Raw genomic sequence first — 107,342 nt, 5'->3', positions numbered from 1 at the left:
TGTCCTCTGGCGGTCCTGGCGAGCGCGTCGCGGAGGCGGTACGCGTCGCGCATCGCCAGGTTGCCACCGAAACCGGGGGCCGCGTGGATGGCGTCACCGATGACCGTCACCGGACCCGCCGGCCACGCCGGTGTGGGAGGGATCATTCCGATCCGGAGCGCGACCGTCGCATGCGGCCAGGCGCCGTCGATGACGTCCAGCAGCGGCGCGGGAAGCCCCCTTGCCAGGCTCCGGGCTCGATGCCACACAGAGTGCGGCGAGTCGGCGGAGCCCAGCTGATCGGGTGTAACGGGCATCGCCCACATCACGTAGTCCTCGGCGCCGGTCACGGCGGCGGCGTGCAGGTCAGGCAGCCACCGGTCCCGCGCGGTCACTGGCGGCTCGGTGAACCGCAGAACACCCAGGACCACGATCCTGCCGCGCACCTGCGCACTGGTGGCGTTGTCACCAATCCGCGTGAGAAGTACGGTGTCGGCCACGGTCGCCAAGGGTGCCGCACCCATCAGCATGCGCTTACCCGTATCGATTACCCGCACCTGCGGGAGGAGCTGGCGGCGGACCGCCGATCCAACACCATCGGCACCGATCAGGGCGTCCGCGGTGTCCACGCTTCCATCGCCGAAGTACACCCGAACAGTGCCATTGGCACGAGTTTCGAATCGGGTGAACGGTGCGCCGAACCGTACGGCGTCCTCCAGCCCATGCAACAAGACCGCGCGTAGCAGCGGCCGGTCCACCTGCCGGCCGGCGCGCACCCCACCAGCTCCGCCGTTCAGTGGCTCGCTGCGTACGACGGTCAGTTCGCCGGCCACCTCGGACAACACCCTGGGTCCGGTCCCGCTGTCGGCCCATCGCGGCTTGCGCCATCTTCAGGTGCGCCGGAGGAAGACATGCACTCAGTGCTGTCATCCCGCGATCATCCAGATGCAGGCTGACACCCTGCCGGCGCCGCTGCGGCCCGTCGCGTTCGTACACCCGGACCTCGATTCCCTCCCGACGGAGTCCCTGGGCCAGCGTCAAGCCACCGACGCCCGCCCCTACCACGATCACTTTCATGTACGGCCTCGTTTCTTCACCAGTTGGTGAAGTTCACGCTAGCGCGGCCGCGGTCAAAACACCACCGAATGATGAAGAAAGGCGGGTAGACTCCGACCGATGACAGACGACCTACCCGCGACGCGACCTGGACGCTGGCGCTCCGGTGCGCAGAGCAGGCAGCGAGTTCTCGACGCCGCTCGCACCCTGTTCGCCGCGCGCGGATACAGCGGCACCACCGTGCGCGCGGTCGCCGCCAACGCTGGCGTGGACCCGGCGATGGTGTATTACTTCTTCGGCACCAAACAGGGCCTTTTCAGCGCCGCGCTTGAGATGTCTCCGCAGGTCGCGCCGGCGCTACACGCGGTCTTCGCCGGCAGCTTGGACAGCATGGGGGTACGGATCATTCGGACCCTCTTGGAAGCCATGGACGCGTCCGACCACGTGCCGTTGGCGATCCTGACGCGGACGGCTCCGCATCATGACGAGTCCGAGGTATTGCTGCGCGAATTCATCGACCGGGAACTTACCGACCGATTGATGGCGATGCTCGACGCTCCAGATGCGGCGATGCGGGTCGGGACTGTCAATGCCTTCATCCTGGGCGTCGCCGTGGCGCGCTACGTCGTACGCATGGAGCCCGTTGCCAGCGCGTCCGTCGACGAACTGGTCGCGAGGATCGGACCGACCTTGCAGCAATGCCTCACCGGGCCGACTGCCTAGTGCGGACCGGAGGCCTAAGCTCGCGCCTCGGCAGCCACTTCAGACTCATGAGTCGCGGGCTCGTATCGCAGCAATACTCGCTGTCGAGCAGCCGCCGCCGCACGGCCGGACCGGGGTCGGGCCAGGACGAGTTGGGCGGTCAACGACAACAGCGTCAGGCCGGCGATGAATCCAGCCATCGGGATCGCCGTAGAGCTGCCACCCAAGCCCATAAGAGCGGTCACAGCGCCACCGAGCACGAACTGGCTGGCGCCCATCAGAGCGGCGCCGGTGCCGGCGGATTTCGGGTAGTCGTTCAGGGCCATCGCCATCCCGTTGGGCATCACCAGGCCGATGCTCGCGACCATCACGAACAGCGGCACCGCGATCCACCACACGCTGCTGGGACGAGTGGTGGCGATGCCGAGCAGCACCGCGCCGGAGAGGGTGGCGATGACCACGCCGACGATCAGCAGCCGGCGGGGGGGCGAAGTAGCTGACCAGCCGGCCGTTGACCTGGGTCATCGCGACCATTCCGAGCGCGTTGATGCCAGCCGCGACGCCGTACGCCTGCGGGGTCAGGTGGTAAATGCCCTGGTAGACGAAGGACGCGGCGGCTATGTAGCCGAAGACAGCGCCGAACATCAGGCCGTTGGTCAGCGCGTAGCCGACGTAGATGCGGTCGGTGATCAGCACCCGGTAGCTGCGCAGGGCCGTACGAACGCCGCCGGTCGTCCGGCGGTCCGCGGGCAGGGTCTCCGGAATCGCGAAATACGCGGTGGCCAACAGCCCCAACGCGACCACGGCCAGGAACCAGAACACGCCGCGCCAGTCGACCAGCCTCAGCAACTGGCCGCCGATCATCGGCGCGAGGATCGGGCCGAGGCCGGTCACCAGCATCATGGTGGACAGCAGCCGGGCCGCGGCGGCCCCGGCGGCCAGGTCGCGGACCATGCCCATCGCGACCGCGACGCCGAACGCGCCGGCCACACCCTGCAGGAACCGGGCGCCGATCAGGATCTCGATGCTCGGCGAGACGGCCAACAGCACCGACATCGCCAGGTAGATGGTGAGCCCGATCAGCATCATGCCGGCGCCGTCCGATCGCGTCCGAGAGCGGGCCGGAAATCGGCTGACCGAGCGCCAGCCCGACCAGGAATCCGGTCAGCGTCAGCTGCACCGACGCCTCGCTCGCGCCCAGCTCGTGCTGAATGGTCGGGAACGCCGGCAGGTAGAGATCGATGGACAGCGGCCCCAAGATGGTGATCGCCCCCAGCAGCAGCACCAACCCCGACGCGTGGTCGGCCGGTCGCCGTGACTGTCGGCTGGGATGTCTTGACGCTGGTCACCGTGGCCGCCCTTTCCAGTGAAAATTTCTCGACAACACACCGTCGCACGGGGGTACGACAAGAAAGCCCTAGCTAGATCTTTTCTGGTTAATCGACGTGGCGCGACGGAATATTTCACTGGCGAAAAGTGAGCCAGCTAACACTTGTTCCGTCACATCAATACAGACTCCGGTACGCCGGAAAACTCATCGCCCGGCGGCGTACCCCTGCGCACCTCGCGGATTGGCGGCCGCACGCAGGAAACCTCTGCCAGGGAAGTCCGCGTCCCGCGCGACCGCGGACAGCCGGCCCAGCGTCCACGGCCCCTCGACGGTGACCGCGTGACCGCGGCGGCGCAGCTCGGCGATCACCGGCTCGCCGATCCGGTCCTCGACCACCATCTGGCCCGGCTGGGCCAGCCGCGGATAGAACGAGCTCGGGAAGTGCACGCTGTGGAACGCCGGCGCGTCGATGGCCTCCTGGAGGTTCATCCCGCCGTGTACGAGAGAGAGGAAGAGCTGCAGGCTCCATTGGTCCTGCTGGTCGCCGCCGGGCGTACCAAAGGCCAGCCACGGCCGCCCCTCCCGCAGCGCGAAGGACGGCGTCAGGGTCGTACGCGGCCGCGATCCCGGCCGCAGCGTCGATGGGAGGCCTTCCTGGAGCCGGAACATCTGGCCGCGGGTGCCCAGGCAGAAGCCGAGCGCCGGGATCACCGGCGAGCTCTGCAGCCAGCCGCCGCTGGGCGTGGCGGACACCATGTTGCCGAACCGGTCGGCCACATCCAGGTGGCAGGTGTCGCCGCGGACTCGGCCGTCGGATCCCAGGGTGGGCTCCCCCACCCCGTCCGGCATCGGCGCGTCGCTGACACCCTGGCTCGGGTCAGCGGTCAGGTCGGTACGCACCGAGGGCAGCACCGGCTGTCGCCCATCCGGCCGCCCGGGCCGCAGCTCGGTATTCGCCGTTTCACTCACCAAAGCGGCCCTGGTGCGCGAATACGCCTCGGACAGCAGCGCCTTCAGCGGTACGTCAACAAAGTTCGGGTCGCCGTAGAAGGCCTCCCGGTCGGCGAAGGCAAGTTTGGCGCACTCGATCACGGTGTGGACGTAGTCGGCGCTGCGCAGATCCATCGCGGCGAGATCGAAGCTGCGAAGCAATCCCAGCTGCTGCAGGAAAACCGGCCCCTGTCCCCAGGGTCCGGTCTTGCAAACCGTGTAACCGTGGTAATCCAGCGTGACCGGTTCCTCGACGGTCGCCTCCCAGCCGGCCAGATCGTCGCCGGTGAGCAGCCCACCATGCGACTCACCGGAGGTGTCCGGCCACTGAGTTTCCGCGCAGAATCGAGCAATCTCGTCCGCGACGAACCCGCCGTACCAAGCCTGCACAGCGGCGGCCAGCTGGCCGTCCCGGTCGGCGGTGACCGACTCGGCTTGCTCCAGAACTCGTTCGTACGTACGGGCAAGCGTCGGATTGCGCAGCCGGTCGCCTTCAGCTGGCACCGCACCGCCGGGCAGCCAGATCTGCGCGGACGTCGGCCAGTCCGTACGCAACAGCCGCTCGACCACCCCGATCGTGTTCACAATGCCGGCGACGGCGGGGAAACCCTTGTCAGCGTACGAAATCGCCGGCTCCAGCACGTCCCGAAGCGACCATGTGCCGTGCTCACGTAACATTCGCAGCCAGCCACCGAAGGCGCCCGGCACGGTCGCGGCCAGCAGGCCGGTGCCCGGCATGATGTCCAGCCCGAGCGCGGTCATCCGCTCGATCGTCGCGGCGGCCGGCGCCACCCCTTGTCCGCAGATCACCGAAACTCGCCGCGCGGCCTCGCTCCACAGCAGGATCGGCACCTCGCCGCCTGGCCCGTTCAGGTGTGGTTCGACCACCTGCAAGACAAAACCGGCCGCGGCCGCCGCGTCAAAAGCATTTCCGCCGCGTTCGAGCACACTCATGCCCACAGCGGAGGCAAGCCAGTGCGTACTGGCCACCATTCCATGGTCGCCAGTCAGCTCGGGTCGAGTGGTGAACACCGCAAACACTCCTCACGTAGTTTTTCTGTGTGCGAACCCGTCGGACTATGGAACAAGTCGGCCAATTCTGGTACGTGTAGGAAGTTGAAATCCGACCGACGGGAGCCCACATGGACCGCCGGACCTTCCTCGCTTCGTCCAGCGCCGCAGCCCTGAGTGTGCTGGTGCCGCCGGTGTCCACCGAGGCCGACATGTCGGTCGCGATCGACCCGAAGACGACATGGTGTGTCTGGGAAGGCTGGGGCACTTCGCTGTGCTGGTGGGGCAAGGCGTACGGCACCCGGGACGACCTCGCTGACCTGCTGTTCACCACCAACCAAGTGTCGTACGAGGGCAATCTGTTCCCCGGTTTGGGGCTGACTGTCGTGCGCTACAACGCTGGCGCTTGTACGGCGGCGAAAACCAGCGACGGGTCCACGATGGTGCCGTCGTCCAATATCCCAGCGAGCCGGCAAATGGAGGGTTACTGGCTGGACTGGACGAGTGCGGACCCGAGTTCGGCGAGCTGGAACTGGCTGGCCGATGCCGGCCAGCGGGCGATCATGGGCAAGGCCCGCGACCGTGGCGCGACCACCTTCGAGCTGTTTTCGAATTCGCCGATGTGGTGGATGTGCTACAACCACAATCCGTCCGGCTCCCCGATCGGGATCACCGACAACCTGCAGTCCTGGAACTACCAGCAGCACGCGGTCTATCTCGCCACCGTCGCGAAATACGCGCACGACCACTGGGGCATCGACTTCGCGTCGGTGGAGCCTTTCAACGAGCCGGCCGCGCCTTGGTGGACCGCCTTCGGCACCCAGGAGGGCTGCCATTTCGGCGCCTCCACTCAACAAACCGTGGTCGGAGGCCTCCGCCGAGAGCTGGACAGCCGCGGCCTGACCAGCACGATGGTGGCCGCCTCCGACGAAAACACGTACGACCAGGCCCGCGCCACCTGGGGAGGTTTCAGCAGCCAGGCCAAAGGCAGCGTCGGCCGGGTCAACGTGCACGGCTATCAGCAGGGCGGCGGCCGCCGTGACCTGCTCTACAACGACGTCGTCGTCGCGGCCGGCAAGAAACTCTGGAATTCCGAGTACGGCGAAAACGACGCGACCGGTCTGAGCATGGCCAGCAATATCAACCTGGACATGTATTGGCTGCATCCCAGCGCCTGGGTTTACTGGCAGGTGCTGGACGGCTCGGACTGGGGCCTGCTGGACGCCGACGAAACCGCCGGCACCGTCGGCACGGTGCGCCGCAAGTTCTATGTGCTGGCCCATTACAGCCGGCACATCCGGCCGGGCATGCAGGTGATCCGCAGCGCGGACCCGAACACCGTCGCTGCGTACGATCAGGCCACCCGGAAGCTGGTCCTGGTTACCGCGAACTTGGGCACCGCGCAGTGGGTTTCCTATGACCTGTCCGCTTTCGGGACGGTGGTGGGCGATCTCGGCCAGGTCCGCCGCTGGGTCACCCAGACCGACGGCGGCGACGCGTATCAGGCCTATTCCGACACATCGTTGTCCGGCAAGGGTTTCCGCTGCTGGTTTGGCACAAACACCGTTCAGACGTTCGAAATCGACAACGTTCTGCGCTGAATCGCCGGCGTCAGAGGACATCTGGCACGCTCGTCGCGGTCACCAGGTGGCAGGCGACCAACTGCCCGCTCGTACGAGCGTCCACCAGTTTTGGTTCGTCCTCCCGACAGCGATCCACCGCGACCGGGCAGCGGGTGTGGAATCGGCAGCCCGGGCGGCGGCGCGACCGGTGAGGGCACGTCCGAGCCGAGCACCACCCGGCGACGCTGGCGCTGCCGGACCGGGTCGGGCACCGGCGCGGCGGACAACAGCGCCTGCGTGTAAGGATGCTGCGGCTGACCGAAAATCTGCTCCCGCGGGCCGTGTTCCACAATCTGGCCCACATACATCACCGCGATCCGGTCGGCGAGGAACTCGACCACGGACAGGTCATGGGTGATGAAAAGGCAGGAAAATCCCATCTCCGCCTGCAAATCGGTGATCAGGTTCAGCACCGCCGCCCGCACCGACACGTCCAATGCGGACACCGGCTCGTCGGCCACCACCAGCGCCGGCTCCAAGACCAGCGCACGGGCCAGCCCGACCCGTTGCCGCTGACCGCCGGACAGCTCATGTGGATAGCGATGCGCGGTGGTCGCTGGCAAACCCACCCGGTCGAGCATCCGAGTCACCTTCGACGCCAGCTGGGCGCCGGCCGCCAGTCGATGCCGGCGTAGCGGTTCGGCGACGATCTGGCCAACGGTGAACCGCGGGTTCAGCGACGAGAAAGGATCCTGGAAAACGATGTGGATGTCCCGCCGGACCGGTCGCAGCTGGCGTCGGGACAGGTGGGTGATGTCCCGGCCATTCAACGAAATCGTGCCGGCGGTCGGGTCGATGAGCCGGACCAGGCAGCGGCCGACCGTCGACTTTCCGCTGCCTGACTCGCCTACCAGCCCCAGCACCTCGCCGGGCGCGATGTCGAAGGAAATGCCATCCACTGCCCGTACCGACCGACCGCCGCCGACCCGGTAGTGCTTCACCAGATCGCGGACTTCCAGCACCTGCCCGGTCATCGGACCGCCTCCGGATGGAAACACGCCAACTGATGGCTGTATTTGTCCACTGTGGACCGTCCAGTGCCGGCCAGCGCCGGGCGGGCCGCGGCGCAGTCCGGTTCGGCACGCCGACAGCGCGGCGCGAAAGCACAGTCATCCCCATCCCGGCGGGGGGGATCGGGCAGCATGCCGGGAATTTCCACCAATCGGCCACGAGTGCCGTCGCTGATGCGGCTGACCGCCGCTGGTAACGCGCCGAGCAACCCGACGGTGTACGGATGGCGGGGCGCCGCGAACAGTTCGGTGACACCGGCCCGCTCGACCAGTCGGCCGGCGTACATGATCGCCACCTGGTCGGCGACCGCGGCGACCACGCCGAGATCGTGAGTGATGAGCACGATCGCGGTGCCCAACCGGTCCGCCAAATCCCGAAAAATGTCCAGTACGCCGGCCTGGATCGTCACGTCCAGGGCGGTGGTCGGCTCGTCCGCGATCAACACCCGCGGCGAACAGGCCACCGCCATCGCGATCATCACCCGCTGCCGCATGCCGCCGGAAAGCTGATGCGGATATTCCCGGCACCGCCGGGCCGGGTCGGCGATCCCGACCAGTTCCAGCAATTCGACCGTCCGGACGCGAGCCGCCCGGCGGGATAGTTTTTCATGCTGACGGAGCACATCGTCGATTTGGAAGCCGACAGTGAACGAAGGGTTCAGCGAGGTCATCGGCTCCTGGAACACCATCGACACGTCCTTGCCGCGGACCTGCCGCAGCTCCCGCTCGGAAAGACCGGTCAGCTCCCGGCCATCCAGGCGTACGGACCCGGAAATTCGGGCGTTCGGTGGCAACAGCCGACTCACCGCCATCGCGGTGACCGACTTCCCGCAACCGGATTCCCCGCAGAGCGCCAGAATCTCCCCCGGTCGTACGCTCAAAGACACGTCCTTGACGGCCAGCACGTCGCCATCTTCGGTCGCGAATCGTACGGCCAGCTCGGAAATCTCCAACGCTGTCATCGCGCACCCCGCGGGTCGAGGACGTCTCTGAGCCCGTCGCCGAGCAGGTTGAATCCGAGAGTGGCGAGCGCGATCAGCACGCCCGGCCAGACCGCGAGCCACGGTGCCTGGCTGAGAAACTGCTGCGCGTCGGTAAGCATCACACACCCCATGACGGAGTGGGGCGCTGCACGCCAAGGCCGAGAAAGGACAACGTGGCCTCGCCGATAATCGCCACCGGAATGGCCACCGTGGCCTGCACGATCAGCGCGTTCGCCGCGTTCGGCAGGATATAGCGGAAAAGGATCACCCCGTCGCCGGCGCCGTCGGCGATCGCGCCGGCCACAAAGTCTTCCTGACGCAGCGCCAGGGTCTCGCCACGGGCGATGCGTACGACCCCTGGAATCTGCGAGATTCCCAGCGCCAGCACCACATTACGCAGCGACGGCCCGAGGATCGCGGCCAGTCCGACCGCGAAGATCAGGAACGGAAACGCCAACACCACGTCGACGCCCCGCATCAGGATCGGGTCGACCCAGCGCCGGTAATAGCCAGCCACCAGACCGATCGGAATCCCGACCAGCATCGCCAGCAAGGTGGACAGCACGCCCGCCGTCAACGAAATCCGGGCGCCGGTGGCAAGCCGGGCGAGCGCGTCTCGGCCCAGGTCGTCGGTGCCGAACCGAACCATGCGCCAGCGATGGTGGCGCCAGCACGTTGTCGAAGTTGGTGGCCGCCGGGTCCGTGGTCACCAGCGGACCGAAAATGGCCAACAGTAAGAAAAGACCAACCAACACCAGGCCGGTCATCGGCAGCGGCTGGCGGCGAAACCTTCGCCACATCCGGACGCCCTGCCGCTCTCGCGCGGCCGGCAGCGTCGCGATCACCTGCTCAGCCATCGGCGGCCGCCACCAACCGGGTTCTCGGATTCAGGGCCGCATAAGCCACATCGACCAGAAGGTTGATCACCACGTACCCGACGACGGTCACCAGGACGACTCCCTGGATCACCGGGTAGTTGCGGGTCAGCACCGCGTCGATCGTCAGCTTTCCGAAGCCTGGGATGACAAAGATCTGCTCGGTGACCACCGCGCCGCTGATCAGCGCGCCCAACTGCAGGCCCAACACGGTGACCACCGTCGTCAGGCTGTTGCGCAACGCGTGCAGGCCGACGACTCTTGCTTCCGACAGCCCTTTGGCCCTGGCCGTACGAATGTAGTCCGCCGACAGTGAGCTGAGCATCGCCGACCGCGTCTGTCTCATCAGCACAGCGGCGAAACCGGTCCCGAGTACCAGCGCCGGCAACACCATCCGGCGCAGGTTGTCCAGCGGATCCACGGTAAACGACACGAAACCGGACGCGGGCAGCACGCCCCAACCCACCGCGAACACCAGGATCGCCAGCAGCGCCAACCAGAAATGCGGGACGGACAGGCCCACCAGCCCGAACCCGGTCGCCGCGTAGTCGGCCAGTTTTCCCCGCCGTACGGCCGCGATCGTACCGGCGCCGACGCCGACCAGCACTGCGATCACGATCGCCAAGGCGGCCAACTCCACCGTGATCGGCAGCCGCTCGGCCAGGATCTGCGTCACCGGCAGCTTGTCCTGAGTGGACACTCCCATGTTTCCGTGTGCCAGTTGGGAAAGATAGTCCACATACTGAACGGGCAGCGGCTTGCGGCTTGTCCAGGCCGTATTCGGTGCGAATGGCGGCGATCACCGACGGGGAGGCGTCCTCACCGGCCAGCACCAGCGCCGGATCGCCAGGCAGCGCTCGTACGCCCAGAAAGACCAGCACGCTGGCCAGGAAGATGACCACCAGGGCCGCACCGGCCCGACGCAACAAATACCAGCCCATCAGGCACCCGCCTGTGCCGCATAGCCGGCGGTGGTCAGCCGCGGCAGCCCGTCGGCGTAGTAGCGGATGCCGGCGATCTTGTCTGATACGCCCAGAAAGTAGCGCTCGTGGTAAAGATAGATGTTGCCTTGCAAGGCATCCAGCCGATCGATGATCCTGCTGTAGAGCACTCGCCGGGCCGGCACGTCAGCGGTGGCCGCGGCGGCCTTCAGGTCGCTGTCGATGCCCAGGTCATGGATCAGTCCGTAGTTGCTCGACCCACCGGTGTTCACCAGGCCATTCAGGTTGCCGTCCGGGTCGACCCGGCCCGACCAGCCGACCTGAATGGCGTCGAACTTCCCTGATTTCGCCTGGGCAAGTGACGTGACGAACTCCTCCGGCACGATGCTGACCGCGAAACCGGCGTCCTTGGCCATCCCCTGGATGACCGCGCCGAGCCGCTCGCTCTGCGCCGCGGCGGTCACGATCAGCTGCACCGGAATCGGCGTCTTCACCCCGCTAGCGGTGATAAGCGCTCTCGCCTTGGCCACCTCGCGAGTCGAACATTTCAGCGCTGGATCGCGAAAAAACACTCAGCCGCGGCAACGGCGAGCAGTCCGGGTCGTACAGGCCGTTGAAGACCACCCGGTTGATGACATCGCGGTCCAGCGACAGCTCGAAGGCCTGCCGGAGCTGCTGACTCCTAGCCAGTGGCGTGTTGACCGTGCCGGGTTTTCCGGTCGAACCAGCCACATTCGCGAGGTTGATGGTGATGCCCTGATAGCCGATAGTGCCGCCGGACAGCACTCGCACTTTTCCGTCCGCGGCCAGCAACGGCACATCGCTGGAGGAGGCGACCCGCTCGGCCACCTGGATGTCACCGGACTTGAGGTTGGCGGACCGGACATTGCTGTCGGTGATGATCGTGTAGACGATTCGGGCCAGCTTGACCTTGGCCCGATCGTAGTAATATCCCGACTTTGTCAGCACGATCTGGCTGCCCGAGACCCGACTGGCGAAGGCGAACGGCCCGACGCACACCGGGTGCGCGCCGAAGTCGTCGCCGTAGCGGGCCAACGCGGCCGGTGACATGATCATCCCGGCCCGGTCGGCCAGCTGCGAGGTCAGCGGCGCGAACGGCCGCGACAGGTTCAGCCGTACGGTCAGCGAATCCACCACGTCGACCGAGGCGACCGCGCCGATTTCCTTGCTCCGGGCCGAATCTTTCTTCGTCCGGTCCCGGTCGAGTGACTCCTTCACGGCGCCGGCTGTCAAAGGCGTGCCATCGTTGAACACCAACCCCGGCCGTAACCGGATCGTCGCGGTCTTCTGGTCGGTCGAGATATCCGGCAACCCGGCCGCCAACTGTGGTACGACCGCGAGCGTACTGCTGATGTCGTAGAGCTTTTCGCACATATTGATGAAGATTTCCCGGCCAACGAAGGTCGTGCTGGTGGTCGGGTCAAGCGCGTCCGCGTCCGAGCTGAGCGCGACTGTCAGCGTCCCGCCGGCCGCGACCGCCCGCGCGTCGAACGGCGCCACCGCGGGAATGCCGACCGCGGCCCCCAGTGGTGCCAGCGCACGCTGACAGCGCTGCCAAAAGGCAGAGCGCGACCGCCAGCCGGCGGCCGGCACTGGAGGGGCGCAGCACCTGGAAACGCATCTTGTGGATACCGTATACGTCCTACGGGACCACTCCAAGGTTTGCGACCCACGCCCACTCGCATGACCGCGACTGGCCACCGCGCACGCCCGTACGACCCCGGTTTTGTCGCTTTGGGCGGGGTCGAATACCAGCTGTTACGGGGTGCCACCTGTCGGTGGCTTGCCCGGCTTGGGCTGCGTGGACGTCACCGGTTTCCCCCCTGGGATAACCCGGCGGGTAGGCCGTCAGCTCGAGCCCCAGCGCAGCCAACTGCGCGGCGGTCACATTCGGCTCCGAGCGAGTCACCGGGTCAGCGCCGGGCAGGCTGTTCGTCTCCATGGCCCCGACCGACGTCCCGTCTGGCCGCTCCACGGTGACGACGTACTGGATGTTGCCACCACTGGTTTTGAAGGTCGACTCGCTGACCACCGAACCGTCAGGCGCCACGTACTGACGGCACGGGCTCGGTTTCGCACCGGTGGGCGGGTTGCACGCATCAAACATCGAATCGGGAAGTCTTGGCTCCACGTCTATGAAAACGTACGACTCCCCGCGACTGTCCCGCACCAGCCCGGCGGCTTTGTAGTCGCCTTGGCTGGAGTAATAAGTGAAAGGCGCGTCATGTTTGCCTCCAGAGATCAGCGTCCACTCGAAAGTGCTGCCTGGCACGGACCGCTGCAGGCTCGCGACCGAAGCAGCCCGCAGCCGGGCGGTGGCTTTCGGCGCAGGCTCGGTCATTTCCCGCCCAGGCCGCAACGCGACGGTCGCCGACGCGGGGACGGTCGTCGGCGTACGACCGACAGACGGCTGCACCACACACCACCGCATTGTGGTCGGCCAGCGCGAAAACGCCGGTCGAGCCGGCGATCACGACGGCGGTGGACAACGCCGCCGTACCGGCGATCCGAACCCGGCGTTGCCGGTTCCCACGTGCGATCACCGCGTTCAGGTCAAAGACTGGCGGTGGTGGATCGCCGGACACCGCGTCCAGCAGTTGGCTCAGGTTTCCCATTCTTTCTCACTCCTAAGAAACGGCGGCGGACTCGCCCAGCCGCATGCGTAGCGTGCGCAGGGCACGGGCCGTCTGGCTTTTCACCGTGCCGGCGCTGATCTCCAGCGTGGCCGCGGTTTCCTCCACCGAAAGCTCGTCGAAATAACGCAACACCAACACTGCCCGTCGTCCTGGCGGCAGCCCGGCCAAAGCGGCCATCAACGCTTCCCGATCGGGCACCGAGTCAAACTCGTACGTGTCGTCGATCGAGACCTCGGGCATGTCCTTCGTGCTGAACTCCCGCCGCCACGGCCGGCGCAACTCGTCGAGCCCACGTACGAACCAGCATCCGTCGTACGTACGCGTCGACGTTCTCCAGCGCGCTCACTTTGCCCCACTGCCGATAAAGTTTGTAAAGCACGGTAGATACCAGGTCGTCTGCGGTGTGCCAACTCCCGCAGATCAGATAGCCGAACCGTCTCAACCGATGCATCCGCGCGGTGACGTACTCGTGGTACGCCTCCATATCCGCATCCCGCACGCTGCCTCCATTCTCCGTCGCCTAGGAAACGGAGTATCCGGCCGCGAGGTTGCCTGCGACAGCGAAGTTTTTATCCCGGCCAGGAAGCGTTGGGCACCCCTTGGGTCTGCACCCAGCGCCGCCCGTCGACGGAGACCATCCGCTGATAGAAGTTCGGATCGTCCTGATATTCCCCGCCACCAGCTGCCCCGGCGTTGCGTGCGCCAGGCTCCGCACGTTGCCCACCGCTGAGACCGGCGCGAAACTCCGGCCACCATCGGAGCTGATCACCAGCGATCCGACTGAGTCTGTGAACGACTCGAATTTGTAGGTCCCCCGGTCGACGGCAAGCAGCGATCCGTCCGGGCTGATCACCACGGTGCTCAGGTGCCTCGGCCGGTCCTGCGGAACGAAGGTCCATGACCTGCCACCGTCCCGGGTCACGTAGATCCTGGACGCGGTGGTCGTACGTCCGTTGGATTGCACGTCGACCGTCGCGTAGCCGATTTGCCCGTCGACACTGTCAAAACCGACGACACACGCCTGCGGCGCGCCCACGTGATCGCTGGCCGGAAGAGGTGATTTCTGTGGTGTACGAGTGTCCAGCGACGCGTCGGGTTTCGGTGTCGCTATCTTGGCACCCGACCAGCTGGCTCCCTGATCGCGGCTGATGATGGGAAAGACCAGCTGCCCCGCGCTCGTACACGCCGGATTCGCCCACAAAGATCCGTCCTTCGCGGTGACGACCGCTGGTGACGCGACTGAACTATTGTTCAGGTCGGGCTGCGATATCAGCCGGTGGCTGACTCCGGTGACCGGATCAAATGCTGTTAGCGCCTCGTCTTTGCCAATCGGCGCGGACGACGGCGTGCCATAGCGCACCAGATCCCAGCCCTGCGGGATCGTCTTGACCGGCGCGCCCTGCGCCGGCACCGGCGCCCAGGTTTGTCCGCCATCCCTGCTGAAATAGTCCACGAACGCCTGGTTCCCGCGGGTGGTGGCAAAGAGGGTCTGGCCCGAATGCACGGTGAGGTGGTCTGGTTCACCGATGGGCTTGGGCAGGAACCATGCCTGCCAGCCCCGACCGCCGTCGAGCGTACGCGCCACCGCCCACCGGTTGTTGTCGATCTTGAGCAGCGCGTACGACTGCCAGCTGTTCACCGTCACCACCTGCATCAGCGTGGTTTTCCGACCGAGATCCACCGCCGCGCCTTTCAGTGCGCTGTGAACCGGCGGCGGCAGCGTCGGCGGCGGTCCGCTCGGCACCGGTCCGCGTTGACCACCGATCAGCAGATTTACCCCCACCAGCGCCAAAACAACCAAGATGGCGACGGCCGCGGCGGCCACTCCACCGCGTCGCACGGTCCGCCGCCGATCGCCGAAGCGGTAGATGACGTCCAGGTCCGGCACCTCAACAGTGCCACTGATCTGCTCTCGTACGTCTCGAAAATCAGTCGGGTTCATGACACTGTGTCTTTCAGGTCAAGGGAAAGCGCGGCACGGGCTCGGGAAAGTCGAGCTTTCACCGTGCCGACCGGTACGCCGAGGGTGGCGGCAATCTCGTTCACCGGCAGGTCGGCGATGTAGAAGAGCGCCACGGTGTCCCGCTGCGCGGCCGGCAGTCGGCCGATCGCCGCCATCACCGCGACCCGGTCCGGCGACAGCTCCGGCTCGGCCACCGGCGCTCCGGCCGGACTGGCGCAGCAGGGCGACCAGCTGCCTGGACCTTCGCCATCGCCTGCGAACAACGTTCCGTAAAACGGTCCGCAGCCATGCCTCCGGGCTGTCGGCCGCGAGCAGCGTCGACCGATGCGCGACCCCGCGCATGAACGCCTCGCCTCCGCGACCACGTCCTGCGCCTCGGTGATGTTTCCGGTGAGCGCGTACCCGGTGATCACCAACCGGCCGTAGCACGCCCGGAAGATCTCATCGAGCCGCTCGCGCTCAGATGGTCCGTCCACCTGTTCCCCACTCCTGCGGTCCACCTACGGATGCTCTCACCGGCCATGAGTCACCACCTGTCGAGCCGGTTGCATCCGCCTGAGGCCGTTACGCAGTGATGTCGAGCACCACCTTGCCGTGGACCTGGCGGCCGAGCAGCGCCTCGACGGCGTCCGCCGCCCGCGTCCACGGCGCCCGCCAGCCGACCTGCGGGTCGAGCTCCTTCCGTGCCAGCAACGCGACCAGGTCCTGGAGGTCTTCGCCCAACGGTGTCTGGATGACGAACGGCTGGATCCGCCGGTCGCGGCCACGCAGCCGCTCGGCCTCGAAGGCGATCGTGGTCGGCTGCCCGGACGCCTGCCCGATCGACCGCGCCGATCCGCCGCTGACCACGAGCCCGAACGCCGCCGCCAGCAGTGGCCCACCAACATTGTCCAGTACGCCGAAAACCGGCTCGACGTTCTCAAGGGAGGTCACGATTTCGGCCGCTCCGAGGGCTGCCAGGCCCTCGCCGCGGGTGCGGCTACCCACGGCGGCGATGACGTACGCACCGGCTTTGGCCGCGAGTTGGACGGCGAACGGCCGACGACGACCGCCCGGCCGTCCAGGTGTTCGTGGAGTCCTGCACGCGGTGCTTCTGTTCGGCCTGACCGGGTCACCTCCTTGCTTTAAGTCTTAAATTTTGGTTCGCTGAAAGTGGAGTGAACCGGTTAGCAAAGGATGCCCGCATGTCCCCACACGTACGTGTCCGAACACTTCTGGCTGTCACCGCGGTGATCGCGGCCGTCGCGGCGGCCAGCACCAGCGCGGCCGCGACCACCGCCGCAGCCCCCCGTCGCGCCCGCGCAGCGGCCGTCCACCACGGTCGAGCAGTGGCTCACCCTGCCGGGCGTCGACACACCCACGGTGACCCAGCTGCCGATCCAGCAGCCGGCCAAGTTCGGCGCCGCCATTGTCGGGGTCGAGCCGCGGGTCAGATACCAGACGGTCGCGGGTTTCGGAGCGGCGATCACCGACTCCTCGGCGAACGTGCTCTACTGGCTGTCCGACGCCGACCGCGCCACGGTGATGAACAACCTCTTCGATCCCGCCACCGGCGCCGGCATCAGTTTCCTCCGGCAGCCGATCGGTGCCTCGGATTTCGTCGCGGACAAGGACTACAGCTTCGACGACGTGCCGGCCGGGCAGACCGACTATTCCCTCAGCCATTTCTCGATCGCTCATGACGAGGCGAAGATCCTGCCGTTTGCTGCGGCAGGCGAAGAAACTCAACCCGGCGATCCAGATCGTCGGCAGCCCGTGGAGCCCCGCCGGCGTGGATGAAAACCGGCGACTCGATGATCGACGGCAAGCTCATCGACTCGCCGGCGATTTACCGGGCGTACGCGCAGTATCTCGTCAAGTTCGTGCAGGCGTACCGCAAAGCCGGCGTGCGGGTCGACTACCTGACCGTACAGAACGAGCCGCAGGCCTTGCGGCGCAACAACTATCCGGGCACCGACCTGTCCTGGCAGCAGGAGGCCAAGGTCATCGAGCAACTCGGACCGGCGCTGCGAGCAGCCGGGCTGGACACCAAAGTCCTTGGCTTCGACCACAACTGGGGCCTGCACCCAGGTGATGTCAAGTCGTACCAGCTCGTCAACGAAGACCCGATGCTGAGCTATCCGTACGACCTGCTGGCCACCAACGCGGCCAAGTGGATCTATGGCACGGCTTATCACTGCTATTACGGCGACGCCAGCGCACAGAAGCGCTCAAGGCGTCCTTCCCGGACAAGCCCATCCTGATGACCGAATGCGAAGGTGGCGACAACTCCACCATCACCGCGGTGATGCAGAACTGGGGTTCGGCCTCGATCGACTGGAACATCGCGCTCGACCAGAACCACGGCCCGCATGTCGGTGGCTGCGGCACCTGCAACGGCACGATCACGGTGAACTCGGACACCAAACAGGTCACGTACAATGACCAATACCGCGACATCGCACACTTCTCGAAGTTCGTGCCCAAGGGTGCGGTCCGGATCGCCAGCACGGTAAGGGACACCACCGGCGCGACCCAGGTGGACACCGTCGCCTTCACCAACCCGGACCGGTCGACCGTGTTGGTCGCCTCAAATCCGGGCACCACGGCGAAAACCTTCACGGTGATGTGCGACGGCCGCTCTTTCGACGCCACCCTGGCGCCGGGCGCGGTGGCCACTTATCACTGGCACTAGAGGAAAATGCGAAGGCGGGGCGTCCCCCCGAGGGTCGCCCGCCTTCTCGTTATTCGGCTTCGCTCAACGTCAGGGACCGCAGCCGGCGGCCGGCGTACCAGGTGGCCGCCACCGCCGCGACAATCAACAGCGGGATGCCCACAGCCGGCCCCACGCCGGTCGGCTGCACCTTGTCAATCAAGTCTGTGACAGACTGTGCCCACCGCTGGACGCTCAGAACCTGGGCGCCCGGCACGAAGTTGCCGATCAGACTTTCCCAGATCAGCGCGTAAAACAGGCCGATCACCACAGCGTGCTTGGTGATCACCGCGAGCAGCACGAAAATGGCGCAGTACGCGATGCCGGCCAACACCGCGCCGACCGCGAAGCCCACCGCGAAACCACCCTGCAGGCCGGCCATGATCAGCCCGGCTATCAGGGTCGGAATGCCGGCGAAAACAATCACACAGCCGATCGCCAGCGCCAGTTTGCTGAGCACGATCGTCAACCGGGAAACCGGTTTGGAGAGTATGTAAACAATAGATCCGTCGTCGATTTCCGGGCCGATGACGCCGGTGCCGATGATCAACCCGAGCAGCGGCACCACCGTACCCACCGCGAAGACCGACAACACCTGGCTGGCGATCTCCACGCTCTGGCCCGCGTAGATCCGCAGCCCGATCGCCAACAGCACCAGAATGGCCGGCAGGATCAGCAGAAACACCCCGCGCGCGGCGACCGAGCAACACCCTTGAGGTGAGCGAGACAACCGTCATGTTCACTGTGGACACCTGTCGCTTTTCAGGATTCGATGAGATAGGCGAAGACGCTGCCGAGCGATTCGTCGGCGGGCGCGACCTCGAAGAGCCGGATGCCGGCGGAGGCAGCCAGCCGCGGCACCATCCGGCTGAACTGTCCGAAGTGGACGGTCTGGACCTGCAAGCCGTTCTTCGGATCGAGCTGAACGCCCGAGCACGAGCCGTCGGCGATCAACGCGGCCGCGAGCGCACGGTCGTCGCTGGACCGGATCGCATAGCGATGCGGCGGTCGGTCATCAGCCGGCGGATCTTGCGGAAGTCGCCGGAAGCCGCGTGCCGCCCGGAAACGACCACCTCGATATGCGAGGCGACCTGCTCGACCTCCTCCAGGATGTGCGAGCTGAACAGGACCGTACGCCCCTCGGCGCCGATTTTGCGGATCAGGTCCATCAACTGCAGCCGCTGCCGCGGATCCATCCCGTTGAAAGGCTCGTCCAGCAACAAAACCGACGGGTCATGCACCAGCGCCGACGCCATTTTGATGCGCTGCTTCATGCCCTTGGAGTACGTGCCCACCGGCCGGCTCGCCGCCTCGGTCATCTCGACCGTCTCCAGCGCCCGGCGGGCCGCCTCCCGCGGTTCCGGCAGGCCATGCAGAGCCGCGTTGGCCTCGATGAATTTCCAGCCGGACATGGCATCGTAAAGCGCCTCGCGCTCGGGCACCAAGCCGATCTTGCGGTAAACCTCGGGATTGTGCCAGATCTTCGCGCCATCGAGTGTCACGGATCCGGTCGAGGGAGCCAAGAAACCAGACATGAGGTGGATAAGCGTCGACTTGCCAGCGCCGTTCGGACCCAGCAGGCCGGTCACCCCGGGACCGATCGTCATCGTAATATTGTTGACCGCCACCACATTCCCGTACCAGCGGGAAACACCGTCGATCCGCAGCTCGCTCATGCCGCGACCACCTTCCGGTAACGGGCCAGCAGCAGGTAAAAGCTCGCGGTGATCACGACGAGCGGCGCGACCGTGAAGACGCCGCCGCTGACGAGGTCCAACGGCCCGGCGGGCCCGGCCGGCGTCGCTCCCAACAAGGCGACCTGCAGACCGTCCACCAAGCCGTACGGCGAGAAAAAAGGCCGGCGTACGTGGCGAGGAAACCAAGGCCCAGCTGATGAGCCAGCCCCTGCACCATCAGCGCACCGGTGGAACTCACCAGCAGCAAAGCGATAACCGTCGCGACACCAATCCCGCGGCGAATGGTCAACGAGGCCAGCAACAGGCCAACAACCAGCCAACAGCACCGACAGGACAGCCGCGCCGACGATCGCCGACAAGAATTGCGTGGTCTGCTCAAGGATCGGCAGCTTGGCAAGCAACATTCCGACATAAAGCACCACCAGCGGCGCCGCTGTCAGCACGAAAAGCGCGCTGGCCAGCGCGGCGAACTTGGCGGTGACATAGTCGAATCGACTGAGCGGCCGGGAAAAGTAAAGTGTGGTGAGGCGGAACCGGAGATCTCGGGAGACCAGCTGAGGCGCCTGCGAGGCCACGAAAATCGAGACGATCACCTGGAATGTGATCGCATAACTGGTGTAAGCGAGCGGGATCGCGGTCATGTGGGCGAAACTCACGATGGCTACCACGATAAACGCCGGCAGCACCATGACCGCGAAAATCCCGATCGGCAGGATCTTCGCCTTCGCCGACCGGCCGAGGCCGTACGCGGATCGCAGACTCTGGAGGAAAAGGGACCGGAAGATGTAGCCGCGACCGAGCCGGCTGCCCTCGTAATGCCGGTAGCCGATGTCGTGAATGACATCTCGGTCCGTTGCGACAATGTCAGACAACGCTGGCCTCCTCCGCCCGAAAGACTTCCTCGATGCGGTGGCGCCGCTGCTGCAGGCGTACCAACGCGAGATCCAGCTCGACCACCGTGTCCCGGACCGTGTCGTACGCGCTGTCGTCCTCGACATCGACGGCCACCAAGTGCCCGTCCAGCTGGGTTCGCAACCCGGCGGAATCCAGTGCGCGAGCCAACAGATCCGCACCCTCGACCAGCTCGACGACGACCGTACGGGTCGCCCGGGTGAGGTCTCCGACGGCTGAGGATCGCAGGAGTTTTCCGCCGTCCAAAACCACAACGTGGTCGCAGACCCGCTCCAACTCCCCCCCAGCAGATGCGAGGTGACCAGCACGGTGATGCCAAAATCGGTGCCAATCCTGCGGATCAGCTCCAGCATGTCGTCGCGACCGCGCGGATCGAGGCCGTTTGTCGGCTCGTCCAGGTCCAGGAAACCAGTTCTGGGTCATGGACGAGAGCCTGCGCGAGTTTCACCCGCTGCCGCATTCCGGTGGAATACCCACCAATCTGCCGATATCGCTCCTCCTGCAACCCGACATGACGCAGCGTGTCCGCCGCGCGCTCTCGGGCCGCCACCGGCGGCAGGCCCGACATTCGGGCCATATGCACGACAAACTCGGTCGCTGACACATCCGGCGGCAGGCAGTCATGCTCGGGCATATATCCCACTCGCGCCCGGATCGCCTCGCCGTCGTCGACCACGTCACGGCCCAGCACCTTGGCCGTGCCCACGGTGGCCGGCTGCAGCCCGAGCAGAATCTTGATGAGAGTGGACTTGCCGGCACCGTTGGCACCGACCAGGCCGGTCACCCCGCCGCCCACGTCCAGCGTCAGCTGGTCTAGGGCGGTGACCCGCGGGAACCTCTTGGTGAGGTTTCTGACTTCAATCATGCTCACCGAACGAACGTAGCGCCGATCACTGGCTCACCGCGTCGGCCGATGGAGCGAGAGCGGGTAGGCCTCCGTGCGTACGCCTGTGCGTCACTACCCGTAGGGGTGGGCTCAGGTATTTCCCGGAGCGGCCTTATCATACCGCCCGGAACATCTCCAGCTCGGCCATCGATTCCCTTTGCACAGCGGCAAAACGGTCGGTCAGTGCGGACTCGATCCGGGCCAGCTTGTCCGGCGGCAGCCGCAGCCCGTCCGCTATCGGCCCGGTCTTGCGCCCGCCATGCCATCCGATCGCGACCCGCCCACCGGGCCTCAGCACCCTCTGGATCTCGCCGACGCCAGCCGCGAGATCCGGCCAGATCGCGACATTGTTGATCGACACCACGCAGTCGACACATGCTTCGTCGAGCCCGGTTTTCTCCGCCGTACCGATGGCCAGCCGGACCCGCTCCGCCTTTCGATTCAGCCATACGGCCGCCTTGTGCATCGATTCGGACGGGTCAACGCCGTAAATGGTCCGCGCTTGGGTATGACCCGCCAGCAGCCGGATCAGGCCACCGGGCCCGTACCCGATCTCCAACACATCCTCACCGGGCCGGATGTCCAGCTTCTCCAGCACATCATCCTGTTTGTTGAACCACAGCATCGAGCGCCCAACGATCCACCCGCCCACCCCACGCGGCACCGCCGCCGTCGAATTCGGCGCTCGCCCGGTGGCCCACGAGTTCCCCACACCATCCATCACCCCAGCATCACACTTAACCCCGACCTGAAGTCAAGCCCACCTACCTGCGATAATTGGTGCCAATGAAAACCAACCGCCGGGAGCGGGCACTTGCCTGCCTACACGGTCTCACCGTTGGCGACGCTTTCGGATCACAGTTTTTCGTCCCCAGCAACCGCACCAACCTCGAACAGCGTCAGCTGCCGGCAGGTCCCTGGCAGTGGACCGACGACACCGAAATGGCCTGCTCGGTTTTCGCCGCTCTGCAACAGAATGGTCACATCAATCAGGACTCCCTCGCGGAGAGTTTTCGCCTCGCACCACGATTTCGACCGTGGATACGGCCCCGCGATGAACCGGATGCTCCGGTTGGTACGGGCCGGACAGGACTGGCGGACGCTCGCTGCCGAATTGTTCGAAGGCCAGGGATCCTGGGGAAACGGCGCCGCGATGCGGGTCGCGCCACTGGGCGCGTGGTTTGCCGACGACCTCTCGAAAGTCGCCGAGCAGGCCGCCCTGTCCGCGGCCGTCACCCACACTCACCCGGACGGCATAGCCGCCGCGATCGCGGTCGCGGTGGCCACCGCAGTCGCCCCCGAATCCCTGCCACCACGCGATTTTCTCGACACCGTGCTGCAATGGACGCCGCCTGGCCGGGTCCACCAGGGAATGCGGGCCGCGAGGGGCCTCGCGCACGTCTCGTCCGCCAAAATCGCCGTACACGAACTCGGCAATGGCCGTCTGACCGCCGGCTGGGACACCGTGCCCTTCGCATTGTGGGCGGCAGCCCGGAATCTCGATGACTTCGAAGAGGCCCTTGGGTCACCGCACAAACCGGCGGTGACGTCGACACCACCTGCGCCATCGTCGGAGGCGTCGTCGCCGTACGATCGGGCGTCCCCGCCGCCTGGGCCGCGCAATGCGAAGAACTCCCGAGCTGGGCGCGGGCGCAGAACTGAGGTCTGCGCCGCGGAGTGATCCCGCACTGTGAGCCGCGGCGCGCTATTTGTCGTCCCTGGAGTTAGAGACCGCGAGCGAGCAGGTCGAATGCGTCATCGATGAGTGTCTCGATGTCCTTTTCGCCGGTACGCGCGCGTTGTTCGGCCGTCTGCATGGCGGCGAAAGACGCGCCGACCAGGAGATGCGGATACTGGTCGGTGTCCGCATCCGCGCCCGTACGCGCCGCCAGCTCGGTGGCGAGCGCGAGCATGGTGGCGTCGATCTGGTCGCCGAGTCGCATCTTGGCGAAAAGCTGCGGATAGCGCTCGTAGAGCTCCTGGAGCAGCGCCATCTGGTCATGCATGGAGCCAAAAATGGCCGCCACCGCCATCGCCTTGATCACTGAGCGCATCGACTCCAGCGGCTTTTCGTGGGCCGGCCGGGAACGCAGCTCGGCGAGGATTTCGGCCTCCGTCCACTGCATTGGTTCGAGTGAGTAGACATCGTCTTTTGTGGCGAAGTAGTTGAAAAACGTCCTCGGCGCGATATCCGCGGCCTCGCTGATCTCCTCGATGGTAACCGCGTCGGGGCCGTTGGCCAGAGCCAGCCGCACGGCCGCCGCCCTGATCTCCGCCCGCCGGGCGACCTTTCGCCGTTCCCGCCGTTCGCTGGCCTTGTCCACAGGTTGCAGTCTACGCACGTTATGCAGCTTGCGCATTCAGGGAAGCGGGAGCAGCAAAACTTCGCCGCCATCGGGCGGCACGACCGCGACGGCGTCGGCGAGCGCCAAGCCTCGGAGCATCGCGCTTCCGCCGTGTTCCAGTCCTCGCGCGACGCCGTCCCCGTACGACGACGGGAACAAGTCGCGTACTGGTGCCCATGCGGCCCCAATCCGGGGGCGGAAACCGTTGACAGCGAAGGCAAAGGCAGTCCGCGCAGCGCCGCGCAAATCGGCACCGCGAGCGTCAGGAAGGCGACCACCGCTGCCAGCGGGTTGCCGGGAAGGCCCACCAGCAGCCGCCCATCACCGAGCCGCGCGAGGCTCTGCGGATGCCCCGGCCGGCAGTCGACGCGCTCAATGAGCATCGTGCCGCCCAGGCTGCGCAGCGATCGTCGCAGCTGGTCGGCGGGTCCGACTGACGACGAGCCGGACACCAACAACAGCTGCCCTGGCGACGATTCCACCGCTCGTACGAGATCTTTCTCGGTGTCGGCGGCATATTCGGTCGCCACCAGTTCGCCGCCGCACGAGGCCACGAATCCGGGCAGCAACGGACCAATCGCGTCACGCACGCAGCCGTCCTCCGGAATGCCGTGCGTACGCACCTCGTCGCCGCTGATGACCACACCGACCGTGGGCTTGGCGCGCACCCACAGCCGATCGTATCCGACCGCGGCCGCCAATCCCTGCACCTGCGCGGAAACGACAGTGCCGGCCGGCAGAAGGTGTTCGCCACGCTGGCATTCCTCGCCGGCCCGGCGGATGTTCTCGCCGGCCGCGACCGGACCGGTCAGCGATCGGCCGCAAAGCTGGGCATATTCGTACGGGAGCACCGCGGTCGTATCAGCCGGGATGACCGCTCCGGTGGCGATTTCGTACGCCTGTCCCGATTCCAGCGGCGGTGGTGCGGGTTGACCGGCCAACAGCTGCCCGCGTACGAACCAGGGCGCTGGGCCGCAAACCGCATAACCGTCCATGGCCGATCGGTCGAAAGAAGGCAAAGAGATCAGCGCCGTCAAGGGTTTCGCCAGCACGGTACCCAAAGAATCAGAAACTGGCAGCGGGCTCGGCAGGACTGCGCAAGCCGCCGAGTACGCGACCTGTCTCGCCTCGGCCCACCGCATGTCAGCGAACTGTCTGTTGTTGTAAGAGCTCCGCGGCCCGTACGGCTATCGGGTGCAGGCCCTCACCGCCGGCCACCGCGTGGGCCATCAGCTGACCGCGCATTCGTGGATCCCAGAACTTGCGGACATGCGCGGCCACCACCTCAGCCGACTCCTCAAACGGCCGATGGGTGAACTGTACGGCGATTTCGTTGACCAACCTTAAATACGGAGGATTTTCCACGGCGATCAGTCCTGCGCCAACGCGGGCAGCCGCTCTGAGGCCACGCTCGACTCGTGTCGCTCGGCCGCCTTCTTCAGCCGTACCTGCACGGCCGTCACCTTGTATTCCGGGCAGTTCGTGGCCCAGTCGGAATTGTCGGTGGTCACCACGTTCGCACCGGTGACTGGATGATGGAACGTCGTGTAGACGACCCCAACCGGCATCCGGTCATCGATCCTGGCGTGCAGATGGGTTTCCCCGACTCGACTGGCCAGCGCCACCTCGTCGCCGTCCTTGATGCCTCGCACCTCAGCGTCGTGCGGATGCAGTTCCAGCAGATCTTCCGGATGCCAGGCCACATTCGCCGTACGGCGAGTCTGCGCGCCGACGTTGTACTGCGAAAGAATACGGCCGGTGGTCAGGATCAACGGGAACCGTCGAGTGCTGCGCTCACTGGTCGGAATGTAGTCGGTCTCGACGAACCTTCCCTTGCCACGTACGAAACCGTCGACGTGCATGATCGGGGTACCCTGCGGCGCGTTGGCGTTACAAGGCCACTGCACACTGCCCTTTTCGTCGAGCATCTTGAACGACACTCCGGAAAAGGTGGGTGTGGTGATCGCGATCTCGTCCATGATCTCGCTGGAATGGTCGTACGTCATCGGATAGCCCATCGCCTGGGCGATCTCGCAGACGATTTCCCATTCGTGTTTTCCGGTCCGCGGCGCCATGATCGGCCGGACTCGGTTGATCCGCCGCTCGGCATTGATGAACGTGCCGTCCTTCTCCAGGAAGGACGTGCCAGGCAACAGAACGTGCGCCAGTTTCGCCGTCTCGTTGATGAAAAGGTCCTGCACGACCAGCAGGTCCAGCGACTTCAGCGCGGCGGTCACGTGCTTGGTGTTCGGGTCGGACTGCGCGATGTCCTCGCCCTGCACGAAAAGCGCCTTGAAGGAGCCGTCGACGGCGGCGTCGAACATGTTCGGAATGCGCAGCCCCCCCGGCTCAGCCTCCAGCGCACGACCCCACAGCGTCTCATACACTCCACGGACGGTGTCGTCAGACACGTGCCGATAGCCGGGAAACTCGTGCGGGAAGGAGCCCATGTCGCAGGAGCCCTGCACATTGTTCTGGCCCCGCAACGGGTTGATGCCAACACCGTCACGGCCGATGTTGCCAGTGGCCATCGCCAGGTTTGCCATGCCCATCACCATGGTTGAACCCTGACTGTGCTCGGTCACCCCGAGGCCGTAATAAATCGCGCCATTCCCGCCGGTGGCGTAGAGCCGGGCGGCCTCCCGCAGCTCGCTTGCTGGTACGCCGGTGATCTCCTCAACGGCCTCCGGACTGTGCTCGGGCCGCGCGATGAACTCCGCCCACTGCTCGTACCCTTCGCAGCGTTCAGCCACAAAATCGCTGTCCACCAAACCTTCAGTGACCACGACATGCGCGAAAGCGTTGACCACGGCCACATTCGTGCCGGGCGCGAGCTGAAGATGGTACGACGCCTCGACATGTGGCGAGCGGACCAGGTCGATCCGGCGCGGGTCGATGACGACCAGCTTCGCGCCCTCGCGCAGCCGGCGTTTCATTCGGGAGGCGAACACCGGGTGACCGTCGGTCGGATTGGCGCCGATGACCACGATCACGTCGGACTTCGCGACCGACTTGAAATCCTGGGTGCCGGCGGACGTACCAAAAGTCTGGCTCAGGCCGTAACCGGTCGGCGAGTGGCAGACCCTGGCGCAGGTGTCCACATTGTTGTTGCCAAACGCGGCCCGGACCATTTTTTCTGACGACATAGACCTCTTCGTCCGTACAACGGGACGAGGTTGATGCCGCCGATCGCGCCGACGCCGTACTGATCCTGGATTTCCCGCATCCGGCGACCGACGAACCCGATCGCTTCTTCCCACTCCACTTCGCGCCACTGGTCAGTGATCTTCTCCCGCATCAGTGGCTTCATCACCCGATCGGGATGGCTGGCATAGCCAAACGCGAAACGACCCTTCACGCAGGAATGGCCTTCGTTCGCCCCGCCGTCCTTGTACGGCACCATGCGCACCAACTCGTCGCCGCGCATTTCGGCCTTGAAGGAACAGCCGACGCCACAGTACGCGCAAGTGGTGATGACCGAACGAGTCGGCATACCGAGGTCGACGACCGATTTTTCCTGCAGCGTCGAGGTCGGGCAGGCCTGGACGCAGGCACCGCAGGAAACACACTCGGAATTGAGAAAAAAAGCTCGCCGGCGCTGGCCGAGACCTTGGAATCGAAACCGCGGCCGGCGATGGTCAGCGCAAAGGTGCCCTGGACCTCAGAACACGCCCGTACGCACCGCGAGCAGGCGATGCACTTGCTTTCGTCAAAGTCGAAATACGGATTGGAACTGTCGGTCGGCGCGTCCAGATGGTTCTCGCCATCAAAGCCGTACCGCACTTCCCGCAAACCCACCACACCGGCCATGTCCTGCAGTTCACAGTCGCCGTTGGCCGGGCAGGTGAGGCAGTCCAGCGGGTGATCGGAAATGTAGAGCTCCATGACCCCACGGCGGAGCTTCTCCAGCTTCGGGGTCTGCGTCTTCACCTTCATGCCGGCCGCGACCGGTGTCGTACATGAGGCCGGGGTGCCCCTGCCGCCCTCGATTTCCACCAGACAGAGCCGGCAAGACCCAAAAGCCTCGAGGCTGTCGGTGGCGCAGAGTTTCGGAATGCTGAAGCCGGCCAACGCGGCCGCCCGCATCACCGACGTACCCGCCGGCACCTTGACCGGCTGGCCGTCGATCTGCAACTCGACGATCTGCTCCGAGTCAGCTGCCGGCGTGCCGTAGTCCGGTTCCTTGATCAGCGTCATCGTCCTGCCTCCGTCGCCAAACTTTCGGTGGCATCCAGAATCGAGAAGTTCTCGGTCGGCAACTTCTGGAAATCCTCGGGGAAGTGTTTCATCGCACTGCGCACCGGCATGGGTGTCAGGCCACCCATCGCACACAGCGAACCGTCGGTCATCAAATCGCAGAGATCGTCCAGGACCACCAGATTCTGGGATCTGTTGTGGCCGGCGATGATTTTGTCGATCACCTCGACACCGCGGACCGAGCCGATCCGGCACGGCGTGCATTTGCCGCACGATTCCTCGGCGCAGAACTCCATCGCGAACCGGGCTGATGTGCCATGTCAACGGTGTCGTCGAAGACGACAATCCCGCCGTGGCCCACCATCGCGCCGGCGGCGGCGAAAGATTCGTAATCCATCGGCAGATCGAACTGCTCGGCCGGCAGGTACGCACCGAGAGGCCCACCGACCTGGACGGCCCGCACCGGCCGCCCGGAACGCGAGCCGCCGCCGTACCGCTGGACGAGATCGCCCAAGGTAATGCCAAAGGCGGTCTCGACGATGCCGCCACGGGCGATGTTCCCGGCCAGCTGGAAAACCTGAGTTCCGCGCGAGCGCCCGATGCCGTATTCGGCGAACGCTTTCGGTCCGTCAGCCAGAATCATCGGAACCGTGCCCAACGAGAGCACGTTGTTGACTACGGTCGGCTTGCCGAAAAGCCCGTGCAGCGCCGGAATGGGTGGCTTCGCGCGAATCATGCCGCGCTTGCCCTCCAAACTTTCCAGCATCGAGGTCTCTTCGCCGCAGATGTACGCTCCGGCGCCGACTCTGACGACCAGCTCAAAGGAAAAATCTGCCCCGAGCACGCGCGCGCCCAGCCAGCCGTGCGCGTACGCGATATCGATCGCCTGTCGCAGGGTCGCGACCGCGTCCGGATACTCGGACCGTACGTAGATGTAGCCCTCGGTCGCGCCGACCGCATATGCGGCGATGGTCATGCCCCTCGATGAGAGTGAAGGGATCGCCTTCCATCAGCATGCGGTCCGCGAAGGTGCCGCTGTCGCCCTCGTCCGCGTTGCAGCACACGAACTTGAGCTCGGACTTGGCACCCAGCACGGTCTTCCACTTGATGCCAGTGGGAAAGCCAGCGCCGCCGCGGCCGCGCAGGCCGGACTCGGTCACCTCGGTGACGACTTGTTCCTGGCTCAGCTCCAGCGCCCGGCGCAGGCCCACCATTCCGCCGTGCCACTCATAGTCCTCAGTGGACAGTGGGTCGACGACCCCGACGCGGGCGAAGGTCACCCGGGTCTGACTCGCCAGCCACTCCTGTTCGTCGACCGGTCCGACCCTGAGCGGATGCTCGGCACCGTCCAGGAAACCCGCCTCGAAAAGGCCTTCGACGTCGTCCAAAGCCACCGGGCCATAGCCGATCCGGCCAGCCGAAGTGACCACTTCGACCAGTGGCTCCAGCCAGAGCATGCCGCGAGATCCGTTGCGTACCAACCGAACCCGCGGGTCCTGTTCGATCGCAGCGGCGACCTCGTCGGCGCCGACCGACTTCGCGGCGGAGTCCCGGGGCACGTACACGGTCACCTGATCGCTCATCGGTCCACCTCCAACAGCGCGGCCAGCCGGCTCGGATCGACCCGGCCGTGCAGCCGGTCACCGACCTGCACCGCCGGCCCGAGAGCGCAGTTTCCGAAACAGAAAGTCTGCTCGAGGGTCACCCGGCCATCCACCGTGGTTTCGCCAAAACCGACGCCCAGCCGGGATTTCGCCGCCTCGGCAAGGCGTTCGGCGCCGACCGATTGGCACGCCTCGGCGCGGCAGATGCGTACGGTCGTGGCGCCCGCCGGTTCTTTCCTGAAATCCCGGTAAAAAGTCACCACTCCGTGCACGTCGGCGCGGGACAGATTCAGTTCTTTGGCGAGGATCGGGATGACGGCCGAATCCACGCATCCGAGTTCACGCTGAATCGTGTGCAAGATCGGCATCAGGGCACCCCGCTCGGCACGGTGGGCGTCAATCGCGCCACGCACCGTGTCCTGCCACGCCTGCTCATGCGACACGGCCAAGATGGTGCTCCCCACGGACGACTCGAGTGACTCGTCCATCGTCCTTCGAGACTGGCGCGCGGTCAAAACGTTGCTCTCTATCAGGTGATAGAGAGCGTCTATCACAGCAGCTCAGAGGGCATTATTTATGATTGGATTCTGTCTGCAATCCGTTGCCCTCGGCCCAGCCGGCGGCCATCGCGGTCACCGTGACGGCCGCCTCGGACAACGACATCCCCCGCCCGACCGCTACTCCGACCAGAAACGTGGTCAACGGCGCCGCCGGCCGCGCCACCCCATGAGCGACATCTTTGGCGATATCGAGCACAACCGTCTGGTCCAGGGCAGCTGAATCGAGACCGAATTCCGCTACCACCTGTTTTGTCCACTCTTCCAACGTATTCACGACGGATCCGCCTCTCATTCGCGCAAATCGCCCCTCCGTGCTTACTGTAGGTGGGATTCCATCGAAGGACAGGCAGGTGTGCGATGGGGCGCGTGACGACACGGCGGCGAGTGATCCGGGTGGTCGACGGCCGGCCAACCGCCCGGCCGGACACTCTGGTGGCCGAAGAGCCGCTGGAAATCCGGGTAGACGGCAAGTCGCTGTCGGTCACCATGCGAACGCCAGTCGACGATTTCGACCTGGCGGCCGGATTCCTGGTCAGCGAGGGCGTGATTAGCCGCGCAGACCAGCTATCGGCTATCCGCTACTGCGCCGGCGCGACCGCGGATGGCCAAAACACGTACAACGTCCTCGACGCGACGCTCGCCGACGGTGTGCCCGGCCCGGACCCTTCACTGGAGCGAAACTTCTACACCACGTCCTCATGTGGGCTGTGCGGAAAGGCCAGCCTGGACGCGGTTCGTACGAGCGCGGCCTGGACAGTCGAAGCCGATTCGTTACGCGTGTCGGCCGAAACCATTGTCGGATTACCGGACAGCCTGCGGGCCGCTCAGAAGGTTTTCGACCGGACCGGCGGCCTGCACGCGGCCGGCCTTTTCGACGCGGACGGCACTTTGCTGTGCCTGCGGGAAGATGTCGGCCGGCACAACGCCGTCGACAAGGTCGTCGGCTGGGCCGTACGGGACGGCCGACTTCCGTTGTCCGGCACCATTTTGATGGTCAGCGGCCGAGCTTCCTTCGAGCTGGTACAAAAAGCCACCATGGCCGGCATCCCGATGCTCGCCGCGGTGTCCGCCCCATCGTCGCTGGCCGTCGACCTGGCCGCCGAAATGGGCCTAACCCTGGTCGGATTCCTGCGGGGAAACTCGATGAATGTCTACGCCGGTGCGCATCGGGTCGCGCTGGCCGAATCACCCGTCGGTTAACGGCACTACCGCAGGCCGCTCGCAGGTGCTGGTCACGGTGGTCGCCTGTCCGGACTTTGCCGATGCGAGCAGGGATTCCATCACGTCGAGCACATGGTAGGCGAGCCGCCCGCTAGCTCGCGGTGGCGCACCGCCGGCCAACTCGGCCAACCCGTACCCGCGCCGCCCGGTGCGATAACCGGCCTTGGCCTCCACCACCTGCCATTGCGTTTCACCAAGGCCGCGCATCAAGACATCGCCGCCGAAGGTGTTTGGATCCGGTACGACCAAGGAGGCCTTGGTGCCGTGCACCTCGATGTTCGCCGATCTGGTCGCCACCGCGTCAAAAACTCATGACCAGCGTGGAAAGTACGCCGCAGGCATGCGTCAGCACGCCACTGACGTGAGTGTCGATCTCGACCGGGATGATCTCCCCGACGCGTGCGCCCGAGCCGATCGTCCGCTCCGACCGGCGGTGGCTGGCCGCGCCGATCACCGAAACAACGGGGCCCAGCAAGGTGATCAGCGAGCTGAGGTAATACGGCCCCATGTCCAGCAGCGGGCCTCCCCCGGCCACGTAATAGAAATCCGGGTTCGGGTGCCATCTTTCGTGGCCAGGAGTCACCATCGTGGCGGTCGCCGCGATCGGCGTCCCCGATCAGGCCGCCATCGATCACCCACCGGGCCGTCTGCGTCCCAGTGCCCAGAACGGTGTCTGGCGCACACCCGACCCGTACACCGGCCGCCTGCGCCGCGTCGAGCACCCCGGCTGCCTCGGCGGTGCTGGCCGCGAGCGGTTTTTCGCCGTAAACATCCTTTCCGGCCGCGATCGCCCGCAACGCCACCTCGGCGTGCGCGGCCGGAATGGTCAGGTTCAGCACGACCTCCACGTGAGCATCGGCGAGTAACTCGTCGACCGTGAGGGCTCGCACCTGCGGATAAGCATCGGCCACCGCTTTCGCTCGGGCCGGGTCCAGATCCGCGACCGCGATCAGCCGCAAGTTCGGCAGCCGGGCGATGGTGTCGAGATACTGCGCCGAAATCGCGCCGCAGCCGACGATTCCCACCTTCACCTGCTGGCCCACAACAGCCCCCTCCCAATAATCTTACGCACGCTCGGATGCTGGAGAATATCCATACTGTGTCCAGGTGTGGCAACGAAAACCCGGCCGGCGCCCCACTGCCGCGTCCAGACCGCCGGCGAGGTCACCTCGCGGCGCCACGGGTCCCACTCACGCATTTTCTGTGTCGTGGTCGCGAGAACGTCGATATAGTCATCGGAAAGCACCCAATACTGCTCGGTCACCAGCTCAAAGTCGCCGATGCCCTCGGTGATCGGATGTTGTTTCGCCGCCGGCAGCATGTTCACCTCGTACGGCACGAAATTATGGTCCGGCGTGCCGTCGGACTTCGGACTTTTGCCCGGATGGCAGGCGAACTGGCCGCCTATCAGGTGCAGATAGTCAGAAGAATTCCGGTACGAATCGGCAATGCCGCCATGCCACCCGGCCAGCCCGGTGCCGCCCTCGACGGCCGACCGCAAGCCAGCCAACTGCTCGCCGTCAATGGCGCCCATCGTGTAGCACTGCATCACCAGGTCGACGGTCGCCATGTAGTCGGCGTCCGCATACGGCTCAGGCGAGTCCGCTACCCGGATCTCGTACCCGTGCGTTTCGAGGAACGGAATGAAAAGATCGGTCGCGGCGACCGGCACATGTCCCTCCCAGCCACCCCGCACCACCAACGCCCGCCGTCGATCACTCGTCATCAGGCCACCCTATTTCAGTCACCACCCTGACTGAAGGCGCCCGCTCGACAACTTTAGTAGGTAGTGCCGTTCCGTGCGTTGCGCATATCGGACAAGCTGCCTTAGCCCGTGCCAGTATCCATCTCATGAACGCTAACGACACCGTCATCGCGCAGGGCAAATACATTGGCGCCACCAGCGACGAGCTGGCCGGCAAGGATGCCGCCGACAAGGTCGCGGCCGGCGTGAGCCAAAAAGCACTGTTCCGTCGCCGCGGCGAGATCACCCTTTACCGAGATCGTCTCGTACTCACCGAATGGGCCGAGTCCGGCGAGCTGGTGCTGCGCCCGGCCGACATCAGGTCCGTGGACGTACGGTTCCACCGAGCTCTATGGCCGTTTCATTGGTGGCCTACTCAATGCCGGCAAGCCGCTGATCCTGCAGACCGCCGCGGCCGGCGAGATGTATTTGCTGATCGACCGAAAAGAGTTCATGGAGACCACCGACGATCGCCGGTGGGCCACCCTCCTCACCGACTGGCAACGGTCCGCCTCAAGCACCGCCCAATAGCTGAATATGGCCCGCCACCAGGAAAGTAGCGGGCCATATTGCCGTTGTCAGCCCGAGGCGGAAGCCCGGATGACTGTACGGATCTGCCGTAACAACACCGAAAGCGTGGCGAGGTCACTGCCCAGCTCGTCCACGTCGGTCAGGCTGGCTTGTACGCGCTGCAGCGACGAACGGTTCGCGGTCAGCCACTCCTTCACCCGCTCCTGCGGCCCGAGCGTGTCCGATGTGGACTGCAGGACCTCGGCGGTGAATTCGGCCATCGCCGCGTAAAGGTCATAGCGCAGCGCCATCCGTGCCAGCGCCTTCCACCGGTCGTCCCGCTGCAGCGCGGAAATCCGGTCCAGCAGCGCTTCCATTTCGAACCGCTCGGCGAGCGCGCGAAATAGACCTCGGCGACCTCAGCCGGCGGCCGACCGGTGCGGTTGGCGACCTCGACCACGTCCAACAGCCCGAAGCCGTAGATGAGCCGTACGGACTGCCGGGAGATCTCGGTTGGTACGCCCTCAGCGCACAGCTGGGCGACCTCCGCCTCGATCGACTCCCGCTCGCGCGGCCCGCGCATCTGTTCCACCCGCGGCAAAAGCTCCGCCACCGCCGGCCGGAACCGGGCCACTTCGGCGCTCACGTCAATGGGCGGCCGGCGGCTCTGCAGCAGCCACCGGGTGGCCCGGTCGACCAGCCGCCGGCTGCTCAGGTAGAGCTTGGTCTGCGCCTCGGTAGGCACCTTGACGTCGAGTTTCTCCGCGTCCGCCCAGATCTGCCGAAGTCCGAAGACCTGCCGGACCACTTCGGCGGCGCGTACCACGTCGACCACGTCGGCGCCGGTTTCTTCCACCGCACGGAAAACGAAGGACGAGCCGCCGCGGTCGACGCAGTCATTGACGATCCGAGTGGTGATGATGTCCCGGCGTAGCGGATGCGACCGCATCCGGTCCGCATACGTCTTTCGCAGCGGAGTGGGGAAGTAGTCCACCAAGGTGGGCAGGCACCAGTCCTCGTCCGGCAGCGAGGACGCGGCGATATCCTGCTCCAGGCCAATTTTCACGTACGCCAGCAGCACCGACAATTCCGGTGACGTGAGCCCGCCGCCGGCCTGCGCCCGGGCCCGCAGTTCCTCAGCGGACGGCAGGAACTCCAGCGCCCGGTCGAGCCGGCCAGCGGTTTCCAGCGCCCGCAGCTGCCGCTCATGCACGGTGACCATCGGCACCGCACCCGATCGCGAGTTGCCCAGCGCGATGTTCTGCTCGTAGTTGTCGACCAGGACCAGCTTGCCCAGCTCGTCGGTCATCTCGGCGAGCAGGCTGTTGCGCTCCGGACCGGTCAGTTGGCCAGCCGAAACCGCGCCATCCAACAGAATCTTGATGTTCACCTCGCGGTCCGAGGTGTCCACGCCGGCCGAGTTGTCGATCGCGTCGGTGTTGATCCGGCCGCCGGCCAGCGCGTATTCGATCCGGCCGCGCTGGGTGAGCCCGAGGTTTCCGCCCTCCCCCACCACCTTGCACCGCAGGTCCCGGCCGTTGACCCGCAGCACGTCGTTGGCCTTGTCGCCGACCTCGGCATGAGTTTCGTTGCTGGCCTTGACGTACGTGCCGATGCCGCCATTCCAGAGCAGGTCGGCCGGTGCCATCAGGATCAGCCTGATCAGCTCGGTCGGCGGCAACTTGGTCACGGTCGGGTCGGCAATGCCCAGCGCGGCGGCCATTTCCGGCGTGATCCGGATGGATTTGGCCGTACGCGGGAAAATCCCGCCGCCGGCGGAGATCAGCGAATCGTCGTAGTCGGCCCACGACGACCGTGGCAGGTCGAAAAGCCGGCGCCGCTCGGCGTACGAGGAGGCCGCGTCTGGCGTGGGGTCGAAGAAAATGTGTCGGTGGTCGAAGGCGGCGACCAGCCGGATGTGTTCGGACAGCAGCATGCCGTTGCCGAACACGTCACCGGACATGTCACCGATGCCGACCACGGTGAACTCCTCGGTCTGGGTGTCGTGACCCAGCTCGCGGAAGTGCCGTTTCACCGACTCCCAGGCACCCCGCGAGGTGATGCCCATCTTCTTGTGGTCGTAGCCCTGGGATCCACCGGACGCGAACGCGTCGCCGAGCCAGAAACCGTATTCCGCCGAGATCGAGTTGGCCAGGTCGCTGAAGGTCGCGGTGCCCTTGTCCGCGGCGACCACCAGATAGCTGTCATCGTCGTCGTGGCGTACGACATCCTTGGGCGGCACGATCTCGGTGCTGCCGTCGGCCCGGATTTTCCTGTCATCGGTCAGATCCAGCAGGCCGGAGATGAACATCCGGTAGCAGGCCTTGCCTTCGGCGAGCAGCGCTTCCCGATCGCCGCCGGACGGCGGCTGCTTCAACACGAACCCCCCTTCGCGCCGACCGGTACGATCACCGAGTTCTTCACCATCTGGGCCTTCACCAGCCCGAGCACCTCGGTGCGAAAGTCGTCCCTGCGGTCGGACCAGCGCAGCCCACCGCGGGCAATCGCGCCGAACCGCAGGTGTACGCCTTCGAATCGGGGCGAGTAAACGAAAATCTCGTGCTTGGGCTTGGGTGCCGGCAGGTCCGGCACCGCGGCCGGGTCGATTTTCAGTGCCAGGTAAGGCTTCGCACGACCGTCCGCGGCCCGCTGGTAGTAGTTCGTACGGCGGGTGGCGAGAATGGTCGCGAGCAGGCTGCGCATGATCCGGTCGGCGTCCAGGCTGGCCACCGAATCCAGTTCCTTGGAAATCGCTCCGACCAGCTCCTCGCCGCGACTGGCCCGCTCGTCGTCGCTGATCCGCAGACCAGGATCGAAGCGCAGCAGGAAAAGCTCGACCAGCCGCCGGGCGATGACCGGGTTTTCCCCGAGTGTGGTGGAAATCAGCCGGTCGGAATAGACGGTGCCGACCTGCCGGGAATACTTCGCGTACGCCCGGAGCACCGAGACCTGCTGCCAGGTCAGTCCGGCGGAAAGCACCAGCGCGTTCAGACCGTCCACTTCGGACTCGCCGCGCCAGCAGGCGGAGAAGGCGTTCTGGACCGGGCCGCGGACCGCGTCGGCGTCCACCGAGGGGCACGGGCCGAGACCGAAGTCGTAGACCCAAGCGGTGTCCTCGGCGGTGTTGCGGCCGTCCCCGTCCAGCCGATGGAACCGGAAGGGCCGCTCGTCGAGCACGCGTACGCCCATGGAGTGCAGCACCGGCAGCACGTCCGACAGCGACATCGGGTCCAGCAGCCGGCGAACGGTGAACCGCAGCTCGCCGTTCTTGCGGTAAAGGTGGGTGCCGAGGTCGCCGGGCTCTTCCAGCATCTCCAGCCGGGACACGTCCTCGGCGGCCTGCAGGACAGTGTGTTCTTCCTTGTACGCCTCCGGGAAGGCGGCCCGTACCGGCGTACCAGCATCCGGGCCTGCTCCTCGCCGACCGACTCCTGCATCGCGGCCGCGAAGTCGTCGTCCCAGGATCGGGTCGCGGTGGCCAGCTCGGCCTGCAGCGCGACGGTGTCGATCTGGCCGGGCGGGTTGGCCGGGTCCGTACGCACCGTGAAGTGCACCCGCGCCTGCATGTCCTCCGTGACCCTGGTCGTGTAGTCCAGGCCGACGCCGTTGAGCGCGCGCGTCAGGATCTGCTGCATCCGCAGCCGGTTCTTCGTGGTGTAGCGGTCGCGCGGCATGTAGACCAGGCAGGAGATGAACCGGCCGTACGAGTCGCGGCGGACGAACAGCCGCAGCACCCGACGGCCGGCCATCCGTAGGACGGCCATTGCGATGTCGTAGATCTCGCTGGTCGGGGCCTGGAAGAACTCGTCTCGCGGGTACGTCTCTCGATGGAGATGAGGTCCTTGCCGGAGTGGCTGCGCTTGGAGAGCCCGGAGCGGGTCAGCACGTCGGCGACCTTGCGGCGGACCACCGGCAGCTTCTTGACGCTCTCCAGGTATGCCGCGGACGAGAACAGGCCAAGGAAGCGGCGCTCGCCGGACACCTCGCCGTCGGGGCCGAAGACCTTGATGCCGATGTAGTCCAAATACGCGTTGCGGTGCACGGTCGCGCGCGCGTTGGCCTTCGTGATGACCAGCAGCCGCTTCTCCCGGATCCGCTCCTGGGCGCCCGGCGGCATGGTCTTGAAAGACCGCACTTGGGTCTGGTCTTGGCGCAGAATCCCGAGGCCGGTGCCATTCAGGGCCGCCAGGAAGTCATCGCCGCTCTCGTCGGTGCCGAGCCGGTATTCGCGGTAGCCAAGAAACGTAAAATGCTCGTCCGCGAGCCATCGCAGCAGCTCACGGGCATCTTCCACGTCCTTCGACGGCACCGGCAACTCGCTCTCTGGACCAGCTCGCCGGCCAGCGCGATCGCCTTGTCCCGCATCCGCGACCAGTCCTCGACCGCTTCCCGTACGTCCGTCAGCACCCGCTGCAGGTCGTTCAGGATCCTGGTCAGCTCGGTCTCGTCCCGAGTCCGGTCGACCTCGACGTGCATCCACGATTCGACCAGCTCATCCGGACCAGCCTCGTCCGGGCCGGGCGCGGCCGGCACTTCGGCGAGCGCACCCAACACCTCACGGCGTACGACCAGCTGCGGGTGTACGACCAGGTGCACGTTCAGGTCGTGCCGGGACAGCTCCGCGGTCACCGAGTCGACCAGGAACGGCATGTCGTCGGTGACGATTTCCACCAACGTGTGGCCACCGGCCCAGCTGGCCTGCCCCGGATCGGGAGTATGGACGCGCAGCCGCACCTCGCCGGACACCCGCTGGGCGGCCAGCTCGCGGTGCGAGCGGACGGCAGCGAGCAGGTCTTCCGGAGCCCGGCCGACCAGATCCTCGGCGGCACCATTCCCCAGTACTGCCGGACCAACTCCGCGGTCCGAGAGTCCGGGGCCCGCTCGGCGGCGGCGTCGATCAGCGCGCCCACCGAACCGGGGTTGTCCAGATCGCCTTCGCTGTCAGCGCCGTCCAGCGGTGCGCTGGGGGCAGAGGTACGCATCGGTCCGCTCCTTAGTCGTCCCACGCCGTTGTGGTGACCACACAACCCTACTGACCATCCCGTCAAGACCTATGAGCCCTCTGCATCGGTTTCCCATCCCTTTCTTGCCCCTTCTGGACCTCTTGACATGCCTTACCGACAGACTTACCTTACAAAGTAAGGCGTACTAAGTAAGGGAGAGATTCGATGAACTGGACACTGGTCGCGGCCGTCCCGCCGCTGGTCATGCTCGCTTTTCTGATCGTCACCGAATGGGTGCCGATGTTCCCGTTCAATGACCTGGCCGCCCAGCCGGTCCGCCGACGGCTGTTCGCGGCCGCCATCAACTACCCGGTGATGGCGCTGCTGATCGCGGTGCTCTTCGCGGTCGACGTGACTGTGAGCACCTTGATCGCCACAGTGCTCTGTTTCACAGTGGTGGCCGGCAACATCAACTCGTGGTGGTTCCCGTATTTCACCGGCCGCGGCAACGCGGACATGCGGCGCAACTGGGAGCGCGAGTACGGCCGGACCCTGAAACTGCTGCCCACCGACGGCCACGTGGTCACCCCGGACGCACAGCATCTGGTCGTCACCGCGATCGCTTGGGCGATGCTGATCACCGGGGTGGGTGCTAGCGTCCACGTCTTGTGAGGCAGGGGCTGACGCGCGCCGCGATCGTGGCAGCGGCCATCGAGGTGATCGACACCGTCGGGCTGGAAAAACTCACCATGCGCCGGCTCGCCAGCCAGGTCGGGGTCGAGCCGATGTCGCTCTACCACCACTTTCCCAACAAGGCGAACCTGCTGGACGCGATCGTCGACAGCGCGGCCATCTCGTACGCGACCGCCGCGAAAGCCCACCTCGGAGCACCCCGCCGCCGGGACCTCCTGGCCGACGGGGTTGCAGGCGTTGGGCACCGCGATGCGGACCGCCCTGCTGACCCATCCGCGGCTGATCCCGTTGGTCTCCACCCGGCCGGCCAGCCCCGGCACCGCGGAAGAACTGGGCGAGGATCTGCTGGACGCGATGACCGGCGCCGGGTTTTCCCGGCGGGACGCCGAATACGCCCTCCAGTCGATCGTCGTCTACGTTATCGGCCACGTACTGGCCGAAGCCGGCCAGACCCCCGGCGCCGCCGACGTACCGAACCGCTCCGCCGACCAGACCTACTACGACGACTGGTTCACCCTCGGCCTGACCGCGCTCATCGAGGGCCTGTCCGTACGAAAAAAAACCCTCCTCCGCGAGCCTGACTTTTTCGTTGTCAACACGCCGATGTTGACGACGAAAACGTCAAGTTCGTGAAGGAATCAGGTCCACTCCCAGCACATTCCGTAGATGCCGGCACTCAAATCCGTGAACGCCACGTGCGCGACCAGCTCCGGACTTATCCAGACCTCACGCAGATCCGTACGCTCATCGGACGGTTTCGGGCGACGGAAAGACAAGCATCGAGCCGGCACCGCCTCCGGGCTGAACTCGACCTCCAGCAAATACTGCATGGTGTCGTGCCGGAAAATCCGGTCGAAGTAGTCGTCGCGCGTACCGGTTTCCAGGAAATACTCGTAAATCGTGGTGTCACCGCGGCCGAGCACCCGGTCGAAGACGATCTCGATCGCGACATAGCCGGCCGCCGCATTGGTGCGTACGCGGCCAATCCGGCAGTGCCGGGTGTCGACCATGCTGACCAGCCGGCCCTGCGGATCCCCCGAATGCAGGAAATAGTTTCGACTGACCCTGTCCACGGTCGCCTGCACCACCAGCCGCGACGAATGCCCGGACAATGTCCGGTCAGCGTTGACCCGTACCCGATCGTGGCTGGTCAACAGCTTTACCTGCTGCACGTCCGGCACTCCGAGCTCGGCCATCAGGCGCTCGGCCGCCTCGGAATTGTCGAAAAACTCGCCGACCCGGGTCGGCGGCGGTTCGGCGTTGATCCACCGCCCGCGCGCGCCGCGGCTGCCCGAGCAACCCGGTCAGGCTCTCCGGCGGCAACCGGAGCAGCTTTTCCAGCACTCGTACGCCTTGCAGCGATCCGGCCCGCTCCGGCTGGCTTCGACCGTGTTTCCAGTAACTCAAAGTCGTGATGCTGACACTCACGCCATTGTCCGCCAACCGCTGCTGCAGTCGTTGCAGACTAAGACCACTGGCCTGCACGGCCAGCGTCAACGCACGATGGAACGGGCCCCGCTCCAACGCCTCGGACAACTCCGCGGGCAGCACCGCATCCTGACCCAGTGTCACGGGCATCGCACCCTCATCCACGTCACGAGCTCCCCACCTGCGAACCCCTAAACCGGTCAACACTTGATATTCAGTTGAATTCACATAACTGCTGATTGGTTCCGCTAGGCCGCAAAAAAACAGCGTATGGTCCGGATGTTCCCCAGTCACGGCATATAAGCCGGACTTAAGGAAATCTCGTACGTCCGGCACACATTTCCCAGCACCCTGGAACAGTTCGGTCACGTCACGTAACTAAAAAAACGTTCTATAAGTGCGCGGTTTTCCGGTTCAGGCCACACAGAACGGCAGATATACCCCAAATCGCCCCGCGCTGTCGCCGGCAGCGCATCACCGAAAGGACGCCCGATGCGTTCGTACGCCCTGCGCACCATCGCCGTCGTCGGCACCGCCGCGTGCCTGAGCCTTGGCTCAGCCACCGTCGCGGCCGCCGCCCCCGCGCCGAACCAGAGCGCACGCCACGGCTTGGGTCTGCGGCTCGACCAGCCCGCAGCGCCCAGCCGGCACACCGGTTTGCCAGTCCTGCCAAGCAAATCGGCGTCGGTGCCGACCAGCTACAGCCTCAGTCAGTACGCCATCTCACCCGGCGACCAAGGCCAGGTTGGCTCCTGCGTGGCCTGGTCAACGATGCACAGCGGCTACGGAATCCTGATGAACGAACAGGGAATCTCGGGCTCGCCGATGGCACCGATGTATATCTACGCGCAAATCGCGCAAGGCGATGACGAGGGTACAAACGGTAATGTCGCGCTGGACCTGGCCGACTCCCAGGGCGTGGACACCGCGTCCGATTACTGGCAGGGCGATTTCGACTACACAACGCAACCCGACTCCAACGAGCGCGCGAATGCCATTCACTACAAGCTTTCCGGCTACAACACGCTGTCCACCGGCTCGGGCCTGAAGTCCGCCGTCCAGCAGTCGATCTCGCAGGGCATGCCGGTATCGGTCGGCCTGCCGGTGCACAACAGCTTCATGGACCTGGACGCGCAGAGCGCCTCTGACTACAGCTACATGCCTGGCCAGAATGACCCGGTCGCCGGTGGCCACGAGATGGCGGTCATCGCGTACAACAGCCAGGGCGTCACGCTGGAAAACTCGTGGGGCACCAACTGGGGCAACAGCGGCTACGTCAACGTTTCCTGGACCTTCCTCACCAGGTACGTCGATGAGGCCTACGCCCTGGGCAAGATCACCCAGTCCTAACACTCAGCCCTCCGCGAACTTGACGCTTTCGTCTCAACACGCCCGGTGTTGACAAACGAAAACGTCAAGTTCGCGGAGACTTTTAGGTGTTGAGGTCGACAGCGGGGAAGGTGTAAACCGTTCCAGAGGGCGCGTTCGGTGTCGCGTGGGGCGTTGACGACGGTTGGTGAGTAGTTCCAGATCATCGTGGCGCGGGTGGAGGTCCGGTACGTGGGCCACCGGTCACCTGGATTTCCGGTACGAGCAAAGGTTGTCCAGGCGGTGACCATTTGCTTCGACAGGGCGGCGATCCGGGTGCGGTCGCTCTGCAGGGCCTCGGCGCCGCCGGGAATGCCGGTGAATCGCAGGGTTCCAAAAACAAAGGGCAACTCGGCGGTGTGAATGGCGCCAAGGCTCTTGGCATTGTTCGGCGCCCAGTCGAACTGGTAGACGTACGAGCGAGCGAAGCGGCTCTGGGCAGCGGCGAGGCGGGTCGCTGGTACGCGCATTGCCTGGTCGTTGATCATCGCGAGCACGATGTCGCCTTCACTGGCTCCCGGCCGGGCGCCCTGGTAGGCAGCCACCATCGCGGCTCGCTGCTTCGCAAGTACGGTGGGGAAAACCACGCTGTACTGCGGTTGGGTGATGCTCAGCACCCGCGGGTCGAACTGAGCGAAATAGCGGAACTCGTCGCGGTTGCTGCCGACGATCAGGTCGATACCGCGGGCATTTCCCTGCGAGACGCGGTCGATCGTCGGCGCTTTGACCAGTGTCCCGTCAACGTACGCACCGAAATACGTGGCCCGGCCGATCGCACCGGCCGAGGCTTCCAGCGCTTTTTCCTGCAGCCCAAGCAGCTGGACGGTGCTGAGCGCCCGCAGCTGACCGATGCTCTTGATCCCGGTTGTCGCGAAGAAGGAAGCGGTGTTCTTCTTTCTTTTCCAGCGAGGCCGACCGATCCAGATAACCGGTGCCGCTTTCCAGGATCGCCCGGTGGAAAAGTCGCTGCGGGTGGTCGGTGGCGAGCATGGCGCTCAGCGAGAAAGCGCCTTCGGACTCGCCGACCGCGGTCACGTTCCCCGGGTCTCCACCGAAATCGGCGACATGCTGGCGGATCCAGGTGAGCGCGGCGATCTGGTCGCGCAAGCCGTTGTTGCCCGAGCCGCGGTATTTCGGGTCCAGGCCACCGAGTTCGGTCCAACCGAGCACCCCGAGCCGGTAGTTCAGCGTGACCACGATCGCGTCACCGGTGGTGGCCAGCGTGCTGCCGTCATAGCGGGCTTCGTTGGCATTGCCGAAAATCGCTGCGCCGCCGTGAATGTACACGATAACGGGCCGGTGCGTACGGCCGCTTTTCGGTGCCCAGACGTTGAGATAGAGGCAGTCCTCGTTCGTGAAGACCTTCTGGTTGGACGGGTAATCCTCCGAAGACGGGTCGGCGCATATTGCGGGCACACCCGGCTGCCGTCGCTGGCCCGCAGCGTCCCCTTCCACCGGGCCGCCGGCTGGGGTGGCCGGAAACGATTGTCGCCGGTGGGTGGCGCCGCGTACGGGATTCCCTTGTACGTGCAAAGGTTTCCGGCCGTGACACCGGCGATCCGGCCGACCGACGTGGTGATCGTACAGTTTCGCTGGCCGGCGGTGAGCGCATCGGCGTCAGCCGGAGCACCGCAGCCGGCGGTGAAAAACCCGGCCGCCAACGTCAGTCCGGCCGCCGCAGCGGCTGCCCGGCGCCAGCGGGTCAAGGTGAACATCAAAGGTCTCCCCAAAGTAGTCGGCACGACGCCGATAGTGGCCCGGCGGACGGTCCGTCCGGATCGCCGACAGGAGCGAACCTCGGCTCAATCTGCGAGGGGAAACGGTCAGGCGCCAGCGATGACCAACCCGGACTCGTACGCGAAAACGACCGCCTGGACACGGTCGCGAAGGTCGAGTTTGGTCAGCAATTGCTGACATGCGTCTTGACGGTGTGCTCGCTGACCGTCAGTTCGGTGGCGATCTCGGCGTTGGAAAGGCCCTGCGCGACGAGCCGCAGCGTGGCCAACTCGCGGTCGGTCAGGTGCGCCAGCTTCGCGGTCAACCGCGGCACCGGCTGGCCGCGCTGAACCAGGTCGGCGATGAGCCGGCGGGTCACTGTCGGCGCCAGCAGCGACTCGCCGGCGGCCACCACCCGGACCGCGTTGACCAGCTCATCGCGGCGGATGTCCTTGAGCAGGAAGCCGCTGGCGCCGGCCCGAAGGGCGTCGTAGACGTACTCGTCCAGGTCGAACATGGTCAGCACGAGCACCTTCGCGGTGGTATGCCGGCAGATTTGCGCAGTCGCCTCGACGCCGTCGACATTCGGCATCCGTACGTCCATAAGGACGACATCAGGGCGGACCTCCAGAGCAACGCGGACGGCCTCGGCGCCATCGCTGGCCTCACCCACCACGGTGAGATCAGGCTGGGCGTTGAGGATCATGCTGAAGCCGCCTCGGAAGAGGTCCTGGTCGTCGACGACGAGTACGCGAAGCACGAGCAAGTCCTACCTGATGGGCAGCGTCGCCGCGACGGCAAAAACCGGCACAGTCCGGCCGCTGTCCAGCTTCCAGAGTGCCTCCGCAGGCCAGCACTCGCTCACGCATGCCCAGCAACCCGTACCCACCGCCGGCCGAAGCCGTGCCGCCCTGCCCATCGTCTCGCACTTCGACCAGCAGAACCTCCACTGACCAGCACAAACACACCTCAACACGGCTGGCGCGAGCGTGCCTGACCACGTTTGTCAGGGCTTCTTGGACGACTCGGTACGCGGCGAGATCGACATCGGCGGGCACCTTGCGCGCCTCCCCCACGACCTCGACCGACACGTCCAGGCCAATCCGCCGAGTCTGCTCGATCAGGCCAGCCAGCGCATCGATGCCCGGCTGCGGCTGCCGGGCGGCCGGCTCATCCGCCGATCGGAGGAGCGCCCCGAGCGCGCGACGCAGCTGCCCGACCGCGGCCCGACCGGTGTCCGCGATCGCGTCGAAGACCGCCTCAGCCCGGTCAGGGTCGGCTCGTACGGCCAACGGCCCCGCCTCGGCCTGCACCACCATGATCCCGACGGAATTCGTGACAATGTCGTGAATGTCGCGGGCGATCCGGGTCCGCTCGCGGATCACCGCGGCGGCCTGTTCCTCCTGGAGCCGGGCGGTCCGCTCGCGCAGCACCGCGGCCTGGGCCGCGTGGGCCCGCGCGCTGATGCCCAGCGCGTAAGCGGCCACGTACGCGACGCCGAGGTAGCGCGCCACGCTCAGGTCCTCGCCGGGCACGACAACCGAAACCGCGATGCCGATGATCGTCGCCACCACGCCCCACCAGCGCACCCGCGGCCGGCTCAACGCGGCCACCGTGTAGAGGCTCACCAGCCCGCCGACCGGCAGCAGCGGCGGCACATTCGCCAGCGCCTGCGCGATAATCGCCCAGCCGACCACCGCGCCGGTCCGGATCGGGAACCGGCGTCGCCAGAACAACGGCACGGACGCCAGCACGGCCAGCCCCACCGACCACCAGGTAGGCCAGCCGGCGACCGGGACGGCGGTGGCGACGAACGCGATCACCACCAACGCGGCATCCACCGCGACCGGCGGAATCCCCCGCAGCCATCGGCTCAGTCTCTCGGTCACACCGCAGTATGCGGCCGCGCGGTCGCTCGGCGCCTCCCGCGCCAGAGCGAACTGGCACTCGCTCCTAAGCCGGACCGCTGCCGTACGCTCGGGTCAGGATCTCCAGGCTGTGGCCGTTCGGGTCGTCCCAATAGACGCCGCGGCCGCCGTCTCTGGTGTTGATCTCGCCGGGCGTGCCGTGCCCCGGATCGGCCCAGTAGTCCAACCCGCGCGCGGTGATCCGGCCGAAGATCTCGTCGAACTCCGTCTCACTCACCAAAAACGCATAGTGCTGGCCACGAACTTCCCCGTCGGTGTCCAGAAAATCCAGCGTCACGTCATTCGCCGGTTGGACCATCATGAAGGGCCCGAAAGCCTCCGGCGCTGGCAGGCCAAGGATCTCCGCCATGAACCGCGCCGACGCCTTCTTGTCATGCGCCCAGACGATCGTGTGGTTCAACTGCACGGCCATCGCGTCTTCCCTTCCTGGGCGGGACAACTTCCCCCCACCTTAACGCGCGTGGCCGACCTCGTCGGTCAGGTTTCGCAGGCGATGCCGTCGTGGTCGCGGTCCAGGGCCGAGCGATAGCCGGGCTGGCCGCGATAGAGCGGCGCCTTGCCGGCGGCGCGTACGGCCGTGCAGTTCTGGTAATACACCGAGGATTCGCCGGAATCTCCGGTCGTACTCGAGCCGCCGCCGTCTCCCCGAGGTGGTGCCAGCGCCGGCGGCCGGCGGGGCGAGCGACCGAGCCGGCACCGGTGCTGGCGGAGGTGGTGGTGGTGGTGGGAGGGAGGGAGAGGCCGGACGGGCGAAGGGGACGACGCGGACGGCGACGGGGGCTTTGATGGCGACGGCTTCGGGATGGCGCTCGCCGCCGGAGCCACCGGCTTGTTCCCCATCATCGAAACGAAAAAGCCGCCGCCACAGCACAGCAGCACGATCCCGACAACGGCCGCGATCACCACGATGAGAATGTTCCTGGTTCGGTCCTGCATGCCGTCAGGGTCACCCCGGCAACGGTGACGCGGCGGCCCTTTCTCGTTGATCGAGCCACAAAGTCGTACCCGTAGGGCCAAAGTCCCCTAAGCTCGAAGTCCAAAAGCCCCTAAAGATGTGGTTTTTCGCAAAAAGCACCACATAACAAGGCCGGAGGCATCACTTGTCGTCATCGCGCCATTACCGTCGATTGCGACAATAGGTGGGGTTTGGTGGCGATCGCCGGCTCGAGTAGGGTCCCGGGGCGTGAGCGGCAGTCGGCGGTTGGCCCTGATCGGTGTTGTTCTTGTTGGCATTCTGGTGAATGTCGGTATCTGGTACGGTACGGCCTGCCACAGCTTTTAGGGACGACCCAGGTCGCGGTCGCGGACACCAAACCTGCGCCCCAACCGACCGGGACACAGTCGTCCGCCGCTGGCGCCGACACTGGCCGGCTCGACCCCAGTGGCGTTGGCAGTGGCACGCCCGATCCCAGCCATCCGGGCTCTCCGGTCGCCGGTGGCCCGGGCAGCCCGGCGGCCGGCGGCACGGCACGCCCGGCGGTCCGCAGCCGCCAGCAGGATCGGGACACCAGCCACCGCCCTCCACCCGGCCCAGCCCGCCACCGCCGGTGGTGCGTACACAGCAGGTGACCGCGCAGCATGGCTCGGCGACTTTCAGATACAGCAAGGGATCCCTGGACGTGATCGGCACCGAGCCGGCGGACGGCTACCAGGTGAGCGTCACCCGGCTCTCGCCCACCGAGATGGGCGTGCAGTTCACTGCCGGCAAACAGAAGGAAACGATCCTCGCCGCCGTCGATGACTCCGGGACCTTCAAGTCCGGGGTCATCGAGTCGAACGGTCAGTAATCAGCCTTTCTTACCTGGCTGCCAAAGGACGTCGCCGGTGTCCAGATTGGCCGTACGAGCAAGGATAAACAGCAGGTCGGACAGCCGGTTGAGATAGTGACCGGTGAGTGGGTTGGTCACCGCCGGCTCCGCTTCCAGCAGCGCCCACACCGATCGCTCGGCGCGCCGGGTGACCGTACGAGCCGCGTGCAGCAGCGCACCGGCGGGCGAACCGCCGGGCAAGATAAACGACCGAAGTTTTGGCAGCTGGTCGTTGAAAGTGTCACAGTGGCCTTCCAGTCGCTGGACATACGCCTCGGTGATTCGCAGCCGGTCGTCGCCCTCAACGATCGGCGTGCAGAGGTCGGCGCCCACGTCGAAGAGGTCGTTTTGCGCCTCGATCACCACCTTGCGCACGTCCTCGGCCGGATTTCCCAGCGACAGCACGACACCGATGGTGGCGTTGGCCTCGTCGGTGTCCGCATATGCGGCGAGCCGGACCGACGTCTTCGGGACCCGGCTGCCGTCCCCGAGACCGGTCGTCCCGTCGTCGCCAACCCGCGTGTAGATCCGGCTGAGCACCAGGTCCGCCATTTACGTGCCTCCGATTAGAAGAGTGCGCTCGCGAGATCGCGGCGCGCCTTCGCCACTGCCGGGTCGTCCGGCGAGGCGACTTCGAAAAGCTTCAGCAGGTGCTTGCGGGCCGCGTCCCGGTCGTCGCCGGCAGTCCGGCGTACGGCCCGGATCAGCCGGGCGAAGGCCGCCGGGGCCTCCCCCTGCACCAGCTCGGAGTCGGCCGCGAGGGTCTGGGCGGCCACGTCGTCGGGAGCGGCGTCGGCGTCGGACACCGCGGCCGCGAGGTCGACTCCGTCGATCCGCAGGAGCAGGTCGGCCTGGGCGATCCCGGACTTGGCCACCGGGTCGTTCGGCAGGTCCACCAGCACCTGTTCGTACAAAGCCTTGGCCGCGGTCAGGTCACCGGCCGCCATCTGGTCGTCGTCTGCGGCCTCCAGCCGCGGGTCGATCGGCGGGCCGGCCTCGCCGGCCGGGCCAGCGCCCGGCTCGACACCGCCAGCTTGCAGGACCGCGGCGATGAACTGGCGCGCCTCAGCCTCCCCGATGGCGCCCTGGAAACCCTCCATGAGCTGGCCCTTGATGACCGCCATCACGGTCGGGATGCTTTGGATCTGGAGCGCCTGCGACAGCCGTGGGTTGGCGTCGACATCGACTTTGACCAGCACCCACGAGCCGCCACCCTCGGCAGCGAGATTCTCCAGCGTGGGCGAGAGCGTCTTGCACGGCTGGCACCAGTCGGCCCAGAAGTCGATCACCACTGGCGTGGTCATCGACCGGTCGATCACGTCAGCCTGGAAGCTGGTCTCGGTGGCGTCGATGACGGTCAGCGGGGCGTTCGGGTCGGCGGCGGCGTCCGGAGCCGCCGCGCGGTGCCGGCCGGTGTCGGGTGCCGCGTGCCGGGCGCCGTTGCCAGCCGGCCCCGGCCGGGGCCGCCGCCGGACCGGCCAACGACGAGAGGTCTACCGCTCGTGAGAAGGCCGCCGACATCGCCGCGGCCTGCCGAGGATCTGGACGAGTCATAAGGACGATTCTCCCACCGTCGCCGGAACCGCTGCCCAGTGGTCCGGCCGACGGTGCATGCCAAAACTTTACACAAACTCGCTCAGGCAAATTTATAGGAGTAGTGTCAACGTCATCCGGGAAGCGAAGACATCCCACCCCTGAGGTGCCCCTGCCGGGCCGGCCTGAGGAAAGTGGTGGGATTTGTGATAGCCGTCCGCGTTCGTACCCATCCGGATGTCCGAGATCCTCGCTCAGGACCACTGCGCCGTACGACGGAGTGGGTCGGATCGGCGACCGCCAAGGCCGCGAGAGTCGTCGCCACGCTCATCGCACGGATCGCGCCATCGCGCCGTGCCGTACGCACTCCTCGTCGATGACGGCACGGCCCCGGCCGGCAGAAGGACCGAGAATGACAATTGAAGACAGCACATCCACACGGCTACGCCTGGAACCGCCACGCTCCCCCCATGGGTCCGCTGGACGGCGCGTGGTGGCCTCGATCGGCCGATCCGGTCGCCGAGCTGCCGCCGCTGATCCGCGCCGTCGAGGTCAGCCGCGGCAGGATCACCCATCTCATGCTGCAGGCCGAAGGTTGGCGGAGCCCAGCCGCGGCGGATGACCGTGGACGGCCGAGTGATCCGGCTGGGCTGGTTCACTTCCGGTCCCGCTGGCCTGTTGACCACCACGAACAGCGGCCGTGACCGGGTCGACCTGCTGGTCGTTCCGCCGACTCTGTCCAAGGCCGCCGCCGCGGCGGCGATGGCTGCCGCCTCGGATCCCACGAACACCTTACGTACCCCCGAAATCCTCGCTGCCGTGAACACGACCGATCCTGCCGCGCTGGACCGGTGGGAATCCGACGGCGGCCACCTTCGCACCGCCGCGGCTTAGTTCGCCGGAAAGGAAATCTCATGCAACTGCCACTGATCCTGTTGGCCGCCATCGTGGTGCTCGCACTCATCTATTTGTCCCGGTCACTTCGCATCGTCACCCAGTACGAGCAGGGAGTGCTGTTCCGGCTGGGCAAGATCCAGGGAATCCGCAAACCCGGGCTCGCCGTCATCGTGCCCGGCGTGGACGTGCTGCGTCGGGTGTCCCTGCGAATTGTCACGATGCCCATTCAGTCGCAGGGAATAATCACCCGTGACAACGTCAGCGTGGACGTGTCCGCGGTCGCGTACTACCGCGTCGTGGATGCGGTGAAATCCGTGGTAGCGATAGAAAACGTCGGCGCCGCGATCAACCAGATCGCGCAGACCACGCTGCGCAAGGTGGTCGGCCAGCACACCCTGGACCAGACGCTGTCCGAGACCGACGCGATCAATATCAACATCCGGGAAATCCTCGACGTGGCAACGGAGGAATGGGGCGTAGTCGTCACGCTGGTGGAGCTCAAGGACATCCAACTGCCGGACAGCATGAAGCGGGCGATGGCGAGGCAGGCCGAGGCCGAGCGGGAGAAGCGCGCGAAGATCATCGCCGCCGAAGGCGAGTCGCTGGCCGCGGCCGCGCTGGGCGAGGCGTCGGACGTCATGATGGCCCACCCGCTCGCACTCCAGTTGCGAAACCTGCAGAGCCTGGTCGAAATCGGCGTCGACAAGAACACCACGGTCGTCTTCCCGGCCCCGCTGATGAGCACCATCGGAGAGCTGGGCGCCTTCCTGGCCCGCGAGACCGCGGCCGGCGCGAGCATCACCCCGCACGCACCGACGACGGTGACCAAGGCCGCCGTTCCACCGACCAACTCGCACACTCCGCCGCTGTCCCCGGTGAAGTAGGGCCAGAGAAGAAAAGCCCGGCCACTGTGGCCGGGCTTTTCCGCGTCCGCTCAGAACCGGGCAGGCTCGACGTACGCTCCCCACTGGTCTTTAAGCGCGCCGCAGATCTCGCCGACGGTGGCCTCCAGTCGTACCGCCGCCATCGGCGGGAGCAGGTTTCCATCCGTATGCGACACCCGCACCATCTCGGCGAGCGCGGCTCGTACCGCCGGCTCGTCGCGGGATTTCTTGCGATCGGCCAGAACCTGGACCTGGTCGCGCTCGACCTCGTGGCTGACCCGCAGGATTTCCAGGTCACCGGTGATCGTGTCGGTGTTGGTGTTGACGCCGACGATCCGCTTGTCGCCCTTTTCCATCGCTACCTGGTAAGTGAACGCGGAGTCGGCGATCTCGCCGGTGAACCAGCCGTCCTCGATGCCCCGCAGGATGCCGGACGTCATCGGACCGATCTCGTGCTGCTTCTCGTCGCCGCCACCCATTCGCATGATCTGGGCGAAAATCTTCTCGGCCTCGGCCTCGATCTTGTCGGTCAGTGCCTCCACGTACCAGGAACCACCGAGTGGATCGGCGACATTCATCACGCCGGTCTCCTCGCCGATCACCTGCTGAGTGCGCAGCGCGATCTCGGCTGACTCGGCGGCGTGGGCAGCGCGAGCGTCTCGTCCAAAGCGTTGGTGTGCAACGAGTTCGTGCCACCGAGGATCGCCGCGAGGGCTTCGACCGCGGTGCGTACGACATTGTTGTACGGCTGCTGCGCGGTCAGGCTGACACCGGCGGTCTGGGTGTGGAACCGCAGCCACTGCGCTTTCGCTGTCTTCGCGCCGTAAACATCGCGCATCCAGCGCGCCCAGATCCGCCGGGCGGCCCGGAATTTCGCGATCTCCTCGAAGAAGTCGATGTGACTGTCGAAGAAGAAACTGAGACCCGACGAGAACTTTTCGACGTCCAGGCCACGGGACAGGCCGAGTTCGACATAACCAAAACCGTCGGCGAGCGTGAACGCCAACTCCTGCGCGGCGGTCGCGCCGGCTTCGCGGATGTGGTAGCCGGACACCGAAAGTGGCTTGTACGCGGGAATTTCCGCCTGGCAGTATTCCATCAGGTCGCCGATCAGCCGCAGGTGCGGCTCCGGCTTGAACAGCCATTCCTTCTGGGCGATGTATTCCTTGAAAATATCGGTCTGCAAGGTGCCGTTGAGCTTGGAGATGTCAGCGCCCTGCTTTTCGGCGGCGACAACGTACATGCAGAAAAGTGGCACCGCCGGGCCGGAAATCGTCATCGACGTGGTCGTGTCCGCCAGCGCGATGCCGTCGAACAGCACCTCCATGTCGGCCAGCGAGTCGATCGCCACCCCACAGTGCCCGACCTCACCGAGGCTGCGCGGGTCGTCCGAGTCACGGCCCATCAGCGTCGGCATGTCGAATGCCACCGAGAGACCGCCGCCACCGGAGCGCAGGATCATCTTGTAGCGCTCGTTGGTCTGCCGGGCGTTGCCGAACCCGGCGAACTGCCGGATCGTCCACGCGCGGCCGCGGTAGCCGGTCGGATAGAGGCCGCGGGTGAACGGGAACTCCCCCGGCCAGCCGATCCGCTCGAAGTCCGGCACGTCGGCACCCTCGGGCGGCCCGTACGCGGGATCGACTCCATCCCGGACAGCGTGCTGAAGTCGGCGTCCCGGACCGCTGACGCCTCGTACCGCTCCCGCCAGCGTCTCCGCCCGGCCTCGATCTCTTCACTCATCGCATGCCTCCTGAGAAAATACTAGGATGTCCTAGTAATTTCAGCCAGTGGGATGCGACCTATCTCTCAGAGGCTGCCCGAAGGCCACCAGCCGGTAGCGCGGATCGGCCCGGGCCACCTCCTGATGGGGCAGCGCGGCAAGCGATCTGTCCAGCTCAGCCGCCTGATCGGCGGTCATCGTACGCATCCAACGGATGGTGCCGGCGGCCAACCAGCGGCGCCACTGCGCCGGCGCAACGCCCTGCCCGACGCCGCTGAAGGTCGTCTCACCCACCAACTCCAACCCCCTGAGCAGGCCGGTCACGGTGGCGAAGTCGTCGAACTCCACGTGCCTCGCCCGGTCTGGTCTCGCGCGGGCCAGGCTCGCCGCCAGGTCGCTGTCCATTTCGAAGTGGCCATCGTTTTTGTTGACCGTCAACACGAGCACCCCACCGGGCCGAACGACCCGGACCGCCTCGGCGAGCACCGGCCCCGGGTCGTCCAGCAGGTGAACCAGCCAGATCATCGTCACCGCGCGTCCACCGAACCGTCCGCGAACGGCAGCGCCCGCGCATCTGCCCGTACGACCCGCCCGCCGAGCCGGGCCGCCGCGATCCGCAGCATCCCCGCCGCCAAGTCGATCCCGACCGCTCGCACGCCGCCGATCTCGCTGGTCACGAAGCCAGTGCCACATGCGACGTCCACCAGCGTCCGAGTGCTCGCCGGCAACAACCGGCCAACCGCGCCGGCCGCCTCGCGCGCCCTCGGAAGCCCACCGCGAGTCGCGTCGTACCGCGCCGCTTCGGCGTCGTAGTCCAGCACCCCTCACCCTCCCGTTCGTCGGCGTCTGGATCACTCCGACGAGGTGAAGTCACCAGCCGCGGACCGTACGTCCCGAAGCCGCTCGAAGAGCAACGAACGGTCCTGGTCGTCGAGCGCGTCCAGGCCGAAGTCGATGGCCATCAGATCCTTGGTCGCCCGGCGGACCACGTCACGGCCAGTGTCGGTGAGCGTTGCGAGGACGCCGCGGCCGTCGTCCGGGTTGCGGCGGCGTGCGACCAGGCCGGCAGTGACCAGCCGGTCGATGATGTTGGTGACGCTGGTCGGGTGCACCTGCAGGCGCTCGCCGATCGTCTTCAGAGACAGCGAGCCGGTACGGGAGAAGTCCAGCAGCACACAACGCCTCATAACGGGCGAAGGTGATCTCGTACGGACGCAGCACCGCGTCATAGCGGGCGAGCAGGATCTGCTGGACCCGCATCACCGACGTGGCGACTCGCATCGCCTCGGCCGGCCCCGTACCGGCGGGCCCAGATGTCGCCGGCGCGTTGGATCGGATCGAACGGCAGGCCAGCCCCGGATTCCACGATGCAACCCTAGGCCAGTCGATTGACAGGGTGGCGGATCGATCAGCCAGGAGTCGAGTCGCGATCCATCGGCCGGCCGGCGCCCCATCGCGCAAACAGGTGGCGGCAGGTACGGCCCCGCAAAAGCAGACCTCTACCCTGGCCAAGTGGACTGGAGCTTGCGGGCCTGCGGCCGGCGCGGACATCTGACGTACCGGCCAACAGAGACGGACCTGGCCGACCGGCTGACCGCCGACACCGCGATCGGTACGGTCTGGCGCTGCCTGCGGTGCGGCGACTTCGTGCTGAGCGAGCCGAAGCTGACCGGGCCGGCCAACGAGGCGCCGATCGTGCTGCGCGGCCCTGCCCTACGCGACGCGGTGATCCTGCGGCTGTTGTCCGCCGAGCGGGCGATCCGCGGCCTGTTGTTGCTGCTGGCGGCCTATGGCGTCTTCGAGTTCCGGACGGTCAAGGGCTCCCTCCAGATGGCCTTCGAGCAGTATCTTCCGCTGGTCAAGCCGCTCGCCGACCAAATCGGCTACGACCTGACCAACGCCGGCCCCCGGTGCGGCTGATCGAGGGCGCGTTCTCGGTCAGCGCCAACGCACTCATCTGGATCGCTCTCGGCGTGCTCTTGTACGCGCTGCTTCAGCTGACCGAGGCGACCGGCCTCTGGTTGCTCAAACGCTGGGGTGAGTACGTGGCGGTGATCGGCACGTCGCTGTTCCTGCCGCTGGAGATTTACGAGCTGATCGAGAAGATCACCGTGATCCGGATCGGCGCGCTGCTGATCAACATCGTCGCGGTCATCTACCTGGTGTGGACCAAGCGGCTCTTCGGCGCCCGCGGCGGCCGCGCCGCGCACGAGGCCGAGCGGCACAGCGAGTCCGTGCTGGAGGTCGAGCAGGCGGCACTGAAGGCCAGCACCCCGGTGCCCGCCACCACCGACTAGCGCGGCCCGATCTCCAGATAGGCGATGGTGTCCGGCCCGTCCAGGAGGCTGGTGTACAGCCGCCGGACCAGGCCGTTGTTGGCCTGGATGATCCGCTCCACCGCGGCGCCTTCGGCCAGATCGAGCACCGCGCGACACCAGCCATCGGCGGGCCGGTCGGCCGGCCACGGCTCGTGCAGGGCGCCACCAGGACGGCCGGCTCCCGACGGATCCGGCGGGTCTTGTACGCGTCGATGCCCGTCTCCACGTAGACCCGGTCGCCGGCCGCGCCGAACCAGACCGGCGTCGGCACCGCGGTCCCGTCCGCGCGATAGGTGACCAGCAGGCAATAGCGGTGTCGGCGCAGCGTACGCACATCCCAAGGGCGCACCTCCGCCGTCGTCACCGTCCCAGCGGCCGGATGCCCCAGCCGCTGGAGCATCCCGACCAGCGCCTTGCCAACACGCTCGTACCGGTATCCGCTGCCCGCTCGTACGGCCATCAGCACTCCTCGCTCGACTAGTGAGAGTGTTCCCTCACCATCGGGCATTAAGGAAGACGACGGTCAGCCGCCGGCCGTGTCGTCGGGGGTGGCGTCCGGGAACGAGTGGTGTTCGTGCGCGACAACCCAACGCTGTTCTCCTTACGTAGCCCCAAAGTTAGCCACACCCGGTGCTCTGGATGGGCCGCGAGGTGTGCCGGCGCGCCGCACAGCAAGAGGGCGTATGCGAAAGCGACGTCGTCGCCGGCGACGATCTCCAGCGACTCGATCTCGAAGCAGGCAATGCGCTGCCACTCGAAGAAGCCCGGCCACGTCTCGCGGTAGGCGTCGATGCCACGGACACCTTCGTACGGCGGAGGTATGTCGAACATAACGATGTCGTCGGTGTGGTCCGCGAGCACTCCGGCCATGTCCCCTGCGTGTACGGCGGCGGCCCAGCGCTCGATCAATGTCCGGATTTGTTCCTCGTTGGTAGCCATTGTCATCCAGTCTTTAGCCGTCGACGTTCGGTGTTACAACTACGACCCGGGCCGATCGGAGAACTCATCGCGCTCCGGGCGGGTCTTGCCAGCCACCTTCGGCGGCCCTACTATCTCGGACTATCGGAAAACGTTTACGCTATTTCGAAACTAGGTGCCGCCGTGATGGGTCGTGGGGTCGCAGATGGATATCTCTGAACCTTCGCGCGAGCTCGGGTTGAGCCGGCGCGGATTCCTCGCCGCCGCGGCCGGGGGGGGGGCGCTTGGCATGACCGGCTTGGCCGGCTGCGGCGCGGCCGGCGACGGCGGCATCTCGTTCTGGAAAACGCCGGTCGGCGACCTGCCTTTCGAGCAGTCATACAACAAACAGCTGATCGTGGACTTCGCCAAGGCCAACAAGAACGCCAAAGTGAATTTCCTGATCATCCCGTGGGACAGCGCGCTGCCGAAATACACCGCCGGTTACGCCGGCAGCAACCCGCCCGATGTGGCGTACGAGATCCTGCCGTGGATGAACAAGTTCCGCGGCACCGGCGCGCTCACTGACCTACGCAAAATCGACCCAGGCGTGGAAAAATACTTCCAGAATGTGCCACAGAGCGCGATCGACGGCTGCTCGGGACCCAACGGTGAGCGCTTCGGTGTGCCGTTCGCGGCCGGCCATTTTCGGCCTGACGCTGAACGAGGAGATCTGGGAAAAGGCCGGCAAGCCGACCCTCCCGGTGACGTACGAGGACATCATCCCGTTCGCCCGGAAACTGACCTTCGACAAGGCCGGCAAACGACTCGGCGAGGCCGGCTTCGACCCGAAGAACATCGCCCACTGGGGGATGACCTGGGCCGGCTCGACCGGCGCCGAAACGAACTACATCTGGAACTATCTCTGGGCGTACGGCGCCGACATTGTCAACAAAGACAAGAACGACATCGGCTTCGGCGGTGCGCAGGGTCGTGCCGCGTTGACCCACATGAAGAAAAACTGGTCGATTCCGGCGCTACCACCCCGATGGGCCTTTACAGCGACCAGGACGCCTGGAATGACCTGATGTTGCAAGGAAAATCCGCCCTGCAGTGGATGGCCAACATCAGTCCCACTCAGCAGAAGGCCTACGCCACCCGATTCCGGGTGCTCGACCTGCCCAAGGGTCCGGCCGGCACGTTCGTCGTCGGCGGCTGCGGCTACTACGCGATTTCCAGCAAAAGCAAGAACAAGAAGGGCGCGTACGCGCTGCTGCAGTTCCTGTTCGACGACACTCGCCGGAAGGACTACATCCGCAGCATCCGGGTCTACCCGTTCGGCGACCCGCCGGCCGGTTACTACAGCGGAGTCGGCGACAAACGGGTCGAGGACTATCTCACCGCGGTCGGCGCGCAGACCAAGTACGTGCGGCTCACACCGGTGCTGCCGTACGACCCACAAGACTACATCCTGGGCAAGTTCAACGACTTCTTCCTCGGCCGGAGCAGCCTGGACGACATGCTCAAGGACACCTCAGCACACGTGAAACAGCTGGCATCGACTGCCCGCTAGCCGCACCGGAAAGGACACCGAGGTTTTGGTCAGCGTCCAGGAGACGAGGCTTTCCCCAGCGGCGCCGGAAAATCTGCCAGCGCGCCGGCGCCGCCGCCGGCGGTCGGCCGCGCCGCCACCTACCGGGACGCCGCCCTTTTCCTGCTGCCCAAGGCCCTGCTCTTCGGAGTGTTCATCCTGGTCCCGTTCGTCTACACGTTCGTGCTGGTTTTTCAGGACGGGTCACTGCTGGGCGATTTCCGGTTCGTCGGACTGGCCAACTTCGCCACCATCCTGTCCGACTCGCTTTTCCTGAGCACGCTGAAGAACACGCTGCTCTTCCTGGTGATCCTGGTGCCGCTGACGATGACCGTGCCGCTCGCGGTCGGCGTCCTGCTCTCCAGCAAACTGGCCGGTCTGCGGTTCTACCGCTCGCTGATCTACCTGCCGTCGCTGCTGTCCATTGTGGCCACCGGGCTGATCTGGCGGGTGCTGGTGGATCCGCAATCCGGCCCGTTGAACCTGTTTTTCCAGCGCGTACTGGACATCGAGGTGCCGTGGCTGTCCAACGGCACCTTCGCGATCTTCTTCATCGCGGTCATTACCATGTGGTCCTCACTCGGCTTCAACTCGATCATTTTCATGGCCGGGCTGAACGACATCCCGGACGAACTGGTGGAGGCCGCCCGCATCGACGGCGCCGGCATGTGGCGTACTTTCTGGAGCATCAAGCTGCCGCTGCTGCGACCGGTCATGCAGTTCGTGCTGATCCTCACCACGATCGCGTCGGTGCAGGTGTTCGACGTGATTTTCGTGATGACCAAAGGTGGTCCGGGCACCGCCACCTACACCGCGATGTGGTACATCTACCAAAACGTCTTCAACGGCGGCTCGGTCGGCTATGCCGCCACCATGAGCGTGATCCTGCTGCTCCTCACCCTGGTGATCTCGGCTTTCTACCTGCGTGCCACCCGATCGGACGGTCGCGGCCGTGGCTGACAGCAGCAAAACCCTCCGCCGCTACGGGCGTCAGACAGTTCTGCAGATCTTCGCGATCATAGTGACTTTCGCTTGTGTGGCACCGATCGCGCTGATCGTCTTCGCGTCTTTTCGGGACGTACACACCTTCAACGACCTGAGTCTGAGCTTTTTCCCGGCTGGAGCCTCGCCGGCTATCAACAGCTCTTCGCGCTCGGCACCATCCAGACCTGGTTGTTCAACACAGTCTTGGTCTCCACGGTCGGTACGGTGTTGACCGTACTGGTGGACCTGATGGCCGCTTTCGCTTTCAGCAAGCTGAAATGGCGCGGTCGCGACTCGGTTTTTCTGCTGCTGATCAGCACCATGATGTTGCCGTTCTCGGTGACGCTGGTGCCGACGTACCTGATCGCGAACAGTCTCGGGCTGACCGACAACTACGCGGCGCTGATCCTGCCCGGGCTGTCCGCGCCGCTGGGTACTTTCCTGCTCCGCCAGTTCGTCCGCGGCATCCCGGACGAACTGCTGGAGTCGGCCAGGGTGGACGGCGCCTCCAACGCCCGGATCTTCGTCTCGATGATCGTGCCGCTGTCCGCCCAGCCGATGGCCGTACTGGCGATCCTCACCTTCGTGGCGAACTGGAACAACTTCCTCTGGCCCCTGTTGGTGATCCAGACCGACAGTCTGAAGACGCTGACCGTCGGCCTCGCGACCACGAGCACCGAGTTCAGCGTCGACCTGTCGTCGCTGACCGCGACCACGGTGATCAGCCTGGTCCCGATGGCCATCCTCTTCTTCGCCTTCCAGCGCTACTTCCTGCGTGGCGTGACGGCCGGCGCCGTCAAGGGCTAGCTCCGCGTTTCCGCAGCTCAGCGGCCTGAGCGCGACACCTGGGTAGTTCGCTGGAGGAAAATGAGTACGTGCTACTCATGCGCCCGGCTGCCCGAACAGGCAAGCTCATGCCCAGAGTGGACGGGCGCTTGGCTGGTGGCCCGTCGGGACGGTAGCGAGGGGTGGACCGGCAATGTTGCTGAGAGCGCTGATAGACCGCGATGGCGAAGTGGTGGGCGTGAGCGCCGACTTCGACGAGACTCCGCAGGCGTACGACCCGCCACACCGGCCGGGTGACCGGATCAGCACGCTGCGGATCCCGGACCCGGCCGGTGACGTGCCGCTGCTCGAGCTGCACCGCCGGCTGTCGTACGACCGCACCACCGGGCAGCTGCGGCTGGCCAGCTGCCAAGAGGCGGTCTGCGCTAGTTAGGACTTCCCAACGGCGATCTTGAGGGCCGGCTCCAGTTGGCCGAGCAGCCAGCGCACGCCGAGCACTGACGGGTAGCGCAGGACGCTGATGGTTTCGAGGTCGGTGCTGAAATACCGTTTGTCGCGGACCGCGGCGAGCCCCTTGAAGACCGCGTTGCCTTCAAAGGTGGTTTTTCGCGGCCGGGCTGGGAAAACCGACGATCAACAGATCCGCGTCCAACAGGTCCAGCTGCTCCATGCTGAGCTGCCCGGTCAGCTTGCCGCCGCCGGCCGGCCGGACCTTGTCGATCGACGCCGGCAGCCGCATCCCCAGCTGGACGAAGAACTTCACCGCGAAGTCCGCCTGCGACACCAGGGTGAAGACATCCGGGGCGTACACCACCGAGGCGGTAAAGGTTTTTCCTGTCAGCGCGTACCTTTTCGCCGCCGCGGCAACGGCTGCCTCGGTCTCCCGAATCGCCGTCTCGGCCACCGCCGGCAGCCCGACCGCCTTGCCCGCGAGCCGCGTGAGGTCCTGCCAGGAATCGGTGCCCCAGCCCGTCAGGTAGCCGATTGTCGGCGCTATCTGGGACAGTTTCCGGTAGTCCTCGGCCAGCTTGAAGTGGGTGGTCGCGAGGATCAGATCCGGCCGCAACGCGGCCACCTTCTCGAAGTCGACCCCCTTGCCGATGCTCAGCAGCTGGGTCTTCTTCAGGTCGATCTTCTCCTTCAGCCAGGGGAAAACCCCGGCCCCGTTGGACTCGTCCCTGGACACCCCGACCGGCGCCACTCCCAACGCCACCAACGCGTCGATGTCGCAGGACCCGGTCCCTATCGCGATCACCCGCCGCGGCTTGCGCGCGATCGTTGTCGTCCCGAACTTGTGCTTGATACTGACCGGAAACCCCGGATCCGCCCCGGCCGCCGACGTACCGGCCCCACCACCACACCCAGCCAGCGTCCCCGCCACCGCGAGTCCGCCCAGCCCACCCAGCAGTCCACGCCTGGTCACCGCTTCCGGCAGGGCGACGAGCTGCGAAGTCATTCGACCTCCTCCAGTCCACAGGGCTCCCACGAGCCTATGAAGATAGGTTAGCCTTACCTACTCTCTTTTCCGTACCTTGACTCACCTCGATGCCACCGGTGAGGACCAGATTTCGTCGAGTGCGGGACTTTGTCCCACGCTCGACGCCGAGTGTGGGGGGGTTTGTCCCGCAGTCGACGACGGGCCTGTTGCCGGTGGGGCTGATGTGACCACTGAGGTGTCGGAAATCAGGAACGGACCAGGGTGGCTTGGCCGTCGGCGATGTGGAGTTCGGCGTCGCAGACGTCCGCGGCTTCTGGGTCGTTGGTGGCGAAGACCACGGCCGCGCCGGGTACGGGCGTGGGCGCTCAGGAGTTCCAGGACGAGTTGGCGGTTGGTGGCGTCGAGTTCGCTGGTGACCTCGTCGGCCAGCAACAGGGCCGGTGCGACCGCCATGCCGCGGGCCACCGCGACCCGCTGTTGCTGGCCTCCGGAGAGTTCTTCCACCAGCTGGTCGGCGTGTGACGTGAGGCCGACCGCCGCCAGCGCCGCACCGGCCCGGTCACGGGTCTCGGCGGCGGCCAGGCCGCGGGCGAGCAGGGCGACCTCGACGTTCTCGGCGGCGGTCAGCACCGGCACCAGGCCGTTGTCCTGCGGCACCAGGGCCACCTCGGCGGGGGCGCAGCCGTCCAGGCTGATCTGGCCGCTGGCGACCGGAAGCAAGCCGGCCACTGTCCACAGCAGCGTCGACTTGCCAGCGCCGGACGCGCCGGTGACGGCGACCAGCTGGCCCGGCAGCACCCGCAACGACACCCCTACCAGCACGTCCCGCCCGCCACGCTGGACCGTTACGTCCTCCACCACCGCGCTCAAGAGCCCTCCCCCGTCGGTTCCAGCAGCACCGAGCCGTCCCCCCCCTGCAGTCGTACGCGCACCAGCGTCCCTGGCGGCAGCGCGGCCACCACGTCCAACGGCAGGGTCAGCGAGCCGCCCCGGCCGACCACCGCGAACTCCTCGCCGCTGCGACCCTCGGCGCCGACCCGGCCATCCCGGATGGTGACCGTACGACGGACCCGCTCACTGACCTCCGGGTCGTGCGTGACCGCCACCACCGTGGTGCCGCGTACGGCGTTGACCTGCGCCAACGCGTCCAGCACCTCCTCGCGGGCGTCGTGGTCGAGCTGGCTGGTCGGCTCGTCGGCGAGCAGCAGGCCGGGCGAGTGCGCCACCGCCACCGCGACCGCGAGCCGCTGTCGTTGGCCGGGGGTCAGCACCTGGAACTTCTCCCGCGCGAACGACTCCAACCCGAGCAGGTCCAGCACTTCCTCCGGCGCATCCAGCTCAGCGCCCCTGGGCGCCGCCCGCTGCGCGAACCGGACGTTGTCGTACGCCGTCAGATAAGGCAGCAGATTGCGGCTGGCCCCCTGCAGCACCACCCCGACCTCGGCGGCTCGCATCCGCTGCAGCTGGGCCGGCGACATCGACTCGACAGCGTGCGCGCCGATCCGCAGCCGACCGGCGCTGGGCCGAAGGACACCGGCGAGGATTGACAGCAGCGTCGACTTGCCGGCGCCGGACGGTCCCAGCAGCGCGACCGACTCACCGGCCGCCACCTGCAGGTCGATGCCGGCCAGCGCCACCACCTCGGTGTCCTCGGCGCGGTAGATGTGCACCAGACCCTCACAGGACACCGCCACACCGCTGCTCATTGCTGCCCCTCCTGTACGCGCCGGATAGTCCCACCGCGTTCGGACCGGACCGCCACCAACAAAGCCACCACAGTCAGTACGGCCGCCGCCAACATCGCGGCGCCCAGCGGCCACGCCGGGCCGGGCAGATAGACCAGCCGCGGAAAGGGCGGCGGATCGGAGAACACCGGAATGGCCGGCAACGCGAGCGCCGCGCCGACCCCGCCGGCCACCAACCCGGCGACCACCCCCGCCAACGCCGGAGCCAGCTGCTCCAACCGGGCCGCTCCACGCAGCACCTGATCGGACACACCGGTCAGCCGCAGCACCCCGAACTCGTACGCTCGCACCCGGCCGTCCAAGTACGCCGCCACCACGATGGCACCACCGGCGAGCAGCAGCGCGGCCACCGCCGCGACAAGGTACATCCGCAGCGCGAGCGTCGGGCCTTGGCCGTCCAGCTGCGCCAGCCGGCCGGCGTACGTCGTCTCGGACAGTGTCTCGATGCCGGCGGCGGACAGGTTCTTCAGCACCGACGCGGGCGCGTCCGGCGCGAGCCACACCTCGTCGGTGAGGCTGACCCGGCCGTACGTGTTCGACACCCGGTCGAGGTAGGCCAGGTCCGCCATCAGCACCGATCCGCTGACGCTGGGTACGTAGTCAGCGTGCGCGGCCACCAGGTACGTGTGTGTCTGCACCGAGAAGTCCGGACCCGCCACCTTCGACCCGGGTTTGCTCAACCCACTGTTGTCGCTGTCCGGGTCGGGCGCAGCGGTCGGCGGTGCCGGAAGCACGTCCGTGGAGCTGTCCGTTGGCGCCTCGGCCGGCACCGGTGGCGGCGCCGTACCAGCCAGCACTGCCGGGATCGGCGACGGTGTGTCGGCCCGCGCGGCATAGATCTGCTCGCCGCCGTCGCTGTTGAAGCTCACGGTCAGGGTGGAGTCGCCGCTCAACGTGGCGTGCGGGGAGCTGAGGCCGCTGTCCGGTGTCCGCCACCCGTTCGCCGCGGCGAACCCGGTCACTGGGCTGCCCCCGTCGGTCAGCCCAGTGACTTGTACCTGTCCGGAGATGGTCAGCAGATCCAGCGGATCACGCTGGATCTGCAGGCCGTCGAACCGGCAGCCGGCGGCGCAGCCGGGCAGCGGCGCCCGGAGCGTCTGGGCTCCCTGCCGGAGAGCGCCCATCGGTACGTTCACCGGCTGTCCGTGGTTGTCGCGCAGCGACGACACCTCGAGGGTGAGCGGCCGCGCGCCGACTTCAGCTGGTCTCCTACCACCCGCAGCGCCAGCTCCGGGCCGTGCATCAGCAGCGGCGTCGCCGGCGCCGGCTTCGACAACGCCTGGGCGATCGCCGCGACCGGCTCGGTGAGGCCACCGCGATCCCACCGCGCGACGGCCGCCAACCGGCTGGAGTCCACCCCGAGGACGGCGTTCACGCTGCCGCTCTGTCCGACGGCGAACTGGACGGCGGCCATCGCGTACTGCCCGGTCGGGTCGGCCTTGCGGACGGCCTGCAGCAAGTCCAACTCGCTGCTCGCCCGTACCGTCAGCACCCGGTCCGCGCCCACCTCCGCGGCCGCCCGGGCCTGCCGGTCGGAGGCGGCGGTATCCCAGGCGATCGAGGAGAAGAAGAGCAGCGCGACGGCGACGGTGACCACCAGGATCGACCGTCGGCCACTGGCCCGGCGCTCCAGCGGAGTCCATCCGAGCATGCCGACCAGGTTGGCGCGCGTACGAGCCGTGATGCGCTGCCACCGCGCCAGCAGAGGCAGCAGGCGGGCCGCCCCAATGCCCATCACGACGGCCACCATCGCGGGCGCCACCAGCGCCAACGGCGACGCCGAGCGGCCTCGGTCGGTCAGCAGCTGGACCAGCGCGGCCACCGCCAACGCGACCACGATGCCGTCCGCGATGCCGGCCCGCAGGCCGTGCCGGCGCGCCGGCACCCGGCGCAGCAGGTCGGCGACGCTGAGCCCGAGCACCCGGCGCCCGGCGATGGCCGCGGCCACCAGAGCGCCGGCCAGCGCGAGGCCGGCCACCACCCACACCGGCAGCCGCAGCTCGACGTGGATGCCCGAAGCCAGCAGGCCGCGGGCCACCAGCTCGGTGGCCAGCAGACCAAGCAGCAGGCCAACCGGGCCTGCGGCCAGCACCAACAGCAGCGACTCGGCCAGCCCGAAAGCGGTCACCGACCTGCCGCGATGCCCGCGTAACCGGGCCAGTGCGATCTCCGGCCCGCGTACGTCGGTGGCGTCCGAGACCACCAACATCAGCACGAACCAGGCGATCAGCACCAACTCGGCAGCCACCAGCGGGATCGACAGCGCGACCAGCCGGCGACCGACGGTGACCGGGTCGACCACGGTCTGCAGCTGTTCGCTAACGGCGTAGCCGCTGCCCTTCATCGTCGACTCGACGCCCGCGTACTTGCCGAGGAGGCGGTCGATGTCGTCGAGCCGGACCTGGTCGACCCGCATCGCCACATCCGCGACGACGGTCAGCTCTCCCGGCAGACCCCCGAGCAGGTGTTCCCCGCCGAAGACCGCGTCGACGCCCTGAATCGTGGTCTCCCGGTCCAGGTTCACCAGCCGGAAGTCGAAGTACGGCTGCGCCAGCCAGTACGGCTCTTCCGGGTTCACCGGCTCGTACAAGCCGGTGACCGGCACAGACTTCGGCGACCCCGCGGTCTTAAGACCTTTCAGGTCGAGCTTGCTCCCGACGTGCATCCCGGTGGTCGCGGCCGAGCGTTTCGAGATCACCACGCCACTGTCGATATCGCAGGTGCCGGCGACGATCCGGAGGTGAGCGCACGCGCCGTCGCGGTAGACCACGGTGGTGGCTACCAGCTCGGACTTCGCATTGGTGAAGCCGGCGACCATCTCCAACCCGCCCACCGGCTTGGCCAGCAACGGGTCCACGGCTCCGGCATTGGCCACTTCGCTACCGACCACCGCAGGCGACTCGCTGTGCGCGTCAATGCTGATTTCCGAGCCTGCCGTGACGTACCGCAGCGGAAGGTAAGGACTCGAGACGCGGATGCCCACGATCGACGCCGGTGCCGCGCGCAACGCGCTGACCAGCAGAGACTGCTCCGCGGCTCGGGCGTACGCCGGACCCACGACGGCCGCGGTCATGGCGATCACCGCTACCGCGAAAAACCGTGAGGGAACGCCCCCGCCGATACAACAGACCCCGTACCGCCACCGCCATCGGCCCCATGCCAGGACACCCTCGTCTGACCCGCTAGCCTCGGCCGCCCCCGTAACCCGATCGTGCTCTCGCCGTGAGGCAATCGTTATCCGGGATTACTCGCCCATGCGGACAAACGGGGATCACTCAGAGCTAAGGCCGTCGATGAGACGGTCGGCGCTGACGTACGGGTCCTGGCGGCCTTCGACGACGGCGGCGGCCAGCGAGCCGAGCGCCTGCTGGCCGCGCAGGTCACCCATCCGCTCGCGCAGCGTCTTGACGGACGGCGATCGCCTCGATCTCAGCGGCGGCCCGGCGGAGCCGGCGGCGGTGGAGCTCGCCGCTCTCCTCCATCCAGGCGCGGTGCTTGTCAATGGCAGTCAGTACGTCGTCGATGCCCTTGCCCTCTGAAGCGACCGTCGACACAATCTCCGGCCGCCACGCGCCCGCCTCCGCATGCCGGCCGCCGAGCCGCAGCATCCCGTTCAGGTCGCGTACGACCTGGTCAGCGCCGTCCCGATCGGCCTTGTTCACCACGAAAATGTCGGCGATTTCCAGGATCCCGGCCTTCGCGGCCTGGATGCCGTCACCCATTCCGGGCGCCAGCAAAACCACGGTCGTGTCGGCGAGCGAGGCGACATCGACCTCCGCCTGGCCGACGCCGACCGTCTCCACCATGACCACATCGCAGCCGGCCGCGTCCAGCACCCGTACGGCTTGGGGCGTCGCCCACGACAGCCCGCCGAGGTGGCCACGGGACGCCATCGACCGGATGTAGACGCCACTGTCGGTGGCGTGGTCCTGCATGCGTACGCGATCACCGAGCAGCGCGCCGCCGGAGAACGGCGACGACGGGTCGACGGCCAGGACGCCGACCCGCTTGTCCTGCTTACGGATGGCCGCCACCAACGCGTTGGTGGACGTCGACTTGCCGACGCCGGGCGAGCCGGTCAGGCCCAACACCTGGGCCCGGCCGGTGTGCGGCGCCAGCGCGGCGGCGACCTCGCGCAGCGCCGGACTGTCGTCCTCGACCAGGCTGATCAGCCGCGCGACCGCCCGCGGATCGGCGTTCTGAGCCCGCTCCAGGACCTCCGCGAGTGGCGCGTCCCGGCGGAGCGGCTTTTGAGCTGTGGCCATTTACTTCTTGCTTGGTACGCGCAGAATCAAAGCGTCACCCTGGCCGCCGCCACCGCACAGCGCGGCCGCGCCGACCGACGCCGCCGCCGCGGCGACGCAGTTCCAGGGCGAGGTGCAACGCGAGCCGAGCGCCGGACATCCCGATTGGGTGACCGAGCGCGATCGCGCCGCCGTTCACGTTGACCTTCTCCTCGTCGACTTCCAGGTCCGCCATGGACTGCAGCCCGACGGCCGCGAAAGCCTCGTTGATCTCGATCAGGTCGAGGTCACACACCGAGAGGCCCTCTTTGGACAGGGCGTGCTTGATGGCGTTCGACGGCTGCGACTGCAGCGAGTTGTCCGGGCCGGCGACATTTCCGTGGGCACCGATCTCGGCGATCCACTCCAGCCCCAGCTCTTGGCTTTCGCTTTGCTGACAACGACAACCGCACAGGCGCCATCGGAGATCTGGGATGCCGTACCAGCCGTGATGGTGCCTTCCTTGCCAAAGGCTGGCCGCAGTCTCGCGAGTCCGTCGACGGTCGTGTCCGCGCGGATTCCTTCGTCAACGGCGAAAAACGATCGGGTCGCCCTTGCGTTGCGGAATGCTGACCGGGGTGATTTCCGCTTCGAAGAGGCCGTCTTTCTGCGCACGCGCGCGCCCGTTGGTGCGACCGCGCGCAAAAAAGCGTCCTGGTCTTCCCGCTTGATGCCGAGTTTTTCGTTGTAGCGGTCGGTCGACTCGCCCATCGGGATGTGGTCGAAAGCGTCGGTGAGGCCGTCGTACGCCATCGCGTCGACCATCTCGATCGCGCCGTACTTGTAGCCCGAGCGCGACTTGGGCAGCAGGTGCGGCGCGTTCGTCATCGACTCCATGCCGCCGGCCACCACGATGTCGAACTCGCCGGCCCGGATCAGCTGGTCGGCCAACGCGATCGCGTCCAGCCCGGACAGGCAGACCTTGTTGATGGTCAGCGACGGCACCGTCATCGGGATGCCGGCGGCGACCGCGGCCTGCCGGGACGGGATCTGCCCGGCGCCGGCCTGCAGCACCTGACCCATGATCACGTACTGCACGGCCTCCGGCCCGATCCCGGACCGTTCCAGTGCCGCCTTGATCGCGATCCCGCCGAGCTCCGCGCCGGAGAAGTCCTTCAGCGAGCCGAGCAACCGGCCCATTGGCGTACGCGCACCCGCCACGATCACAGATCCCGCCATCGCGTCCTCCCGAACGGTCGTTAGGTGGCCCACCTTATGAGATGGCATGGCTCACAACATGCGGTCGTGACTGGATCCACATCACTTACTGTTGAGTAATGTTCACCGCCATAGATCATGTTGGTATCGCGGTCGCCGACTACCAGAACGGCATCGACTTCTACACCGGCACGTTCGGGATGACCGTGCTGCACGAGGAAGTCAATGAGGAGCAGGGCGTACGCGAGGCGATGCTCGCGCCCGGTTCGGATGCCTCCGGTACGCAGATCCAGCTGCTCGCGCCGCTGACGCTGGAGTCAACCATCGCGAAGTTCCTGGACCGCAACGGCCCCGGCATACAGCAGATCGCCTACCGCGTCACCGATGTCGCCGCGACCGCCGCCACCCTGCGCGAACGTGGGTTGCGACTGCTCTATGACGCGCCCAAGCGGGGGCACGGCCGGGAGCCTGGTCAACTTCATTCACCCCAAGGACGCCGGCGGCATCCTCGTCGAGCTCGTCCAACCCGCCACGGACCACCAGACCGTGCCACAGTAAGCAGAGTGCGGCTTTTCACACCGTGCTGCACTGGATCGTTACTCGCCGGTAGGGTCCGGCATCACCTGCTGATTCGGGAGGTCAAGCGGTGAAGCAGATCCTCGACGCGATCATGGCCGGCGAGAACCAGGCGCTCGCGAACCTAGCGGTGCCGGAGTCGTACAAAGCGTGGTCGTACGGGCGGATGAGGCGGACATGTTCGCCGACCAGCCCACCAAAGACAAGGACCCGCGCAAGTCGCTGCACGTCCAGGACGTGCCGACGCCCGAGCTCGGGCCGGGCGAGGCACTGGTGGCGGTGATGGCTAGCGCGATCAACTACAACACCGTCTGGACCTCGATTTTCGAGCCGGTATCGACGTTCTCGTTCCTCAAGCGATACGGGAAGCTGTCGCCGCTGACCGCCCGACACGACCTGCCCTACCAGGTGGTCGGATCGGACCTCGCCGGCGTGGTGCTGCGCACCGGTCCCGGCGTACACGTCTGGAAGCCCGGCGACGAGGTGGTCGCGCACTGCCTGTCGGTGGAGTTGGAGCATCCGGACGGCCACAACGACACGATGCTCGACCCGGAGCAGCGGATCTGGGGCTTTGAGACCAACTTCGGCGGGCTCGCCGAGATCGCGCTGGTCAAGGCGAACCAGCTGATGCCCAAGCCGGACCACCTGAGCTGGGAAGAGGCCGCCGCTCCGGGGTTGGTCAACTCGACCGCGTACCGGCAGCTCATCTCGACCAACGGCGCGAACACCAAGCTCGGCGACGTGGTGCTGATCTGGGGCGCCTCCGGCGGCCTCGGTTCGTACGCGACCCAGATGGCGTTGCAGGCCGGTACGACCCCGGTGTGCGTGGTGTCCAGCCCGGAGAAGGCGGAGATCTGCCGCCGCCGATGGGCGCCGAGCTGATCATCGACCGGAGCGCCGAGAAATACGAGTTCTGGTCGGACGAGCACACCCAGAATCCCAAGGAGTGGAAGCGGTTCGGCTCGCAGATCCGCGAGCTGACCGGCGGCGACGACCCGGACATCGTCTTCGAACATCCAGGCCGGGAGACCTTTGGCGCCAGTGTGTACGTGGCCCGCCGCGGCGGCACCATCGTGACGTGCGCCTCAACCTCGGGCTACCTGCACGAATTCGACAATCGCTATCTGTGGATGAATCTGAAAAGAATTGTCGGATCGCATTTCGCCAACTACCGGGAGGCGTGGGCGGCGAACCGGCTGATCCAGCGCGGGATCGTGCATCCGACGCTTTCGCGTACTTATGAAATGCGCGAAACGGGACAAGCTACCTATGACGTTCACAAGAACGTACATCATGGCAAAGTGGGCGTATTGACCCTCGCTCCAGAGCCTGGCCTGGGCATACGTAATAACGAACTACGTTCGAAACACTTACAGGAAATCATGCGCTTCCAGAATATTTGACCCTTTTCGCGGCCCACCGCACAGGGCGACTTTGAGGGGTGAATACTACGGGTCTAGGGTGTGCTTCCTCACCTGTTCATGATCCCTGGGACCCGTAAGAGAAGGCCCGGCGGAGCATGCCGCGTGGGAAGCAGCTCAGGACCCGTCCACCGCCTCTGCGATAGTGAGCGACATGGCCTCCGACACCGACGTGCAGTTCTTCGACAACATCCAGAACGAGCCCGAGTTCGCGATCACGCTGCGCGGGTACGACCGCCAGCAGGTCACCGAGTACATGCGGCGGGCCTCCGTCGAACTCGGTCAGCATTCGGCCGCCCGGGCCGAAGCCGAGTCGCGGCTCAACGACGCCGGCAACCGCATCCGCGGCCTGGAAGACAAGCTCGGCACGCTGCAGCGCCGGGTCGCCGACCAGGAGCAGCAGCTCAAGGAGAACGCCAAGCCGTCGCTGTCCGGCCTTGGCACCCGGGTCGAGCAGATGCTCCGGCTGGCCGAGGAACAGGCCACCGAGCACACCGAAGAGGCGAAGAAGGTCGCCGCCGAGACGCTCTCCAACGCGCGGGCCTCCGCCCGTGAGATGACCGAGAAGGCCCGCCAGGAGGCCAAAGCGGTCAAGGAGGGCGCCGAGCGCGAGGTCTCCGGTACGCGTGAGGTCGCCGAGCGGGAGGCCGCCGAGCTGACCGCCCGGGCCGAGCGGGAGGCGGCGCTGCTGCGCGCCAACGCCGAGCGCGAGACCACCCAGCTGCGCAAGACCACCGACCACCAGGTCGCCGAGCAGAAGGGCACCATCGAGCGCGAGGTGTCCCAGCTGCGGGCCACCGTCGAGCGCGAGGTCACCCAGCTGCGCGGCAAGGCCACCCAGGAGACCGAGCAGCTGCGCAACGCCGCTCGCAAGGAGATCGACCAGCTTCGCGCCGCCGCCGCCCAGGCCGCGGCCGCCAACCTGCGCGCCGAGGCCGAGCGCGAGTCGGCTGAGAAACGGTCCATCGCCGAGCGGCTGCTGGCCGAGGCCAGCCAGAAGCGCGACACCGACCTGCGCAGCCTGGAGCTGGACCTCGCCGAGCGGCGCGAGCGGGCCGAGCAGCAGCAGCAGTCCGAGCGGCACGCGGCCTCGGTCGCGGGCAACCAGAAGCTGATCAGCGAGGCCGAAGAGCGCGCTCAGGCGGCCGACGCCCGCGCCCGCGAGATCGAGGTGGCCGCCGAGGCCCGCCGCAAGGACTCCGAGCAGCAGGCCCGGGCCACCGTGGAGAAGGCCAAGGCGTTCGCGTCCAAGACCACCTCCGAGGCCCGCTCGGAAGCGGACCGGCTGCTGGCCGACTCCCGGTCGCAGGCCGAGCAGCTGACCAGCGACACCAAACGGCAGGTCGAGGACCTGATCAAGCAGCGGGACGCGATCACCGGTCAGCTGGGTCAGCTCCGCGAGATGCTCGCCGGCCTGGTCGGCGGCGGCGCGGCGGCGGCCCCCAAGCTCGCCGCGGTCGACTCGGTGATCTCCGACGCCAAGGGCGGCCGGCCGTCCCCGTCGCCGAGCTAATCACCGCCGTACGATAAATCCGGGTGGCCGCGACGCGCGGTCACCCGGATTTTTTTATTCATTTTTTTTCCCTTGCTGAGTACGGAAATCCGCTAACACAACGGAGGGCGGGCGGCATCGGGCCCGGGTTCATGTGAGTATGGGGGCATGTCCACGCAGAGCCATGGCACTGGCGATGTATTTCGCCTTTCCGGCGCCGCCCCGGTCGATTTCGAGCGGGTGCTGCGCGGATACGACCCCCGGCAGGTCAACGCGTTCATAGCTGACCTGGATCGCGGCGTCGCGGCCCTCGCGGCCGAGCGCGACAACGCCCTGGCACAGATGGAAAGACTCGCGGCGCAAACCCAGCAGGCCAAGGTCGAGGCGCTGAACTGGCGCCGGCACGCGGCCGCCGGCAGTGGCGAAGTGTCGTACGCGAGCCTCGGGGTGAGGGTCGAACAGATCCTGCAGCTGGCCGCGGACGACGCGGCCGAGAAGATCGCCCACGCACAGCGGATCGAGGATGGTTCCCAGGCCCGCGCCGATGAGGTTATCGGCGCCGCTCAGCGGCGTGCCGACGCGGCCGAGCAGGACTACCAGGCCACTCTTGCCGCCAAGCGCACCGAGGCCGAGCGGGAGCTGGCCGAACGGCAGCGGGCCGTCGAGCAGGAATGCCGTGATGCCCTGGAGCGGGCCCGCAAAAGCGGAGTCCGATGCCGCCGGGCAGGCCAAGGCCACCGTCTCCGAAGCCGAGGCCCGGGCCGCCGCTCTGACCAGCGAGACCGAGCAGAGCGCGACAGCCCTGCGCAAGGACACCGAGGAATATGCGGCGAAGATCCGGCACGAGGCCGAGGTCTACGCCAACCGTCTTCGCCGCGACGCCGAAGCGCACGCCGCCACCCTCATCTCCGCCGGCCGCCGGGACGGCGAACGCGCCGCCGCCGAAGCTCAGACCGCTGCCGACAAGCTCCGTACGGCCGCCGCTGTCGACGGCGAGCAATACCGTACGACCGCCCGCCAGGAAGCCAACCGCCTCGTGGAAACGGCCCGCACCGAAGCCAACCGCCTCACCACCGTCGCCCGGGCCGAGGTCGACACCCTCACCGCCCGCCGCGACGCCGTCACCCGTGAGCTCGCCGAGATGACCGCATCCATGAACGTGTTGGGCGCCAGCATCCCGCAGGACCTCCTCGACCTCACCGAGGCCACCGCGGACCCGCCGGCCGCCCGCCCCCGCCAGCACGGCCTCGGCGCCTGCGGCCCCAGCCGCCGCCCCAGCCCGCCGCCGCCCCAGAGCCGCCGCCCCAACCAACGCACCGGCCGCTTCCGACGCGCCGCCGGCCGGCATTGCGGCGGCCCGCCTGAACCAGAAATCATCGTGACGTACTTTCTAACCCCACCAACAAAAACTCACGTCAGGCCGGCGACGAAGTCTCGTACGGCCGCGTTGAACGCGCGCGGGTCCTCCATCGCCGACAGGTGACCAGCGGCCATCAGCCGCGCCATCGTCACCTTCGGCAGCGCGTCCGCCATCGCCTCGGCGTCCGCGACCGAAGCGATCTGGTCCTCGTCGCCGACGATGACCAGTGCCGGCACCCGCGCCGACTCCAGCAACTCGATGGAGTCAGGCCGGGCCGCCATCGCGCGCGCTGCCCAGGCCACCCCGGACGGGGTGGCGTCGCCGATCAGGCCCCGCACCTCGGCCACCACCTCGGGCCGATGGTCTTTGGTTGGAACGGCCCAACAAAGTCGGCAGCACCTGGTCGTACAAGGCCTCCACGGTGCCGGACTCGACCACCGTGGACGCGAGCCGTTCCCGGTTCGCGCGGGCCTGCGCGGTGTCCGCGGTGGCCTTGGTGTCGGCGAGCACCAGGGCGGCGATCCGCTGCGGGTATTTGCGCAGCATGGCCATCGCCACATAGCCGCCCATCGACAGCCCACCCAGCACCACCGAGCCGAGATCGAGCCGGTCCAGCAACGCGAAAACGTCGTCGGCCATCGCCTCCAGCGCCGGCTCGTCCGCGCCGGCGGCGAGCGACCGAAGCCGCGCAGGTCCGGGGTGATGACCCGGCACGAATCGGACAGCGTGGCCCGCTGGTTCGCCCACATCCGCCCAGAAAGCGGGAAGGCGTGCAGCAGTACGAGGGGGATTCCCTCGCCGCTGTCCTGAAAATGCAGCGCGACCGTCATGCCCGCAAATCTACCGGTCCACGACTGGCGGCAGGCCTACGACCTGTCCTCTGTGGACTGACCGAGCACCGGTATGTCCGCGAACGCGGCGACCGTCCGGTCGGCGTACGCCCGCGCGTCGCCCATCTCGTACGGGCCGTCCCATTCGGTTGGCAGCGGCCCGACTCCCGGAGCGATCCGCTGGACGATCTCGTCCAGGACCCGCTCGGCGTGACCGACCATCAGGTGCCGCGCCTTGGCCACCGGCACCACCTCGGCCTGCGGTATCGCCGCGAACCGCCGCACCGCCTCCGCGGGCCGCAGGTAGTCGTCGAACTCCGGCACCAGCGCGGTCACCGGCTTGCCGGAATCGGCCCAGCGCAACAGATCCGCGTCACCAGCGAACCGAAGCGGCGGCGAGATCAGGATCGCGCCGACCACCGCCGGGGGTCACAGCCGTAGAGCAGGGCCAGGTCCGTGCCGAACGACCAGCCGACCAGCCACGGCGCTGGCAGCTCGTGGAAGTCCACATATTCCAGGGCGGCGGCCACATCGAACCGCTCGGCCATGCCGTCGCCGGTCGGATCGCCGTCAAAGCTGCCCTCGCTCGTACCTCTCAAGGACCACGTGCCGCGGGTGTTGAACCGCAGCACCGCCAGCCCGGCCAGCGCCGGCAGCCGCCAGGCCGCCTTCCGGTAGAGATGGCCGTCCATCATGCCGCCATGCGTGGGCAGCTGGTGCAGGCAGACCATCGTCGCCACCGGCGGCCGGTCCACCGGCACCGCGATCTCCCCGACCAGCGTCAGCCCGTCGGCCGTCTGCAGCTCGATGTCCGTACGGGTCGCCGGCAGAATCGTGTTCGCCCTGATGCTCACCACTCCCCCATCCTGCCAGCCTTGGCTCAGCCATAGCGGGGGGCGTTGCGGGTCCGGTCGACCGGCGGCTGCCGGGTCGTCCGGTGTTGCCAGCAGGGCCGATGCCAGTGATGTCGGTCCTCGGGGCCGTCCACCGCGGTGTGGCCGCCGTCCGCCGGCCACGTCACCAGGTGCCCTTGGCCGGGGCGGATCTCCTGGTTGCAGCCGGGGCAGCGGTACGCCTTCGTGGACCGGCCACCGTCGATTGGCCGGACCACCCACGCGCCATCGTCGGCGTCCTCCACCGGATCCGTCCGCAACGGCCGGACCGGCGGCGCCGTACGCTGCCTCCGCCTTCCCATGTTCCCAGTATCCAACGTCCGCGAAAGCCGGTGCGGTTTGGACGTACTGAATCGATGCGTACAGGTCATCTCGCCGTCGACCCTCGGCAATCCGTACCCACGAGTAATAAGCTGCTGACATGACAGTCACCGAGCCCGCCGCGGCCATTGCCGAGACCTTCGACTCGCTCAACCCGGCAACCGGCGAGGTCGTCGGTACGCACCGGATCTTCACCGACGCCGAGGTCAACGAGACCGTCCAACGCGGCCGTAAAGCCGCCGCCTGGTGGGCCGAGCTCGGTTTCGCCGATCGCGGCAAGATCCTGCGCGGCTGGCGGTCCGCACTCGTGCGGCGGTCCGCCGCGCTGGCCGACCTGATGCATCAGGAAAACGGCAAGCCGCACGCCGACGCGATGATCGAGATCGTGCTCGCCGCCGACCACCTCGACTGGGCCAGCAAGCACGCCCGCAAGGTGCTCGGCCGGCGCCGAGTCTCGTCCGGGATGCTCATGATCAACCAGACCGCCTCGGTGGAATACCAGCCACTGGGCGTGGTCGGCGTGATCGGCCCGTGGAACTACCCGGTGTTCACGCCGGCCGGCTCGATTGTGTACGCGCTCGCCGCCGGCAACGCGGTCGTCTTCAAGCCCAGCGAATACACCCCCCGGCATCGGTCAGTGGCTCGCTGACAGCTTCCGCGAGGTGGCCGGCGACCTGCCGCTTTTCCAGGTCATCACCGGCCTTGGCGCGACCGGCAACGCGCTCTGCCGGTCCGGCGTGGACAAACTCGCCTTCACCGGCTCGGCCGCGACCGGCAAGAAGGTGATGGCCGCGTGCGCCGAGAACCTCACGCCGGTGGTCATCGAGGCCGGCGGCAAGGATGCGCTGCTGGTCGACGAGGACGCCAACCTCGACGCGGCCGCCGACGCGGCGGTCTGGGGCGGCATGAGCAACGCCGGCCAGACCTGCGTCGGCGTCGAGCGGGTGTACGTGCATGAGCGGGTCTACGACCAGTTCCTGGACAAGGTCGTCACGCTCGCCAAGGACCTGAAGGCCGGCGAGGGCGAGCCGATCGGCCCCATCACCATGCCGTCCCAGCTCAAGGTCATCCGCCGGCACATCGCGGACGCCATCGAGCACGGCGGCCGCGCGGTGGTCGGCGGCGGCTCGACGCGGTCGGCGACCGGTACGTCCAACCCACCGTGCTGGTCGACGTGCCGGAGGAATCCGCGGCCGTCCGCGAAGAGACCTTCGGGCCCACGCTGACCATCGCGAAGGTGCCCGACATGGAGGACGCCCTACGCCGGGCGAACGCCACCAACTACGGCCTCGGCGGCGCGGTCTTCTCCCGGGCCCGCGGCCTGGAACTGGCCCGCCGGCTGCGCTCCGGGATGACCTCGGTGAACGGTGTCATCACCTTCGCCGGCGTGCCGTCGCTGCCGTTCGGCGGCATCGGTGAATCCGGCTTCGGCCGCATCCACGGCCCGGACGGCATGCGCGAGTTCGCCCGCCCGAAGGCGATCACCCAGCAACGTTTCACCAGTCCGGTGCGTACGACCACCTTCACCCGCCGCCCCTCCGACGACCGCCAGCTCGTTCGGATGGCCCGGCTCCTCTACGGCCGCCGCTAGGTGTCGAAGTTGTTGATCTTGTTCACTTTGCCTACCCGAAAAGGACAATTCAGTCCTATGTCCGTTTTGGGTAGGCAAAGTGAACAAGATCAACAACGAATCTCACGCGCGCGGTGCGTACGTCCGAAAGCCCCGGCCAGCCTTGCGGCCGACATAGCCGGCGGTGACGAGGTGTTCCAGCAGCGGGGTGGGCGCGAAGCCGGGCTCCCGGAACTCCAGGTAGAGCTCCCGCTCGATGGCCAACGACACGTCGAGGCCGACCACGTCCAGCAGCTCGAATGGCCCCATCGGATAGCCACAGCCGACCTTCATGGCCGCGTCGATGTCGTCGGCGGAGGCGTAGTTGGCCTCCAGCATCTTGACGGCATCGTTGAGATAGGGGAAAAGCAGCGCGTTGACGATGAATCCGGAGCGATCCCGGCAGACCACCGGGTGCTTGTCCAGCTTCGAGGTGACCGCCCGCGCGGTGGCCAGTGTCTGCGGTGACGTGGACACAGTGTGCACGACCTCAACCAGCTTCATCACCGGCGCCGGGTTGAAGAAATGCAGACCGACCACATCGGACGGACGGCTGGTCGCCTGCGCACATTCGATGACCGGCAACGAGGAAGTGGTCGTCGCAAGGATCGCGCCGGGCTTGCAGATCTCGTCGAAGTTCTCGAAAAGCGCCTGTTTGACGGCCAGCTCCTCGACCACCGCCTCGACCACCAGGTCCACTGTGGACAGATCGTCCCAGCTTGGTCGAGCCGCGCAACCGCCGCAGGGTGGCGACCCGGTCGGCGTCTTCCAGTTTCCCGCGCTGCACGGCCTTTTCCAGTGACCGCTCGATGGTGGCCTGTACTTTCGCCACCTTTTCCGCAGCCCTGGTCACAAAAGTGACGTCATAGCCAGCCTTGGCGAAGACCTCGATGATCCCGCAGGCCATCGTGCCGGACCCGACCACGCCGACGGTCTGGACGTTTTTGGCCGCGCCGTTGACTTTCGTGTCGTCCGGCGTCTCGTGATCGGCGACCAGCCTGGGCGAACCAGGCTTGTCGTACGTATAAAAGCCACGGCCGGTCTTGCGGCCGAGCTGGCCGGCGGTGACCATCTGCTTGATCAGCGGAGCGGGCGCGTGCAACCGGTCGCGGCCCTGTTTGTACATCGTGTCAAGGATTTCGTACGCGGTGTCGACACCAATCAGGTCCATCAGCGCGAGCGGCCCCATCGGCAGCCCACAGCCGAGCTTCATCGCGCCGCGTCGATGTCCTCACGGGACGCATAGCGGGACTCGTAGAAGCTCACCGCGTGGTTCAGATAGCCGAAAAGCAAGGCGTTGGCGATGAACCCGGCCTTGTCGCCAATCGTCACGTCGACCTTGCCGAGCTGCCGGGCGAGGCCCTCGATGTCGTCGACGACCTGCTGGTCGGTGACGACCGTACGAACGACCTCGATCAGCTTCATCACCGGCGCGGGGTTGAAGAAATGCATGCCGATGACCCGGCTGGGGCGCGAAGTGGCCACCGAGATCTCGGTCACCGACAACGAAGAGGTATTGGTCGCCATGATGACGTCGTCGTTGCAGACCTTGTCCAACTGCGCGAAAAAATCTGCTGCTTGAGCTCCAGGTGCTCGGGCACCGCCTCGATCACCAGGTCGACATCGGCGAGGTCGGACAGGCTGGTGCTGAACGAAACCCGGCCGAGCAGCGCGGTCTGCTCGGCGGTCTCCAACTTGCCGCGGTCGACCGCGCGCGCGCGCTGCGTCGAGGCGGCCAGGATCTGCCGACCGTGCTCCTTGGCGTCCTCGCTGGCCTCGACCCCGATCACCGACAACCCGGCCCGGGCGAAGACCTCGGCGATGCCGGCCCCCATCGTGCCCAGGCCCACCACACCGACCGTGGAGAACTCCCGCGTCATCACGCCTCCCGCACTCGCCAACTGACTGACCGTGAGTCTGTCATGTGGCCGGGAACTCTGCGGGTGGCATTCCCCACGCCCGCCGCACCCACGAGGTGAGACGTCAAAAGAGGCGGGCCGAAGGGTCGTCGGCGCCGCGGAGGGCGTCGTAGTCGACGGTGACGCAGTCGATGCCGCGGTCGACGGCGAGCGTACGCGCCTGGGGCTTGATGACCTGGGCCGCGAAGACGCCTCGTACGGGGGCCAGCAGGGTGTCCCGGTTGAGCAGCTCAAGATATCGGGTGAGCTGCTCGACGCCGTCGATCTCGCCGCGCCGCTTGACCTCGACGGCCACGTGTACGCCGTCGGCGTCGCGGCACATCAGGTCGACCGGGCCGATCGGCGTCGGGTATTCGCGGCGGACCAGCCGCCAGCCGGTGCCGAAGGTTTCCACGTGTTCGGCGAGCAGTTCCTGCAGGTGCGCCTCGACGCCGTCCTTCTGCAGGCCCGGATCGACACCGAGGTCATACGCCCATTCATGCAGCACCTCGTCGAAGGTGATGATCAGCTTCTCGTCGGCCTTGTTCACCACCCGCCAGACGCCGGCCTGCGGGTCCTCTTCGAGCCGGCAGGGCGGGGACATCCAGTTCAGGGGCTTGTACGAGCCACCGTCCGAATGCACCAGCACGGAGCCGTCGGCCTTGACCATCAGCAGCCGCTCGGCCATCGGCAAGTGGGCGGTCAACCGGCCGACGTAGTCGACGGAACAACGAGCTATCACCAGGCGCACGAGACGCCACGCTAGTGCACGCGGCCTGTCCAGGGAAAAAAAAAAACCACAGCCCACGGCCGTGTCGCCACGCTACTACGGTTTGGGTTGTGACCGTCTTCGCCGCGTCCGCCGGAGTCTGAGACCGCATGCCGTCGCCATTGCGTACGGGCGTGCTCGCCGGGCCTTATGGACGGTCGACTTTCTATGTCGAGAAGCCTCCACAGGCCCGTCTGGCGGCCGTCGTCGCCGGCACCTGGCATGGCCGGGCCGGCTGGCGGCGGGAGCTGCGGGTGCTGCCCGATGGGCTGCACCGAGCTGGTGTGGAACGGCCGGTTGTGGGTGGTGGGGGGGCGATCAGCGCGGCGGTACGCGAGCCGGTCAGCCCGGAGGTCGAGAGCGTGGGTCTGCGGCTGCGGCCGGGCGTGGCCGGCACGATCCTGGACCTCCCGGCGGACCAACTGCCCGGCCGGCTCACGCCGTTGGAGACGCTCTGGGGTGCTGCCGCCGTACGACTCGAGGAACGGCTGGCCAGTTGCGCGACCGCGGACGCCCGCCGGCAAGTCCTGGAAGACATCGTCGTAGGCCGGCTGGCCGACCGGGAGCCGGATCGCACCACGATGGCCGCGGCGGCGCTGGTCGGATCGTCCGCGGAGGTGGCGGATCAGGTCGGGCTGAGCGAGCGCCAGCTCCGGCGCAGGTTCAGTGAACAGGTCGGCTTCGGACCCAAGACACTGCAGCGGGTGCTGCGCTTCCAGCGGTTCGTCCGGCGGCTGCCGGAGCTGGCCGCCGGCGGATCGCTGGCGGCCGTCGCCGTCGAGGCCGGCTATGCCGACCAGTCGCACCTGGGCCGCGAGTGCCTGGAGCTGTCCGGGTCGTCGCCGCGATCGCTGGTCCGACGGTGGGCCGCACAGCGTGAAGTCGGCCGAAATCTTCCAGACCGGCGAAGGATCCGCCCGGCAGGCTGAGGCCATGCAGCCAACGGGAAATCCGGTCCGAATGGCCGTTCGGGTCTTCGACCTCGACACCAACGGGCACGTCCGGGGACCGATCTACCTGGAGTTCGCCGATCACGCGCGCTGGGAGTGCGTACGCGCCGCCGGCATCTCCCTCGACGACCTCGCGGCCGCCGGGTTCGGGCCGGTCAACCTGGAGACGACTATCAAGTTCCACCGCGAGCTGCGGCCCGGCGACGAGGTGCTGATCACCACCGAATTCCTTTATGGAGAAGGGAAGACCAGTCGCGTACGACAGGAAATGCACCGCCTCGACGGCACTCTCGTCGCCGAGGTGACCAGCGTCAGCGGACTGCTCGACCGGACCACTCGCCGGCTCGTCGCGAACCCGGCCGCACACTGGCGCCAGTACGCGAAAGCTCCCGAACACCTCGGCCTTTAAAGGCCTTTAAAGGCCTTTAAAGGCCTGAGGCGTCGGCGGCGGACGCTACGATCCGGCCGTGACCAGCAGCCGCCCGCAGCCACCGCGGATGGTGGTGTGTGGCGACGACACGCTGCTCGTACGGCTGCTGGAAGAGCTCGCGATGCTCGACGAGCGGGCCATCGCGGTGGTGCCGGACGGCAATCCCGAAGTCGTTCGGCTGGTGACCGAGTTGGGTGTCGAGGTGGTGATCGGATCGCCGACGGACGCCGGCACGCTGCTGTCCGCCGGCATCGAGCGCGCACGAGCGCTCGCGCTGGTCGGTGAGGGCGACGAGAAAAAAAAACGTGCACGCGGCGCTGGTCGCGGCCGAGCTGAACCCGAAACTTCGGTTGGTCGTACGAATGTTCAACCTCCGGCTCGGACAGCGGATAGACGACCTCTTCGACGACTGCACCGTGTTGTCCGCGTCCGCGATCGCCGCACCCTCCTTCGTGGAGGCGGCCCTGGGCGACGGCCACGGCCGTTCGATCCCGGCCGGCGGGCGTACCTTCGCCGCCGGCGCTCCGTCCACAGTGGACGACGTGGTGGTGCCGTTGGCGAGGTATCGGGACGACGGCGAGATCAGCCTGCTGCCCAAGTCCGCCAATGACGCGTTTTTGGTGCTGGGCACGCCTTCGGAGTCCATCCTGCGTACGGTGGTGGCCGCCGCCACGTCGCCGCGGACCGGTGCGCCGGCGACTGCGCGAATGGGCTCGATTTCTCGGCCAGCTGACCGACCAGCGGCTGCGGCTCGCGCTGGCGAGCCTGACGCTGGTGGTGGTTCTCGCGACCGCGCTCTTCAAGTTCGCGCTGCGGCTGGAGTGGGTGCAGGCGCTGTATTTCACCGTCACCACGGTCACCACCACCGGCTACGGCGACATCAACCTGGCGGCGGCGCCGCCCTGGGTGCAGCTGGCCGGCGTGGTCGTGATGATCATGGGCGTGCTGGTCGTCGCGCTGCTGACCGCCGCGGTGGTCGACAATCTGGTCGGCGCCCGGCTCGTACGCGCCCTCGGCCCGCCGGTCGGCAAGCCGCACGACCACATCGTGGTGTGCGGGGATGGGCACTGTCGGGCTGCGCGTCTGCGAACAGCTCCGCGCCGCCGGTGCGGAGGTCGTGGGCATCGAACAGGACCCGTCACCCGCACTTATGGCCGCCGCCCGCCGCCTCGAAGTGCCGTTGGTCGCCGGCGACGCGAGCGACGCCAGCACCCTCGCCTCGGCCGGCGCCGGCAAGGCCCGCTGCGTCGTCGCGGTCACCGACGACGACGTCGTCAACCTCGAAGCCGGCCTCACCGCCCGCGCGCTCCAGCCAGACACCCGCGTCGTCCTGCGCCTCTTCGACCCCGACCTGGCCGACCGCGTCGACCGTCGCCTCGGCCTGTCCGTCTCCCGCTCCGTCTCGTACGCCGCCGCCCCCCCGGTCTTCGCCGCCGCCATGATGGGCCGCCAGGTCCTGGCCGCCATCCCCGCCGGCCGCCGAGTCCTGCTCGTAGCCGCCGTCCCCATCGGCGCCCGCAGCTCCCTCGACGGCGCCTCTCTATCCACTGTAGACAGTGGACGGGTGCGGATTTTTGGCTTGCGTACGGGCAATGCCGAGCCGGTCTGGCAGCCTCCCGGGGAGAGTCGGTTGGTAGCCGGGCAGGTGCTTTTCGTGGTCGCCACCCGGGCCGGCCTCGCCAAAATCCTGGTCGCCAGCGGCGCTCACTGATGCACTCCGCGGGTCAGACTTTCGGTGTTAGCCAGGCCAGACAGGCGGCCGCTTCTCCATGAAGGACGCCATCCCCTCGCGGGCCTCGGGAGTCTGCGAAGCCGCCGCCATCACCTCCAGGGCCAGTGCGTACGCGTCGGCCTCCGGCCGGTCAAGTTGCCCGTACAGAGTCTGTTTCCCCAGCTCCTTGCTTCGCCGGCTGCCCCGCGTCGCGGCGGCCAACAGTTCGCCGACGGCCTTGTCGAGCTCCCCGTCCGGTACGACGCGGTTGACCAGCCCCCAGTCGTACGCCGTGCGCGCGTCGATCATGTCGCCGGTGAGCGCCAGCTCCATTGCCCGCTTGCGACCGATATTGCGGGCGATCGACACCATCGGGGTGTGGCAGAACCAGCCGCCTTTGCCGCCAGGCGCGGCGAAAGCGGCGGACTCGGCGGCGACCGCGAGGTCACAGGTGGCGACCAGCTGGCGCCGGCGGCGGTCGCGAGGCCGTGTACGCGCGCGATGACCACTTGCGGCACCGACTGGATCGTCTCGCACAGCCGCGTACACGTCGTCAGGAGCGTGCGTACGTCATGAAGGTCGGCGGACGCGACATCGGCGAAATCATGGCCGGCGGAGAAGACCTTGCCGGCGCCGGCCAGCACGATCCCGGTCGCCGCCGAGCGGCCGACCTCGTCGAACGCCTCCTGCAGCTCGCGCAGGTGGGCCCAGTGAGAGCGCGTTGCGGCGCTCCGGGCGGTTCATCGTGATGGTCGCGACCGGACCGTCGCGCTCGACCAGTACCCGTTCGTACGCCATGGACTCGAAGATACCCGTGCATCCGGCACTGTGATGAGAGTAATAATTGCGCGCAGACATGTTCGTACGACAGGCTTATCGAGCAGAAACGCGCAAGGAGAGGGAGTTCTAGTGACGGAAACAGCCAACCGGCATCTCGCCGCCGAGATCGCCGACCAGCCGGTGGCCTGGGCGAAAGCAGTCGACAAGATCAGCAGCGCCGGGCTCGACTGCGGCGGCGCCCTGCCGGCGGCCGGCGAGCGGGTGGCCGTGGTCGGCTGCGGCACACTCCTACTTCATGGCGCAGGTGTACGCGTACCTGCGTGAAGACGCAGGTCAGGGACTCACCGACGCTTACGCGGCGAGCGAGCACCGGCTCGGTCGCGGCTACGACCGGGTGGTTCTGCTCAGCCGTTCGGGCACCACGACCGAGGTGCTGGAAGTCGCTGAGCAGCTCAAGGGCCCTCGTACGACCGCCATTGTCGGCAACGCCTCAATGCCGCTGGCCGGCCTGACCGACGACGTGATCGCGCTGGACTGGGCGGACGAGCAGTCGGTCGTCCAGACCCGCTTCGCGACCACCGCGGTCGCCCTCTTCCGTGCCCACCTCGGTGAGGACCTGACCGACGCGATCGCCGACTGCCGCAAGGCTCTCGACACCGGGCCGGACGCGGAGCTGGTCAACGCCGAGCAGTACACCTTCCTCGGCCACGGCTCGACCGTCGGGCTGGCCACCGAGGCCGCGCTGAAGATGCGCGAGTCGACCCAGTCGTGGACCGAGTCGTATCCGGCGATGGAATACCGGCACGGCCCGATCGCGATCACCACCACCGGCCGGGTCGCCTGGATGCTGGGTACGCCGCCGGAGGGACTCGCCGAGCAGGTGGCCGCGACCGGAGGCCGGTTCGAGACATCGGAGCTGGACCCGCTCGCCGAGCTTGTCCGGATACAACGGGTTTGCCTGGCCAAGGCGACCGCGGCCGGCCTGGACGCCGACCACCCGCGGCACCTGACCCGCTCGGTCATCCTGACCTGAGCGAGAGACAACCGTCATGAGCAGGCAAAATCAGGGCATGCCTGACGATCGTTGCGTGCTCGCCGTGGATGTCGGCGGCACCGGACTGAAGGCCGAGCTCCTCGGCCCAGACCTGGCGCCCCTGCGTACGCACACGACGCCCACCGACGCTGACCGCGGGCCGGACGCGGTGGTGGAGACGATCCTGCGGCTCTGCGCCGACCTGACCGCGACCGCGCCGATTCCGGTCGCGGCGGCCTCGCTGGCCGTGCCGGGCCTGGTCGACGCGGAACAGGGCATCGCGCTCTGGTCGGCGAACATCGGCTGGCGGGACGTGCCGCTGCGCAAGCTCGTCGAGCAACGCCTCGGCATCACCGCGACGGTCGTTCACGACCTCGCGGTCGGCGGCTTCGCGGAGGCCCGGATCGGCGCCGGAGCGGGTGTCGCGGACCAGTTGTTCATCGCGATCGGTACGGGCATCGCCGGCGCCATCACCGCCGGCGGAATACCGATCACCGTCGGGCACGGCCAGGCTGGCGAAATCGGGCACGTCATTGTCGAAGAAGGCGGCCCGCTCTGCGGTTGCGGTGCGTACGGCTGCCTGGAAGCAATTTCGTCGGCCGCCGCCATTTCCCGGCATTACGCCGATCGCTCCGGCACCAAGCGTTCGACCGCCGAAATTGCCACTCGGCTGGGGAAAGACCCGATCGCCGACGAGGTTTGGGCGCAAGCCGTACAAGCCCTGTCGCGCGCTCTGGTCTCATACGTGAGCCTGCTCGCGCCGAGCATCATCGTGATCGGCGGCGGGCTGGCGGAGTCCGGCCCGGCACTTTTTGAGCCGCTGCGGGCCGCGATGGCCGCGCGGGTGACCTTCCAGTCCCTGCCCACCCTGGTGCCGGCCAAACTCGGCGCCCGCGCCACCGTGATCGGCGCCGGCCTGCTGGCCTGGGACAAACTCAACGAGGAAGCGACTGAATGACTGTCTTTTCCCCACGCCCGCTTGGTGCTGGCCGACCGGGTCCTCGAAAACGGCTGGGTTCGCGTTGATGGCGACACCATCGCGGAGGTCGGCGAAGGTGACGTTGATGGCACCGATCTCGGGGGCCGCTGGCTCACGCCCGGGCTGATCGACATTCACGTACACGGCGGAAAAAACGGCGCCTCCTCCTACAATGCGGCCGAGCCCGGCGCCATCCAGACAGTCACCGATTTTCATCGCTCGTACGGCACCACCACGATGCTCGGCGGTCTGGTCACCGGGAAACCCGACGACATGCGTACGGCCACCGCCGTGCTGGCCGACAGCTGCGACGCCGGCGAAATCGGCGGCATTTATCTCGAAGGCCCGTTTCTCAACGTCGCACGCAAAGGCGCGCACGATCCCGAACTTTTGCGGATGCCTGATGTCGCACTGATGGAATCCGTGCTGGAAGCCGGCCGCGGGCACGTCAAACAGGTCACGATCGCGCCCGAACTGCCCGGCGCGCTGGATTTGATCAAGCGCTGCGCCGATCATGGCGTCATCACGGCCGTCGGCCATACGGACGGCTCGTACGAACAGGTCAGGGCCGGTTTTGACGCGGGCGCACTGATGGCGACGCACCTTTTTTCAACGGCATGCGGCCGCTGCACCACCGCGACCCCGGGACCAATTGCCGCCTCGATGGCCCAAGCCGGCGCGATCTGTGAGGTCATCGCCGACGGCGTGCATTTGGCCGATGGAACGGTCGAGATGCTTTTTGGCGTACTCGGCTCCAGTCGAATCGCTCTTGTCACCGACGCGATGTCCGCCGCCGGCGTCGGCGACGGCGAGTTTCAGCTCGGCCACTTGAAAGTGCACGTCATCGACGGCGTCGCCCGACTGGAAAACGGTTCGATCGCCAGCAGCACAGCCACTTTGGCGCAAGTTGTCGCTCGTACCACCGGCATGGGAGTCGCATTCCCCGATGCCGTACGCGCCGCCAGCCTCACCCCGGCACGCCTGCATTCCCTGGACAAATCCGTCGGTGCGATCGCTCCCGGCCTGCGCGCGGACCTGGTCGCCTGGAACGACGACCTGACCGTCGCCGGTGTCCTGCGCGCCGGTTCGTGGGTCCGGCCCATCGAAGGAGCTCCGCATGCCGCTCGCTGAGATCGGCGACCTGATCACCCCGGCCGCCACCCGAGGTCGCGGTGTCGGCGCTTTCAATGTGATCCAACTGGAGCACGCGGAGGCGATCGTCACCGGCGCCGAGCGAGTCGGCGCGCCAGTTGTTTTGCAGATCAGCGAAAACACGGTCGCTTTCCATCGGGGATTGTTGGCACCGATCGGGCGGGCGTGTCTCGCGATCGCCGAAGCGGCCACGGTGCCGGTGGCTGTGCATCTCGACGACCACCACCCGCGAGGATTTGGTGCATGAGGCCGTACGACTGGGCATCCGATCGGTGATGTATGACGCGTCCGCCCTTACGTACGAAGAAAAAACGTCGCCGCGACCGCCGCGATTGTCCGCTGGTGCGGTGACTACGGCGCGTGGCTGGAGGCGGAATTGGGCGAAGTCGGTGGAAAAGATGGCGTCCACGCGCCCGGCGCCCGTACCGACCCCGATGACGCGGCACGCTATGTCTCGTACACCAAAGTCCAGGCACTCGCCGTTGCCGTTGGCAGCTCGCACGCCATGCTGACCCGCGACGCGGTCCTGGACATCGACCTGATCCGGAAAATCCACGCAACTGTGCCAGTTCCGCTGGTTCTGCACGGTTCGTCCGGAGTGCCGGACGCGGGCATGACCGAAGCGGTTTCGGCCGGCATGACCAAAATCAACATCGCGACGCATCTCAACAAGGCACTTACCGCCGCGGTACGCGAAAAACTCGACGCCGATACAGCCCTGGTCGACCCACGGAAATACCTCGGCCCCGGCCGCGACGCGATCGCCGACCAAGTCGCCCATCTCCTCGGCGTTCTACGAGCAGTAGAATAGGTGCTGTGGATCTACCGTTAACGCATCGCTGGGCCGTCACCGCCATCGAAGACGCCCTGCAGCTCCATCGGCCCAGCGACGCTTATGTCTTCCAAAGCACCGCAGTCCACCTCGCGGACACCACGGTCATTCCGGATTTGCTCGTCGTACAAGAGGAAACACCGTTCCACGGCGATGCGTACGACGCCGGCGGGGTGCTCCTGGTGGTGGAGGTCGTCGGCCAGGCCAGCAGTGCCGTTTACGCGGACAGTGGCGTCCCGTCGTACTGGCGGATCGACCCCGACCTCACCTTGTCCTGCTTCCACCTGCGGGACGGCTCGTACGAGCTGGCCACCGCGGCCGGCCTCGGCGAACACCTCACCGTCGACTTCCCCTGGCCCATCTCCTTCGCCGTCGACCACCTCCGGCTTCCTTAGACCGCGTTTGACGGCCGGCGCGTTTCTGTCGGACCCTCTTCGTACGGTTCGAGATGATCGAGCCGGGAGGAGTACGAGATGATGACGACACTGACGGATGAAGACATGGACCCTTTCACCATTGACGGGCACACGGCGGCCGATCTGTCCCACGAGCCAGAGGACGGGCTCGGCCGCGAGCTGCACGACGGGGTGATCTACGTGGTCCCACCACCATCCAACAAACACCAATGGGCGGAAAGCGCTCTCGAACGTGCGCTGCTTCGGCGCTGCCCGGAGGACGCCTACGTCTTTTCGCGGGTGCGGAGTGCACACCGGCGCCAACCGCTTGTATGTGCCGGACGCGATGGTCGTTAAGGCCAACACCCCGTTCCACGACAACGCGTACGACGCCAGTGGCGTCCTGCTCGTCGCAGAAGTCGTGTCCCCGTCATCGGTCACGATGGACCGGGCAGCGAAACCGGCCGTCTACGCCGAATGCGGCATCCCTTCGTACTGGCGAGTCGACCGCGACCTCACCATGCACTGCTTCGAACTGATCGACGGGGCGTACGTGCCGGTGGCGAAGGCATCTCGCGGCGAAAAGCTCACCCTGGACCACCCATGGCCGGTCACCATCACCGTCGACGACCTGGTCCTGCCACACGAACGCTGAGGGGCGCGGTTTCGTCCGACCCGGCTCCTACGGTGCACGTAAGAGCATCGGAAGGAGCATCACATGGGAAGTGCGAACCCGGTCGACACTGCTAGTCTGTCTAGACAGGACAGACTAGGGAGCGAGCCAATGAACGACCATCTCGGAGATCATTGGCAGGTCCAAGAGGCCAAGCAACGGTTCAGCGAGGTTCTACGCGCCGTTGAGAACAACGGCCCGCAGACGATCACCCGCCACGGCGAGGAGGTCGCGGTCGTCATCGACATCAACGAATACCGTCGCCTCGCCGGTGCCAGAAAGAGCTTCGCCGAACACCTGCTCTCGTTTCCCAAGATGGACGCTGCCGACGGCGAGCCAGACGTGTTCGACGAGATTGAGCGGGAGCGCAAGAAGGACTTCCCACGTGACATCGATTTGGGTGAATGGGAATGAGCTACCTTCTTGACACCAACATATTGTGCGAGTCCAGCAAGCCGCGTCCAAACGCGGGCGTTGTGAGCTGGATGCGGCAGGCCTCAGTCGGCAGGCTCATGCTCAGCGTCGTGACGATAGGTGAGATACGTCGTGGCGTGGAGCGCCTTCGTGCCCGGAATGATCACCCGCAAGCTCGCCGCTATGAGCAATGGCTGGCTGAAACCCAGGACCTGTATAGCGAGCGGCTGATTCCGGTGGACATACGGGTCGCCGAGACGTGGGGCGACATTGATGCGCAACATCCACTCGCGACAACCGATGGGCTCATAGCGGCGACCGCCAAAGTCCATGGCCTGACTGTCATAACCCGCAACACAAAGGACTTCCACACTACTGGAGTTCGCATTCTGAACCCATTTACCAGTTGACCCGACAAATCGGCCTGTCCGGTGGGGGATGTCCTTCGCCACCGGTCAGGCTGCCGCCACCTCTAGACCAGCAGGTAAAGTAAGGCTAACCTACTCACGGTCCGCGTTGCGTGACCGCGGCCGCGGGCCCCCATCCCGACTGGCCGTGCCACACGTACGTACGGAGGGGGCGAGCCGTGAGCGCCGACGTCGAGACGCAGCCGGTGGCCGAAGTCGAGGAGTCGGCGGCGCTGACCCGGACCGAAGCCGCTGCGCGCAAAGTTCGCAGCGGCAGCAAGTTTCGCCGGTGGTGGCGGCGCCGGCCGATGCGTCGGTCGCTGGTCCTAACCCACCGCTGGACTTCGTTGGTGTTGGGGCTTTTCCTGATCGCCGAGACGACCTCCGGCGCGATCGTGCTCTACAACGCCGAGTTTTTCCACGCCACTCACGGAAGTTTCTACCAGCACACCACCTCTGCGCATCCGATCACCGCGCAAACGGCCCTTGAGACAGTGCGAAAGGCGCATCCGGAATTCGGCGCGGCCTGGGTCAGCTCGGACAACGGCGTGTTCGCGATCGGCGACGAGGCGTACGAACACGTTTATGGGGTGGATCCAGGCAGTGGCCGGATCACCGGGCTCGCCGACCTCAACGGCGGCCCGATGGGATTCCTGGTGAACCTGCATGACTGCGGGCTCGGCTGCAAGGGATATCCGGGATATGTGCCCTTCCTCGGCGCCACCATGGAAGGGCTGGGCATCAACTGGCTGGCCACCGTCACCTGGGGCGAGTTCATTCTTTTCGTGCTCGGCCTGCTGATGATGGTGCTGCTCGCGATCTCCGGTCTGATCACGTGGTGGCCAGGCTTTCGGCGGTTCTGGCAGGGCTGGCGGGTACGCACCAAAAAAGGTCGCTTCGCACGGGATTACGACCTGCACAACATCATCGGCATGATCGCGTTGCCGTTCCTGTTCATGTGGGGCCTGACCGGTGCCGCGATCTATGTCCAGCCGGTGGCCAATGTCTGGCTCACGATCACCGGCGGCCACGCCATCGATGAGAGCCGTTTCGACTTCGCCCCACACAAAGTCCCGAAAGGCACGCCGGACATCGGGGTGGACGCAGCCGTACGGGTCGCCCTGCAGCACTACCCGGGCCGGCTGGCTTACCTGACAACACCGGAAAAACTGACGCCCGGCTACTATTCGGTCTCGATCGCCGGATCCTCGTATTCGGCGTACGAATATCGCGCCTTCTACAGCGGTGACACCACGGTCATGGTGGACAGCCACGACCCGAAGAATGTCAAAGTGGTCGACACCAAGGGCGAGCCGCTGTCGAATGTCTTCTACGACAAGGTTTTCGAGGCGCGCCATTTCGGGTGGCTGGTGAATCCGTGGTGGCGGATCATCTGGTTCGTCCTCGGGCTCGCGCCACTCGCGCTGGCGGTGACCGCGCTGTCGACCTGGCTTTTCCGGCACGGCAACAAAAAAAGCGCCGCAGGCACGCGAAAAAGGCCGCCGCCGCGACATGATCGACGCACTTTCCCTTGCGCTCACCGTCACCTGCGCGTTGGCCGGGATCATCATCCTGGGCGCCGCGCTGCTCAAACGCTATCGCTGGCGGGCCGTACTGCCCACGGTGATCATCGTCGAGGCCGCCCTGCTGATCCAGGCGATCCTCGACCTCGCGGGCCTGCTCGGCGGCCACCACCCCGCCGAGCCGGCCACGCATCTCGCGTATTTGGTGACATCGCTCGCCGTCCTGCCGGTCGCCGGCAGCCAGGTGGCCCGCGACAACGGCCGCTGGGCCGCCACCCTGCTGGCAGTCGCGCTGCTCGCGCTCGCGGTTATCGTCGTACGGCTGCAAACGACTTGGCGGCCGGCCGGTGACTGAGCGGCGGGTCGGACCGGGCCGGGTTTTGCTGGGTTTCTACGCGCTTTTCGTGGTCGCCGCCGGTTCACGCAGTGCCGTCCAACTCCTCACCCACGCGAGCCGCGCCCCGATCGCGTACACCCTGTCAGCGGTGGCCGCGGCCATCTACCTGGTCGGGCTGATTCTGTTGTACCAGGCCGAAAAGCACCCGACCCGCAGTCGCGGCCTGGCGACCGGCTGGTGCGTTTTCGAGGTGGCCGGCGTCGTCGCGGTCGGCATCACCAGCCTGGCCTGGCCCGCCGCTTTCCCAGACGCCACGGTCTGGTCCCATTTCGGCAGCGGCTACTTTTTCGTACCCGTCCTGCTGCCGATCATCGCCGCCGGCTGGCTAGTTGCCGGAACCCGGCGAGGAGAAGGGGCGCTCGTCGACGATCCGTTTCATCACGATCGTGGACGTAGTCGTCTTACGCCCGGAAGCACAGCAAGCTTTTCGTCCCGCAGCTGCTGATACGCGCGGCGATGTCGGCGGTTGCGACCCGTACCAGGTAGTCGGGGTCGCCGAAGAGCCGTTCGGCATGGCGCACCTCTGCGACCGTCGCGAGGCTGCTCTCGAACCGCTCGATCGTTCCGGCGTCCTCGCGGTCCATCGTCACGGACACCAGGACCTCGAAACCCAGGCCCAGCGAGGCCGGGTCGACGACAGCTCGATAGCCGCGGATGACGCCCGCTCGTTCCAACTCGCGCAGCCGGCGGTGACAGGGTGCCACGCTGAGCCCGACCCGCTGGGCCAGCTCGGTCACGGTTAACCGTGCTTCCGCTTCCAGCAGAGCAAGAATCTTGCGGTCGATGGCATCCATACGTCGGATACTAGCTCAAAATTGCCTCCCACCGCATAGATTAGCAAGGTTCTGCCGGTCAAATCGGCGTATTCTTGCTGCATATGGAACAGTTTCTCGACTACCTCCCGTTCGCCGCCGCAGCGTTCGGAATCCCGCAGTATCTGCCCCAAATCGTCAAACTCCGGCGTACGCGCGACATCGCAGGCGTGTCCTGGCCATGGGCGACGCTGACGAGCGTTAACAATGCCGCGTGGTTCGGCTACTTCGCGCTGTCCGCCTACTGGACGGCACTGGTGCCGTCGTCGGCCGCATCGGTGCTTGCCGGCACGCTCGCGGTCATGCTCGCCGCCCGCGGCCTGGTCACCGTCCGCGCGGTCCTCGCGATTTGTTGCTGGGCAACAGTTTTAGTCACGTCGTACGCCGTCGGCGGGCTCATTGGCCTCGGCACCGTACTAGCCGCGGCGTCCATCGTCCAGGTCACGCCCTCGATCTGGACCGCCTACCGGACAGCGCATCCCACCGGCATTTCGCGCGGCACCTGGACATTGGTATTCGGCGAGCTCTCGTGCTGGACGGCCTACGGTCTGCACCGGTCGGACCCGCGGCTGATCGCGCTCGGCATTACCGGCGTGGGCGCCGCCGCACTCATGCTCGCCCGGACACTCAGGCGTCCACCGGCAGGCCGCGGGCTTTGCGGATTTGGGTGACGACTCTCGAGAGGATGCCCGTCAGGTCGAAATCCTTGGGCGTGAAGACCTCGGCCACCCCGAGTTCGCGCAGCCGGACGGCATCGGCGTCTGGAATGATGCCGCCGACCACCACCGGCACATCGTCCAGGCCAGCGTCACGCAAGCCCTTCAAGACATCGGGGACGACTGACAGGTGTGAACCGGACAGCACCGAAAGTCCGACGACATGTACGTCTTCCTGTACGGCGGCCGAGACAATCTGCGCAGGCGTCAACCGGATCCCTTGGTAGACAACCTCAAAACCGCAGTCTCTGGCGCGTACGGCCACTTGCTCGGCGCCGTTGGAATGACCGTCCAGGCCCGGCTTGCCCACCAGCATCTTCAGATGGACACCCAGTTCTTCGCCGGTCTTGCGAACTTTCTCTCGTACCGCCTCGATATCGGCGCCGACACCGGCCACGCCGGCCGAGCCGCTGACGCCGGTGGGGGCCCGGTATTCCCCGAAAACCTCACGCAGAGCACCGGCCCACTCCCCCGTCGTGACGCCGGCGCGGGCGCACGCGAGGGTCGGGTCCATCAGGTTCGACGTGCCTTTCGCGGCCTCAGTGAGCGCGGCGAGCGCGTCCTCAGCCGCGGTTCTGTCGCGCGCCGCACGCCACGCTCGTACGGCGTCGATTCCCTGCTGTTCGACTGCTTTGTCGACCGTCTGGATCGCGGTGTCCAGGTCCGCGAGCAGCGGGTTGGGCTCTGTGGTGGTGAATTTGTTGACGCCGACCACCACGTCCTCGCCGGACTCCATCCGGCCGCGCCGGGCGGTCAGCGACCGGACCAGCTCGGACTTCATATAGCCGGACTCGACCGCGGCCACCGCGCCGCCCATCTCCCGCACCCGCCGCATTTCCGCGCGCGCACCGTCCACAATGGCCGACACCTTCGCCTCGACCACGGTGGAGCCAGCAAAAAGATCGTCGTATTCCAGCAAATCCGTCTCGTACGCGAGGACCTGCTGGAACCGTAGCGACCACTGCTGGTCCCACGGCCGGGGCAATCCCAGCGCCTCGTTCCAGGCCGGCAGCTGGACAGCGCGGGCGCGGGCGTCCCTGGACAGCGTCACCGCGAGCATTTCCAGCACGATCCGCTGCACGTTGTTCTCCGGCTGCGCCTCGGTCAGGCCCAGCGAGTTCACCTGTACGCCGTACCGAAAACGCCGCTGCTTGGCATCGGTCACGCCATAGCGTTCCGCGGTCAGCTCGTCCCACAGCTGGACGAACGCCCGCATCTTGCACATCTCCTCAATGAAACGCACGCCTGCGTTGACGAAGAAGGAAACCCGCGCCACCACCCGGCCGATGTCGTCCGCGTTGATCTGGCCGGAGTCGCGTACGGCGTCCAGGACCGCGATCGCCGTGCACAGCGCGTACGCGAGCGACCTCCTGCACGGGTGTCGCGCCGGCTTCCTGCAGATGGTACGAGCAAATGTTGATGGGGTTCCATTTCGGCACCGCGTTCACCGTGTACGCAACGGTGTCGGTGATCAGCCGCAGGCTCGGCCCGGGCGGAAAGACATACGTGCCGCGGGACAGGTATTCCTTGATGATGTCGTTCTGCGTCGTGCCGGCCAGCTGCCGCGGATCGGCGCCCTGCTCTTCAGCGACCACTTGGTAGAGAGCCAAAAGCCACATCGCGGTGGCGTTGATCGTCATCGACGTGTTCGCGTCGGCGAGCGGAATCTGGTCGAAAAGCTGGCGCATGTCCCCGACATGCGTCACCGGCACGCCGACCTTGCCGACCTCGCCGCGGGACAGTTCGTCGTCCGGGTCGTAGCCGGTCTGGGTCGGCAGGTCGAAAGCCACCGACAGACCGGTCTGGCCCTTTTCCAGGTTCCGCCGATAAAGCGCGTTGGACTCCTTGGCGGTGGAGTGCCCCTCGTACGTACGCATGACCCAGGGGCGGTCGCGCTCGTCAGGACTGCTCGGATACGGCACGGGAGGCCACCTTCCGTGGTGCTCGGATGGCCGGAGTCTACTGGCGGGTAACGATTCAGAACCGTGGCAAGAGCTGCCACATCACCCCGTGAGGTTTCGCACACGGCCCCTCGCTACGTAACCCGAGCAGGAACGCATGTACAATGCATGCATGGTGGCGTTGCAGATCCGAGATGTTCCGATCGAGGTCCGCGATGCGCTCGCCGAGCAGGCCCAGGCCCGCGGCCAGTCGCTGCAGGCGTTTCTGCTCGCGTTGGTCGAACGGGAGGCACGCAGAATGCGCAACATGGAGATCCTGCTGCAGATCGACAAGCAATCGGGCGGGTCACGGCTGACCGCCCAGGAGCACGCTGAAATCCGTACGGCCGAGCGCAGTGAACGCGACCGGCGTTTTGAGGCGGCGCCAGGATCCGAGTCAGACCAGTGATCGTCATTGACGCGTCGGTGTTGTGCTCAGCTCTGACCGATGACGGCCACATCGGCCGGTTGAGCAGGCTCGAAATGATGCGCGATGACCATTGGACGGCGCCGGAACATCTTTTTGTCGAGACGTTCTCGGCCATTCGCGGACGTTTGCTTGGCGGCAAGATTAGTGAAGAGCGCGCCAAACACGCCGTCGCGGCACTGGGCGAGCTGACCATCGACCTGATGGACACCACCGCCCTGCTCTCCACCATGTGGGAGCTGCGCGCGAACGTGTCAGGTTACGACGCGGCATACGTGGCCGCCGCCGAGGCTCTTCGCTGTGCGCTGGTGACCGCGGACGGGAAACTCGCGCGAAGCGAAGCCGCCGGCTGCGAGATCCGACTGATTCGCCACCGCACCTGAGGGAAGGTCAAGCCGTGACCGAAAGAAAATGACCGTTGGTGTCTCGGGCCCGAGACACCAACAGCCTTTCTTTTCTTCGGTTGCCCCCGTGGGGCTCTATGTGGTGGTGCTTTCCATAAGGAAGTGGTGCGTTTTCAGATGAAGCTCTATGAAAAATCTGGTCAGGCCGCCGGTCGGACGGTCTCCGACCGCAGCACGCGGTCCAACCCGATAATGCGGAGCAGCCGGGCCACCCGCGGCGGTGTGCCGCGAAGGACCATGGTGCGACCACGGCGGGCGGCCAGGCGCTGGGTCCCAGCCAGCACTCCGAGCCCGGTGGCGTCGACCAACTGCACATCGCTCAGGTCCACAACGAAAGTTCCGCTGCCGACCCCGACCGCGGCGTGCAGCCGCCGCTCACGAACCTCGGTCGCCGTGGATGCGTCCAGGCGACCGTCAACGCAGACGACAGTCAGACCGCCGTCATACCGCTGACGGGGAACGGCCCCCGTTATGCGGGCCAAGGTCAACGTCCCGTCCACCCTGATCCCCCGATCCTCGTCGTTCGAGTCCTGCATGCGCCGGTGTCCTCATCCATCGCGCCTGGTTAGCCCGTCATCTGCCTTGACGCACCAACTCCGGATCGATGACACCGTGTTCGACAATCTGTTCAACAATCTCTTCTACCTATACGACGCTCTGGAACCTGATCTGGTTGCGTCGACATCCATAGCTTGCCAACTGCCACCGACAATTCCATCGACCTACAGAGGGAACCTCTCCCCTAAGGGTGTCCACCTGTGGGGTGAGGGTTCCCCCGGTAGGTCATCCGTTTGACCGATGAGGCACCAATCCATGACTAGTACGCGCGTTTGCGGCCGCGCGATGTCACACTGTCTGGATGGACCTGCTGGTGGCGCTCGTCGTGGTGGCCGTCCTGGCCCTCATTCTGAGGTGGGCGTACGGTTCGCCGCGGCCCAAAGACGCCGAGCTGGCCGAGTTCATGGAGCAGCAGCGGTCGCAGGACCCCACTTCCCACCCCCTGTCCGGTGACCCTGAGCCGCATGAGGCGGCGGTGCCAGACGGCCCGCCAGCGGGCCGCTACGGGCTGCTGGTCGCGGTCGCCCGGGTCGCCACCGAGGCCGACGGGCTGGCTCTGAAGGCGGTGCTGGCGGAGGCGAAGATCCGCGCCACCACCAGCCAGGAGGACGACAGCACGGTGGTGCTGGTCTTCCCCGTCGACGCACCGCGCGCCCGCCGCCTGGTCAGCCAGCGCTAGCGTCAGGGCTGGCGGCCGAGGTAGGCGACCAGCCGGTCGCTGGCGGCGGCCGGGCCAGTCACCCAGACCCGCGGACCGAACAGGCCCGGGCGGTCACCGTCGGCGACCAGCAGCGGCGCGACCTCCAGCAGTTCGGTCGCGAGCGCCCGCGGGATCGGCCGCGGCCGGCCGGTGGCCTGGGCGATGTCCCAACCGTGTACGGCGATCTCGACGGACCCGGCCACCGCGACGACGCAAGCGGTCAGGCCGACGCTTGAGATCTCGATCACACCACCGTCTCCGGGGGTCGTCGCCCACCCCACCCATCAGCCGGGACGCCCGCCAACGGAAAGCCGCCAGCGGGTCGGCGACCGACCCTTCGTCGGGCTCACCGTCGATCCGGCCTTCGTCGATGCCGGTGGTGAGAGCGCTGAGCGAGTCGTTCAGATGTCGTACGAGCGTCCGCAGATCCCACGGCCGACAGGGCGTCGGCCAGGACAGTGACTCGTCGGTCACCATCCGTACGGCACCGAGGGCATAGCTCACCGCCCGCTCCAGCAACCCGACTCCCTCGGTGAACTGGGCGGTGGCCGGCAAGCTGGTCATCTCGGCGCGGCTGACACTGGTAAAGCGGCCGAGTCCGGATGCACGTCCGGCAGACCGAACCTGGCGAACAGGTCGGTGTCGAAGAAGGCCACCATCTTGGCCACCAGGCCGTCCACGATCGTCGGCACCTGCAGCGAGTGCGCGCGATGCACACCTTCGTCGTCCAGGATGTAGAGCGCGAGCGCGGTCTGGCCGTTGGCCTGGGTCGGGATGATCTTGATCGCGCCGGCACCATGCGCGGGGCAGTGCGTCTCGATGAGGCTGACGACGATCGCTTCCCGGCCGCTGAACCACGACAGGTAGGGCGGCATCTGCCAGGTGGCGTCCTGGGTCAACAGCTCCTTGATCGCCACCGTGTCATAGCGCTCGAACGCCGACACCCACTCCTTGAGCAACGCCTTGTCCTGCGGGTTGTCCGGCTCAGTGATGCTGTCCTGCGCCGGCGACACCTCTTCCAGCTGCGCACGCGCGCGCTGCAGGGCGCTGTTGACAGCGGCCGTACTCGTCTCCAGCAGCTCAGCCACCTCCGCGGCACGCCAGGCCAGCACGTCCCGCAGAATCAACACGGCCCGCTGCTTCGGGGGCAGGTGCTGCAGCGCGGCGATCAGCGCCAACCGGATGCTGTCCCGGGAAGCGACGACCGCGGCAGGGTCCGCCGGTGTCTCGACCATCGCGTCCGGCATCGGCTGCAACCAGCTGACCTCCTCCGAGGACGCCAGCTCACCGGTGGGATTGTCGGAGGCCGCGCCAAGGTCCGCCGGCAGCGGCCGGCGCTTGCGGGTGTCGAGCTCGGTCAGGCACGTACGCGTGGCGATCCGATAGAGCCACGTACGCAAAGACGATCGACCCTCAAAGTTGTCGTACGCCCGCCAGGCCCGGATATAGGTCTCCTGCACCAGGTCCTCGGCCTCGTGCACCGAACCGAGCATCCGATAGCAGTGCGCCAGCAGCTCACGCCGGAACGGGTCCGCCAGGCGTACGAACTCCTCGTTGTCCGACATCGCTCTCCCTCACCGTCTGTTTGTCTCCACCATTACAGACCAGCGGGCGCGGCAAAACTCATCGGTCGTTCTTTCAGAATTCCAGCGCGAGTTCGTCGTCCGGCACGTCGACCCGCTGCACGTCCGCGCCCAACCCCTGCAGCTGCGGGACGAAAGCCGGGTAACCCCGGTCGATGTGGCGGATGTCGGACACCTCGGTGACGCCGTCGGCACACAGGCCGGCCAGCAGCAGGCCCGCACCGGCCCGGATGTCGTGCGCGGTCACCGGTCACCGGGCCCGGAGAGAGCTGGTCGCGGCCGCGTACGACCGCGTGGTGGCCGTCGGTGCGTACGTCCGCGCCGAGCCGGGCCATCTCGTTGACGAACATGAACCGGGCGTCGAACACGTTCTCGGTGACCATCGACGGGCCGTCGCTGACGGCGGCCAGCGCGATCGCCATCGGCATCAGGTCGGTCGGGAAACCCGGATAAGGCAGCGTGACGACATCGACGGCCTTCGGGCGGTGGTCCATCTTCACCCGGAAGCCGTCCTGCTCAGCGCTCACCTGCGCGCCGGCGGTGCAGATCTTGTCGAGAGCGATCTCCAGATTCCGCGGATCGGCGCCGCGTACGAGCACGTCGCCGCGGGTCATGGTGGCCGCGACAGCCCACGTGCCAGCCACCATCCGGTCGCCGACCGTACGGTGGCGGACCGGCTTCAGCTCCGGCACACCCTCGATGAGCACGGTCGACTCGCCGGCGCCGGAGATCTTCGCGCCCATCGCGATCAGCATGCCGCAAATGTCCACGATCTCCGGTTCTCGGGCGGCGTTGTCAATCACCGTCGTACCGTCCGCCAGCGCCGCCGCGCTCACCAGGTTCTCGGTGGCGCCCACGCTCGGGAAGTCGAGCCAGATCGACGCGCCGTGCAGCCGGTCGGCCTCGGCGATCACGAAGCCGTGCTCGCTGGACACCTTCGCGCCCATCCGCTCCAGCCCGTCGATGTGCATATCCAGCCCACGCGACCCGATCGCGTCGCGTCGCCCGGATAGGCCACCTTGACCCGACCACGCCGGGTCAACAGCGGACCGAGCACGCAAATCGAGGCCCGCAGCCGACGAACCAGGTCATAGTCGGCCTCGGTGCCGGGCTCCGCCGGCACGTCGATGGTCAGCTCGTCCTCGACCCACTCGACCTCGCAGCCCAGCCTCCTGAGCAGCTCCGCCATGATCGTGACATCCAGGATGCGCGGCACGTTCTCGATGACCGTACGACCTTCGGCCAACAACAGCGCCGCCGCCATCAACTTCAGAACACTGTTCTTGGCACCGGCGACAAAAACCTCGCCCTCCAGCCGCGCCCCGCCCCGCACCCTGATGATTTCCACCCGGCCCATGGTAGGCGGACCCGCCCCCTGCCCCCTTTCACCCCTCACTCTTACGTGCCCGCCAACAACAGGCTCGACGTCGAGTGCGGGACAAAACCCCACACTCGACGTCGACTGCGGCACAAAGTCCCGCACTCGACGAAAAAATCGGCCCGCTACCCAACCGGCATCCCCGTTGTCGAGTCAGCACAACAAAAAATGGCCCCCTCCTCGTTACCGGGAGAGAGCCTCGTACAAACAAAAAAACCTAACTGGCCGCGCGATCGGACAAAAAAACGGCGCCCCCGGCGCGGCAGCCTCAAGCCACGAAAGAAACCCGGTCAACGCACCATCCGCGAGCGCCACCTCGATCCGGGAACCACGATCGGAACAGACCAGCACGATCGCGCCGGGCGGCAGAGCCAGCGTTTCCGGGCCGGACGGTGACCGGCGGCGCAGAATTTCCATGCTGGGCCGCAGAAACAGCCGCTTGGGCCGCGGCCACAGGCTGAAGATCCGGAACCACTGCAGCTCGTCGCCGGAGAACCGTCCGACGCCGAACGCCCAGCCCCACCCGCGGCCGGGTGGTGGTCAGCCGGACGCTCATCTCGACGGTTCCGCCGGAGCGACGAAGCAGGTGCCGGCGGGTGTAGATGGCAGCGAGCAGCGCGACCGCGGCAATCACCACCAGGGCGGCTACCTCGATGAACTGCATCTCCCGGCCGCCGGCTTCTCGGCTGCTAGCTCGCCGAGCTGGCGGGAACTTCCGCCGGCTCCGCCGTCTCGGCGAGGATGGACACCCCGTCGGAGTCGACCGACAGGAAACCTCCGTGCACGGTGAAGACCTTCTCACCGTCACGGGTCTTGATTCGCACCTCACCGGGGTCGACCAGTTGGCCGAGCAGCGGAATGTGCCCAGGCAGCACTCCCGAGCTCTCCCTCGGTGGTACGCGCGCGAACCATCTCAGCCTCGCCGGAGAAGATCATCTCCTCCACCGCGACGAGTTCCACGTGCAGTTCCGCCACTTGAGCTCCTTTACCGCGATTTAGCGTGAGTCTATCGGCGATTCAGCAAGTTATGTGTGACAGGAATGATTGTCACCAGACATGCTGGAAGTCGACTAATGGCTGCTATTTGGCGAATGGTCGGTTTGTTGCCCTGGCACGTGACAGCCCGGCAGTCGAACCACGACTGCCGGGCCGTCAACGCGTACGAGAACATTTAGCCCTGCAGTTCCTTGGCTTTGCGCTCCACGTCCTCCAGGCCACCGCACATGAAGAAGGCCTGCTCTGGCACGTGGTCGTAGTCGCCCTCGCACAGCCGCTTGAAGGCGTCCACGGTCTCGTCCCGGGACACGAACGAGCCGTCCAGGCCGGTGAAGGCCTTGGCCACGAACGTGTTCTGGGACAGGAAGCGCTCGATCCGACGAGCCCGGCCGACCAGCACCTTGTCCTCTTCGGACAGCTCGTCGATGCCGAGGATCGCGATGATGTCCTGCAGGTCCTTGTAGCGCTGCAGGATGACCTTCACCCGGGAGGCCACGTCGAAGTGGGCCTGCCCGATGTACTGCGGATCCAGGATCCGCGAGGTGGAGGTCAGCGGGTCCACCGCCGGGTAGATGCCCTTGGCCGAAATCGGCCGGGACAGCTCGGTGGTGGCGTCCAGGTGGGCGAAGGTGGTCGCCGGCGCCGGGTCGGTGTAGTCGTCCGCCGGTACGTAGATCGCCTGCATCGACGTGATCGAGTTGCCTCGCGTCGAGGAGGTGATCCGCTCCTGCAGCTGACCCATCTCATCGGCCAGGGTGGGCTGGTAACCCACCGCGGACGGCATCCGGCCGAGCAGCGTGGAGACCTCGGAACCGGCCTGGGTGAACCGGAAGATGTTGTCGATGAAGAGCAGCACGTCCTGCTTCTTCACGTCGCGGAAATACTCCGCCATCGTGAGGGCGGACAGCGCGACCCGAAGACGAGTGCCCGGCGGCTCGTCCATCTGGCCGAAGACCAGCGCGGTCTTGTCGATGACACCGGTCTCGGTCATTTCCTCGATCAGGCCGTTGCCCTCACGAGTACGCTCGCCGACACCGGCGAACACCGACACGCCACCGAAGTTCTCGGCGACCCGGTAAATCATCTCCTGGATGAGCACGGTCTTGCCGACACCGGCACCACCGAACAGGCCGATCTTGCCGCCGACCACGTACGGGGTCAGCAGGTCGAGCACCTTGATGCCGGTCTCCAGCATCTCGGTCTTGGGCTCAAGCTGGTCAAACGGCGGCGGGTCGCGGTGGATCGGCCAGCGGTCCTTGATCTCCAGCTTGGCCGGCTCGATGTCCAGCGGCTCGCCCAGCACGTTGAAGACGTGGCCCTTGGTCACGTCGCCGACCGGCACGGTGATCGCGTTGCCGGTGTTGCGCACCTCGGAGCCGCGGACCAGGCGTCGGTCTGCTGCATGGAAATCGTACGCACCACGTTGTCGCCCAGGTGCTGTTCGACCTCGAGGGTGAGCACCTGCGTCTGCTCACCCAGGGTCACGTCCACCTTGAGGGCGTGGAACAGGTCCGGCATGGCGTTGCGCGGGAACTCCACGTCCACCACGGAGCCGATCACCTGGACGACCCGGCCGCTGGCCAGTTCGCCCTCGGCCGCGGCCGAAGTCTGGTCAAGAGTCGATGTCACTAGTCTTCACTCCCTGCCGCCGCGAGCGCGTTCGCGCCACCGACGATTTCGCTGATCTCCTGGGTGATTTGCGCCTGCCGCGCCTGGTTCGCCTCGCGGGAGAGGTTCTTGATCAGATCCTCGGCGTTGTCGGTCGCCGACTTCATCGCCTGCTGTCGGGCAGCCGACTCCGAAGCCGCCGCCTCCAACAGCGCGGCGAAAATCCGGGTGTTGACGTACTTCGGCAGGATCGCCGACAGCAGCTCGTCCGCTTCCGGCTCGAACTCGTACTCCGGCAGCAGCTTGTGCTCGGCGCCCTCTTCGACGTACTCCACCTGAAGTGGGGCGACGATCTTGGCCGCCGGGGTCTGGCTGACCATCGAGTGGAATTCGGTCGACACGATGTGCAGCTGGTCGATGCCCGGCACACCGTTCGGCACGTTCGCCAGCTCGCTGGCGTCCACAGTGGACTCGCCGCCGGCGGTGAACGCGGCGATCAGGGTTTCCCCGGCGATCCGCGGCGATCCGCGCGTTCTCGAACCGAGGCTGCTCGCTGAACCCGGCCCACTGCGCCGCGATCGGCCGTTCCCGGAACCGGAAGTACGCGATGCCCTTGCGGCCCATCACGAACAACACCGGCTCGACGTTGTCCTCCCGCAACCGGGAGAACAGCTGCTCGGCCTTGCGCAGCACGTTCGCGTTGTAGCCGCCGGCGAACCCGCGGTCACTGGTGACCACCAGTACGCCGGCCCGCCGAACCTGCTCGCGAGGCACCAGCAGCAGCGGGTGCGTGAGGTTGCTGGCATTGGTCGCCAGCGCGGTCAGCACCCGAGTGATCTCCTCGGTGTACGGCCGAGCCGCGTCCACCCGCTGCCGGGACTTGACGATCCGGGAAGCGGCGATCAGCTCCTGGGCCCGGGTGATCTTCTTGATCGACTGAACAGATCGGACCCGGTCACGGATGATCCGTACGTTGGCTGGCATGGCCTAGTCGTCTTCCGGCTTCGGCTTGTTGACCTTGACCGACTCCGACTTCTCCGAGCCCTTGGCCAGCGCGTCGGCCTTGGCCTCGGTGCCGGCCCTGGTGCCACTGGCACCGCCGCTGAAGCCGTTCTTGAAGTCGTCGATCGCGGTCTTGAGCGTCTCCAGGCCATCGGAGGGCAGCTTGCCGGTCTCGTCGACCGTCGAGACGAAGCCGGGGAACTTGCTGTGTACGTACGAGATGAACTCCTGCTCGAAGTTCTTCACGTCCTCGACCGGGACCTCGTCGATGTTGCCCGAGGTGCCCGCCCACAGCGAGATGATCTGGTCCGGCACCGAGAACGGCGCGTACTGGCCCTGTTTGAGCAGCTCCAGCAGACGCTCACCGCGAGCCAACTGCTGCCGCGAGACCTTGTCCAGGTTCTCCGTACCGAACTGGGCGAAAGCCTCCAGGTCGCGGTACTGCGCCAGATCCAGCTTCAGGGTCTTGATGACATCCTTCATCGCCCGGGTCTGCGCGTCGCCACCCACCCGGGAAACCGACAGGCCCACGTTGATGGCCGGCCGCTGGCCCTGGTTGAACAGGTCCGACTCCAGGAAGATCTGGCCGTCGGTGATGGAGATGACGTTGGTCGGGATGTACGCCGAGATGTCGTTGGCCTTGGTCTCGACGATCGGCAGACCCGTCATCGAACCACCGCCGAGGTCGTCGGACAGCTTCGCGCAACGCTCCAGCAGCCGCGAGTGCAGGTAGAAAACGTCACCCGGGTAGGCCTCGCGGCCCGGCGGGCGGCGCAGCAGCAGCGACACAGCGACACCGCGCGGTACGCCTCGGCCTGCTTGGACAGGTCGTCGAACACGATCAGGACGTGCTTGCCCTCGTACATCCACTCCTGGCCGATGGCCGAGCCGGTGTACGGGGCGAGGTACTTGAAGCCGGCCGGGTCGGACGCCGGCGACGCGACGATGGTGGTGTACTCCATCGCGCCGGCCTCTTCCAGCGCCAGCTTGATGCTGGCGATGGTGGAGGCCTTCTGGCCGATCGCGACGTAGATGCAGCGGACCTGCTTCTTCTCGTCGCCGGAGGCCCAGTTGTCCTTCTGGTTGATGATCGTGTCGATCGCGACCGCGGTCTTGCCGGTCTTGCGGTCACCGATGATCAGCTGGCGCTGACCACGGCCGACCGGGGTCATCGTGTCGACCGCCTTGATGCCGGTCTGCAGCGGCTCGGACACCGGCTGCCGCTGCACGACGGACGGGGCCTGCACCTCCAGCGGGCGGCGGCGCGGGGCCTCGATCTCGCCCCGGCCGTCCAGTGGGGCGCCCAGCGGGTCGACGACCCGGCCCAGGAACTCGTCACCGACGGGAACGGACAGCACCTCACCGGTACGGCGGACCTGCTGGCCCTCCTCGATGTGGCTGTAGTCACCGAGGATGACGGCACCGATCTGCCGCTGCTCAAGGTTCAGGGCCAGGCCACGGATGCCGTTTCCGAAGTCCAGCAGCTCGTTGGTCATGGTGGACGGCAGGCCCTCAATGTGGGCAATGCCGTCGCCGGTGTCGGTTACTACGCCGACTTCCTCGCGGGAGACGTCGGGCGCGTACGACGAGACGTACCGGTCGATCGCCCCACGGATCTCGTCCGCCGAGATGGTCAGTTCGGCCATCGTTTCCCTCTACTATCTTCTCGCTCGGGTGATGGAATGCGCTTTATCGGGTGAGCCCGTTGCGGGCCTCGGTGATCCGCCGCAGAATGCTGCCGTCGTAGAGGTCGTCCCCGACCGCCACGACCGCGCCGCCGATGATCGACTCGTCGATCTCGACCAGCACCGAGATGTCCCGACCGTAGATCCGCCGCAGCGAACCGGCCAGCCGGCTCTCCTGCTCGTCGGTCATCGCGGTGGCCACCCGTACTCGGGCGACCGACCGGTTCCGCCGCTCGGCGGCCAGTTCGACCAGCCGATCCAGCCCGGCCGAGAACGGCCGACCACCGAGGCCGGTGACCGCACGGGCGACCAGCTTGAGGGTCTGTGGCGCGACCTTGTCGCGCAGCAGGCCCTCGGCCAGCTCGATCCGCTTGCGGACCGGCCGCATGCCGTCCTCCAGCTCGGAGGTCAGCTTGCTGTTCGCCTCGGCGATCCGGGCGAACCGGAACAGCTCGTCCTCGACATCGGCCAGCTTGCCGGCCCGCTCGGCGGCGGCCAGGGTGGCCTCCACCGAGGCGAGCTCGGCGGCGTCGATGAGGTCGTGCGGCGCGGACCACCGGGAAGTGGCCAGCCCGCGCAGCAGCTTCAGCGTGGGCTCGGCCAGCTGGCTGCCGAACAGGTCGTTCACCAGGCCTTCACGGGCCTCGTGGGTACGGGACGAGTCGGCCAGCGCACGGCGCAGGCCGACCTGACCGGCGAGCAGGTCGGCCACCGCGCCGAGTTCGTCCGCCACCCTCTCGGTGACGGCGTCGTCGGCGTCGGCGACCAGCTGTTCGAGCCGCTCGTGGCTGGTCGCCAGGGCGTCCCGGCTCGCTGCCCGCATCAGCTCTGCCCAGCCGGCAGCTTGGCACCGGCCTGCAGCCGCCCGTCGACGGTGTCGACCTGGGCCAGGAAGCGGTCGATCGTGCCACTCTGGCGGGCCTCGTCGGCCAGCGACTCACCGACGATGCGGGCCGCCAGGTCGACCGAGAGACGACCGATGTCGTCGCGCAGCTCGCGTACGAGTGCGTCCCGCTCAGCCGACAGCTGCTCGCGACCGCGCTCCACAATCCGGTCCGACTCGGCCTGCGCCTTGGTCCGCAGCTCCTCGAGATCTGCGCGCCCTGGGCGCGTGCGTCGTCGCGGATCTTGGCCGCGTTGACGCGAGCCTCCTCGATGGCCTCTTCGTACTTCGATTGGGCCTTGGCGAGGCTTTCCTCGGTTTCCTTGGCCTGCTCGACCTGCTTGCGGATCATCTCCTGCCGGTCGTTCATCGCCTTGGCCAGCGGTGGCACGACGTACTTCCACAGGATGACCAGGATGATGATGAAGGCGATCAGCTCGACGAAGAAGGTCCCGTTCGGAAGGATCGGGTTGTTCACTTCCTCGGCCAGCACCGAGGTGACTGGTGCGGCAAGAAAAGCCATGGGACTACCTCCGCTCGCTTAGGTCAGACCACGCCGTTGGCTACGACGTACACGAAGACGATCATGAAGGCCAGGTTGATGAAGTACATCGCCTCGACCAGACCGATGGTCAGGAACAGGATCGGGAAGAGCTGGCCGCGGGCCTCGGGCTGCCGGGCGATGCCGGAGATGGTCGCGCTGCCGCCAGGCCGTCACCGACCGCGGCGCCGATCGCGCCACCAGCCAGGGCCACGCCACCGCCGACCAGGGCGCCGGCGACGGCGATCGCGTGATCAATCGATGCCATTTTGGATCCTCTCGCATTTGCTTGCACTGCAACGAAAAAACAAAGGGGACTGCCAGTACTGACGGGAAAACGGGTATCCGCGGTCGGTCAGTGCTCCTCCTCGGCCATCTGGAATCCGAAGTAGAGGATGGTCAACAGGGCGAAAATAACCGCCTGCAGGACACCGATGAACATGTCGAACAGCTTCCAGGCGATGTTCGGCAGCCAGGTGCCCCACCAGGGAATCAGCGCGATGATGCTGAGCATGATGCCGCCGGCGAAAATGTTGCCGAACAACCGCAAAGCCAGCGTGAACGGCTTCACCAGCTCTTCGATGATGTTGATTGGGGCCAAAAACGCCGCGTGCCCCTTGACGGTGTCCTTGATCCAGCGGCCGAAACCCTTGCGCCGGATCGTCATCACGTGCATCAGGATGATGGTGAACAGGCCCAGCGCGTACGTCAGGTTCACGTCCGCCGTCGGGGCCGGCAGCAGGTGGAAATTCTCGTTCCACTGGGTCGGCAACAGTTCCAGCCAGTTGCAGATCAGGATGAAGAAGAAAATCGAGACGGCGAGCGGCACCACGAAGGGCGCCACCTTCAGTCCGACGTTTTCCTCGACCTGGTCTTCGATCTGACCGATCACGGTCTCCCAGAGGATCTGTGGCTTGGACGGCACTCCGCCGGTCGCCTTGCGGGCGATCAGCAGGCCCATCGCGACCACGATCGCGCCGGCCAGCACCGTGGTCCAGATGGTGTCCAGGTTGAAGGTCCATCCACCGATGGTCGCCTGGATGTGGTGGCCGACCTGGATACCGTCTCCAGCGGCCGCAAGGGGGGTGGTGATCATGCCCTCCGGTACTCCTTGATCAGTGGCATGGACGCGACGATGAGCATGATGACCTGGAAGACGACGGCGAGGCCACAGATCACGCCCAGACCGTCCGGTCGCAGCAGCAGCACCGGCCCGATGCCCAGCACCGTGATGAGTCCGATCCGGGTCAGCGCGCTGACCATGAACTGCTTCTTGGCGACCAGCTCACCGCCCTTGGCGTACTGCACGACCGCACGCTGGGTCAGGTGGGTGTTGAGGGCGCCCAGGGCGAGCCCGAGCATCACCAGCAGGCCGGCGACCGGGTGGCCCACCACGGACAGCACCGCGAGCGCGATGCCACCGATCGGGATCGCCACGATCGCGCCGATCCGCAGGTTGCGGGCGGTGTGGTGGGGAATGGCGGGGACGGCGAGGGCCAATGCCTCGGCGGCGTCCGGCGGGGGTTCGATAGGGGTCTTGTTATCCATAGGCCTGTCACTGTCCAGTTCGGTCTATTCGTCGCTGCCGTACTAGCTTTCAAGAACGGCGGATCTAAGTCCGCGTGAGCCCCGCCCACATGTCGATGCCAAGCCCGATGA

Annotated in this window: 124 protein-coding genes and 34 pseudogenes (1 of these 158 running past the window's edge); 51 read left to right on the top strand and 107 right to left on the bottom strand. The window is 66.7% G+C overall.

Going from position 1 to position 107,342, the window contains the following annotated elements:
• Together GNX96_RS07345 and GNX96_RS49775 are read right to left on the bottom strand one after the other, a co-directional pair.
• Positions 1-824 carry the 5' portion of an FAD-dependent oxidoreductase gene (locus GNX96_RS07345; protein ID WP_279579676.1) on the bottom strand. It extends 121 nt beyond the left edge of the window, so only the first 824 of its 945 coding nucleotides appear in the window; it begins with the start codon at positions 822-824; its stop codon lies beyond the left edge, outside the window.
• Positions 825-909: 85 nt separating this feature from the next.
• A pseudogene (locus GNX96_RS49775) lies at positions 910-1,056 on the bottom strand (NAD(P)-binding protein); the annotation flags it as partial.
• Positions 1,057-1,155: 99 nt separating this feature from the next.
• On the opposite strand from GNX96_RS49775, the gene GNX96_RS07340 reads away from it, so the two are divergent.
• On the top strand, positions 1,156-1,758 hold the full coding sequence (locus tag GNX96_RS07340; RefSeq protein ID WP_163567488.1) for a TetR/AcrR family transcriptional regulator: 603 nt from the start codon (positions 1,156-1,158) through the stop codon (positions 1,756-1,758).
• A gap of 45 nt (positions 1,759-1,803) precedes the next feature.
• On the opposite strand, the gene GNX96_RS49770 is transcribed toward GNX96_RS07340, so the two are convergent.
• The 3 genes and pseudogenes from GNX96_RS49770 to GNX96_RS07325 all read right to left on the bottom strand — a co-directional run bounded on the left by GNX96_RS49770 (position 1,804) and on the right by GNX96_RS07325 (position 5,089).
• A complete protein-coding gene (locus GNX96_RS49770; protein ID WP_279579675.1) occupies positions 1,804-2,823 on the bottom strand; it encodes an MFS transporter in 1,020 nt (339 codons plus the stop codon).
• 64 nt (positions 2,824-2,887) lie between these two features.
• Positions 2,888-3,022 (bottom strand): annotated as a pseudogene (locus GNX96_RS62815) (Bcr/CflA family drug resistance efflux transporter); the annotation flags it as partial.
• 249 nt (positions 3,023-3,271) lie between these two features.
• Positions 3,272-5,089, bottom strand: a complete 1,818-nt coding sequence (locus GNX96_RS07325; protein ID WP_279579673.1) for a gamma-glutamyltransferase family protein — start codon at positions 5,087-5,089, stop codon at positions 3,272-3,274.
• A gap of 110 nt (positions 5,090-5,199) precedes the next feature.
• On the opposite strand from GNX96_RS07325, the gene GNX96_RS07320 reads away from it, so the two are divergent.
• Positions 5,200-6,669: a glycoside hydrolase gene (locus GNX96_RS07320; protein WP_163567485.1), complete on the top strand. Its 1,470-nt coding sequence runs from the start codon at positions 5,200-5,202 to the stop codon at positions 6,667-6,669.
• 200 nt (positions 6,670-6,869) lie between these two features.
• On the opposite strand, the pseudogene GNX96_RS62810 reads toward GNX96_RS07320, so the two are convergent.
• The 15 genes and pseudogenes from GNX96_RS62810 to GNX96_RS49740 all read right to left on the bottom strand — a co-directional run.
• Positions 6,870-8,662 (bottom strand): annotated as a pseudogene (locus GNX96_RS62810) (dipeptide ABC transporter ATP-binding protein); the annotation flags it as partial.
• Entirely contained in the window at positions 8,659-8,802 is a 144-nt protein-coding gene (locus GNX96_RS49760) for a hypothetical protein (protein ID WP_279579671.1), read from the bottom strand. The gene GNX96_RS49760 and the pseudogene GNX96_RS62810, both read right to left, overlap by 4 nt.
• A complete protein-coding gene (locus tag GNX96_RS49755; RefSeq protein WP_279579670.1) occupies positions 8,802-9,332 on the bottom strand; it encodes an ABC transporter permease in 531 nt (176 codons plus the stop codon). Before GNX96_RS49755 ends, GNX96_RS49760 begins: the two co-directional genes overlap by 1 nt.
• Positions 9,333-9,354: 22 nt before the next feature.
• A pseudogene (locus GNX96_RS62805) lies at positions 9,355-9,483 on the bottom strand (hypothetical protein); the annotation flags it as partial.
• A gap of 49 nt (positions 9,484-9,532) precedes the next feature.
• Positions 9,533-10,258 carry an ABC transporter permease gene (locus GNX96_RS07300; protein WP_279579669.1) on the bottom strand — a complete coding sequence of 242 codons (726 nt, stop codon included), beginning with the start codon at positions 10,256-10,258 and terminating at the stop codon, positions 9,533-9,535.
• 118 nt (positions 10,259-10,376) lie between these two features.
• Positions 10,377-10,499 (bottom strand): annotated as a pseudogene (locus GNX96_RS62800) (ABC transporter permease); the annotation flags it as partial.
• Positions 10,499-10,993, bottom strand: a complete 495-nt coding sequence (locus GNX96_RS07295; RefSeq protein ID WP_279579668.1) for a periplasmic substrate-binding domain-containing protein — start codon at positions 10,991-10,993, stop codon at positions 10,499-10,501. The pseudogene GNX96_RS62800 and the gene GNX96_RS07295, both read right to left, overlap by 1 nt.
• A 4-nt stretch (positions 10,994-10,997) precedes the next feature.
• A complete protein-coding gene (locus tag GNX96_RS07290) occupies positions 10,998-12,020 on the bottom strand; it encodes an ABC transporter substrate-binding protein (RefSeq protein ID WP_163567482.1) in 1,023 nt (340 codons plus the stop codon).
• Positions 12,021-12,162: 142 nt separating this feature from the next.
• Positions 12,163-12,936, bottom strand: coding sequence for a hypothetical protein (locus tag GNX96_RS07285; protein WP_163567481.1), 774 nt, complete (start codon positions 12,934-12,936; stop codon positions 12,163-12,165).
• Between the two features lie 211 nt (positions 12,937-13,147).
• Positions 13,148-13,396 carry a sigma-70 family RNA polymerase sigma factor gene (locus GNX96_RS49750; RefSeq protein WP_279579667.1) on the bottom strand — a complete coding sequence of 83 codons (249 nt, stop codon included), beginning with the start codon at positions 13,394-13,396 and terminating at the stop codon, positions 13,148-13,150.
• Positions 13,359-13,655 (bottom strand): sigma factor, encoded by a 297-nt coding sequence (locus GNX96_RS49745; RefSeq protein ID WP_279579666.1) that lies wholly within the window; start codon positions 13,653-13,655, stop codon positions 13,359-13,361. Before GNX96_RS49745 ends, GNX96_RS49750 begins: the two co-directional genes overlap by 38 nt.
• A 21-nt stretch (positions 13,656-13,676) precedes the next feature.
• On the bottom strand, positions 13,677-15,098 hold the full coding sequence (locus GNX96_RS07275) for a sialidase family protein (RefSeq protein WP_163567480.1): 1,422 nt from the start codon (positions 15,096-15,098) through the stop codon (positions 13,677-13,679).
• A complete protein-coding gene (locus GNX96_RS07270) occupies positions 15,095-15,595 on the bottom strand; it encodes an RNA polymerase sigma factor (RefSeq protein WP_163567479.1) in 501 nt (166 codons plus the stop codon). The genes GNX96_RS07275 and GNX96_RS07270 overlap by 4 nt, the downstream gene beginning before the upstream one ends.
• An 88-nt stretch (positions 15,596-15,683) precedes the next feature.
• Positions 15,684-16,106, bottom strand: coding sequence for a zinc-binding dehydrogenase (locus GNX96_RS07265; protein WP_279579665.1), 423 nt, complete (start codon positions 16,104-16,106; stop codon positions 15,684-15,686).
• 179 nt (positions 16,107-16,285) lie between these two features.
• Positions 16,286-16,588, bottom strand: a complete 303-nt coding sequence (locus GNX96_RS49740) for a hypothetical protein (RefSeq protein WP_279579664.1) — start codon at positions 16,586-16,588, stop codon at positions 16,286-16,288.
• Between the two features lie 16 nt (positions 16,589-16,604).
• Between GNX96_RS49740 and GNX96_RS49735 the strand changes: the two genes are divergently transcribed.
• The 3 genes from GNX96_RS49735 to GNX96_RS49725 are packed head-to-tail and all read left to right on the top strand — an operon-like array spanning position 16,605 to position 17,793.
• Positions 16,605-16,898 carry a hypothetical protein gene (locus tag GNX96_RS49735; protein ID WP_279579663.1) on the top strand — a complete coding sequence of 98 codons (294 nt, stop codon included), beginning with the start codon at positions 16,605-16,607 and terminating at the stop codon, positions 16,896-16,898.
• Positions 16,895-17,362 (top strand): glycoside hydrolase, encoded by a 468-nt coding sequence (locus GNX96_RS49730; protein WP_279579662.1) that lies wholly within the window; start codon positions 16,895-16,897, stop codon positions 17,360-17,362. The genes GNX96_RS49735 and GNX96_RS49730 overlap by 4 nt, the downstream gene beginning before the upstream one ends.
• Complete coding sequence (locus tag GNX96_RS49725; protein WP_279579661.1) at positions 17,362-17,793, top strand: glycoside hydrolase family 30 beta sandwich domain-containing protein; 432 nt, start codon at positions 17,362-17,364, stop codon at positions 17,791-17,793. Before GNX96_RS49730 ends, GNX96_RS49725 begins: the two co-directional genes overlap by 1 nt.
• Positions 17,794-17,842: 49 nt before the next feature.
• On the opposite strand, the gene GNX96_RS07255 is transcribed toward GNX96_RS49725, so the two are convergent.
• The 7 genes from GNX96_RS07255 to GNX96_RS07235 all read right to left on the bottom strand — a co-directional run bounded on the left by GNX96_RS07255 (position 17,843) and on the right by GNX96_RS07235 (position 22,027).
• Positions 17,843-18,496 carry an ABC transporter permease gene (locus GNX96_RS07255; protein ID WP_279579660.1) on the bottom strand — a complete coding sequence of 218 codons (654 nt, stop codon included), beginning with the start codon at positions 18,494-18,496 and terminating at the stop codon, positions 17,843-17,845.
• 77 nt (positions 18,497-18,573) lie between these two features.
• A complete protein-coding gene (locus GNX96_RS49720) occupies positions 18,574-18,765 on the bottom strand; it encodes a hypothetical protein (RefSeq protein WP_279579659.1) in 192 nt (63 codons plus the stop codon).
• Entirely contained in the window at positions 18,762-19,487 is a 726-nt protein-coding gene (locus GNX96_RS07250) for an ABC transporter ATP-binding protein (RefSeq protein WP_279579658.1), read from the bottom strand. Before GNX96_RS07250 ends, GNX96_RS49720 begins: the two co-directional genes overlap by 4 nt.
• Positions 19,484-20,380: a hypothetical protein gene (locus GNX96_RS07245; protein WP_279579657.1), complete on the bottom strand. Its 897-nt coding sequence runs from the start codon at positions 20,378-20,380 to the stop codon at positions 19,484-19,486. The genes GNX96_RS07250 and GNX96_RS07245 overlap by 4 nt, the downstream gene beginning before the upstream one ends.
• Positions 20,373-20,696, bottom strand: a complete 324-nt coding sequence (locus GNX96_RS49715; protein WP_279579656.1) for a hypothetical protein — start codon at positions 20,694-20,696, stop codon at positions 20,373-20,375. Before GNX96_RS49715 ends, GNX96_RS07245 begins: the two co-directional genes overlap by 8 nt.
• Before the next feature lie 64 nt (positions 20,697-20,760).
• Positions 20,761-21,285, bottom strand: a complete 525-nt coding sequence (locus GNX96_RS49710; protein ID WP_279579738.1) for an ABC transporter ATP-binding protein — start codon at positions 21,283-21,285, stop codon at positions 20,761-20,763.
• A gap of 136 nt (positions 21,286-21,421) precedes the next feature.
• Entirely contained in the window at positions 21,422-22,027 is a 606-nt protein-coding gene (locus tag GNX96_RS07235; protein WP_279579655.1) for a class I SAM-dependent methyltransferase, read from the bottom strand.
• Positions 22,028-22,092: 65 nt separating this feature from the next.
• On the opposite strand from GNX96_RS07235, the pseudogene GNX96_RS07230 reads away from it, so the two are divergent.
• Positions 22,093-22,987: pseudogene (locus GNX96_RS07230) on the top strand (ADP-ribosylglycohydrolase family protein).
• A 43-nt stretch (positions 22,988-23,030) separates the two neighbouring features.
• Here the strand turns inward: GNX96_RS07230 and GNX96_RS49705 are convergent.
• From GNX96_RS49705 to GNX96_RS07190, 13 genes and pseudogenes are all read right to left on the bottom strand, one after another.
• The gene (locus tag GNX96_RS49705; protein WP_279579653.1) at positions 23,031-23,360 is read right to left on the bottom strand and encodes an acyl-CoA-like ligand-binding transcription factor; all 330 of its coding nucleotides are present in this window, start codon (positions 23,358-23,360) and stop codon (positions 23,031-23,033) included.
• 147 nt (positions 23,361-23,507) lie between these two features.
• Positions 23,508-23,666, bottom strand: a pseudogene (locus GNX96_RS62795) (hypothetical protein); the annotation flags it as partial.
• Positions 23,667-23,908: 242 nt separating this feature from the next.
• A pseudogene (locus tag GNX96_RS62785) lies at positions 23,909-24,793 on the bottom strand (molybdopterin molybdotransferase MoeA); the annotation flags it as partial.
• Position 24,794: 1 nt separating this feature from the next.
• The gene (locus tag GNX96_RS07210) at positions 24,795-25,016 is read right to left on the bottom strand and encodes a formate dehydrogenase subunit delta (RefSeq protein WP_163567475.1); all 222 of its coding nucleotides are present in this window, start codon (positions 25,014-25,016) and stop codon (positions 24,795-24,797) included.
• Between the two features lie 5 nt (positions 25,017-25,021).
• Positions 25,022-26,782, bottom strand: a complete 1,761-nt coding sequence (gene fdhF / locus GNX96_RS49695) for a formate dehydrogenase subunit alpha (protein WP_279579651.1) — start codon at positions 26,780-26,782, stop codon at positions 25,022-25,024.
• Positions 26,704-27,009: a molybdopterin-dependent oxidoreductase gene (locus tag GNX96_RS49690; protein WP_279579650.1), complete on the bottom strand. Its 306-nt coding sequence runs from the start codon at positions 27,007-27,009 to the stop codon at positions 26,704-26,706. The genes fdhF and GNX96_RS49690 overlap by 79 nt, the downstream gene beginning before the upstream one ends.
• A 30-nt stretch (positions 27,010-27,039) precedes the next feature.
• Positions 27,040-27,204 (bottom strand): annotated as a pseudogene (locus GNX96_RS49685) (hypothetical protein); the annotation flags it as partial.
• A 101-nt stretch (positions 27,205-27,305) separates the two neighbouring features.
• Positions 27,306-27,737, bottom strand: a pseudogene (locus tag GNX96_RS62780) (2Fe-2S iron-sulfur cluster-binding protein); the annotation flags it as partial.
• Positions 27,738-27,844: 107 nt separating this feature from the next.
• A complete protein-coding gene (locus tag GNX96_RS49675; RefSeq protein ID WP_279579649.1) occupies positions 27,845-28,144 on the bottom strand; it encodes an NADH-ubiquinone oxidoreductase-F iron-sulfur binding region domain-containing protein in 300 nt (99 codons plus the stop codon).
• Positions 28,069-28,782, bottom strand: coding sequence for a hypothetical protein (locus GNX96_RS49670; RefSeq protein ID WP_279579737.1), 714 nt, complete (start codon positions 28,780-28,782; stop codon positions 28,069-28,071). The genes GNX96_RS49675 and GNX96_RS49670 overlap by 76 nt, the downstream gene beginning before the upstream one ends.
• A complete protein-coding gene (locus GNX96_RS49665; RefSeq protein ID WP_279579648.1) occupies positions 28,667-29,431 on the bottom strand; it encodes a formate dehydrogenase beta subunit in 765 nt (254 codons plus the stop codon). The genes GNX96_RS49670 and GNX96_RS49665 overlap by 116 nt, the downstream gene beginning before the upstream one ends.
• Positions 29,428-29,916, bottom strand: coding sequence for a formate dehydrogenase subunit gamma (locus tag GNX96_RS07195; RefSeq protein WP_279579647.1), 489 nt, complete (start codon positions 29,914-29,916; stop codon positions 29,428-29,430). Before GNX96_RS07195 ends, GNX96_RS49665 begins: the two co-directional genes overlap by 4 nt.
• Before the next feature lie 106 nt (positions 29,917-30,022).
• The gene (locus GNX96_RS07190; protein ID WP_279579646.1) at positions 30,023-30,277 is read right to left on the bottom strand and encodes a DUF6457 domain-containing protein; all 255 of its coding nucleotides are present in this window, start codon (positions 30,275-30,277) and stop codon (positions 30,023-30,025) included.
• Between the two features lie 92 nt (positions 30,278-30,369).
• Between GNX96_RS07190 and fdhD the strand changes: the two genes are divergently transcribed.
• Positions 30,370-31,212, top strand: a complete 843-nt coding sequence (gene fdhD / locus GNX96_RS07185; protein WP_163567472.1) for a formate dehydrogenase accessory sulfurtransferase FdhD — start codon at positions 30,370-30,372, stop codon at positions 31,210-31,212.
• Here fdhD and GNX96_RS49660 read toward each other — a convergent pair.
• The 4 genes and pseudogenes from GNX96_RS49660 to GNX96_RS07175 all read right to left on the bottom strand — a co-directional run bounded on the left by GNX96_RS49660 (position 31,198) and on the right by GNX96_RS07175 (position 32,959).
• Complete coding sequence (locus GNX96_RS49660) at positions 31,198-31,530, bottom strand: hypothetical protein (protein ID WP_279579645.1); 333 nt, start codon at positions 31,528-31,530, stop codon at positions 31,198-31,200. The genes fdhD and GNX96_RS49660 overlap by 15 nt on opposite strands.
• A gap of 4 nt (positions 31,531-31,534) precedes the next feature.
• Positions 31,535-31,819 carry a Gfo/Idh/MocA family protein gene (locus tag GNX96_RS49655; RefSeq protein WP_279579644.1) on the bottom strand — a complete coding sequence of 95 codons (285 nt, stop codon included), beginning with the start codon at positions 31,817-31,819 and terminating at the stop codon, positions 31,535-31,537.
• A 157-nt stretch (positions 31,820-31,976) separates the two neighbouring features.
• A pseudogene (locus tag GNX96_RS62775) lies at positions 31,977-32,258 on the bottom strand (Gfo/Idh/MocA family protein); the annotation flags it as partial.
• Between the two features lie 2 nt (positions 32,259-32,260).
• Positions 32,261-32,959, bottom strand: coding sequence for a ThuA domain-containing protein (locus tag GNX96_RS07175; RefSeq protein ID WP_163567471.1), 699 nt, complete (start codon positions 32,957-32,959; stop codon positions 32,261-32,263).
• 125 nt (positions 32,960-33,084) lie between these two features.
• On the opposite strand from GNX96_RS07175, the gene GNX96_RS07170 reads away from it, so the two are divergent.
• Positions 33,085-33,537, top strand: coding sequence for a hypothetical protein (locus GNX96_RS07170; RefSeq protein WP_279579642.1), 453 nt, complete (start codon positions 33,085-33,087; stop codon positions 33,535-33,537).
• An 18-nt stretch (positions 33,538-33,555) separates the two neighbouring features.
• Here the strand turns inward: GNX96_RS07170 and GNX96_RS49645 are convergent, their stop codons facing one another.
• The 6 genes and pseudogenes from GNX96_RS49645 to GNX96_RS49635 form a co-directional block, all read right to left on the bottom strand.
• Positions 33,556-33,864: an NAD-glutamate dehydrogenase domain-containing protein gene (locus GNX96_RS49645; RefSeq protein WP_279579641.1), complete on the bottom strand. Its 309-nt coding sequence runs from the start codon at positions 33,862-33,864 to the stop codon at positions 33,556-33,558.
• 89 nt (positions 33,865-33,953) lie between these two features.
• Positions 33,954-36,190, bottom strand: a pseudogene (locus GNX96_RS07165) (NAD-glutamate dehydrogenase domain-containing protein); the annotation flags it as partial.
• 165 nt (positions 36,191-36,355) lie between these two features.
• Positions 36,356-36,949 (bottom strand): annotated as a pseudogene (locus tag GNX96_RS62770) (NAD-glutamate dehydrogenase); the annotation flags it as partial.
• A 53-nt stretch (positions 36,950-37,002) separates the two neighbouring features.
• A pseudogene (locus GNX96_RS62765) lies at positions 37,003-37,425 on the bottom strand (hypothetical protein); the annotation flags it as partial.
• Positions 37,353-37,604 (bottom strand): annotated as a pseudogene (locus GNX96_RS62760) (hypothetical protein); the annotation flags it as partial. The pseudogenes GNX96_RS62765 and GNX96_RS62760, both read right to left, overlap by 73 nt.
• A gap of 59 nt (positions 37,605-37,663) precedes the next feature.
• On the bottom strand, positions 37,664-38,278 hold the full coding sequence (locus GNX96_RS49635; RefSeq protein WP_390623948.1) for a hypothetical protein: 615 nt from the start codon (positions 38,276-38,278) through the stop codon (positions 37,664-37,666).
• On the opposite strand from GNX96_RS49635, the gene GNX96_RS49630 reads away from it, so the two are divergent.
• From GNX96_RS49630 to GNX96_RS07150, 4 genes and pseudogenes are all read left to right on the top strand, one after another.
• On the top strand, positions 38,204-38,506 hold the full coding sequence (locus GNX96_RS49630; protein WP_279579639.1) for a hypothetical protein: 303 nt from the start codon (positions 38,204-38,206) through the stop codon (positions 38,504-38,506). The genes GNX96_RS49635 and GNX96_RS49630 overlap by 75 nt on opposite strands.
• A gap of 149 nt (positions 38,507-38,655) precedes the next feature.
• Positions 38,656-39,102 carry a hypothetical protein gene (locus GNX96_RS07160; RefSeq protein ID WP_163567470.1) on the top strand — a complete coding sequence of 149 codons (447 nt, stop codon included), beginning with the start codon at positions 38,656-38,658 and terminating at the stop codon, positions 39,100-39,102.
• Positions 39,099-39,254, top strand: a pseudogene (locus tag GNX96_RS62755) (helix-turn-helix domain-containing protein); the annotation flags it as partial. The gene GNX96_RS07160 and the pseudogene GNX96_RS62755, both read left to right, overlap by 4 nt.
• 79 nt (positions 39,255-39,333) lie before the next feature.
• Positions 39,334-39,756 (top strand): annotated as a pseudogene (locus tag GNX96_RS07150) (TetR/AcrR family transcriptional regulator C-terminal domain-containing protein); the annotation flags it as partial.
• Positions 39,757-39,761: 5 nt separating this feature from the next.
• Here the strand turns inward: GNX96_RS07150 and GNX96_RS07145 are convergent.
• Both GNX96_RS07145 and GNX96_RS07140 read right to left on the bottom strand, forming a co-directional pair.
• Complete coding sequence (locus GNX96_RS07145) at positions 39,762-40,319, bottom strand: hypothetical protein (RefSeq protein ID WP_163567468.1); 558 nt, start codon at positions 40,317-40,319, stop codon at positions 39,762-39,764.
• On the bottom strand, positions 40,243-40,701 hold the full coding sequence (locus tag GNX96_RS07140; RefSeq protein WP_163567467.1) for a hypothetical protein: 459 nt from the start codon (positions 40,699-40,701) through the stop codon (positions 40,243-40,245). Before GNX96_RS07140 ends, GNX96_RS07145 begins: the two co-directional genes overlap by 77 nt.
• 342 nt (positions 40,702-41,043) lie before the next feature.
• Here GNX96_RS07140 and GNX96_RS07135 point away from each other — a divergent pair, with 342 nt between their 5' ends.
• On the top strand, positions 41,044-41,901 hold the full coding sequence (locus GNX96_RS07135) for a C1 family peptidase (protein WP_163567466.1): 858 nt from the start codon (positions 41,044-41,046) through the stop codon (positions 41,899-41,901).
• Here the strand turns inward: GNX96_RS07135 and GNX96_RS07130 are convergent.
• The 7 genes and pseudogenes from GNX96_RS07130 to GNX96_RS49620 all read right to left on the bottom strand — a co-directional run bounded on the left by GNX96_RS07130 (position 41,898) and on the right by GNX96_RS49620 (position 46,499).
• A complete protein-coding gene (locus GNX96_RS07130; protein WP_279579736.1) occupies positions 41,898-42,713 on the bottom strand; it encodes a carboxylesterase family protein in 816 nt (271 codons plus the stop codon). The two genes, GNX96_RS07135 and GNX96_RS07130, sit on opposite strands and share 4 nt — an antisense overlap.
• Entirely contained in the window at positions 42,658-43,335 is a 678-nt protein-coding gene (locus tag GNX96_RS49625) for a carboxylesterase family protein (protein WP_390623942.1), read from the bottom strand. The genes GNX96_RS07130 and GNX96_RS49625 overlap by 56 nt, the downstream gene beginning before the upstream one ends.
• Positions 43,336-43,400: 65 nt before the next feature.
• Positions 43,401-43,634: pseudogene (locus GNX96_RS62750) on the bottom strand (hypothetical protein); the annotation flags it as partial.
• A gap of 108 nt (positions 43,635-43,742) precedes the next feature.
• Positions 43,743-44,341, bottom strand: a pseudogene (locus GNX96_RS07120) (response regulator).
• Positions 44,319-45,524 carry a sensor histidine kinase gene (locus tag GNX96_RS07115; protein WP_163567464.1) on the bottom strand — a complete coding sequence of 402 codons (1,206 nt, stop codon included), beginning with the start codon at positions 45,522-45,524 and terminating at the stop codon, positions 44,319-44,321. Before GNX96_RS07115 ends, GNX96_RS07120 begins: the two are co-directional and overlap by 23 nt.
• 64 nt (positions 45,525-45,588) lie before the next feature.
• Positions 45,589-45,975 (bottom strand): VOC family protein, encoded by a 387-nt coding sequence (locus tag GNX96_RS07110; RefSeq protein ID WP_163567463.1) that lies wholly within the window; start codon positions 45,973-45,975, stop codon positions 45,589-45,591.
• Between the two features lie 65 nt (positions 45,976-46,040).
• Entirely contained in the window at positions 46,041-46,499 is a 459-nt protein-coding gene (locus tag GNX96_RS49620; protein WP_279579637.1) for an excalibur calcium-binding domain-containing protein, read from the bottom strand.
• A gap of 213 nt (positions 46,500-46,712) precedes the next feature.
• Here GNX96_RS49620 and GNX96_RS07100 point away from each other — a divergent pair, with 213 nt between their 5' ends.
• Together GNX96_RS07100 and GNX96_RS07095 are read left to right on the top strand one after the other, a co-directional pair.
• Positions 46,713-47,132 (top strand): hypothetical protein, encoded by a 420-nt coding sequence (locus GNX96_RS07100; RefSeq protein ID WP_163567462.1) that lies wholly within the window; start codon positions 46,713-46,715, stop codon positions 47,130-47,132.
• Positions 47,114-47,350, top strand: a complete 237-nt coding sequence (locus GNX96_RS07095; protein ID WP_279579636.1) for a hypothetical protein — start codon at positions 47,114-47,116, stop codon at positions 47,348-47,350. Before GNX96_RS07100 ends, GNX96_RS07095 begins: the two co-directional genes overlap by 19 nt.
• Here the strand turns inward: GNX96_RS07095 and GNX96_RS07090 are convergent, their stop codons facing one another.
• Together GNX96_RS07090 and GNX96_RS07085 are read right to left on the bottom strand one after the other, a co-directional pair.
• A complete protein-coding gene (locus GNX96_RS07090; RefSeq protein ID WP_163567460.1) occupies positions 47,351-47,923 on the bottom strand; it encodes a cob(I)yrinic acid a,c-diamide adenosyltransferase in 573 nt (190 codons plus the stop codon).
• Positions 47,924-47,937: 14 nt separating this feature from the next.
• On the bottom strand, positions 47,938-48,675 hold the full coding sequence (locus GNX96_RS07085) for a tetratricopeptide repeat protein (RefSeq protein WP_279579635.1): 738 nt from the start codon (positions 48,673-48,675) through the stop codon (positions 47,938-47,940).
• On the opposite strand from GNX96_RS07085, the gene GNX96_RS49615 reads away from it, so the two are divergent.
• The 4 genes from GNX96_RS49615 (at position 48,668) to GNX96_RS07075 (ending at position 50,685) form a co-directional block, all read left to right on the top strand.
• Positions 48,668-48,877, top strand: a complete 210-nt coding sequence (locus GNX96_RS49615; RefSeq protein WP_279579634.1) for a hypothetical protein — start codon at positions 48,668-48,670, stop codon at positions 48,875-48,877. The two genes, GNX96_RS07085 and GNX96_RS49615, sit on opposite strands and share 8 nt — an antisense overlap.
• 497 nt (positions 48,878-49,374) lie before the next feature.
• Complete coding sequence (locus tag GNX96_RS62745; protein WP_390623941.1) at positions 49,375-49,608, top strand: DUF5994 family protein; 234 nt, start codon at positions 49,375-49,377, stop codon at positions 49,606-49,608.
• Complete coding sequence (locus tag GNX96_RS07080; RefSeq protein WP_279579633.1) at positions 49,523-49,798, top strand: DUF5994 family protein; 276 nt, start codon at positions 49,523-49,525, stop codon at positions 49,796-49,798. The genes GNX96_RS62745 and GNX96_RS07080 overlap by 86 nt, the downstream gene beginning before the upstream one ends.
• Positions 49,799-49,818: 20 nt before the next feature.
• A complete protein-coding gene (locus GNX96_RS07075) occupies positions 49,819-50,685 on the top strand; it encodes a slipin family protein (RefSeq protein ID WP_163567458.1) in 867 nt (288 codons plus the stop codon).
• A 50-nt stretch (positions 50,686-50,735) separates the two neighbouring features.
• Here GNX96_RS07075 and GNX96_RS49610 read toward each other — a convergent pair whose 3' ends face one another.
• From GNX96_RS49610 to GNX96_RS07060, 5 genes are all read right to left on the bottom strand, one after another.
• A complete protein-coding gene (locus GNX96_RS49610) occupies positions 50,736-51,287 on the bottom strand; it encodes a methylmalonyl-CoA mutase family protein (protein ID WP_279579632.1) in 552 nt (183 codons plus the stop codon).
• Positions 51,284-52,291, bottom strand: coding sequence for an acyl-CoA mutase large subunit family protein (locus GNX96_RS49605; RefSeq protein ID WP_279579631.1), 1,008 nt, complete (start codon positions 52,289-52,291; stop codon positions 51,284-51,286). Before GNX96_RS49605 ends, GNX96_RS49610 begins: the two co-directional genes overlap by 4 nt.
• A gap of 174 nt (positions 52,292-52,465) precedes the next feature.
• Entirely contained in the window at positions 52,466-52,930 is a 465-nt protein-coding gene (locus tag GNX96_RS49600; protein ID WP_279579630.1) for a class I SAM-dependent methyltransferase, read from the bottom strand.
• Positions 52,931-52,932: 2 nt separating this feature from the next.
• Complete coding sequence (locus GNX96_RS49595; RefSeq protein WP_279579629.1) at positions 52,933-53,226, bottom strand: class I SAM-dependent methyltransferase; 294 nt, start codon at positions 53,224-53,226, stop codon at positions 52,933-52,935.
• A gap of 30 nt (positions 53,227-53,256) precedes the next feature.
• Positions 53,257-53,580 (bottom strand): MarR family winged helix-turn-helix transcriptional regulator, encoded by a 324-nt coding sequence (locus tag GNX96_RS07060; RefSeq protein WP_279579628.1) that lies wholly within the window; start codon positions 53,578-53,580, stop codon positions 53,257-53,259.
• Positions 53,581-53,917: 337 nt separating this feature from the next.
• On the opposite strand from GNX96_RS07060, the pseudogene GNX96_RS07055 reads away from it, so the two are divergent.
• Positions 53,918-54,666 (top strand): annotated as a pseudogene (locus tag GNX96_RS07055) (DUF2127 domain-containing protein); the annotation flags it as partial.
• On the opposite strand, the gene GNX96_RS62740 reads toward GNX96_RS07055, so the two are convergent.
• Together GNX96_RS62740 and GNX96_RS07045 are read right to left on the bottom strand one after the other, a co-directional pair.
• Complete coding sequence (locus tag GNX96_RS62740; RefSeq protein ID WP_390623947.1) at positions 54,557-55,123, bottom strand: PPOX class F420-dependent oxidoreductase; 567 nt, start codon at positions 55,121-55,123, stop codon at positions 54,557-54,559. The pseudogene GNX96_RS07055 and the gene GNX96_RS62740 overlap by 110 nt on opposite strands.
• 107 nt (positions 55,124-55,230) lie before the next feature.
• Entirely contained in the window at positions 55,231-55,662 is a 432-nt protein-coding gene (locus GNX96_RS07045; RefSeq protein WP_313885604.1) for a YybH family protein, read from the bottom strand.
• A gap of 184 nt (positions 55,663-55,846) precedes the next feature.
• Between GNX96_RS07045 and GNX96_RS07040 the strand changes: the two genes are divergently transcribed.
• The 4 genes from GNX96_RS07040 (at position 55,847) to GNX96_RS07025 (ending at position 59,414) form a co-directional block, all read left to right on the top strand.
• Positions 55,847-57,193, top strand: a complete 1,347-nt coding sequence (locus tag GNX96_RS07040) for an ABC transporter substrate-binding protein (protein ID WP_163567456.1) — start codon at positions 55,847-55,849, stop codon at positions 57,191-57,193.
• Between the two features lie 168 nt (positions 57,194-57,361).
• Positions 57,362-58,171 (top strand): carbohydrate ABC transporter permease, encoded by an 810-nt coding sequence (locus tag GNX96_RS07035; protein ID WP_163567455.1) that lies wholly within the window; start codon positions 57,362-57,364, stop codon positions 58,169-58,171.
• 72 nt (positions 58,172-58,243) lie between these two features.
• Complete coding sequence (locus GNX96_RS07030) at positions 58,244-59,002, top strand: carbohydrate ABC transporter permease (protein ID WP_163567454.1); 759 nt, start codon at positions 58,244-58,246, stop codon at positions 59,000-59,002.
• 172 nt (positions 59,003-59,174) lie between these two features.
• Positions 59,175-59,414, top strand: a complete 240-nt coding sequence (locus GNX96_RS07025) for a hypothetical protein (RefSeq protein WP_163567453.1) — start codon at positions 59,175-59,177, stop codon at positions 59,412-59,414.
• Between the two features lie 159 nt (positions 59,415-59,573).
• Here the strand turns inward: GNX96_RS07025 and GNX96_RS07020 are convergent, their stop codons facing one another.
• From GNX96_RS07020 to GNX96_RS06990, 8 genes and pseudogenes are all read right to left on the bottom strand, one after another.
• Entirely contained in the window at positions 59,574-60,437 is an 864-nt protein-coding gene (locus GNX96_RS07020; RefSeq protein WP_163567452.1) for an ABC transporter substrate-binding protein, read from the bottom strand.
• Between the two features lie 81 nt (positions 60,438-60,518).
• On the bottom strand, positions 60,519-61,280 hold the full coding sequence (locus GNX96_RS07015; protein WP_279579735.1) for an ATP-binding cassette domain-containing protein: 762 nt from the start codon (positions 61,278-61,280) through the stop codon (positions 60,519-60,521).
• 5 nt (positions 61,281-61,285) lie between these two features.
• Positions 61,286-62,125 (bottom strand): ABC transporter ATP-binding protein, encoded by an 840-nt coding sequence (locus GNX96_RS07010; protein WP_163567451.1) that lies wholly within the window; start codon positions 62,123-62,125, stop codon positions 61,286-61,288.
• Positions 62,122-63,300, bottom strand: coding sequence for an FtsX-like permease family protein (locus tag GNX96_RS07005; RefSeq protein ID WP_163567450.1), 1,179 nt, complete (start codon positions 63,298-63,300; stop codon positions 62,122-62,124). Before GNX96_RS07005 ends, GNX96_RS07010 begins: the two co-directional genes overlap by 4 nt.
• Complete coding sequence (locus GNX96_RS07000) at positions 63,297-65,237, bottom strand: hypothetical protein (protein ID WP_163567449.1); 1,941 nt, start codon at positions 65,235-65,237, stop codon at positions 63,297-63,299. The genes GNX96_RS07005 and GNX96_RS07000 overlap by 4 nt, the downstream gene beginning before the upstream one ends.
• Positions 65,238-65,435: 198 nt before the next feature.
• Positions 65,436-66,429: pseudogene (gene meaB / locus GNX96_RS06995) on the bottom strand (methylmalonyl Co-A mutase-associated GTPase MeaB).
• Between the two features lie 34 nt (positions 66,430-66,463).
• Positions 66,464-66,760, bottom strand: a complete 297-nt coding sequence (locus GNX96_RS49585; protein ID WP_279579734.1) for a hypothetical protein — start codon at positions 66,758-66,760, stop codon at positions 66,464-66,466.
• Complete coding sequence (locus tag GNX96_RS06990) at positions 66,685-67,626, bottom strand: thiolase family protein (protein ID WP_279579625.1); 942 nt, start codon at positions 67,624-67,626, stop codon at positions 66,685-66,687. Before GNX96_RS06990 ends, GNX96_RS49585 begins: the two co-directional genes overlap by 76 nt.
• A gap of 98 nt (positions 67,627-67,724) precedes the next feature.
• Between GNX96_RS06990 and mce the strand changes: the two are divergent.
• From mce to GNX96_RS06975, 4 genes and pseudogenes are all read left to right on the top strand, one after another.
• Positions 67,725-68,163 (top strand): annotated as a pseudogene (gene mce / locus GNX96_RS06985) (methylmalonyl-CoA epimerase).
• Between the two features lie 168 nt (positions 68,164-68,331).
• On the top strand, positions 68,332-69,063 hold the full coding sequence (locus tag GNX96_RS49580; RefSeq protein WP_279579624.1) for an alcohol dehydrogenase catalytic domain-containing protein: 732 nt from the start codon (positions 68,332-68,334) through the stop codon (positions 69,061-69,063).
• Positions 69,048-69,584 carry a zinc-binding dehydrogenase gene (locus GNX96_RS49575; RefSeq protein ID WP_279579623.1) on the top strand — a complete coding sequence of 179 codons (537 nt, stop codon included), beginning with the start codon at positions 69,048-69,050 and terminating at the stop codon, positions 69,582-69,584. The genes GNX96_RS49580 and GNX96_RS49575 overlap by 16 nt, the downstream gene beginning before the upstream one ends.
• Positions 69,585-69,756: 172 nt before the next feature.
• Positions 69,757-71,115: a coiled-coil domain-containing protein gene (locus GNX96_RS06975; RefSeq protein WP_163567448.1), complete on the top strand. Its 1,359-nt coding sequence runs from the start codon at positions 69,757-69,759 to the stop codon at positions 71,113-71,115.
• Positions 71,116-71,244: 129 nt separating this feature from the next.
• On the opposite strand, the gene GNX96_RS06970 is transcribed toward GNX96_RS06975, so the two are convergent.
• Complete coding sequence (locus GNX96_RS06970) at positions 71,245-71,826, bottom strand: hypothetical protein (protein WP_163567447.1); 582 nt, start codon at positions 71,824-71,826, stop codon at positions 71,245-71,247.
• On the opposite strand from GNX96_RS06970, the gene GNX96_RS06965 reads away from it, so the two are divergent.
• Positions 71,774-72,577, top strand: a complete 804-nt coding sequence (locus GNX96_RS06965; RefSeq protein ID WP_163567446.1) for a hypothetical protein — start codon at positions 71,774-71,776, stop codon at positions 72,575-72,577. The two genes, GNX96_RS06970 and GNX96_RS06965, sit on opposite strands and share 53 nt — an antisense overlap.
• On the opposite strand, the gene GNX96_RS49570 is transcribed toward GNX96_RS06965, so the two are convergent.
• The 5 genes from GNX96_RS49570 to GNX96_RS06950 all read right to left on the bottom strand — a co-directional run bounded on the left by GNX96_RS49570 (position 72,505) and on the right by GNX96_RS06950 (position 74,479).
• Entirely contained in the window at positions 72,505-72,735 is a 231-nt protein-coding gene (locus GNX96_RS49570; RefSeq protein ID WP_279579622.1) for an alpha/beta fold hydrolase, read from the bottom strand. The two genes, GNX96_RS06965 and GNX96_RS49570, sit on opposite strands and share 73 nt — an antisense overlap.
• The gene (locus GNX96_RS49565) at positions 72,719-73,201 is read right to left on the bottom strand and encodes an alpha/beta fold hydrolase (RefSeq protein WP_279579621.1); all 483 of its coding nucleotides are present in this window, start codon (positions 73,199-73,201) and stop codon (positions 72,719-72,721) included. The genes GNX96_RS49570 and GNX96_RS49565 overlap by 17 nt, the downstream gene beginning before the upstream one ends.
• Positions 73,202-73,320: 119 nt before the next feature.
• Positions 73,321-73,704, bottom strand: a complete 384-nt coding sequence (locus GNX96_RS49560; protein WP_279579620.1) for a hypothetical protein — start codon at positions 73,702-73,704, stop codon at positions 73,321-73,323.
• Positions 73,686-74,138 (bottom strand): alpha/beta hydrolase, encoded by a 453-nt coding sequence (locus GNX96_RS49555; RefSeq protein ID WP_279579619.1) that lies wholly within the window; start codon positions 74,136-74,138, stop codon positions 73,686-73,688. Before GNX96_RS49555 ends, GNX96_RS49560 begins: the two co-directional genes overlap by 19 nt.
• Before the next feature lie 26 nt (positions 74,139-74,164).
• Positions 74,165-74,479: a hypothetical protein gene (locus GNX96_RS06950; RefSeq protein WP_279579618.1), complete on the bottom strand. Its 315-nt coding sequence runs from the start codon at positions 74,477-74,479 to the stop codon at positions 74,165-74,167.
• Between the two features lie 119 nt (positions 74,480-74,598).
• On the opposite strand from GNX96_RS06950, the gene GNX96_RS62735 reads away from it, so the two are divergent.
• Positions 74,599-75,147 (top strand): aldehyde dehydrogenase family protein, encoded by a 549-nt coding sequence (locus GNX96_RS62735; protein WP_390623940.1) that lies wholly within the window; start codon positions 74,599-74,601, stop codon positions 75,145-75,147.
• A gap of 13 nt (positions 75,148-75,160) precedes the next feature.
• Positions 75,161-76,089, top strand: a pseudogene (locus GNX96_RS62730) (aldehyde dehydrogenase family protein).
• 102 nt (positions 76,090-76,191) lie between these two features.
• Here GNX96_RS62730 and GNX96_RS49550 read toward each other — a convergent pair.
• The 5 genes and pseudogenes from GNX96_RS49550 to nucS all read right to left on the bottom strand — a co-directional run bounded on the left by GNX96_RS49550 (position 76,192) and on the right by nucS (position 78,756).
• Positions 76,192-76,785: a 3-hydroxyacyl-CoA dehydrogenase family protein gene (locus GNX96_RS49550; protein WP_313885603.1), complete on the bottom strand. Its 594-nt coding sequence runs from the start codon at positions 76,783-76,785 to the stop codon at positions 76,192-76,194.
• 106 nt (positions 76,786-76,891) lie between these two features.
• A pseudogene (locus GNX96_RS60920) lies at positions 76,892-77,278 on the bottom strand (3-hydroxyacyl-CoA dehydrogenase family protein); the annotation flags it as partial.
• A gap of 38 nt (positions 77,279-77,316) precedes the next feature.
• On the bottom strand, positions 77,317-77,634 hold the full coding sequence (locus GNX96_RS49540; protein WP_279579617.1) for a 3-hydroxyacyl-CoA dehydrogenase family protein: 318 nt from the start codon (positions 77,632-77,634) through the stop codon (positions 77,317-77,319).
• A complete protein-coding gene (locus GNX96_RS49535; RefSeq protein WP_279579616.1) occupies positions 77,604-77,987 on the bottom strand; it encodes a 3-hydroxyacyl-CoA dehydrogenase family protein in 384 nt (127 codons plus the stop codon). The genes GNX96_RS49540 and GNX96_RS49535 overlap by 31 nt, the downstream gene beginning before the upstream one ends.
• Before the next feature lie 103 nt (positions 77,988-78,090).
• Positions 78,091-78,756 carry an endonuclease NucS gene (gene nucS / locus GNX96_RS06935; protein ID WP_163567445.1) on the bottom strand — a complete coding sequence of 222 codons (666 nt, stop codon included), beginning with the start codon at positions 78,754-78,756 and terminating at the stop codon, positions 78,091-78,093.
• 128 nt (positions 78,757-78,884) lie between these two features.
• Here nucS and GNX96_RS06930 point away from each other — a divergent pair, with 128 nt between their 5' ends.
• The 5 genes and pseudogenes from GNX96_RS06930 to GNX96_RS62720 form a co-directional block, all read left to right on the top strand.
• A complete protein-coding gene (locus tag GNX96_RS06930) occupies positions 78,885-79,703 on the top strand; it encodes a helix-turn-helix domain-containing protein (protein WP_163567444.1) in 819 nt (272 codons plus the stop codon).
• Entirely contained in the window at positions 79,651-80,133 is a 483-nt protein-coding gene (locus tag GNX96_RS06925) for an acyl-CoA thioesterase (protein ID WP_279579615.1), read from the top strand. Before GNX96_RS06930 ends, GNX96_RS06925 begins: the two co-directional genes overlap by 53 nt.
• Before the next feature lie 58 nt (positions 80,134-80,191).
• Entirely contained in the window at positions 80,192-80,764 is a 573-nt protein-coding gene (locus GNX96_RS06920; RefSeq protein ID WP_163567442.1) for an NAD-binding protein, read from the top strand.
• Positions 80,761-81,078 (top strand): annotated as a pseudogene (locus GNX96_RS62725) (ion channel); the annotation flags it as partial. The gene GNX96_RS06920 and the pseudogene GNX96_RS62725, both read left to right, overlap by 4 nt.
• Before the next feature lie 136 nt (positions 81,079-81,214).
• Positions 81,215-81,523, top strand: a pseudogene (locus GNX96_RS62720) (NAD-binding protein); the annotation flags it as partial.
• Positions 81,524-81,892: 369 nt separating this feature from the next.
• On the opposite strand, the pseudogene GNX96_RS06905 reads toward GNX96_RS62720, so the two are convergent.
• A pseudogene (locus GNX96_RS06905) lies at positions 81,893-82,509 on the bottom strand (enoyl-CoA hydratase-related protein).
• Entirely contained in the window at positions 82,469-82,663 is a 195-nt protein-coding gene (locus tag GNX96_RS49525) for a hypothetical protein (RefSeq protein WP_279579612.1), read from the bottom strand. The pseudogene GNX96_RS06905 and the gene GNX96_RS49525 overlap by 41 nt, the downstream one beginning before the upstream one ends.
• Positions 82,664-82,774: 111 nt before the next feature.
• Here GNX96_RS49525 and GNX96_RS49520 point away from each other — a divergent pair, with 111 nt between their 5' ends.
• From GNX96_RS49520 to GNX96_RS60915, 11 genes and pseudogenes are all read left to right on the top strand, one after another.
• Positions 82,775-82,969 carry a hypothetical protein gene (locus tag GNX96_RS49520; RefSeq protein WP_279579611.1) on the top strand — a complete coding sequence of 65 codons (195 nt, stop codon included), beginning with the start codon at positions 82,775-82,777 and terminating at the stop codon, positions 82,967-82,969.
• Positions 82,941-83,678 (top strand): SIS domain-containing protein, encoded by a 738-nt coding sequence (locus GNX96_RS06900; RefSeq protein ID WP_279579610.1) that lies wholly within the window; start codon positions 82,941-82,943, stop codon positions 83,676-83,678. Before GNX96_RS49520 ends, GNX96_RS06900 begins: the two co-directional genes overlap by 29 nt.
• Positions 83,679-83,733: 55 nt before the next feature.
• Complete coding sequence (locus tag GNX96_RS06895) at positions 83,734-84,636, top strand: ROK family protein (RefSeq protein ID WP_279579609.1); 903 nt, start codon at positions 83,734-83,736, stop codon at positions 84,634-84,636.
• A gap of 24 nt (positions 84,637-84,660) precedes the next feature.
• On the top strand, positions 84,661-85,788 hold the full coding sequence (gene nagA, locus GNX96_RS06890; protein WP_279579608.1) for an N-acetylglucosamine-6-phosphate deacetylase: 1,128 nt from the start codon (positions 84,661-84,663) through the stop codon (positions 85,786-85,788).
• A pseudogene (locus GNX96_RS06885) lies at positions 85,775-86,620 on the top strand (class II fructose-bisphosphate aldolase). The gene nagA and the pseudogene GNX96_RS06885 overlap by 14 nt, the downstream one beginning before the upstream one ends.
• Before the next feature lie 5 nt (positions 86,621-86,625).
• Positions 86,626-87,036 (top strand): Uma2 family endonuclease, encoded by a 411-nt coding sequence (locus GNX96_RS06880; RefSeq protein WP_163567440.1) that lies wholly within the window; start codon positions 86,626-86,628, stop codon positions 87,034-87,036.
• Between the two features lie 253 nt (positions 87,037-87,289).
• Positions 87,290-87,691: a Uma2 family endonuclease gene (locus GNX96_RS06875; RefSeq protein ID WP_163567439.1), complete on the top strand. Its 402-nt coding sequence runs from the start codon at positions 87,290-87,292 to the stop codon at positions 87,689-87,691.
• 129 nt (positions 87,692-87,820) lie between these two features.
• A complete protein-coding gene (locus GNX96_RS06870; RefSeq protein ID WP_163567571.1) occupies positions 87,821-88,123 on the top strand; it encodes a type II toxin-antitoxin system Phd/YefM family antitoxin in 303 nt (100 codons plus the stop codon).
• Complete coding sequence (locus GNX96_RS06865; protein WP_163567438.1) at positions 88,120-88,533, top strand: type II toxin-antitoxin system VapC family toxin; 414 nt, start codon at positions 88,120-88,122, stop codon at positions 88,531-88,533. Before GNX96_RS06870 ends, GNX96_RS06865 begins: the two co-directional genes overlap by 4 nt.
• 176 nt (positions 88,534-88,709) lie before the next feature.
• Positions 88,710-90,404, top strand: a complete 1,695-nt coding sequence (locus GNX96_RS06860; protein WP_163567437.1) for a PepSY-associated TM helix domain-containing protein — start codon at positions 88,710-88,712, stop codon at positions 90,402-90,404.
• The gene (locus GNX96_RS60915; protein ID WP_313885602.1) at positions 90,401-90,895 is read left to right on the top strand and encodes a hypothetical protein; all 495 of its coding nucleotides are present in this window, start codon (positions 90,401-90,403) and stop codon (positions 90,893-90,895) included. Before GNX96_RS06860 ends, GNX96_RS60915 begins: the two co-directional genes overlap by 4 nt.
• Here GNX96_RS60915 and GNX96_RS06850 read toward each other — a convergent pair.
• Positions 90,852-91,244: an Lrp/AsnC family transcriptional regulator gene (locus GNX96_RS06850; RefSeq protein ID WP_313885601.1), complete on the bottom strand. Its 393-nt coding sequence runs from the start codon at positions 91,242-91,244 to the stop codon at positions 90,852-90,854. The two genes, GNX96_RS60915 and GNX96_RS06850, sit on opposite strands and share 44 nt — an antisense overlap.
• A gap of 83 nt (positions 91,245-91,327) precedes the next feature.
• Here GNX96_RS06850 and GNX96_RS06845 point away from each other — a divergent pair, with 83 nt between their 5' ends.
• Complete coding sequence (locus tag GNX96_RS06845; protein ID WP_279579606.1) at positions 91,328-91,933, top strand: hypothetical protein; 606 nt, start codon at positions 91,328-91,330, stop codon at positions 91,931-91,933.
• Here GNX96_RS06845 and GNX96_RS06840 read toward each other — a convergent pair.
• On the bottom strand, positions 91,890-93,308 hold the full coding sequence (locus tag GNX96_RS06840) for a methylmalonyl-CoA mutase family protein (RefSeq protein ID WP_279579733.1): 1,419 nt from the start codon (positions 93,306-93,308) through the stop codon (positions 91,890-91,892). The genes GNX96_RS06845 and GNX96_RS06840 overlap by 44 nt on opposite strands.
• A complete protein-coding gene (locus tag GNX96_RS49515; protein ID WP_279579605.1) occupies positions 93,208-93,900 on the bottom strand; it encodes a methylmalonyl-CoA mutase family protein in 693 nt (230 codons plus the stop codon). The genes GNX96_RS06840 and GNX96_RS49515 overlap by 101 nt, the downstream gene beginning before the upstream one ends.
• A gap of 151 nt (positions 93,901-94,051) precedes the next feature.
• On the opposite strand from GNX96_RS49515, the gene GNX96_RS06835 reads away from it, so the two are divergent.
• Both GNX96_RS06835 and GNX96_RS06830 read left to right on the top strand, forming a co-directional pair.
• Positions 94,052-94,327: a hypothetical protein gene (locus GNX96_RS06835; RefSeq protein WP_163567435.1), complete on the top strand. Its 276-nt coding sequence runs from the start codon at positions 94,052-94,054 to the stop codon at positions 94,325-94,327.
• Positions 94,324-94,728: a type II toxin-antitoxin system VapC family toxin gene (locus tag GNX96_RS06830; RefSeq protein WP_279579604.1), complete on the top strand. Its 405-nt coding sequence runs from the start codon at positions 94,324-94,326 to the stop codon at positions 94,726-94,728. The genes GNX96_RS06835 and GNX96_RS06830 overlap by 4 nt, the downstream gene beginning before the upstream one ends.
• Positions 94,729-94,889: 161 nt before the next feature.
• On the opposite strand, the gene GNX96_RS06825 is transcribed toward GNX96_RS06830, so the two are convergent.
• Entirely contained in the window at positions 94,890-95,285 is a 396-nt protein-coding gene (locus tag GNX96_RS06825; RefSeq protein WP_163567434.1) for an STAS domain-containing protein, read from the bottom strand.
• A 323-nt stretch (positions 95,286-95,608) separates the two neighbouring features.
• Between GNX96_RS06825 and GNX96_RS06820 the strand changes: the two genes are divergently transcribed.
• Positions 95,609-95,986, top strand: a complete 378-nt coding sequence (locus GNX96_RS06820; RefSeq protein WP_279579603.1) for a hypothetical protein — start codon at positions 95,609-95,611, stop codon at positions 95,984-95,986.
• Positions 95,987-95,988: 2 nt separating this feature from the next.
• On the opposite strand, the gene GNX96_RS06815 is transcribed toward GNX96_RS06820, so the two are convergent.
• From GNX96_RS06815 to GNX96_RS06755, 14 genes and pseudogenes are all read right to left on the bottom strand, one after another.
• Complete coding sequence (locus GNX96_RS06815) at positions 95,989-96,255, bottom strand: DinB family protein (protein WP_163567432.1); 267 nt, start codon at positions 96,253-96,255, stop codon at positions 95,989-95,991.
• 312 nt (positions 96,256-96,567) lie between these two features.
• Positions 96,568-97,572 carry a sigma-70 family RNA polymerase sigma factor gene (locus GNX96_RS06810; RefSeq protein ID WP_163567431.1) on the bottom strand — a complete coding sequence of 335 codons (1,005 nt, stop codon included), beginning with the start codon at positions 97,570-97,572 and terminating at the stop codon, positions 96,568-96,570.
• Between the two features lie 73 nt (positions 97,573-97,645).
• Positions 97,646-98,947 (bottom strand): annotated as a pseudogene (gene murA / locus GNX96_RS06805) (UDP-N-acetylglucosamine 1-carboxyvinyltransferase).
• A gap of 204 nt (positions 98,948-99,151) precedes the next feature.
• A complete protein-coding gene (locus tag GNX96_RS62715) occupies positions 99,152-99,448 on the bottom strand; it encodes a DUF2550 family protein (protein WP_390623946.1) in 297 nt (98 codons plus the stop codon).
• Positions 99,449-99,657: 209 nt separating this feature from the next.
• Positions 99,658-99,843, bottom strand: coding sequence for a hypothetical protein (locus GNX96_RS62710; RefSeq protein ID WP_390623939.1), 186 nt, complete (start codon positions 99,841-99,843; stop codon positions 99,658-99,660).
• A complete protein-coding gene (locus GNX96_RS62705; protein ID WP_390623945.1) occupies positions 99,794-99,904 on the bottom strand; it encodes a hypothetical protein in 111 nt (36 codons plus the stop codon). Before GNX96_RS62705 ends, GNX96_RS62710 begins: the two co-directional genes overlap by 50 nt.
• Positions 99,905-100,139: 235 nt before the next feature.
• Positions 100,140-101,593, bottom strand: a pseudogene (atpD, locus tag GNX96_RS06790) (F0F1 ATP synthase subunit beta).
• Positions 101,593-102,556: pseudogene (locus tag GNX96_RS06785) on the bottom strand (F0F1 ATP synthase subunit gamma). The pseudogenes atpD and GNX96_RS06785 overlap by 1 nt, the downstream one beginning before the upstream one ends.
• Positions 102,557-102,559: 3 nt before the next feature.
• Positions 102,560-104,220 (bottom strand): annotated as a pseudogene (gene atpA / locus GNX96_RS06780) (F0F1 ATP synthase subunit alpha).
• Positions 104,221-104,263: 43 nt separating this feature from the next.
• Positions 104,264-105,082 (bottom strand): F0F1 ATP synthase subunit delta, encoded by an 819-nt coding sequence (locus tag GNX96_RS06775; protein WP_163567430.1) that lies wholly within the window; start codon positions 105,080-105,082, stop codon positions 104,264-104,266.
• A pseudogene (locus GNX96_RS06770) lies at positions 105,082-105,665 on the bottom strand (F0F1 ATP synthase subunit B). Before GNX96_RS06770 ends, GNX96_RS06775 begins: the two are co-directional and overlap by 1 nt.
• A gap of 23 nt (positions 105,666-105,688) precedes the next feature.
• A pseudogene (atpE, locus tag GNX96_RS06765) lies at positions 105,689-105,942 on the bottom strand (ATP synthase F0 subunit C).
• 96 nt (positions 105,943-106,038) lie between these two features.
• Positions 106,039-106,779, bottom strand: coding sequence for a F0F1 ATP synthase subunit A (gene atpB, locus GNX96_RS06760; protein WP_163567429.1), 741 nt, complete (start codon positions 106,777-106,779; stop codon positions 106,039-106,041).
• Complete coding sequence (locus GNX96_RS06755) at positions 106,776-107,231, bottom strand: hypothetical protein (RefSeq protein ID WP_163567428.1); 456 nt, start codon at positions 107,229-107,231, stop codon at positions 106,776-106,778. Before GNX96_RS06755 ends, atpB begins: the two co-directional genes overlap by 4 nt.
• Positions 107,232-107,342 lie beyond the last annotated feature (111 nt).

The sequence above is a fragment of the Fodinicola feengrottensis genome (genome assembly GCF_010993775.1).
GTDB classification, from domain to species: Bacteria; Actinomycetota; Actinomycetes; order Mycobacteriales; family HKI-0501; genus Fodinicola; species Fodinicola feengrottensis.
The sequence above is the reverse complement of the archived record's forward strand: the minus strand, read 5'-3'. Positions and strand labels throughout refer to the sequence as shown.

Coding starts and splice junctions, on each gene's coding strand:
- GNX96_RS07235 (WP_279579655.1), bottom strand. CDS start 22,027: ATGGATGGTGTGGGGAACTCGTGGGCCACCGGGCGAGCGCCGAATTCG.
- GNX96_RS06965 (WP_163567446.1), top strand. CDS start 71,774: ATGCCCTGGAGCGGGCCCGCAAAAGCGGAGTCCGATGCCGCCGGGCAG.
- GNX96_RS62735 (WP_390623940.1), top strand. CDS start 74,599: ATGACAGTCACCGAGCCCGCCGCGGCCATTGCCGAGACCTTCGACTCG.
- GNX96_RS49525 (WP_279579612.1), bottom strand. CDS start 82,663: ATGGCGTACGAACGGGTACTGGTCGAGCGCGACGGTCCGGTCGCGACC.
- fdhD (WP_163567472.1), top strand. CDS start 30,370: ATGGGGCGCGTGACGACACGGCGGCGAGTGATCCGGGTGGTCGACGGC.
- GNX96_RS07075 (WP_163567458.1), top strand. CDS start 49,819: ATGCAACTGCCACTGATCCTGTTGGCCGCCATCGTGGTGCTCGCACTC.
- GNX96_RS07020 (WP_163567452.1), bottom strand. CDS start 60,437: ATGACTTCGCAGCTCGTCGCCCTGCCGGAAGCGGTGACCAGGCGTGGA.
- GNX96_RS06820 (WP_279579603.1), top strand. CDS start 95,609: ATGGACCTGCTGGTGGCGCTCGTCGTGGTGGCCGTCCTGGCCCTCATT.
- GNX96_RS49710 (WP_279579738.1), bottom strand. CDS start 21,285: ATGATTGAAGTCAGAAACCTCACCAAGAGGTTCCCGCGGGTCACCGCC.
- GNX96_RS06755 (WP_163567428.1), bottom strand. CDS start 107,231: ATGGATAACAAGACCCCTATCGAACCCCCGCCGGACGCCGCCGAGGCA.
- GNX96_RS06845 (WP_279579606.1), top strand. CDS start 91,328: ATGGAACAGTTTCTCGACTACCTCCCGTTCGCCGCCGCAGCGTTCGGA.
- GNX96_RS07025 (WP_163567453.1), top strand. CDS start 59,175: ATGTTGCTGAGAGCGCTGATAGACCGCGATGGCGAAGTGGTGGGCGTG.
- GNX96_RS06900 (WP_279579610.1), top strand. CDS start 82,941: ATGGCGCAGGTGTACGCGTACCTGCGTGAAGACGCAGGTCAGGGACTC.
- GNX96_RS49760 (WP_279579671.1), bottom strand. CDS start 8,802: ATGCTTACCGACGCGCAGCAGTTTCTCAGCCAGGCACCGTGGCTCGCG.
- GNX96_RS49575 (WP_279579623.1), top strand. CDS start 69,048: ATGGGCGCCGAGCTGATCATCGACCGGAGCGCCGAGAAATACGAGTTC.
- GNX96_RS49705 (WP_279579653.1), bottom strand. CDS start 23,360: ATGCGCTCAGTGATCAAGGCGATGGCGGTGGCGGCCATTTTTGGCTCC.
- GNX96_RS07140 (WP_163567467.1), bottom strand. CDS start 40,701: ATGCCCGTGACACTGGGTCAGGATGCGGTGCTGCCCGCGGAGTTGTCC.
- GNX96_RS49750 (WP_279579667.1), bottom strand. CDS start 13,396: ATGCCCGAGGTCTCGATCGACGACACGTACGAGTTTGACTCGGTGCCC.
- GNX96_RS49620 (WP_279579637.1), bottom strand. CDS start 46,499: ATGCAGGACCGAACCAGGAACATTCTCATCGTGGTGATCGCGGCCGTT.
- GNX96_RS06825 (WP_163567434.1), bottom strand. CDS start 95,285: ATGCAGGACTCGAACGACGAGGATCGGGGGATCAGGGTGGACGGGACG.
- GNX96_RS07275 (WP_163567480.1), bottom strand. CDS start 15,098: ATGAACCCGACTGATTTTCGAGACGTACGAGAGCAGATCAGTGGCACT.
- GNX96_RS49630 (WP_279579639.1), top strand. CDS start 38,204: ATGGACGCGCAGCCGCACCTCGCCGGACACCCGCTGGGCGGCCAGCTC.
- GNX96_RS06870 (WP_163567571.1), top strand. CDS start 87,821: ATGAACGACCATCTCGGAGATCATTGGCAGGTCCAAGAGGCCAAGCAA.
- GNX96_RS07040 (WP_163567456.1), top strand. CDS start 55,847: ATGGATATCTCTGAACCTTCGCGCGAGCTCGGGTTGAGCCGGCGCGGA.
- GNX96_RS07175 (WP_163567471.1), bottom strand. CDS start 32,959: ATGACGAGTGATCGACGGCGGGCGTTGGTGGTGCGGGGTGGCTGGGAG.
- GNX96_RS49770 (WP_279579675.1), bottom strand. CDS start 2,823: ATGCTGATCGGGCTCACCATCTACCTGGCGATGTCGGTGCTGTTGGCC.
- GNX96_RS06865 (WP_163567438.1), top strand. CDS start 88,120: ATGAGCTACCTTCTTGACACCAACATATTGTGCGAGTCCAGCAAGCCG.
- GNX96_RS07320 (WP_163567485.1), top strand. CDS start 5,200: ATGGACCGCCGGACCTTCCTCGCTTCGTCCAGCGCCGCAGCCCTGAGT.
- GNX96_RS07085 (WP_279579635.1), bottom strand. CDS start 48,675: ATGACCACGCCAGTGGTGATCGACTTCTGGGCCGACTGGTGCCAGCCG.
- GNX96_RS07080 (WP_279579633.1), top strand. CDS start 49,523: ATGACCGTGGACGGCCGAGTGATCCGGCTGGGCTGGTTCACTTCCGGT.
- GNX96_RS49655 (WP_279579644.1), bottom strand. CDS start 31,819: ATGGTGACTCCTGGCCACGAAAGATGGCACCCGAACCCGGATTTCTAT.
- GNX96_RS62745 (WP_390623941.1), top strand. CDS start 49,375: ATGGGTCCGCTGGACGGCGCGTGGTGGCCTCGATCGGCCGATCCGGTC.
- GNX96_RS62705 (WP_390623945.1), bottom strand. CDS start 99,904: ATGATCTTCTCCGGCGAGGCTGAGATGGTTCGCGCGCGTACCACCGAG.
- GNX96_RS07135 (WP_163567466.1), top strand. CDS start 41,044: ATGCGTTCGTACGCCCTGCGCACCATCGCCGTCGTCGGCACCGCCGCG.
- GNX96_RS07145 (WP_163567468.1), bottom strand. CDS start 40,319: ATGGCCGAGCTCGGAGTGCCGGACGTGCAGCAGGTAAAGCTGTTGACC.
- GNX96_RS06850 (WP_313885601.1), bottom strand. CDS start 91,244: ATGGATGCCATCGACCGCAAGATTCTTGCTCTGCTGGAAGCGGAAGCA.
- GNX96_RS06975 (WP_163567448.1), top strand. CDS start 69,757: ATGGCCTCCGACACCGACGTGCAGTTCTTCGACAACATCCAGAACGAG.
- GNX96_RS49540 (WP_279579617.1), bottom strand. CDS start 77,634: ATGGCGACCAATACCTCTTCGTTGTCGGTGACCGAGATCTCGGTGGCC.
- GNX96_RS07340 (WP_163567488.1), top strand. CDS start 1,156: ATGACAGACGACCTACCCGCGACGCGACCTGGACGCTGGCGCTCCGGT.
- GNX96_RS07000 (WP_163567449.1), bottom strand. CDS start 65,237: ATGACCGCGGCCGTCGTGGGTCCGGCGTACGCCCGAGCCGCGGAGCAG.
- GNX96_RS06835 (WP_163567435.1), top strand. CDS start 94,052: ATGGTGGCGTTGCAGATCCGAGATGTTCCGATCGAGGTCCGCGATGCG.
- GNX96_RS49665 (WP_279579648.1), bottom strand. CDS start 29,431: ATGAGCGATCAGGTGACCGTGTACGTGCCCCGGGACTCCGCCGCGAAG.
- GNX96_RS07170 (WP_279579642.1), top strand. CDS start 33,085: ATGAACGCTAACGACACCGTCATCGCGCAGGGCAAATACATTGGCGCC.
- GNX96_RS07010 (WP_163567451.1), bottom strand. CDS start 62,125: ATGAGCAGCGGTGTGGCGGTGTCCTGTGAGGGTCTGGTGCACATCTAC.
- GNX96_RS07110 (WP_163567463.1), bottom strand. CDS start 45,975: ATGGCCGTGCAGTTGAACCACACGATCGTCTGGGCGCATGACAAGAAG.
- GNX96_RS07160 (WP_163567470.1), top strand. CDS start 38,656: ATGAACTGGACACTGGTCGCGGCCGTCCCGCCGCTGGTCATGCTCGCT.
- GNX96_RS06775 (WP_163567430.1), bottom strand. CDS start 105,082: ATGCGGGCAGCGAGCCGGGACGCCCTGGCGACCAGCCACGAGCGGCTC.
- GNX96_RS06950 (WP_279579618.1), bottom strand. CDS start 74,479: ATGGGAAGGCGGAGGCAGCGTACGGCGCCGCCGGTCCGGCCGTTGCGG.
- GNX96_RS49600 (WP_279579630.1), bottom strand. CDS start 52,930: ATGATCTGGCTGGTTCACCTGCTGGACGACCCGGGGCCGGTGCTCGCC.
- GNX96_RS06930 (WP_163567444.1), top strand. CDS start 78,885: ATGCCGTCGCCATTGCGTACGGGCGTGCTCGCCGGGCCTTATGGACGG.
- atpB (WP_163567429.1), bottom strand. CDS start 106,779: ATGATCACCACCCCCCTTGCGGCCGCTGGAGACGGTATCCAGGTCGGC.
- GNX96_RS49645 (WP_279579641.1), bottom strand. CDS start 33,864: ATGGAAGCGCTGCTGGACCGGATTTCCGCGCTGCAGCGGGACGACCGG.
- GNX96_RS07250 (WP_279579658.1), bottom strand. CDS start 19,487: ATGAGCGAGCTGCGGATCGACGGTGTTTCCCGCTGGTACGGGAATGTG.
- GNX96_RS49570 (WP_279579622.1), bottom strand. CDS start 72,735: ATGGCGGCCCGGCCTGACTCCATCGAGTTGCTGGAGTCGGCGCGGGTG.
- GNX96_RS62740 (WP_390623947.1), bottom strand. CDS start 55,123: ATGCTCCAGCGGCTGGGGCATCCGGCCGCTGGGACGGTGACGACGGCG.
- GNX96_RS49675 (WP_279579649.1), bottom strand. CDS start 28,144: ATGGAGTTCTGCGCCGAGGAATCGTGCGGCAAATGCACGCCGTGCCGG.
- fdhF (WP_279579651.1), bottom strand. CDS start 26,782: ATGGTCCGGGCCGCGTTTGGCAACAACAATGTGGACACCTGCGCCAGG.
- GNX96_RS07045 (WP_313885604.1), bottom strand. CDS start 55,662: ATGGCTACCAACGAGGAACAAATCCGGACATTGATCGAGCGCTGGGCC.
- GNX96_RS49725 (WP_279579661.1), top strand. CDS start 17,362: ATGACCGAATGCGAAGGTGGCGACAACTCCACCATCACCGCGGTGATG.
- GNX96_RS49730 (WP_279579662.1), top strand. CDS start 16,895: ATGAAAACCGGCGACTCGATGATCGACGGCAAGCTCATCGACTCGCCG.
- GNX96_RS49535 (WP_279579616.1), bottom strand. CDS start 77,987: ATGACGCGGGAGTTCTCCACGGTCGGTGTGGTGGGCCTGGGCACGATG.
- GNX96_RS06810 (WP_163567431.1), bottom strand. CDS start 97,572: ATGTCGGACAACGAGGAGTTCGTACGCCTGGCGGACCCGTTCCGGCGT.
- GNX96_RS06990 (WP_279579625.1), bottom strand. CDS start 67,626: ATGGCGGGATCTGTGATCGTGGCGGGTGCGCGTACGCCAATGGGCCGG.
- GNX96_RS49755 (WP_279579670.1), bottom strand. CDS start 9,332: ATGGTTCGGTTCGGCACCGACGACCTGGGCCGAGACGCGCTCGCCCGG.
- GNX96_RS07090 (WP_163567460.1), bottom strand. CDS start 47,923: ATGGCGGACCTGGTGCTCAGCCGGATCTACACGCGGGTTGGCGACGAC.